104 protein-coding genes and 3 pseudogenes (1 of these 107 running past the window's edge) are annotated in these 115343 nt (G+C 63.0%); 39 read left to right on the top strand and 68 right to left on the bottom strand.

All coding sequences use genetic code 11. From position 1 onward, the window contains the following. Both K323_RS0108145 and K323_RS0108140 read right to left on the bottom strand, forming a co-directional pair. Positions 1-678 carry the 5' portion of an NAD(P)-dependent oxidoreductase gene (locus K323_RS0108145; protein ID WP_022884789.1) on the bottom strand. It extends 96 nt beyond the left edge of the window, so 678 of the gene's 774 nt are visible here — the first part of the coding sequence; the start codon lies at positions 676-678; its stop codon lies beyond the left edge, outside the window. Positions 679-927: 249 nt separating this feature from the next. Then, the gene (locus K323_RS0108140; RefSeq protein WP_022884788.1) at positions 928-1980 is read right to left on the bottom strand and encodes a beta-propeller fold lactonase family protein; all 1053 of its coding nucleotides are present in this window, start codon (positions 1978-1980) and stop codon (positions 928-930) included. Between the two features lie 173 nt (positions 1981-2153). Here K323_RS0108140 and K323_RS0108135 point away from each other — a divergent pair, with 173 nt between their 5' ends. Beyond that, positions 2154-3389, top strand: a complete 1236-nt coding sequence (locus K323_RS0108135; protein ID WP_022884787.1) for a threonine synthase — start codon at positions 2154-2156, stop codon at positions 3387-3389. A 97-nt stretch (positions 3390-3486) separates the two neighbouring features. Here K323_RS0108135 and K323_RS0108130 read toward each other — a convergent pair whose 3' ends face one another. Beyond that, the gene (locus K323_RS0108130; RefSeq protein ID WP_026851406.1) at positions 3487-4359 is read right to left on the bottom strand and encodes a nitroreductase family protein; all 873 of its coding nucleotides are present in this window, start codon (positions 4357-4359) and stop codon (positions 3487-3489) included. A gap of 179 nt (positions 4360-4538) precedes the next feature. On the opposite strand from K323_RS0108130, the gene K323_RS25005 reads away from it, so the two are divergent. Beyond that, on the top strand, positions 4539-5234 hold the full coding sequence (locus K323_RS25005; RefSeq protein WP_022884785.1) for a GntR family transcriptional regulator: 696 nt from the start codon (positions 4539-4541) through the stop codon (positions 5232-5234). A gap of 110 nt (positions 5235-5344) precedes the next feature. On the opposite strand, the gene K323_RS0108120 is transcribed toward K323_RS25005, so the two are convergent. From K323_RS0108120 to K323_RS0108095, 6 genes are all read right to left on the bottom strand, one after another. Next, positions 5345-5938: a nucleotidyltransferase domain-containing protein gene (locus tag K323_RS0108120; protein WP_022884784.1), complete on the bottom strand. Its 594-nt coding sequence runs from the start codon at positions 5936-5938 to the stop codon at positions 5345-5347. A gap of 213 nt (positions 5939-6151) precedes the next feature. Continuing rightward, complete coding sequence (locus K323_RS0108115; RefSeq protein WP_022884783.1) at positions 6152-6664, bottom strand: CarD family transcriptional regulator; 513 nt, start codon at positions 6662-6664, stop codon at positions 6152-6154. Between the two features lie 52 nt (positions 6665-6716). Beyond that, entirely contained in the window at positions 6717-7466 is a 750-nt protein-coding gene (locus K323_RS0108110; protein WP_022884782.1) for a TetR/AcrR family transcriptional regulator, read from the bottom strand. A 97-nt stretch (positions 7467-7563) separates the two neighbouring features. After that, complete coding sequence (locus K323_RS25000) at positions 7564-12666, bottom strand: lamin tail domain-containing protein (protein WP_022884781.1); 5103 nt, start codon at positions 12664-12666, stop codon at positions 7564-7566. 151 nt (positions 12667-12817) lie between these two features. Further along, positions 12818-14014 (bottom strand): Fic family protein, encoded by a 1197-nt coding sequence (locus tag K323_RS0108100; protein ID WP_026851405.1) that lies wholly within the window; start codon positions 14012-14014, stop codon positions 12818-12820. A gap of 163 nt (positions 14015-14177) precedes the next feature. Beyond that, positions 14178-14468: a hypothetical protein gene (locus tag K323_RS0108095; protein WP_245570948.1), complete on the bottom strand. Its 291-nt coding sequence runs from the start codon at positions 14466-14468 to the stop codon at positions 14178-14180. Positions 14469-14609: 141 nt separating this feature from the next. On the opposite strand from K323_RS0108095, the gene K323_RS0108090 reads away from it, so the two are divergent. The 4 genes from K323_RS0108090 (at position 14610) to K323_RS0108075 (ending at position 17921) form a co-directional block, all read left to right on the top strand. Then, the gene (locus tag K323_RS0108090) at positions 14610-15110 is read left to right on the top strand and encodes a hypothetical protein (RefSeq protein ID WP_022884778.1); all 501 of its coding nucleotides are present in this window, start codon (positions 14610-14612) and stop codon (positions 15108-15110) included. Positions 15111-15214: 104 nt separating this feature from the next. After that, a complete protein-coding gene (locus K323_RS0108085; protein ID WP_022884777.1) occupies positions 15215-16060 on the top strand; it encodes a DUF4097 family beta strand repeat-containing protein in 846 nt (281 codons plus the stop codon). A 32-nt stretch (positions 16061-16092) separates the two neighbouring features. Next, positions 16093-17073 (top strand): daunorubicin resistance protein DrrA family ABC transporter ATP-binding protein, encoded by a 981-nt coding sequence (locus tag K323_RS0108080; RefSeq protein WP_022884776.1) that lies wholly within the window; start codon positions 16093-16095, stop codon positions 17071-17073. Next, positions 17070-17921: an ABC transporter permease gene (locus tag K323_RS0108075; RefSeq protein WP_022884775.1), complete on the top strand. Its 852-nt coding sequence runs from the start codon at positions 17070-17072 to the stop codon at positions 17919-17921. Before K323_RS0108080 ends, K323_RS0108075 begins: the two co-directional genes overlap by 4 nt. Before the next feature lie 270 nt (positions 17922-18191). On the opposite strand, the gene K323_RS0108070 is transcribed toward K323_RS0108075, so the two are convergent. Then, positions 18192-19181 (bottom strand): LacI family DNA-binding transcriptional regulator, encoded by a 990-nt coding sequence (locus K323_RS0108070; protein ID WP_169515627.1) that lies wholly within the window; start codon positions 19179-19181, stop codon positions 18192-18194. Between the two features lie 214 nt (positions 19182-19395). Here K323_RS0108070 and K323_RS0108065 point away from each other — a divergent pair, with 214 nt between their 5' ends. The 5 genes from K323_RS0108065 (at position 19396) to K323_RS0108045 (ending at position 29181) form a co-directional block, all read left to right on the top strand. Continuing rightward, positions 19396-22704, top strand: coding sequence for a family 78 glycoside hydrolase catalytic domain (locus tag K323_RS0108065; protein ID WP_022884773.1), 3309 nt, complete (start codon positions 19396-19398; stop codon positions 22702-22704). 174 nt (positions 22705-22878) lie between these two features. After that, complete coding sequence (locus K323_RS0108060) at positions 22879-23847, top strand: carbohydrate ABC transporter permease (RefSeq protein ID WP_022884772.1); 969 nt, start codon at positions 22879-22881, stop codon at positions 23845-23847. 35 nt (positions 23848-23882) lie between these two features. Further along, positions 23883-24731: a carbohydrate ABC transporter permease gene (locus K323_RS0108055; RefSeq protein ID WP_084697126.1), complete on the top strand. Its 849-nt coding sequence runs from the start codon at positions 23883-23885 to the stop codon at positions 24729-24731. Between the two features lie 147 nt (positions 24732-24878). Beyond that, entirely contained in the window at positions 24879-26351 is a 1473-nt protein-coding gene (locus K323_RS0108050; protein ID WP_022884770.1) for an ABC transporter substrate-binding protein, read from the top strand. Positions 26352-26466: 115 nt separating this feature from the next. Then, complete coding sequence (locus K323_RS0108045; protein WP_157509387.1) at positions 26467-29181, top strand: hypothetical protein; 2715 nt, start codon at positions 26467-26469, stop codon at positions 29179-29181. Positions 29182-29315: 134 nt separating this feature from the next. Here the strand turns inward: K323_RS0108045 and K323_RS24995 are convergent, their stop codons facing one another. From K323_RS24995 to K323_RS0108030, 3 genes are read right to left on the bottom strand one after another with little or no spacing between them, the layout of a single operon-like run. Then, positions 29316-30584, bottom strand: a complete 1269-nt coding sequence (locus K323_RS24995) for a cytochrome P450 (RefSeq protein WP_022884768.1) — start codon at positions 30582-30584, stop codon at positions 29316-29318. Further along, the gene (locus K323_RS24990) at positions 30581-31843 is read right to left on the bottom strand and encodes an NAD(P)/FAD-dependent oxidoreductase (protein ID WP_022884767.1); all 1263 of its coding nucleotides are present in this window, start codon (positions 31841-31843) and stop codon (positions 30581-30583) included. The genes K323_RS24995 and K323_RS24990 overlap by 4 nt, the downstream gene beginning before the upstream one ends. Then, the gene (locus tag K323_RS0108030; protein ID WP_022884766.1) at positions 31840-32037 is read right to left on the bottom strand and encodes a ferredoxin; all 198 of its coding nucleotides are present in this window, start codon (positions 32035-32037) and stop codon (positions 31840-31842) included. The genes K323_RS24990 and K323_RS0108030 overlap by 4 nt, the downstream gene beginning before the upstream one ends. A 157-nt stretch (positions 32038-32194) precedes the next feature. On the opposite strand from K323_RS0108030, the gene K323_RS0108025 reads away from it, so the two are divergent. Then, positions 32195-33112, top strand: a complete 918-nt coding sequence (locus K323_RS0108025) for a helix-turn-helix transcriptional regulator (protein WP_022884765.1) — start codon at positions 32195-32197, stop codon at positions 33110-33112. 317 nt (positions 33113-33429) lie between these two features. On the opposite strand, the gene K323_RS28835 is transcribed toward K323_RS0108025, so the two are convergent. The 3 genes from K323_RS28835 to K323_RS0108005 are packed head-to-tail and all read right to left on the bottom strand — an operon-like array spanning position 33430 to position 34560. Beyond that, complete coding sequence (locus tag K323_RS28835; protein WP_022884763.1) at positions 33430-33750, bottom strand: HepT-like ribonuclease domain-containing protein; 321 nt, start codon at positions 33748-33750, stop codon at positions 33430-33432. After that, on the bottom strand, positions 33747-34235 hold the full coding sequence (locus K323_RS0108010; protein ID WP_157509386.1) for a nucleotidyltransferase family protein: 489 nt from the start codon (positions 34233-34235) through the stop codon (positions 33747-33749). Before K323_RS0108010 ends, K323_RS28835 begins: the two co-directional genes overlap by 4 nt. Before the next feature lie 55 nt (positions 34236-34290). After that, positions 34291-34560 carry a helix-turn-helix domain-containing protein gene (locus tag K323_RS0108005; protein WP_022884761.1) on the bottom strand — a complete coding sequence of 90 codons (270 nt, stop codon included), beginning with the start codon at positions 34558-34560 and terminating at the stop codon, positions 34291-34293. A 489-nt stretch (positions 34561-35049) separates the two neighbouring features. Here K323_RS0108005 and K323_RS28830 point away from each other — a divergent pair, with 489 nt between their 5' ends. Further along, entirely contained in the window at positions 35050-37971 is a 2922-nt protein-coding gene (locus tag K323_RS28830; protein WP_022884760.1) for a DUF5722 domain-containing protein, read from the top strand. 233 nt (positions 37972-38204) lie between these two features. Here K323_RS28830 and K323_RS0107995 read toward each other — a convergent pair whose 3' ends face one another. Beyond that, positions 38205-39230 carry an NAD(P)-dependent alcohol dehydrogenase gene (locus K323_RS0107995; RefSeq protein ID WP_022884759.1) on the bottom strand — a complete coding sequence of 342 codons (1026 nt, stop codon included), beginning with the start codon at positions 39228-39230 and terminating at the stop codon, positions 38205-38207. 134 nt (positions 39231-39364) lie between these two features. Between K323_RS0107995 and K323_RS0107990 the strand changes: the two genes are divergently transcribed. The 7 genes from K323_RS0107990 (at position 39365) to K323_RS0107960 (ending at position 47723) form a co-directional block, all read left to right on the top strand. Continuing rightward, positions 39365-40276: a sugar-binding transcriptional regulator gene (locus K323_RS0107990; RefSeq protein WP_169515626.1), complete on the top strand. Its 912-nt coding sequence runs from the start codon at positions 39365-39367 to the stop codon at positions 40274-40276. A gap of 118 nt (positions 40277-40394) precedes the next feature. Further along, positions 40395-41693, top strand: coding sequence for an ABC transporter substrate-binding protein (locus K323_RS0107985; RefSeq protein ID WP_084697102.1), 1299 nt, complete (start codon positions 40395-40397; stop codon positions 41691-41693). Between the two features lie 76 nt (positions 41694-41769). After that, positions 41770-42696 carry a carbohydrate ABC transporter permease gene (locus tag K323_RS0107980; protein ID WP_022884756.1) on the top strand — a complete coding sequence of 309 codons (927 nt, stop codon included), beginning with the start codon at positions 41770-41772 and terminating at the stop codon, positions 42694-42696. Further along, positions 42693-43517 (top strand): carbohydrate ABC transporter permease, encoded by an 825-nt coding sequence (locus K323_RS0107975; RefSeq protein WP_022884755.1) that lies wholly within the window; start codon positions 42693-42695, stop codon positions 43515-43517. Before K323_RS0107980 ends, K323_RS0107975 begins: the two co-directional genes overlap by 4 nt. Positions 43518-43558: 41 nt before the next feature. Next, the gene (locus K323_RS0107970) at positions 43559-44542 is read left to right on the top strand and encodes a LacI family DNA-binding transcriptional regulator (protein WP_026851399.1); all 984 of its coding nucleotides are present in this window, start codon (positions 43559-43561) and stop codon (positions 44540-44542) included. A gap of 40 nt (positions 44543-44582) precedes the next feature. Beyond that, a complete protein-coding gene (locus K323_RS24975; protein ID WP_022884753.1) occupies positions 44583-46679 on the top strand; it encodes a type 1 glutamine amidotransferase family protein in 2097 nt (698 codons plus the stop codon). Positions 46680-46691: 12 nt separating this feature from the next. Continuing rightward, positions 46692-47723, top strand: coding sequence for a hypothetical protein (locus K323_RS0107960; protein WP_022884752.1), 1032 nt, complete (start codon positions 46692-46694; stop codon positions 47721-47723). An 18-nt stretch (positions 47724-47741) separates the two neighbouring features. On the opposite strand, the gene K323_RS0107955 is transcribed toward K323_RS0107960, so the two are convergent. Both K323_RS0107955 and K323_RS28825 read right to left on the bottom strand, forming a co-directional pair. Next, complete coding sequence (locus tag K323_RS0107955; protein WP_022884751.1) at positions 47742-49094, bottom strand: GH1 family beta-glucosidase; 1353 nt, start codon at positions 49092-49094, stop codon at positions 47742-47744. After that, on the bottom strand, positions 49091-51973 hold the full coding sequence (locus K323_RS28825) for a glycosyl hydrolase (RefSeq protein WP_022884750.1): 2883 nt from the start codon (positions 51971-51973) through the stop codon (positions 49091-49093). Before K323_RS28825 ends, K323_RS0107955 begins: the two co-directional genes overlap by 4 nt. A gap of 155 nt (positions 51974-52128) precedes the next feature. Here K323_RS28825 and K323_RS0107945 point away from each other — a divergent pair, with 155 nt between their 5' ends. Further along, complete coding sequence (locus K323_RS0107945; protein ID WP_022884749.1) at positions 52129-53403, top strand: amidohydrolase; 1275 nt, start codon at positions 52129-52131, stop codon at positions 53401-53403. A gap of 13 nt (positions 53404-53416) precedes the next feature. Here K323_RS0107945 and K323_RS0107940 read toward each other — a convergent pair whose 3' ends face one another. The 4 genes from K323_RS0107940 to K323_RS0107925 all read right to left on the bottom strand — a co-directional run bounded on the left by K323_RS0107940 (position 53417) and on the right by K323_RS0107925 (position 55545). After that, complete coding sequence (locus K323_RS0107940; protein WP_022884748.1) at positions 53417-54070, bottom strand: trimeric intracellular cation channel family protein; 654 nt, start codon at positions 54068-54070, stop codon at positions 53417-53419. A gap of 134 nt (positions 54071-54204) precedes the next feature. Beyond that, entirely contained in the window at positions 54205-54504 is a 300-nt protein-coding gene (locus tag K323_RS0107935) for a HigA family addiction module antitoxin (protein WP_022884747.1), read from the bottom strand. An 11-nt stretch (positions 54505-54515) separates the two neighbouring features. Further along, a complete protein-coding gene (locus tag K323_RS0107930; RefSeq protein WP_022884746.1) occupies positions 54516-54797 on the bottom strand; it encodes a type II toxin-antitoxin system RelE/ParE family toxin in 282 nt (93 codons plus the stop codon). Between the two features lie 472 nt (positions 54798-55269). Next, positions 55270-55545, bottom strand: coding sequence for a type II toxin-antitoxin system prevent-host-death family antitoxin (locus K323_RS0107925; RefSeq protein ID WP_022884745.1), 276 nt, complete (start codon positions 55543-55545; stop codon positions 55270-55272). 264 nt (positions 55546-55809) lie between these two features. Between K323_RS0107925 and K323_RS0107920 the strand changes: the two genes are divergently transcribed. The 4 genes from K323_RS0107920 to K323_RS0107905 all read left to right on the top strand — a co-directional run bounded on the left by K323_RS0107920 (position 55810) and on the right by K323_RS0107905 (position 57877). After that, on the top strand, positions 55810-56580 hold the full coding sequence (locus K323_RS0107920) for a DeoR/GlpR family DNA-binding transcription regulator (RefSeq protein ID WP_022884744.1): 771 nt from the start codon (positions 55810-55812) through the stop codon (positions 56578-56580). Between the two features lie 32 nt (positions 56581-56612). After that, positions 56613-56816: an antitoxin MazE family protein gene (locus tag K323_RS0107915; RefSeq protein WP_022884743.1), complete on the top strand. Its 204-nt coding sequence runs from the start codon at positions 56613-56615 to the stop codon at positions 56814-56816. Continuing rightward, complete coding sequence (locus tag K323_RS0107910; protein ID WP_022884742.1) at positions 56813-57139, top strand: type II toxin-antitoxin system PemK/MazF family toxin; 327 nt, start codon at positions 56813-56815, stop codon at positions 57137-57139. The genes K323_RS0107915 and K323_RS0107910 overlap by 4 nt, the downstream gene beginning before the upstream one ends. A gap of 171 nt (positions 57140-57310) precedes the next feature. Then, positions 57311-57877 (top strand): LPXTG cell wall anchor domain-containing protein, encoded by a 567-nt coding sequence (locus tag K323_RS0107905; RefSeq protein ID WP_022884741.1) that lies wholly within the window; start codon positions 57311-57313, stop codon positions 57875-57877. Between the two features lie 75 nt (positions 57878-57952). Here K323_RS0107905 and K323_RS0107900 read toward each other — a convergent pair whose 3' ends face one another. Genes K323_RS0107900 through K323_RS0107865 form a run of 8 tightly spaced genes read right to left on the bottom strand, consistent with a single transcriptional unit; the run spans position 57953 to position 67895 of the window. Then, positions 57953-58807 (bottom strand): MBL fold metallo-hydrolase, encoded by an 855-nt coding sequence (locus K323_RS0107900; RefSeq protein WP_022884740.1) that lies wholly within the window; start codon positions 58805-58807, stop codon positions 57953-57955. A gap of 43 nt (positions 58808-58850) precedes the next feature. Then, positions 58851-60230, bottom strand: coding sequence for an MmgE/PrpD family protein (locus K323_RS28820; RefSeq protein WP_022884739.1), 1380 nt, complete (start codon positions 60228-60230; stop codon positions 58851-58853). 4 nt (positions 60231-60234) lie between these two features. Then, the gene (locus K323_RS24960; protein ID WP_022884738.1) at positions 60235-61635 is read right to left on the bottom strand and encodes an MmgE/PrpD family protein; all 1401 of its coding nucleotides are present in this window, start codon (positions 61633-61635) and stop codon (positions 60235-60237) included. Beyond that, complete coding sequence (locus K323_RS24955; RefSeq protein ID WP_022884737.1) at positions 61628-62950, bottom strand: MFS transporter; 1323 nt, start codon at positions 62948-62950, stop codon at positions 61628-61630. The genes K323_RS24960 and K323_RS24955 overlap by 8 nt, the downstream gene beginning before the upstream one ends. Positions 62951-63007: 57 nt before the next feature. Continuing rightward, entirely contained in the window at positions 63008-64393 is a 1386-nt protein-coding gene (locus K323_RS0107880) for an FAD-dependent oxidoreductase (RefSeq protein WP_022884736.1), read from the bottom strand. Next, positions 64390-65115, bottom strand: coding sequence for an isochorismatase family protein (locus K323_RS0107875; protein ID WP_022884735.1), 726 nt, complete (start codon positions 65113-65115; stop codon positions 64390-64392). Before K323_RS0107875 ends, K323_RS0107880 begins: the two co-directional genes overlap by 4 nt. Positions 65116-65141: 26 nt before the next feature. Continuing rightward, positions 65142-66539: a dihydroorotase gene (locus tag K323_RS24950; protein WP_022884734.1), complete on the bottom strand. Its 1398-nt coding sequence runs from the start codon at positions 66537-66539 to the stop codon at positions 65142-65144. Between the two features lie 51 nt (positions 66540-66590). After that, positions 66591-67895: an MFS transporter gene (locus K323_RS0107865; protein WP_022884733.1), complete on the bottom strand. Its 1305-nt coding sequence runs from the start codon at positions 67893-67895 to the stop codon at positions 66591-66593. A gap of 160 nt (positions 67896-68055) precedes the next feature. Here K323_RS0107865 and K323_RS0107860 point away from each other — a divergent pair, with 160 nt between their 5' ends. The 3 genes from K323_RS0107860 to K323_RS24945 are packed head-to-tail and all read left to right on the top strand — an operon-like array spanning position 68056 to position 70649. After that, complete coding sequence (locus K323_RS0107860) at positions 68056-68754, top strand: GntR family transcriptional regulator (RefSeq protein ID WP_022884732.1); 699 nt, start codon at positions 68056-68058, stop codon at positions 68752-68754. A gap of 45 nt (positions 68755-68799) precedes the next feature. Beyond that, entirely contained in the window at positions 68800-69702 is a 903-nt protein-coding gene (gene prpB, locus K323_RS0107855; RefSeq protein ID WP_022884731.1) for a methylisocitrate lyase, read from the top strand. Next, a complete protein-coding gene (locus K323_RS24945; protein WP_022884730.1) occupies positions 69699-70649 on the top strand; it encodes an ornithine cyclodeaminase family protein in 951 nt (316 codons plus the stop codon). The genes prpB and K323_RS24945 overlap by 4 nt, the downstream gene beginning before the upstream one ends. A 70-nt stretch (positions 70650-70719) precedes the next feature. On the opposite strand, the gene K323_RS24940 is transcribed toward K323_RS24945, so the two are convergent. Next, positions 70720-71634: a LysR family transcriptional regulator gene (locus K323_RS24940; protein WP_022884729.1), complete on the bottom strand. Its 915-nt coding sequence runs from the start codon at positions 71632-71634 to the stop codon at positions 70720-70722. Between the two features lie 72 nt (positions 71635-71706). Here K323_RS24940 and hisD point away from each other — a divergent pair, with 72 nt between their 5' ends. The 4 genes from hisD to K323_RS24935 all read left to right on the top strand — a co-directional run bounded on the left by hisD (position 71707) and on the right by K323_RS24935 (position 75436). Beyond that, on the top strand, positions 71707-73023 hold the full coding sequence (gene hisD / locus K323_RS0107840) for a histidinol dehydrogenase (protein ID WP_022884728.1): 1317 nt from the start codon (positions 71707-71709) through the stop codon (positions 73021-73023). A gap of 32 nt (positions 73024-73055) precedes the next feature. Further along, positions 73056-73862, top strand: coding sequence for a substrate-binding periplasmic protein (locus K323_RS0107835; RefSeq protein WP_022884727.1), 807 nt, complete (start codon positions 73056-73058; stop codon positions 73860-73862). An 88-nt stretch (positions 73863-73950) separates the two neighbouring features. Then, positions 73951-74604 (top strand): amino acid ABC transporter permease, encoded by a 654-nt coding sequence (locus K323_RS0107830; protein WP_022884726.1) that lies wholly within the window; start codon positions 73951-73953, stop codon positions 74602-74604. A 40-nt stretch (positions 74605-74644) separates the two neighbouring features. After that, positions 74645-75436 carry an amino acid ABC transporter ATP-binding protein gene (locus tag K323_RS24935; RefSeq protein ID WP_051147289.1) on the top strand — a complete coding sequence of 264 codons (792 nt, stop codon included), beginning with the start codon at positions 74645-74647 and terminating at the stop codon, positions 75434-75436. Between the two features lie 29 nt (positions 75437-75465). Here the strand turns inward: K323_RS24935 and K323_RS0107820 are convergent, their stop codons facing one another. The 8 genes from K323_RS0107820 to K323_RS0107785 all read right to left on the bottom strand — a co-directional run bounded on the left by K323_RS0107820 (position 75466) and on the right by K323_RS0107785 (position 82304). After that, entirely contained in the window at positions 75466-75741 is a 276-nt protein-coding gene (locus tag K323_RS0107820; protein WP_022884724.1) for a type II toxin-antitoxin system RelE family toxin, read from the bottom strand. Next, complete coding sequence (locus tag K323_RS0107815; protein WP_022884723.1) at positions 75738-76013, bottom strand: type II toxin-antitoxin system prevent-host-death family antitoxin; 276 nt, start codon at positions 76011-76013, stop codon at positions 75738-75740. Before K323_RS0107815 ends, K323_RS0107820 begins: the two co-directional genes overlap by 4 nt. A 165-nt stretch (positions 76014-76178) precedes the next feature. Next, the gene (locus K323_RS0107810) at positions 76179-76979 is read right to left on the bottom strand and encodes a carbohydrate ABC transporter permease (RefSeq protein WP_245570946.1); all 801 of its coding nucleotides are present in this window, start codon (positions 76977-76979) and stop codon (positions 76179-76181) included. Between the two features lie 94 nt (positions 76980-77073). Then, positions 77074-78063 carry a carbohydrate ABC transporter permease gene (locus tag K323_RS24930; RefSeq protein ID WP_022884721.1) on the bottom strand — a complete coding sequence of 330 codons (990 nt, stop codon included), beginning with the start codon at positions 78061-78063 and terminating at the stop codon, positions 77074-77076. A gap of 10 nt (positions 78064-78073) precedes the next feature. Further along, entirely contained in the window at positions 78074-79372 is a 1299-nt protein-coding gene (locus K323_RS24925) for a sugar ABC transporter substrate-binding protein (RefSeq protein ID WP_022884720.1), read from the bottom strand. Positions 79373-79403: 31 nt separating this feature from the next. After that, on the bottom strand, positions 79404-80321 hold the full coding sequence (locus tag K323_RS0107795; RefSeq protein WP_022884719.1) for a DUF6807 family protein: 918 nt from the start codon (positions 80319-80321) through the stop codon (positions 79404-79406). Next, the gene (locus K323_RS0107790; RefSeq protein WP_022884718.1) at positions 80314-81456 is read right to left on the bottom strand and encodes a Gfo/Idh/MocA family protein; all 1143 of its coding nucleotides are present in this window, start codon (positions 81454-81456) and stop codon (positions 80314-80316) included. The genes K323_RS0107795 and K323_RS0107790 overlap by 8 nt, the downstream gene beginning before the upstream one ends. After that, positions 81453-82304, bottom strand: coding sequence for a sugar phosphate isomerase/epimerase family protein (locus tag K323_RS0107785; protein ID WP_022884717.1), 852 nt, complete (start codon positions 82302-82304; stop codon positions 81453-81455). Before K323_RS0107785 ends, K323_RS0107790 begins: the two co-directional genes overlap by 4 nt. A 196-nt stretch (positions 82305-82500) precedes the next feature. On the opposite strand from K323_RS0107785, the gene K323_RS24920 reads away from it, so the two are divergent. Continuing rightward, positions 82501-83580, top strand: a complete 1080-nt coding sequence (locus K323_RS24920; RefSeq protein WP_169515624.1) for a helix-turn-helix transcriptional regulator — start codon at positions 82501-82503, stop codon at positions 83578-83580. A gap of 66 nt (positions 83581-83646) precedes the next feature. Here the strand turns inward: K323_RS24920 and K323_RS0107775 are convergent, their stop codons facing one another. From K323_RS0107775 to K323_RS0107675, 22 genes are all read right to left on the bottom strand, one after another. Further along, positions 83647-84327 carry a 2-oxo acid dehydrogenase subunit E2 gene (locus tag K323_RS0107775; RefSeq protein ID WP_022884715.1) on the bottom strand — a complete coding sequence of 227 codons (681 nt, stop codon included), beginning with the start codon at positions 84325-84327 and terminating at the stop codon, positions 83647-83649. A gap of 1 nt (position 84328) precedes the next feature. Next, positions 84329-84568: a biotin/lipoyl-containing protein gene (locus tag K323_RS0107770; RefSeq protein ID WP_022884714.1), complete on the bottom strand. Its 240-nt coding sequence runs from the start codon at positions 84566-84568 to the stop codon at positions 84329-84331. A gap of 32 nt (positions 84569-84600) precedes the next feature. Then, complete coding sequence (locus tag K323_RS0107765; RefSeq protein ID WP_022884713.1) at positions 84601-85632, bottom strand: alpha-ketoacid dehydrogenase subunit beta; 1032 nt, start codon at positions 85630-85632, stop codon at positions 84601-84603. Then, on the bottom strand, positions 85629-86615 hold the full coding sequence (locus K323_RS0107760) for a thiamine pyrophosphate-dependent dehydrogenase E1 component subunit alpha (protein WP_022884712.1): 987 nt from the start codon (positions 86613-86615) through the stop codon (positions 85629-85631). The genes K323_RS0107765 and K323_RS0107760 overlap by 4 nt, the downstream gene beginning before the upstream one ends. 94 nt (positions 86616-86709) lie before the next feature. Then, the gene (locus tag K323_RS0107755; protein ID WP_022884711.1) at positions 86710-87477 is read right to left on the bottom strand and encodes an SDR family oxidoreductase; all 768 of its coding nucleotides are present in this window, start codon (positions 87475-87477) and stop codon (positions 86710-86712) included. Between the two features lie 11 nt (positions 87478-87488). Continuing rightward, the gene (locus tag K323_RS0107750) at positions 87489-88454 is read right to left on the bottom strand and encodes a sugar-binding transcriptional regulator (RefSeq protein ID WP_026851391.1); all 966 of its coding nucleotides are present in this window, start codon (positions 88452-88454) and stop codon (positions 87489-87491) included. A 105-nt stretch (positions 88455-88559) separates the two neighbouring features. Continuing rightward, entirely contained in the window at positions 88560-90053 is a 1494-nt protein-coding gene (locus K323_RS0107745; RefSeq protein ID WP_026851390.1) for a sugar ABC transporter ATP-binding protein, read from the bottom strand. Positions 90054-90130: 77 nt separating this feature from the next. Then, a complete protein-coding gene (locus tag K323_RS0107740) occupies positions 90131-91114 on the bottom strand; it encodes a substrate-binding domain-containing protein (RefSeq protein WP_022884708.1) in 984 nt (327 codons plus the stop codon). Positions 91115-91190: 76 nt separating this feature from the next. Then, a complete protein-coding gene (locus K323_RS0107735; RefSeq protein WP_084697099.1) occupies positions 91191-92210 on the bottom strand; it encodes an ABC transporter permease in 1020 nt (339 codons plus the stop codon). A 49-nt stretch (positions 92211-92259) separates the two neighbouring features. Then, positions 92260-93072 (bottom strand): SDR family NAD(P)-dependent oxidoreductase, encoded by an 813-nt coding sequence (locus K323_RS0107730; RefSeq protein ID WP_022884706.1) that lies wholly within the window; start codon positions 93070-93072, stop codon positions 92260-92262. Then, entirely contained in the window at positions 93069-94622 is a 1554-nt protein-coding gene (locus K323_RS24915; protein WP_022884705.1) for an FGGY family carbohydrate kinase, read from the bottom strand. The genes K323_RS0107730 and K323_RS24915 overlap by 4 nt, the downstream gene beginning before the upstream one ends. Next, positions 94615-95574 (bottom strand): transketolase family protein, encoded by a 960-nt coding sequence (locus tag K323_RS0107720; RefSeq protein WP_022884704.1) that lies wholly within the window; start codon positions 95572-95574, stop codon positions 94615-94617. The genes K323_RS24915 and K323_RS0107720 overlap by 8 nt, the downstream gene beginning before the upstream one ends. Beyond that, positions 95571-96452 carry a transketolase gene (locus K323_RS0107715; protein ID WP_022884703.1) on the bottom strand — a complete coding sequence of 294 codons (882 nt, stop codon included), beginning with the start codon at positions 96450-96452 and terminating at the stop codon, positions 95571-95573. The genes K323_RS0107720 and K323_RS0107715 overlap by 4 nt, the downstream gene beginning before the upstream one ends. 116 nt (positions 96453-96568) lie before the next feature. After that, positions 96569-98020: an aldehyde dehydrogenase family protein gene (locus K323_RS0107710; RefSeq protein ID WP_022884702.1), complete on the bottom strand. Its 1452-nt coding sequence runs from the start codon at positions 98018-98020 to the stop codon at positions 96569-96571. Next, complete coding sequence (locus K323_RS0107705; RefSeq protein WP_022884701.1) at positions 98013-99695, bottom strand: GMC family oxidoreductase; 1683 nt, start codon at positions 99693-99695, stop codon at positions 98013-98015. Before K323_RS0107705 ends, K323_RS0107710 begins: the two co-directional genes overlap by 8 nt. Beyond that, a complete protein-coding gene (locus K323_RS24910) occupies positions 99685-101523 on the bottom strand; it encodes a four-carbon acid sugar kinase family protein (RefSeq protein WP_022884700.1) in 1839 nt (612 codons plus the stop codon). The genes K323_RS0107705 and K323_RS24910 overlap by 11 nt, the downstream gene beginning before the upstream one ends. A gap of 103 nt (positions 101524-101626) precedes the next feature. Next, on the bottom strand, positions 101627-102397 hold the full coding sequence (locus K323_RS0107695) for a FadR/GntR family transcriptional regulator (RefSeq protein WP_022884699.1): 771 nt from the start codon (positions 102395-102397) through the stop codon (positions 101627-101629). 35 nt (positions 102398-102432) lie between these two features. Then, complete coding sequence (locus tag K323_RS0107690; RefSeq protein WP_022884698.1) at positions 102433-103788, bottom strand: NAD(P)H-dependent oxidoreductase; 1356 nt, start codon at positions 103786-103788, stop codon at positions 102433-102435. Positions 103789-104050: 262 nt separating this feature from the next. Beyond that, positions 104051-104584: a GntR family transcriptional regulator gene (locus K323_RS24905; RefSeq protein ID WP_022884697.1), complete on the bottom strand. Its 534-nt coding sequence runs from the start codon at positions 104582-104584 to the stop codon at positions 104051-104053. A gap of 172 nt (positions 104585-104756) precedes the next feature. Beyond that, positions 104757-104981, bottom strand: coding sequence for a type II toxin-antitoxin system RelE family toxin (locus K323_RS30855; protein ID WP_084697097.1), 225 nt, complete (start codon positions 104979-104981; stop codon positions 104757-104759). Beyond that, entirely contained in the window at positions 104978-105253 is a 276-nt protein-coding gene (locus K323_RS0107680; RefSeq protein WP_022884696.1) for a type II toxin-antitoxin system prevent-host-death family antitoxin, read from the bottom strand. The genes K323_RS30855 and K323_RS0107680 overlap by 4 nt, the downstream gene beginning before the upstream one ends. Before the next feature lie 198 nt (positions 105254-105451). Beyond that, on the bottom strand, positions 105452-105745 hold the full coding sequence (locus K323_RS0107675) for an SDR family NAD(P)-dependent oxidoreductase (RefSeq protein ID WP_026851385.1): 294 nt from the start codon (positions 105743-105745) through the stop codon (positions 105452-105454). A 152-nt stretch (positions 105746-105897) separates the two neighbouring features. On the opposite strand from K323_RS0107675, the pseudogene K323_RS30740 reads away from it, so the two are divergent. The 4 genes and pseudogenes from K323_RS30740 to K323_RS0107655 form a co-directional block, all read left to right on the top strand. Continuing rightward, a pseudogene (locus K323_RS30740) lies at positions 105898-106632 on the top strand (sulfatase-like hydrolase/transferase); the annotation flags it as partial. A 450-nt stretch (positions 106633-107082) separates the two neighbouring features. After that, positions 107083-107473: pseudogene (locus K323_RS30405) on the top strand (phosphorylase family protein); the annotation flags it as partial. A 315-nt stretch (positions 107474-107788) separates the two neighbouring features. Then, a pseudogene (locus K323_RS0107660) lies at positions 107789-107947 on the top strand (hypothetical protein); the annotation flags it as partial. 112 nt (positions 107948-108059) lie between these two features. Further along, positions 108060-108680, top strand: a complete 621-nt coding sequence (locus tag K323_RS0107655) for an IclR family transcriptional regulator (protein ID WP_245570944.1) — start codon at positions 108060-108062, stop codon at positions 108678-108680. Between the two features lie 18 nt (positions 108681-108698). Here the strand turns inward: K323_RS0107655 and K323_RS0107650 are convergent, their stop codons facing one another. Continuing rightward, a complete protein-coding gene (locus K323_RS0107650; protein ID WP_157509384.1) occupies positions 108699-108911 on the bottom strand; it encodes a hypothetical protein in 213 nt (70 codons plus the stop codon). Between the two features lie 219 nt (positions 108912-109130). On the opposite strand from K323_RS0107650, the gene K323_RS30220 reads away from it, so the two are divergent. Then, complete coding sequence (locus tag K323_RS30220; protein WP_022884692.1) at positions 109131-109511, top strand: peptidylprolyl isomerase; 381 nt, start codon at positions 109131-109133, stop codon at positions 109509-109511. A 32-nt stretch (positions 109512-109543) separates the two neighbouring features. Here K323_RS30220 and K323_RS29770 read toward each other — a convergent pair whose 3' ends face one another. From K323_RS29770 to K323_RS0107620, 5 genes are all read right to left on the bottom strand, one after another. After that, positions 109544-110902, bottom strand: a complete 1359-nt coding sequence (locus K323_RS29770; RefSeq protein ID WP_211219833.1) for a lipocalin-like domain-containing protein — start codon at positions 110900-110902, stop codon at positions 109544-109546. Between the two features lie 1247 nt (positions 110903-112149). After that, positions 112150-113013, bottom strand: coding sequence for a hypothetical protein (locus K323_RS30215; RefSeq protein WP_211219832.1), 864 nt, complete (start codon positions 113011-113013; stop codon positions 112150-112152). After that, positions 112938-113699, bottom strand: coding sequence for a hypothetical protein (locus tag K323_RS30210; protein WP_211219831.1), 762 nt, complete (start codon positions 113697-113699; stop codon positions 112938-112940). Before K323_RS30210 ends, K323_RS30215 begins: the two co-directional genes overlap by 76 nt. A gap of 138 nt (positions 113700-113837) precedes the next feature. Next, positions 113838-114284 (bottom strand): hypothetical protein, encoded by a 447-nt coding sequence (locus K323_RS0107625; RefSeq protein WP_157509382.1) that lies wholly within the window; start codon positions 114282-114284, stop codon positions 113838-113840. A 42-nt stretch (positions 114285-114326) separates the two neighbouring features. Further along, positions 114327-114917 carry a hypothetical protein gene (locus tag K323_RS0107620; RefSeq protein WP_022884688.1) on the bottom strand — a complete coding sequence of 197 codons (591 nt, stop codon included), beginning with the start codon at positions 114915-114917 and terminating at the stop codon, positions 114327-114329. A gap of 107 nt (positions 114918-115024) precedes the next feature. Between K323_RS0107620 and K323_RS24880 the strand changes: the two genes are divergently transcribed. Continuing rightward, positions 115025-115343: transposase domain-containing protein (locus K323_RS24880; protein ID WP_245570943.1), on the top strand; the 319-nt coding region annotated here is incomplete at its 3' end.

Here is a 115343-nt window from a genome sequence, read left to right as displayed (position 1 = left end):
CTCGACCTCATGGATGCGGCGTTCAGCATGAGCGTGACTGCCGGTGACGAGCCGCTCGACGAGCGCAGGACCATTCGGCCCGAGCTCATCGGCCATCTGGTTGCGGATCCAGTCTTCGCTGCCCGCTGCCCGTCCGGCGGCGAGCGATTCGAGAACAACCCCTGCGAGCCCTTTCATGAAGAGACTGCGCTGGAGTTTCCGACCGGCGGCGTCACCGGCGATCTCCGAGATGGCTTCGATGGGCACGCCGAGCGGGGTGAGCAGCTGAGATGCCCGGGCGGCCCCGGTACCACTGGCGAGGAGGGGCGTTGCGCTGCCCGCTCGCGGAACCGGTGCGAGAACGGCGATGTCGGCAAAACGGATGCCGACTTCCGCGGCGCGGCCCGCGATGGCGGCCTTGGCCCACGGTGAACCGGTGTTGAAGTCGGCGAACACGGCGTCGTGGTCAAGATGTGTGAGTGCGGCGTCGGCAACTCCGGCCGCGGCGTTCGCTCCGACGAGGCTGATCACGATGTCCGCGGCTGCCACCGCGGTCGACAACTGATCGAATTGGTGGATCCCCTCGTCGTCGAGGGTGACGAAAGGGTCGTAGCCGCTCACGCCGGCACCGGCGTCGTGAAGACCGGTGGCGTACAGTCGCCCGGCTTCTCCAAGCCCCACAACGGTGACAGTCGTCACAGCGCCTCCTCATGAACATCTTTGTTAGTTAGATAGCGTACAAGATTGTTAACAATCTGTAAAGAGGGAGCGTGATCACGCCCCACAGCACACAAACGAGCCGTCGCAAGTGCGGTCAAATCGTCGGTTCGCGGCGCTCACGCCGACGATTTGGGCTCGCGCGTGCGCCGCAGGTGCCGCCTCCCGCGTCGAAGAGGCGGCACATGGGGCGCACTGGTGAGAAACAGAGGCGGCAAGTGCCTCGCGCCCCTACTTACTGATCGTGTCGGTGACCGAGAGCCCTTCGACATCGACCGTCGCGATGGAAAGGTCGCGGTTCAGCACGTACGCCTGCTCTCCCGCGTCGTCGAACACGATTGCCTGGCGAGGTTCGTTGAACTCCGTCAGCGTCTTCACGATCGTGTTGGTGGCGGTGTCGATGACGTCAATCGTGTTGTCTGCCTTGTTGCTCGCGAAGAGCAGCGTGCCATCGGGAGACAGCGAAGCACCGTAGGGTTCGACACCGACGGTGATCTCGCTCGTGATCTGACCCAGTGCAACATCGACGACAGAGATGCCGTTGCGCCCACTGTTCGCCGCATACAGCGTGTTGCCATCGGGCGACACCGAGATTCCCCGGATCTTGTTGAATCCGGTCAACTCGCCCACGATCGCCTTGCTGGCAGTGTCCACGATGATGACCTTGTCGCCCTCGAAGTTGGTCACAAAGAGCTTTGTTCCATCGGGTGACACCGTGGTGCCCTGACGCGGCTGGGCAAACCCGGTGACGACGTCGATCGGCTTTCGCGACTCGAGATCAACGATCGTGACGGAGCTGTGCGCCTCGTTGTTCACGTAGATAGTCGTGCCATCCGGGCTCACCGCGGTGCCGAATGCGCCTGGCCCGACGATGATCTCGTCCTCCAGGGCGAGATCATCCGTGTCGTAGAACCGGAGAGTTCCGAGCGTGCTGTCCGAGACGACGAACTGCGACCCGTCGTCAATGAAGGCGATGTCTCTCGGTGTGCCGAACCCACCGATCTTCTTGCGCAACTCTTTCCCAGCGATGTCATAGACCAGGATGGACTTCTCACGACTGTCCGAGACCACAGCAGTGGCCTCATCTGGACTCACGGCAAGCGAGTTGTTGGTGATATCCGGATCAAACCCGTCACCCTCTGCCGGAGCCGCCGTCGCACTGGCCGATGGGTCACTCGAAGACGACTCGGAACTGCCCGGCGAGCCCGCTGTAGCGCACCCGGTCAGTGCCAGCGCAAACAGCGAAACCGCCGCCGTTGTCGTCATCGTTCGCCTGTGCTTCATGAGCGCTCCTCGCTGAAAGTAGTCTGCATTGTGTGCATGCCTCTCGTTGGATATGTAAACAGATTCGATTTAAAATTTGATCATGCAAAGATGAGTGACGTCTGAGAGCGGGCTCACCGCCGAGTTCGCGCTATGCTTGATTGAATTTGAAATCTAAATGAGAGAAGCGCCTGATGCCAGAGCAGTTCAGCTACCTGACCGAGCTTGAAGAATCCGGTTCGGGAGTTCGTTCGTCGTCCGATGAGGTTCGTAACCTCGGATCGGATGGCACACCCCTTCTGGCGCGTTACGACCTCGATACGGTTCGATCTGCTGTGACGCCGGCCATCATCGCGGAGCGAAAGCCCACGCTTTGGCGCTACCACGAGCTACTGCCTGTTCGAGATCCGGCCTTCATTCGCGGCTTCGGAGAGGGCATGACGCCGCTGGTCGAGTTGCCGCGCCTCGGAGCCTCACTCGGTGTGCCGCGGTTGAAGGTCAAGGATGAATCCGCGCTTCCGACGGGCTCGTTCAAGGCGAGAGGAGCCGCGGTCGGAGTCGCCAGGGCGGCAGAACTCGGCATCACGCGACTGGCGATGCCCACGAATGGAAACGCGGGCGCAGCCTGGGCGGCCTACTGCGCCCAGTACGGCATCGAAGCGACGGTGATCATGCCCGTCGATGCTCCCGCGATCACACGCTCGGAGTGCGTGATGGCCGGTGCCCGCGTGGCGCTCATCGACGGTTTGATCTCGGATGCCGGCCGGGTTGTCGGTGAACTGACGCGCTCGGGGGACATCTTCGATGCATCGACGCTCAAGGAGCCGTACAGAGTCGAAGGCAAGAAGACCATGGGGCTCGAACTCATCGAGCAGCTGGGCTGGAAGGTTCCGGATGTCATCGTCTACCCGACCGGTGGCGGAGTTGGGCTCATCGGAATCTACAAGGCGATCCTGGAGCTGCAGAAACTCGGTTGGATCGGCGCGAAACTTCCCCGCCTCGTGAGCGTTCAAGCTGCGGGATGCGACCCGATCGTGCAGGCGTTCACCAGCGGCGCGAGTGATGTCACTCCCCAGACCGACACCCGCACGGTGGCATTTGGCATCAACGTGCCAAAGCCGCTCGGCGGGCGAGCCGTGTTGGAAGCCGTTCGTGCAACCGAAGGAACCGCCATCGCGGTCTCGGACAGCGACATCCTGAACTTCATCGAGAAGTGCGCGAGCAGCGAGGGGATGATGTTCTGCCCGGAGGGGGCAGCAACCCTCGTCGCCGTGGCTGAACTGCGTGGTTCCGACTGGATCGACGCACAGGACGAGGTCGTTGTGCTCAACACGGGCGCGGGCAACAAGTACCCGGAGGCGGTGGCCGTCGACCTGCCGACGGTCGCTCGCGATGCTGGCACGGACGAGGTGCTGGCAGCCTTCCAGTGAGCGTGACAGACTGCGGCGCCGCAAACATCTCCCATGTGCGGCGCCGCGCGGTATCGAATCGCCACGGTCTCGAATCGGCGCGATGCCGCACACGGCCTCAGTCGAAGGAGAATCCGCGACCTTCGAGGTAGCTTCGCAGCAGCCGTCGCCCGAAATCGGCGGGCTTTCCGAGAACCTCCGGCGAACTGCACCGCAGCGCCGTGTGCTCGGCCCAGCCGTATTCGGCGTCGTCCTGCCCCACCTCGCCCGGAACCTGGATGTGCCGACCGGCATACGTGCGCCGCCGCATCATCGTGTCGTCGTAGTCACTGATGCCCGCCTCGAAAGCGTCTTCACTGTACTTATTGCGGTGAATGGTCACGTTCTCCGGCAACCGCGGCTTCGTTCCGCGCCGCTCCCCCGCCCGCTCGAAGCCCACGCACAGCCCGGCAACGGCATAGACGCCTTCGGGCAATTCGAGCTCTTCTGCAATCAGGTCAGGTCGGTCTCTCACCGAGCCGATCGGCGTCGTCGCCAGGCCGAGCGACTCAGCTGCCACCAGGGTGTTCTGCATCACGAGGGCAGCATCAACGGATGCCAGGAGGAACATCTCGAGCGTGTCGCCTCCGAATTCCCTCCCCTGACGATGCGCGACGTAGCGGAGCCGGTTGACGTCGGCACAGAACACTAGGAGCAACGGCGCCTGGGCGATGCACTCCTGCTCACCGGCGAGGACGGCCAGACGCGACTTCGATGCTTCATCGTCGACCACAATCACGCTGTACGCCTGCAAGTTCGACGAGGTCGGTGCGCTTCTGGCCGCGGTCAGAATGGCTGTCAGCATTTCGTCTGGGATCGCCCGCGATTCGAATGCTCGCACCGACTCGTGGGCCGTGATCACGTGAACGGTGTCGTTCATGTATGCGTCAGACACGGGGATGTCCTCGTGCATAAACCGGTTGCGGTGCGCCACTGAAGTTGTCTCCGTCATGTCGCGATCATACCAGAGCAGTTTAGATTTTGAATCTAAATACGGATGCCTGAGATGTGCGCCAGCAATGCGACAGTATTATTACCAGTGCGCCATTATTACCAGTGCGCCGCAGCCGCCAATGCGCCGCCGCCGCGTATGGTGAGAATTCAATCAGCTGAAATGGGGTCGACCGAGTGATGGAATCCCCGGACGCGTTTCCTCGCTTCAGCCTGACGCAGGAAGCGTACGCGGCCATTCGATCGATGATCATCGCCGGTGACCTCCCGCCCGGGTCACGGGTGACGGTGCGTCCCATCGTTGAGAAGCTGAACCTGTCGGCCACACCGGTCAAAGCCGCACTGATGGCGCTTGAGCGCGAGGGTGTGCTTGAGTCGAAGTTGCATCGCGGATTCTTTGTGCCGGCGCTCAGCACAGCTGATCTGCGGGAGATCTATGAGATGCGTGAGGCGCTCGACTGGCTGGCCGCGCAGCTTGCCGCGTCGGCGGAGAATCACGCCGCAATCGCGACCCAGCTGCGCGCCAAGTGTGAACAGCAGCGCACGTATCTGAAATCCAGCGACGTCGACGCCTACCGGCGCATGGACCTCGAGTTTCACCACGACCTGTGGGCGCTCTGCGGGAACAGTCGGCTCCAGCGCACCGGCGAGCAGCTGATGGACCAGATGCGTCTGGTCAACAGTCTGTCTGCACGCGTTCCCGGGAGGGTAGAGCAGTCACTCACGGAGCACCTCCTCATCGTCGACGCCATTGAGAAGGGCCTCGCCGAACAGGCGGGTGCGGCCGCGACCCAGCACATCAAAAGCGTGCTGGGAACGTTCCTGGAATCCGTGAACGACGAGAACGCTGCCGCGAACGGCACCGAGGCCGTCTGAGCCCGACGCCGCGCTGACGCGCGACGACTTGGTCAGCGCGGGCGGTTCCGCCGTGGAGGTCAGTTGGAGGAGTTGATCTACCTGAGCACGTCCGCGCTCCCAGTGATTGATCATGAGTGCGACTCAAGTAGATCAAGGCGGACGAGTGGACGCTCGGTGAGAGTACGAAGGAACGGATCCGACGCTGCCGCCTCCCACGCATCGACGCTGATAATACGCGGGTTGACTTCACGCCCGAGTGCAGCACCGGCGACGCTCGCCGCTTCGTAGATCTCGCTTCGGGATGGATTGCCGACGATGAGCAGGTCGATGTCCCCCGGGGTGCTGCCAGACTCTCCTTCCCTGCGGGCCGCCCACGACCCGTAGAGGTAGGCTTCACCGATGCCAGCTATGCCAATGAACTCACGAGGAATCACGACCGCGGGACCGTAGGTGAGCCCGAGCAATTCTGCAAGAGGCCGAAACGTCGGCGTATCCCGACGCGATTGGACCTCAACCGCCTGACCGCGCTTTTCGGCGGTGACGAGTCCCATCCCTGCGAGTCGGGAGACCTCGCGGTGCGCACTCGCATACGGTGTTTTCGCCAGGCGCGAGAGTTCTGCGATCGTGAATGACCGCTCCGGATTCAGAAACAGCCGCGCGAGAATCTCTCCCTGCGCGTCTGAGCGGAAAAGCGGCGCGAGTGTTGGCGCCTTAGTGTTCATATACACGATATTACTATCGGTTATATGGATAGGCAAGCAGACGGATCCCTGAGCACGAGTGAACCATCGGCCGCAGCCCAACGGGTGAGCACGGCCAGATCGTCGGTGTAGGCCGCTCGAAACGGCGATTGCACCGCACGCGTGCGCTCTTTGTGTCGCCTCGCAGGTCGGAGAGGCGGCACAAAGAGCGCACGGGTGGCGGCGCAGTGCGGATTAGACCGCCGCGGGCTCCGATGCGACGACGTCGCTCTGCAGAACCTCGATCAGCAGAACGGATGCCTCGTCATCGGTCAGAGCCTGCGCCAGCGCCAGCTCGGAGACGAGGATCTGACGTGCCTTCTCCAGCATCCGCTTCTCGCCGGCGGACACGCCTTTGTCTTGGTCGCGGCGCCACAGGTCGCGCACGACCTCTGCCACCCGGTAGACGCTGCCACTGGCCATCTTCTCCTGGTTGGCCTTGTAGCGGCGTGACCAGTTGCCCGACTCCTCGACGAACTCCTCTGTCAACACCGCGTACACGGCCTTCACACCGTCTGCGTCGATGACGTCGCGCACTCCGACCAGCTCGATATTGTCGACTGGCAACTGGATCATCAGCTCGCTGGTGTGCACGTTGAGCGTCATGAACTTCTTCTTCTCACCCTTGATCGTGCGGGTGGTGAGTTCGGTGATCGTGACGGCACCGTGGTGCGGGTAGACGAGGGTTTCGCCGATTACGAGTTTCATGGATACTGCCTTCTTCTGTTGTGGGGTGGACCGGCCGGGTAGCCGGCGAAAGTCATGGGTGAAGTTCTGTATGGGGTTCTGCGTTGGGATCAGCGAGCCAGTTCGGGAGCAACCGCACCAGTTGGTCAACGACCTCGTCGTCTGTCGCCTCGAACCGGCCGCGCATCCAGGCGCTGATCAGGGTCATGGCGCCACCGGCAATGTAGGTCGTGGCCAGCTCTGCGTTCACACCGGTCGGGACGGCGCCCTTCACCAGCATGGACTCGAGAATCTGGGTGGTGTAGGCGGCGACGATGCGGTCGTAGACGCTGCGGGTCAACGGCAGTTCGAGCACGCTCGAGTAGAGCGGAAAATGCTCGATCATGTGTTCGATCAGCCGCGCATACCCGGATCGCGCCGTGCTGCGGGCACCGTGGTCGCCATGGTGCACGTCGACACCAGCCGACCCCATACCGGCGATCTGATCGATGCTGCTGAACTGATCGCCCAAGAGTTCGGATGCGAGTTCGTCAAGACTCGAGAAATGTGCGTAGAACGAACTGCGGCTGATACCCGCGGCCTGAACGATGTCGCCGACCGAGACGCTTCCCGTTCGTTCGGACATCAGCGTTCGGATTGCCGTGAAGATCGACTGACGCGTGCGTTCCGCCCGCGGATCGTGGCTGGAACCGGCTGCGCGCTGCCTGATCGGGCCGGTGGTCGCAGCCGGTACTGCCGTCGTGGTGGCTGTCGGCGTCGCAGTCGGATTCGAGGTCGAAGCGAAACTCGTGGCTGGCGTTCTGGGTAGTACGTTTGACGCCATCAGACCAGTGTACCACTTCTCGGACAGATGTCCGAGAACGAGGCGGGCTCGGCGCCCGCCCCGTTCGCGAGTGCGGCCAGACACTACTCCACGCGCGCTACTCCAAGCGGGCCGACCGGCGTCGCTGTCGCCGCAGGAGGAGCGTCCCCAGGCCCGCGAGCAGCATGGCAAGCGCAGCGAAGCCGAACACGCCTGCGGCATCCACGGGGGAACCCGTCTTCGCCAGGTTGTCGCCGGCCGGAGCCCCGCCAGACCCGGGCGAGCCGATCGGCGTCGTCCCGCCGTCGGCCGGATCTGAGCCGCCGGGGCCGTCTCCGTCGCCGGATCCGTCTCCGGGGCCGTCGCCGTCGCCGTCGCCGTCGCCGTCACCGTCGCCGGGCACCTCCGGATCGACCGCAGCGGGAACCACCGTGAAGAGGTTCACCGCTGAGTAGTCGACTGCGTCGTACGGGTCAGCGGTCCGCACATACCAGCCGTGCTCGCCGAGCTCCTCGAGCGGCCAGGTCGCGGTCACGACAGACCCGCTCGGCACCTCGGTGAACGCCGCGATCTCGTTCGTCGTCAGAATGTCGGCACTGAACGCATCCGTCGCCAGTGTCTTCGTCGCCGGCGCCAGGCCGAGGTCTGCGTACGGAACCTCGAAGTCCTGGTAGGCGTACGGGTCTTCCACCGGGCCGAGCAGGCTCGCCTCGTCTGAGTTGTACTGGTCGAGCGAGGGCGAATACGTGCGCACGGTCACCTGGCCGGTCACGTTGTCGAAGTGCAGCAGGCGCAGGAAGCCCTGGCCGCCCTCCGGCAGGCCCTGGTAATCGAACAGCATCGAGTGAACGGAGCGGTCCGGTGTTCCATCGCCGTTGTCGTCGAACTGGTCGACGCGCTGGAACGCATCGTGGTAATGGCCGGAGAACACCATCTTCACGCCGGGGTTCGGCGCAACGACCTGGTCCATGATCTGTTGCGGGATCGCGCCGAGACCACCAGTCGTGAGCATGAACTCGTGCAGGTTCAGGATGACGGTGCGCTCCGGATGAGCCGCGAGCACCTCGTTCATCCAGGCGATCTCCTCGTCGGCAGGACCCCAGCCCATGTACAGCATCATGAAGTCGATGCCGCCGGCGGTCAGGAGGTCGTAGTGACCCCTGTTGTCCTTGTAGCTTCCGCCGTACCAGGGATTGTCCGCGTACCTGGCCTCGCCGAAGTACCGGCTGAACTCGGTGTAGTCGTTGTTCTTGTGCCCGACATCGTGATTGCCGGCGAGCACCCCGTACGGCAACGCCGCATCGTCGAACCGCTGGTACTGCGGGTCGGCGTTCTCCCATTGGTATGGCTGGTCGAAGTCGTCGACGATGTCACCGGTGTGGAACACATACTGCAGGTTGAGCTCCTCCCGCCTGTCGAGCAGGTAGTCGTGAATCGCGACCTGGTGCTGGTAGAACTCCTCGTTGTAGTACTGCGTGTCAGACTCCCACGCGAGCGTGAAGTCATATTCCGATCGCGGCATATCCGCCGCATTGTGCGGGGCCACCTCGTCGTCGCGCTCGGTCTGATTCGCTCCCGCAAATCCTTCAGAGTGCTGAACCAGGATGCTGACACGTCCTTCGACCGCGTGGGTTGCGACGTCGACGGTGCCAGTGAGGGTAAACGCCTCGTCGTCGGCCGTCGTGAGATGGCGCGTCACCTCGGTCCAGCTCGAGGCGTCTGCGGCGAGCGCGTAAAGGATGACCTGCGCGTTCGCGTTTGCCGCCCCAGACCAGGTGACCCGCACGAGGGCGTCGACTCCGGCATCTGCCGGCACCGCGACGTCGAACAGCTGGTACGGGAACTCCGAATCTGAACTGATCTCAGTGCTCAGTCCGTCAATTGTCGCCAGGGCCTCGACATCACTCGAGCGAAGCGGCTCAGGCTGCTCGCGATCGGTCGCTGCGGCATCCTGGGTCGTTCCGGACTGCGTCTCGACGTCGCCATCGGCAAGATCGAGGCGGTAGCCCTCACGGAACGAAACGTCGAGGATGTCACCCGTCGGATCGTCGACCTGCGCAGACACGCTCACATCGCCGGCCTCGACCTGGCTGCCCTCTGCCGGGCTGAGCGCCCCTCCGGTCGGCTGCTCGACGAAGGTCGTGAACGTGGCCTCGTAGACGGTGGTGTTGCCGACGACGTCTGCCGACTCGATGCTGAGGGCATGGTCACCGGCGTTGAGGATCAACGACGATGTCGTGTACGGGAGGTCGATCGGCATTCCGTCGAGCGTGGCCGTTGACGAACCGACCCCTGAGCCGGAGTCTGCGATCTCGGCCGCGATGCGGATCTCACCCTGGTACGGCGTGCCGTCGATGATCGACGAGCTCACCTCAGGTGCCGTGTTGTCGACGATGACCGTGCGGGCCAGAGTGGAAATGCCATCCGTGGCAGAGACGACGTGGTCGCCGTCTTCGACCGCGGTGGTGTCCCACACCGTGGAGTTGCCGGTGAAGGCATCCGCCGGCAGTTCGAACCTGGCGTCGTAGAAGTCGAACTTGCCTGCACTGTCGCCCATGTTGAGGGTGGCAGTCGGGTCGTCGTAGCCGATCGGGGTGAGGGTGCGTCCATCGGGCAGGATCAGACGCAGCCCCTTCACCTGGAAATCGTCGTTGTTCTCGCCCAGGTCAATCTCCGGTGCGGCCTTCGAGCCGGCCCAGATGCTCACGACGACCTCGTCGCCTTCCACCACGTAACCCTGCGGCACCGGGGTGACGATCGTTTCGAAGCCGGAGTAGATGCCGTCGTCGAAGATGTGCAGCACGTCATCGCCAATGCGCACGCCGTTCTGGAAGAACGTGTCGACCCCGCCCGCTTCGAAGGCGAACGTCGGCGCGCTCTCGAGGCTCGGCGCCGTGTCGACGGGTGTGCCGTCGATGCTCAGCTCGATCTCGCTCGGGTAGTCGTCAGCTGCCGCGATCACGGTGGACTCGCCGCCCACGTACTGCCCGTCGGTCACGTTGAGCCGGATCGGGTCGAGGTTCGCACCGATCACCGGCACCCGCCTGGTCTCGGTCGTTGCGGCGTTTGAACCATCACGCGCGGTGACCGTGTATTCGTACCACTTCTTACCGATGAGGTCGGCGGCGTTCACGACGTGGCGATAGATTCCGTCATCGCCCTGCACCAGCTTCAGCGAACGGATGTCGCTGTCCACGTTGTTCGACAACGCCAGTTCCAGCGTGCGCACCTGCACGTCGTCGCTCGCTCCCAGTTCGATGGTGAAGTTCACGGCGGGGTCGATGGCGGGCGGGTCGACCGGGTATGCCGTGAGGTCGTCGATCACCGGTGCGACGGTGTCGACGGGGTCGATCATGAGGCCGGCCGGCACCTGGTCTTGCTGAACGGCGCCCGGTGTCGCCGCGGTGACCCCCAGCATCCGTTGTAGCAGCAGGTCTTCGGGTGTCACGGCGTAACGGATGCCCTGGTCGGCGACCGCGTCGTCGGTCGTGCCCATGTTGTAGTAGGCGCGGTTGACGCTGAACCCGGTATTGGTGAGAATCTCGATGCCGCGCGGCGAGCCGTTGGCCATGCCGCCTGCTGGGATCTCCACGAGGTTCGTTCCGAGCTCGAGGTTCGTGCCGAACTGCCCGTTGAAGTCGGCGGCACCGAGAGCGTCGTTCGGACCGTTCTTGACCCAAAGCACCAGGGTCTTTCCCGGCTCGATCACGACGTCGCTCGGCTGGGCCGGCCACAGCACCTCGTTGCTGTTGGTCTGGAAGTCGACCGGGTAGAGGTAGTTGATCGTGTAGTCGCTGAAGTCGACCGGCTCACTCGTCGCGTTGTAGAGCTCGACGAACTCGAAGCCGTCTGATGCACCGACGTTGGTGGAGTCTGGCAGCAGCTCGGTCACCTGCAGGCGCGCGGTGGTGAGCGCGGGGTCAGGCTGGGGGTCCCAGTCTGGTTCGGGTTCGGGCTCTGGGGCGACGAGCGCTTCGGGCCCCACGACACCGGGGGTCGCGGCCGCAGACTCGAGCAGGGTCAGGCCGTTCTCGGCGATGTCGCCGGGGATGCGGAAGTGCGCGGTCGCGGTCGTGGAGACCGAACCGGCCGGATAGTGCGACCAGCTGACCGACTCTGCACCGGCATCCGTCGTCTGCACGACGCGGATGGCGCGGCTGCCGCCGTTGGCCATGCCGCCCTGCCCGGTGATGCGCACGACCGGCGTCTCGGCCGGAGCATTCCACTGCGCACGGAAGTCGTCGACGGTGAAGGCGCTGGAGTCGACGTTGCCGCTGGTGTAGCTGAGCCAGTAGAGCACTGTCTCGCCTGCACCGATCACGAGGTTTTCTTCTGCGGTGAGCGGCACGTCCTTCGTCATGTCGTCTGAGGTGAACGAGCCGTAGGCGAAGCTGTAGCCGTCGGCGGCGACGTCGATGGGGAGGTTCGTGGTGTTGTGCACCTCAAAGAACTCGAAGTTGTCGTAGCCGGCGTGGTCTGGCGCGATCTCGGTGACGATGAGCGGCCAGTTGGCGGCGGGACCAGGCTCTGGAACCGGGTCGGGTTCTGGCGTGGGGCGCACCAGCGCGGCGGGGTCGATGACGCCGGGGCTCAGTGCGGCGTTCGGCGCGAGAACGTCAAGGCCGAGGTCTGCGGTGTCTTCTGGCAGGCGGAAGTGCACGGCCTGGCCCTGCCCCATCGAACCGGTCGGGTAGTGCGACCACGAGAGGATGCCGTCGCCGTCGACGATGCGCACGCCGCGATCGCCGCCGTTGGCCATGCCGTTCTGACCGGTGACGCGAACGACCTGGGTGGCCGCATCCGCGCCGACAGCGGTGCGGAAGCCGTCGACAGTGAACTTGGTGGAGTCGACTTTGCCGGCGGTGTAGCTCAGCCAGAAGACGACGGTCTCCCCTGCGGCGATGCTGACATCGCCCTCAGCGCCGCCATCTGCGGTCAGGGGAACGTCGCGCCCCTGATCGTCAGAGTCCGCGTAGGAGTACGCGAAGGTGATTCCGGCGGCCGCGAGATCGATGGCATCCGCTGTGGTGTTGTGCACCTCGAAGTACTCGAAGTTGTCGTCGCCCGGGTTGTCGGCGACGATCTCCGTGATGACGAGCGGCGGCACGCCGTCGGCGGGAGCGGCGGACGCGGGGCTGGCAGCAAGCAGGCTCAGGCCAAGCGCACCGATGGTGGCTGTGGCAAGAGCTCCGCGAAACCGACGAAAACGTGGCGTGGTCAAGGTGCACCTTTGTTCGAGGAGGACTCGTCGAACGTAGGGTTGGTGCAGTAACAGCAGGTAAACGGATGCTGTCTGCCGAGCGACCGCGCGGTGTCACCACGGCCCCGCGGACCGCGCCGCACTCACGCGAGCGGCCGTAACCGCCGCCGTGCTAGAGGGATCGACGCCCCGCCCGCTCGGCGAACTGGTCGAGGGAGGCAAGCACGTCGTCGGCTCGCCAGACCTGACCGATCTTGTACTCCGCCTTCTGTTTGAGAATGCCAAGGTCGGTGAGCCTATGCAGGTGTGGATAGATGTTCGGTGCCGCGATGCCGAGATTCGCGGCAACGGAAGCCGCCGTGAACACCGGTTGCCGTGCAGCGTATTCGAGCACCTGCGCGAGCTGGGAGCCCTGCCGCGGCATTGCCTTCTCGTTCCACGCGGCGGCTGTATCACGGAGTTTAGCGACGAGTATTTTCGCGTTGCGGATGGCATCGTCGGACGCAATCGCAAGCTGTGTCACGATCGGTTCCAGGTCTCCGGCACGGTACGAAGTGAGCGCATCATGGTAGGCGCTCACGTCCGTCAGGAGTCCCGCGGAAACGGGCACGGTGACAGAACGCGTGATGTCCTTTCCGCGCAGCATCGCCTGCACAAGCGCGCGCCCGGTTCGGCCATTTCCGTCGGTGAACGGATGGATCGTCTCGAACTGTGCGTGCGCGAGGGCAATTTGCGCGAGAACCGGAAGGTCATCTCGTCGCGCAAAGGCCATGACGTCGTCCATGAGCTCTGGCACGCGCTCATGCCTGGGCGCGATGAAGCTCGCACCCACGGGGCTCCTGGCGCTGGTGCCAATCCAGACCGGCTCGGTGCGCCACTGGCCCGGCGTGTGATTCGTGCCGCGCATGAGTTCGCGGTGCATCACTCTGACCGAGTCGGGGCTGAGCTGTCCGGCCAGTTCGAGGGCGGACTGCATCGCACGGGTATTACCGACGATCTCCGTTGCATTCCGCTTACTCGTGTCGCCGATCTCGGCGGTGAGGACGGCCCGCGCGCTGGCCATCAAGTGTTCGATCTGGGAAGACGCTGCCGCCTCAGACCGGAGCAGAAGGGGCGCGAAGCCCGTCATCTCGTCGTTCAGCGACGCATCGAAGCGGATGAGTTCGTTCTCCGCAGCTCGCGCGAGTGCGGCGAGCTGCGGGCTGAGAGGGATTCCGCGCTCAGAGATGAGCGGCGGGACGGCCGCGCGGTAGCTCGTCGGTCGCGGGCTGTAGCGCTCGAGAGCAGACGGAGCAGCGTAGCGACTGGGCCACTCGACGGTCTCGCTGCCGATCGGCGGCCAATCGGCGGAGGGATTCAGGCTGATCATGAGCACCATCCCTGGGGTTCGGATCCGCGTGCTTCATTTTATGATAAATGGCAGTTTCTCATAATGTTAGGCCAAGATCTTATGAGTATCGTCGGTACCCCATAATTCGCTTGAGTGGGTTTATTGCTCAAACCGATGATTTGGCCGCACTCGCGAACCCGCGTCAGTCGTATATTCTGACGAGTTCCCACTCAGCGCGGCCGGTTTTGCGCACGTCGAAGACATGCGTCTCGCCACGCTCACTCGTGCCCTGGAACCGCCAACCGATGATCGGCTCCGGCGCGTGTGTGACACGATCGTCGAGGTAATCGAGCGTGCCACGTAACGGCGTCGGCGTGTCGGTGACAGTGAAACGGATGCCAGCCCAGACCAGGCGCACCGGCACGCTGCGCTCGAACCAGACCGCAACGGTGTCGGTTGCGTGCGTGACCATGATGACTCCTTGCTCTCTCATCGATTCGAATGTTTGTTCGATGATTAACGAGCATAGGCACGTGGCCCGCGAAACGCCAAACGTTCCGTCCGTGCGTTGGCTGCAGGAAGAATGACACCACGGAGGCTTGACATGACACCATCATGGTGTCACCATGGTGCCATGGAACTTGGACAGTACGTCATCGACCTGCAACGCCAGCTAGCGGATGCCGGGGCGTTCGGCGCGGAAGACACTCGCGCCGTCGCCGAGCGACTCGCCGCCGGACTGGATGCAGCAACTCGGCTCGTGCTGCTCGACGCCCTGTCGGCGGCGGCCGGCGAAATCACCCGCGATCTCGCGCCCGGCTCAGTTGACCTACGCCTGCGCGGACGCGAGGTGGAATTCGTGGTGACCCAGTCGAGCACCGAAGTCGACACCGAGACTGACACTGCCGAGCGGCTCGCGGCATCCGTCGACCAAGGCGACGCGAGCACCTCACGCACGACCCTCCGTCTGCCTGACGCCCTCAAGGCTCGGGTGGACGACGCGGCCGCGGCCGACGGACTGTCCGTCAACACCTGGCTGGTGCGTGCGGTTGCGACCGCTCTCCAACCCAAGCAACGACGATCGGCGCAGCGCACGCTGCGCACCGGCGACAACTTCGCAGGGTGGGCGCGCTAGGCGTAGACCCGGGTAGAACGCCCAACCCCACGATCTGAACCAGCCACGCGCACCCGCGTGGTCCGACGACAGCGCCCACACAAGCCCAGAAAGGGAGCGCCAGCATGCCCACTTACAACACCCCCACCCCCATCGACCTCGCCGTCAACCTGCAGGTCGGCGCGCTCGAGGTCTTCGCCAGTGACCGCACCGACACGGTCGTGACCGTGTCGCCCACCAACCCGGCAAAGGCCGTCGACCGCCGAGGCGCGGAGGAGACCAAGGTCGACTTCGACGGCCAGCGGGTGACCATCACGGGCCCGAAGCCCAGGATCAACTTCATCGGCCCGACCGAGTCCGTCGACGTGAAGGTCGAGTTGCCAACGGGATCGCGGCTCACCGCCGAGATCTCGGTCGGCGGCCTGCGCACGGCCGGGCCCCTCGGCGCCACCCGCATCAAATGCTCGATGGGCCCAGTGGATGTCGACCGCGTCGGCGACCTGTGGCTGCGAGCCTCGCACGGCAACGCGACCGTGGGTACCGCAAAGGGTGGGATCGAGATCACGGCCGACCACGGTCAGATCCGGGTCGGAAAGGTCACCGGTGACGCGATCCTCAAGGCTTCGCACGGTTCCATCCTGATCGGGGAAGCAGGCGGCGACCTCGACGCCAAGCTCTCATACGGCGACCTCGAGATCACGAAGTCACTCGCCTCGGTTACAGCGAAGACCGCGTACGGGAGCATCCAGCTGCGAGAGGTCGGGGCCGGTTCCATCCAGGTCGAGAGCGGCTTCGGCCAGGTCACCATCGGCGTCGAGCCCGGCGTCCCCGCCTGGCTCGACCTCTCCTCGAAGTCCGGGCATGTGCGCAATGAGCTCGATGGCGACCGCGCTCCAGAGGAGTCAGAGCACACCGTCGCAGTGCGTGCGCGCACCCAGTACGGCGATATCACCATCCAGCGCGCCCAATGACCCAGGCGCATCGACAGAAAGGAATGAAACGCATGACCACCCCAGCGATCGAAACCCACGGGCTTCGCAAGTCATACGGCGACAAGACGGTGCTCGACGGCATCGATCTCAGCGTGGGCGCGGGCACCGTCACCGCGCTGCTCGGCCCCAACGGCGCAGGCAAGACGACGACCGTGCACATTTTGTCCACTCTCGTGCGGCCAGACGGCGGTACGGCACTGGTGAACGGATGCGACGTCGTTCGCGATCCAGGCGGCGTGCGGGCGGTGATCGGCCTGACCGGTCAGTTCTCGGCTGTCGACGGCCTGCTCACCGGCGAGGAGAACCTCCTGCTGATGGCCCGGCTGCGTCACCTCGGCGCGAAGCGTTCGAAAGCGCGGGTGACCGAGCTGCTCGAGCAGTTCGACCTGGTCGAGGCCGCCCGCAAGCCGCTCGCCACCTACTCCGGTGGGATGCGCCGACGCCTCGACCTTGCGATGACGCTCGTGGCGACACCGAGTGTGATCTTCCTCGACGAACCGACAACGGGCCTCGACCCGCGCAGCCGGCACACCATGTGGGACATTGTGCGCAGTCTGGTCGCTGAGGGCACGACCGTGCTGCTCACCACCCAGCAACTCGAGGAGGCCGACGAGCTCGCTGACCGAATCGCGGTGCTCGACGGCGGCCGCATCGTCGCCGACGGAACACCAGACGAGCTCAAGCGCCTCGTGCCAGGCGGGCACCTCCGGCTGCGGTTCGCCGATGCCGCGACCCTTGACGGCGCCTCCCGACTGCTCGACGAGTCCGCTCGCGACGACGCCGGACTCGCGCTCACCGTGCCGAGCGATGGCGGGGTCGGTACGCTGCGCGCCGTACTGGATCGCCTCGATGCGGCCAAACTCGAGGTCGACGACCTCAGCATCCATACCCCGGATCTCGATGACGTGTTCTTCGCCCTCACCGGTAAGAAAGATCAGAACGGCAAGAAGGATCAGCCCGACCGGGTCGATATGAAGGGAACCGAACCATGACCACCCTGAGCCCCGAGCGCCCAGCCGCCCAGCGCACCCCAGCCCTGGGAGCCAGCCGGCAATCGCACGTCGTCGCCGACTCGATCACAATGCTGAGCCGCAACCTGCTGCACATGGTGCGCTACCCCGGTCTGTCGATGTTCACCATCCTGGGGCCGGTGGTGATCCTGCTGCTGACCGTCTTCGTGTTCGGCGGCACACTCGGCGCCGGCCTCCCCGGCGTCGACCCGGCCGGCGGGCGAGAGGCGTATCTCGCGTACGTCATGCCGGGCATCCTGCTGATCACCATCGCGGGCAGCGCCGGCGGCACAGCGACGACGGTCTCCATGGACATGACGGAGGGGATCACCGCGCGGTTCCGCACGATGGCGATCTCGAGGGCTTCTGTGCTTGCCGGGCACGTGCTCGGCAACACCATCCAGGCGATGATCGCCGTCGCCCTCGTGCTCGGCGTCGGCCTGCTGATCGGCTTCCGCCCGACGGCCACGCCCATCGAGTGGATCGCCGCCGTAGGCATGATCGCACTCATCGCATTCGCGGTCACCTGGATCGCGGTCGGCATGGGAATGCAGTCGAAGTCCGTCGAGACGGCGAGCAACCTGCCGCTCATACTGATGCTTCTGCCGCTCCTCGGCAGCGGCTTCGTGCCGACCGACTCGCTGCCGGCTGGGCTGGCGTGGTTCGCGCAGTACCAGCCGTTCACCCCGTTCATCGAGGCCATCCGCGGGCTGCTGCTCGGCACCCCGCTTGGCTGGAACCCGGTGCTCGCGATCGGATGGGCTGTCGTCATCGCGGTCGCCGGATACTCCTGGTCGATGCTCATCTACGAGCGCAAGTCGGTGCGCTGAGCCCCCTCCACCCAGTCCCAATACCGTTCGACGGAGATTCTCGGGATTCCAGCCGAAAACCGGCCGCTTCGGACCGCTTCGGGCAAAATCTCCGTCGAACGGTATCCGGAAGAAGCGACCCTAGGCAGGGCGACATATCGTCAGCGTAAAGGGAATCCAATCGGATGACGGGAGATGGGTGTGCGGAAGTGGAGATGAGCGCGGCTGGTTGTCGAGCCCATCGACCCCGCGTCGTCGCGACCCCCGCGACCGTCGCGAACCCGCGGCCCGTCAGCGTCGCTTCGAACTCGCACGCACGATGAGCTCCGGCTGGATGACGATGCTGCGCACCGGCAGTGCTTCCTTTGAGTCCGCCTGGTCTCTCACGAGGTCAACGGCGCTCCGGCCGAACACCTCCCGAGGCCTCCGAACCGTCGAGAGCGGCACAGCGGCCGACGAGGCAAAATCGATGTCGTCGTAGCCGACGACGGCGATGTCCTCTGGGATGCGCAGGTCTGAACCGGATGAAATCGCCTGCATGACTCCCATCGCGAGCGAGTCGTTCGCGGCGAAGATGCCGTCTGGCCAATTCTTTCTCGCCCTGCCGAGCAGCTGCTCACCGACGTCGAGGCCGGCGTGCACCGACCGCTCCACGGTGGGGATGACCTCGAGTTGCACTCCCGGGTGCGCGTCGACGGCGGCGCGAGCCCCGCGCAAGCGCTCGGAAATCTGATGAATCTGCACCTCACCGCCGATAAACGCAATCGAGCGACAGCCTTGTTCGATCAGGTGCAGAACGGCCCGCTCAGCACCGAGAAAGTCGTCAACGGATGTCGACGAGAACCTGCTTGACGCCCCATACGCATCCACCAGCACAGTCGGTATTCGTCGTGTGAACAGCAGCTCGAGCTCGCGCTCCCTGGTCATGCCCGACGCAAGGATCACGCCGAAGACCCGTTGCTGCACGAACATCTCGATGTACTGGCCCTCGCGCTCAGGGTCGCCGTTGCTGCTCACGATGAACAGGAAGAGCCCGTTCTGGGCCGCCCGCCGCTCCATCGCATCGGCGACATCGCCGAAGAACGGATTATTCAGCTCGAGGGCCACGAACGCCAGGGTTCTGCTCTCGCCTGCACGGAGTTGTCGCGCGGCCTCGTTGCGCACGTAACCGAGGTCGCGGATCGCCTTGCCGATGCGCTTCTTCGTGTCTGGCGCGACCCGCTGCGGAGTGTTCAGGAACTTGGAGACCGTGCCGATGGACACGTCTGCCCGCTGTGCCACATCTCGAATGCTGACCAAAAGTATCGCTCCCGCGTTTCGCGCGACGCCATCGATCGAGTGGACGTCACTGTCGGGCAATCATATCGATTACTGACCGCTCTGCACTGATACTACGGCAATGTATTCGCTCGAATTCGTGGCAAACCTGTGATACGTTTCACCGCGTGCAGCACCTGCTGACAATGGCGTCGATCTGACGAGGAAACACCAGAACATGATTCGACCGAGCATCACCGATGCAACGGAGCCCAGGCCGCACATCGCACCAGAGCTCGGCGCCCCGAGCAAGCTCAGCGCGCCGACCGAGCTCAGCGCTCCCGTCGGGCTGCAGGCCGACGGCCGCTCCGGCCTGCGGGCGCACGGCGAGAATCTGGTGCCGACAGTGTCGTCGAAGACGCCCGTTCTCACCTGGAAGATCTCTCCCGAAGTCGGACCGCAGGGCACCTTTGGCTTCGAAGTCCAAGTCACCTCGAGCCGACCGGTATGGAGCTCAGGAACTGTCAGCTCACGCGCCACCGAGGTGGTCGTCGGTCGTGAACTCGAGCCGCATTCGGCGTACGACTGGCGCGTGCGCACTGTGACGAGTGACGGACAGTGGTCGCCCTGGGCGCACTCGAGCTTGGAGACCGGCCCGTTCGACTTCTCCGATTGGCAGGCACAGTGGCTGTCGGTTCCTCATCTCTCGCGCGTCGTGACACGCTTCCGGGTCGACGCGCCGGTGAGGCGGGCGCGGCTGTACCTCACCGGCCAGGGAGTCATCCGGGCCTGGGTCAACGGGGCCGTGATCAATCCAGACCGGATGGATCCGACGAGGACGGACTTCGTTCGGGCCCTCTTCCGAAGCTACGACGTCACCGAATCGCTCAATGCGCCGGGCGACGCCACGGGCGAGAACACACTGGCTTTCGTCGCCGGTCTGGGGGAATGGGCGCGCACCGGCGAGCAACCCAGACTGCTCGCTGAGCTACTGATCTGGCACGACGACGGCTCCATCACCAGGGTGAGCCCCAGCGCCGACTCCGAGGTCACCGCGTCGGTCGTCACGGTCGACGAGCCGTTCTATCTCGAACGCCACGACGCAGCCACACCGTCAAGCGCAGCAACACCGTCAAGCGCAAACACCCTGAAGCCCACTCCCCCGCAGCACCCCGTGATCCTCGAACCTGCGGCAGCGCCGACCTCTCCCGCCACCCCGCCGCAGGACGTCACCTCAGACCCGACCCCGCCATTGCGCGCGGTTGACACCTTCACCCCGATCGAGATCGCCCGCACGAGCGGTTCCCGCCTGTTCGACGTCGGAGTGAACATCGCTGGCCGTTCGAAGCTCGTCGTGCACCAGAACGTACCGAAGGGCACGGTCATCCGTGTGCTGCACGGTGAGCACATCGGCGACGACGGTCATATCGACACGACAAATCTCACGATGCCCTACGACAACGGCCGTGATCGGCAGCTGGTCGAATACGTGGCGAGTGGCATGGCGGGCGAGACGCATGAACCGTGGTTCGCCTACCACGGCTTCCGCTACCTTGAGGTTCGCGGACTTCCCGATGACGCGATCGTCACCGTCACCGCGCACTCGATGCACACCGACCTGGCGCCGTCCGGCTCCATTTCTACCGACAGCCCGTCGATCGACCGCCTGCTCGCCGTGGCGAGCCGGACGCTCCTGAACAACGTGCACGGCGTTCCGGAAGACTGCCCGACCCGCGAACAGGCAGCGTGGACGGGAGACACGGCATCCGTTGCCGAATATGAGCTCGCGGCCTTCGACAGCGGGGCGTTCCTCGACAAGTGGATCGCCGATCTCGAGACCAGCCAGCAGCCAGACGGACAGTTGCCTGGGGTCTCCCCCGACCTGCACGCGAGCCGCATGCCGTCAGACCCGGTGTGGGGGTCGGCGCTGCATCGCATACTGCTCGGCCATCTGCTGCACTACGGCGACATTCGGCTGGTTCGGCGGGCGCTTCCGACGTTGCGCAGGTGGGCTGACTTCCAGCTCCGCTGCGCCGACGAAGACGGCATCATCTCCCGCTCCCCCATCAGCTATGGCCACGACTGGCTGGCGCTCGAGCAGACGCCGCCGCCCATTCACCACACCGGTGCCGTGATCGACTGCCTGCTTGCACTGGCTGATCTCGAAGACGCGACAGGTGAAACGGATGCCGCCGCGCACCGCCGCGAGTCGGCCGAGGCGCTCCGCGCATCCGCTCGCCGCATCTTCTTCGACCCGGCGAGCGGCACGTTCGGCAACGGCTCACAGGGGTCGTACGCCGTCGCCATCGAGGCCGGCATCCTGACCGGCGCTGACGCGCAGCGCGCCGGCGATCGGCTCGTTGGACTGGTCAGGGAGCGGGGCAACCGGGTGTCGAGCGGCTTCGCCACGACCCGCAGCGTGGTGCGGGCGCTCACCGCGCGGGGCCAATCGCAGGTGATCTACGACATCCTTGGGCAGCCGGAAGCGCCCGGCGTCGGCGCCATGCTGAACTCCGGTCCAGGCACGTTCTGGGAATGCTGGTGGATTGACCCGACCAACACCGGCACCGGTTCCCTCAACCACGTGGGGCTCGGCGGCCCATTCGCCGCCTGGGCCTGGGAGGGCCTCGCCGGGCTGCGGCCGACGGCACCTGGCTACTCGAAATTTCGACTCGAACCGCAGTTCATCGACGACGTCACCAAGCTCGACCTCCGCACCGAGACCGTGCGCGGGGAGGTGGCGATCAGCTATACCCGCACCGGGTCGGCCACGCGCATCGAGATCACCGTGCCGCCCGGCAGCGAGGGCACACTGGTGATCGCCGGGCGAGCGGATGCCGTCTTGCCGCCAGGCAGACACCTGGTCACCATCGAAACACCGGCCCGGCCGCCTGCCGGGACGCCCGAGATCGGCGCCGGGCTACCCGCGCTCGAGAACACAACGCCACACACAGCGCCAGCCACCCCTCACCATGCCCCGACGGCGGCGGATGTGGTCGGCTCACGCAGCCTTCTCACACAGTCGCGCCTCGCACCGGGCCGGGCCGCCCCGACTATCAAGACACTCGAACGTCTCAGATGCATGCCCGTTCCCCACGAGCAGCCCGACCATCCCGTGCTCAAGATCGTCGCGACGTCCGATGGCCGCGTCGACGGCCACGACCGAGGCCACGACGACCTCGCCCCGACCGTGATTCTCACGCCCCACGCCCCACTCCCGCTTGCCGGCGTCAGCTTCTTCTACGCGCTGGTCGACCAGTGCCTTGCGGCCCCTGAGCGCGTTGCCGCCCCCTTCCTCCTCCTGCACCTGAGCAACGGCGAGACGCGTGGCAACTCCGCAACGCGCTGGCCGGCGGGCTGGAACCGGGTGGCAGTCGACACCGCGGGGCTCGACGAGAACATCGAGGTTGTCGCAATCGAGATCGGTTTGGAGTTCGGCGACGACCCAGAAGGCAATGCCCTGGCCGTCTATCCGAGCGAGAACGGCATCCGCGCTGGATTTCACCTCAGCGACGTCGGTTTCAGCACCGTGGCCCGCACATGGTGAGCACAAATCGAATGAATCGATTTCTTCAAAGAGGGCACTTGACACACCCCATGCATTCGATAGATCATGGTGAAACGTTTTATTCCGTTTCGAACGCGGCTGTTTCAAACGCGGTTGTTCCGAACGCGGCTGTTTCGAACACGTGCGTTTCAAACTCGATGGTGAGGTGCTGACATGGTGGTGACACTCGATGCCCCCTCGCTCATGCCCCCTTCGACTGAACCGCGCACCACAGGGAGCAGGCCGCGCAAGCGCGTCGTCATCCGTTGGTGGATCTATCTCGCACTCCTGCCGCTCGCGGTCTTCATCGGGTATTTCGCGTACTACCCGGCCGTCTCGGCCATCTTCTGGTCGTTCTTCCACTGGCAGCCGGCCGCAGAATCGACCTTCCTCGGCTTCGGCAACTACATCACCATGTTCAGCGATCAGATCTGGTGGTCGTCGTTTAGAAACCTCGGCTTGATCTTCCTGTTCGCCGTTGTCTCGTGGGTGTTCCCACTGCTCGCGGCCGAGCTCCTGATCTCCCTGAGAAGTGCGCGCTGGCAGTTCACCATGCGCACGCTCCTCATCGTTCCCATGGCCTTCCCCGGTGTGGTCACGGCGCTGGTCTGGGGCTTCTTCTACAGCCCGAACGACGGCGTGATCAACCAGACGCTGAAGGCCCTCGGCCTTGAGGCACTCGCGCAGAACTGGACAGGCCAGGAAAGCACAGCACTCCTTTCCCTGCTCTTCGTCGGGTTCCCCTTCATCGCCGGCCTGCCGTTTTTGATCTTCTACTCCAGTCTGCAGAACATTCCGACAGAGGTGCTCGAGGCAGCCCAGCTCGACGGCGTCGGTCGATTCGCGAGGTTCTGGCAGATCGACCTTCCGCTCATGGCCAGCCAGGTGCGCATCCTCCTGTTCCTCGCGGTCGTCGGCACCCTGCAATACGGATTCGTCGCCTACATACTCACGGCCGGCGGCCCAGACAACGCCACGATGGTCCCCATCCTGCGCATGATCAATGTGGCCTTCCAGGGTGGCGACTGGGGCTATTCCGCCGCCCTGTCGACCACGCTCTTCCTTATCACCATCATCATCAGCGCCGTTGTCGTACTGGCGCGCAAACGCGGCTCGTCAACGGCCGACGGGGGTGCAATGTGACCACCATCCAAAGCCGCACGATGAGTGCCGGAGGCATGACCACAGGCACTGCAACTCCACGCAGGTCACGCCTGGAGCGGCAAATCGGCCTGAAGACCGTGCTGATCGCTTTCGCCGCTGTCGCGCTTGCGCCCTACCTGTTCATGGTCGTCACGTCACTGAAGACGAACCAGCAGTTCGCCGACAGCTTCTGGCAAGTCTCGTTCCCACTGCACTTCGAGAACTACGCGGTCGCCTGGGAGCAGATCCAGCCGTACCTCTTCAACACGGCCATCGTCGCGGCGATCTCCATCGCGCTCATCCTGTTGATCGCATCGATCTCGGGCTTTGTGCTTGCGCGGTATCGGTTCGCCGGCCGGGGTTTCATCTACGGCGCCGTGCTCGTGCTCATGATGGTGCCTGGCCTGGCCAACTTGATCCCACTCTTCATCATCATGAAAGACCTGGGGCTGCTCAACACTTACATCGTTCTGGTGATTCCGTACACGGTGGGCGGCAGTGTGCTCGGCACCATCCTGATTCGCAACTTCGTGGAGGGCATTCCGCAGACGCTGTTCGATGCGGCCCGCCTCGATGGGGCCAGCGGAGTGCGAATGTACCGTTCGGTCATGCTTCCGCTCTCGCTGCCGGTGCTCGGAACGATCTCGCTGATCACGGTCAGCGAAGTCTGGAACGACTTCTTCTGGCCGTTGCTGGTGATCTCCGACAACAGCCTGCGCACGGTGTCGGTCGGACTGCAGTTCTTCCAGGGCCAGAATGCGACAGACTACGGCCCGCTGATGGCCGGCTACCTGATTGCCAGCCTGCCGCTGGTTCTCCTCTTCACTTTCCTGTCGAAGTATTTCCTCGCCGGAGTCCAGGGGGGTGTGCCCGGCGCCCACTGAGCCGCGCCTGCCCCCTGGATTTCGGCGGGCGACGATGGAGCGGTCCCTTTCGGATCGCGATTGAAACGATTTACCAGGCACCTGATTCACACATCAGCACTACCGAACCACCAACGAAATCCTGCAACACCCAAGAAATGAGGAAGCATGCTAGAGACAACGAAGACGTTGCGACCGAGGCGAGTCGGCCTGGCCGCAGTCGCGTCTGTGGCCGCACTCGGCACCATGGTCGCGCTGGCCGGATGCACACCGGCGGCGTCGGGCGACTCGGACAAGGTGACCATCACCCTCTCCGGTCCCAACCAGTTCACGAGTGACACCAAGACGTTCGGCCCGGCGTGGGACGACCTGATCGCGGCATTCGAGAAAGACAACCCAGACATCACGGTGAAGACCAACGTGCTGCCACTCAGCTCGTGGTCGCAGACAGCCGCTGCCCAGCTGACGGCCGGCACCGCGCCAGAGCTGATCTTCAACCAGACGCAGCACACGCCAGAGCAGGTCGTCTCGCTCGATGACGCCGTTCAGAAGCCGAACGAGTTCTCCGACACCGGCAAGCCGTGGATCGAGGACTTCAACCCGGAGTACTTCGGCGGTGAGGATCGCCTGGGCGCGAACGTGGCGGGCAATTATGAGTCGATCCCATTCAACCTGGTCTCTGTCGGCATCTACTTCAACGAAGACATCCTCAAGGAGGCCGGGGTCGAGGTGGAAGACCTGAAGACGTTCGACGGGTTCACCCAGGCGTGTGGCGACATCAAGGACGCCGGGTACACCCCACTCGCAACAGACAACGGAAACCTGCCAGTCGGCTGGGCGACGACAGCCTTGTCGTCAATGCTGCTCGTGCCGGAGACCGAAGCGGTGAACCAGTTCGGTGCAGACGGCGAAGCGGGCACCAGTTCTCCGGTGACCATCAAGAGCGTCGCCCATGGCTACCTCACCGACGAGCTCAACATGACGAGCGACCCCGGGTTCGCCGCGACTCTCGAGTTGCTCAAGAAGCTCTACGACGAGTGTGCAACCCCGAACTGGTCTGGCATCAAGTCTGAGGGCGCGTTCACCGGTGGAACAGAGTTTCCCGGAGGCAAGGCGGCCATGGCCTGGGGAACGAACTTCGCAACCAGCCAGCTCGGGGAGGTCGACTTCGACTACGGCACGGTGCCGTTCCCGACAGTCTCCACGAGCGACTCTGACCTGGCGACCGGCGAGCCGGCCCAATTCGGTGTCAGCAACGGTGGCACCGGTTACATGATCCCCGCCTACATCGAGGGCAAGCAGCTCGACGCGGCCCTCACCTTCCTGCAGTACGTCTCCAGCCCCAAGGTTCAGACCTGGCTCGACGAGACCGGCGGCATTCCAGCCGTGACCGCTCTGACGGCACCTCCCGGACTCGAAGCGATGAACGAAGGTGTCTGGGCGACCGTGTCTCTCGGCGGCCAGAACGGTGGCCTGTGGCGCGGACCGAAGGCGGTCTCGGCCGAGAACACGCGCACCGGCTATCTCCTCGGCACGACGTCGCTGGATGAGCAGCTCGTGAAGATGAACGACAACGCCATTGCCTGGTCTAAAGAGCAGGCAGTCGATGGCAAGTGGACGGAGCCGTGGGCGGCGCAGTAAGCCGCACCTAGCACCACCTGCATGTGGGGCGGGCCCCGACGGGGCCCGCCCTTCTGCACGACCGGCGACACCCTGCCCCACACCGACACCGACTTCAACGAAGAAGAGGAATGCCATGAAGCGAAGAATGATTGCGGTTCTGACCGCCACGTCCCTTGCCACGCTCGCCTTGAGCGGGATCAGCCAGCCGGCGTGGGCGGCCGGCGCGACGTATTACGTCAACAATCAGGCCGGCTCGAACTGCAGCGACTCTGGTGCCGCGACGCAGGCGCAACCCTGGTGCACGTTCAATCCGATCAACTCACACGGAGCGTTCGGGCCAGGCGATGCGATCCTCCTTGCGAAGGGGGCCACCTGGAACCAGCAGATGAATCTCACGGGTTCCGGAACCGCGGCGAACGGTATATCCGTCAGCGCATACGGCAGCGGTGCAAATCCGAAGATCATGCGCAACGGGTCGGTAGACGACCGCGTCATCAAGCTCGTCAACGGTGACTACTGGAGCTTCAGCCACCTCGAAGTCTCCAACGCGGCGTCGGGCATCCTCGCCTATTACGACACCCTCGGGCACAACGGGCTGCGCTTCACGGATATCTACGCGCACGACATCAAGGGCCTCATCTTCTTCACCGATGGCGTCGTCGACAAGCCGGTGCCCAGCGCACTGGCCGACAATGTGCGCAACTCGTCTGGCATCCAGATCACCGGCAAATACACCACGTTCTCGTCGACCGACTACTTTCTCAAGGGCGTGCGGATGGACGACATCACCGGCACCCACAATCTCAACACCATCGGTATCGACATGCTCGGGCAGATGCAGCAGGTGGAATCCAACGTCGGCGGAAGCGGCGGCGCTGGCGCCAATATGGTGCAGGATGTCGTCATCAATCACTTGGCCAGCCACGACAACGACTGGGGATGCGACGAAGCGCTCCGTCTCTTCACCGTCAAGCACGCGGTGGTCATGAACTCGTCCCTGAACAACGAGACGCCCTGCCACCATGTCGGCGGCACGACGGCCGTGATCCTCGGCCACCTGGAAGACGTCACGTTCGTCAACTCCATGGTCACCAATGTCACGAGCACCGGTTCGAACGACGAGAACGCGCTCGACTTCGAAATCCTCAACAACAATGTGCGGGCTCGCAACTCTCTGTTCGCGAACACCCCGGGGTCAGCGATGTCGTTCCTGAAGCTCGGTAACCGCCCCGGCGACTACTCGACGAACAACGAGTCGTCGTCCAACCTGATGATCAACAACGGGGTCACGAAGGGTTATGGGCCGATTCTGGTCCTCAATCAGGTGGGCGCCGCGTCGCCGATCACGGGCACGATCAAAGACAACATCAACATCAACTCGAACTTCCTGTTCGACCAGGGCAACGGTTTCACCGGCTTCACGACGACGAACAACCAGACGCTCTCCAACGGATCGGGCAACGCGTATTTCTCCGCGGCCGATTTCAGCGGCATCCAGGGTCTGAACGGCTGGTCGTACCAGTCCTTCGACGGTGCGGCCTATTCTGATCTGGTCTACAACGAGGGGGCAGAGAAATGGACCCCTGCGGGGCAGAACGCGCCTGAGATCACCCGGTTCGACCAGCATCCCGGTTTCACATCGGACGGCTGGGTCGCCAGGGCGTGGACGGCTCCGGTCAGTGGCGCGGTGAGCCTGCGCGGGCGCATCCTCAAGTCTGACAACACCGGGCAGGGCAACGGAATCCTGGCCAGGATCACCATGAACGGCACGCCCATCTGGCCGACCGGCGGCGCCCAGACAGTTGCAGCCGGAGACGAGTACACCGGAGTCGGGTACGTGCTCGACAATGTTGCGGTGAACGCGGGGGACGTGCTTCGTTTCGAGACGAACGAGAACGGAGAGTCGTCGAACGACAAGGCGAGCTGGACTCCGAGCGTCGCGTACACCTCGAATCCTGGTGAGGCATACAACTGGGGTTTCAACAGCGGCCAGGAAGGCCGGTGGAAGGTCTGGGGTGCAACGTCGACGACCGAGGAGGGCGCGGATCTGAGTGCGCTCAACCTCACGTCGACCGGAACCGATCCGCGAATCGAGTCACCTGACCAGCTGCATCTCGATGCAGCGTCTGCGACGACGGTGACCGTCAGGATGAGCAACGCGACCACCAGCGCAACGGGGAGGATCTACTTCACCACTCCGTCGTCGCCTGGGGCAAGCGAAACGAAGTCCGTGGCCTTCGCGGTGGAGCCGAACAGCGGTTACACGACCTACACCGTCGATATGGCATCCAACCCGCTGTGGACCGGCGAGATCAGGTTGTTGCGGATCGACCCGATCGACGCGGTCGGAGGCGCCAACATCGACAGTGTCGTGGTTTCCGGAAGCGGCGCGCTCTACGCGAATCGGCTGCTCAATGGGAGCTTCGAGGACCCGTCGACGACCTTCTACACGTACGAACCCGCTGGGGTGTGGCAATTCGCCGGATCAGCGGGGGTGCAGCGCAACACGAGTCCGTTCAGCGGCACGCAGCGCGCGCCAGATGGCCAGCAGACGGCGTTCATCCAGGGAACGAACTCCGCGTCACAGGCGCTGAATCTTTCTGCAGGATCCCACACGGTGAAATTCTCGCTCGCACAACGCAAGAACAATGGCGGTGCACAGGCACTCGACCTCTACATCGATGGCACCAAGGTCAACACTTCGGCGTTCGTTCCACCGTCGACCGGGGCGTTCCAGACGTTCACCTCGCCCGCCTTCACGACCACGGCTGGCACGCACACCATCCAGTTCAGGGGCGCGAACGCCGGTGACAACACGGCATTCGTCGACCAGGTCACCATTCAGTAGGCCGACGCAGGGTGCGGGGGCGCGTTCGCCGTCGCATCCGTGCGGGCAAATCGTCGGTCTGAGCGCGCGGGCTCATTCGGTCAGACCAACGATTTGGCCGCACGCGCGACGGCTGGCCCCGGTGCCACTGACGATCAGTGCCACCCGACGAAGACCGACCCGGCCTCGTAGGTCGCGACGGGGTTAGCGAACGGCATCGGCTCGTTCTGCTCCGCCCGGGCGAGGTAGAGGCCAGGCAGACCGGCCAACATCTGCGTGATCGCCTGACGGATCTCGAGGCGCGCGAGTTGCTGACCGACGCATCCGTGGATGCCATGCCCGAATCCCAGGTGGCCGTATGCATCCCGCGTGATGTCGAAATCGTCGGGATTCTCGAAACGCCGATCATCGTGGTTCGCCGCCACCGGCGACACCGAGACGGAGTCGCCCTTGTCGATGTGCACGTCGCCGAAGTCAACGTCTTCTGTGGCCGTGCGAGCGAAGAGCGTGATGAACATCGCCCCGTACCGCATGAACTCTTCGATGGCACCGGTGATCAGTGTCGGGTCGTCCCGCAGGGCTACCAGCTGATCGGGATGTGAGAGCAGCGCGACCGTTGTCGTGGCGATCATGTAGGCAACCGAATCGCGGCCAGACGTGAAGAGCACGTGGGTCACACCGGCAACCTCGGCATCGGTCAGGTCGGAACGAATCAGCTCGCTGAGCACGTCGCCGCCGAGGTTCGCACGCTTGATGGCGAGCACCTCACGAACGAACACCATCTTCTGTTGCGTGGTCGCCGTGCCGACGAAGAGCGTCGTGAACTGCTCGGCGTGGCTCGAGGGAATCCCGAGAACACGACAGTGGACCGCCGCCGAAATGGGTACTGCGAAGTGTTCCGTCAGATCGGCAGGCGACCCTTGTGCCTTCAGGTGTTCGAGCTGGGCAGCGATGATGGCTGCGACGTCGGCCTCGTATCCGCGCACCGCGCGCACCGAGAATCGGCCAAGGATTGCTCGTCTGACGCGGGCGTGCTGGGGCGAGTCGAGTGCCAGTAGGTTCGCGACTTCCATCGCCGCGAGCGCCTCGTCGTCGATATCGGGCTCATTGTCGCCGTCCACTCGTAGTTCGCCTGGCATGCGAGATGGACGCTGGCTGAACCGACTGTCTTCGAGCACGAGGCGCGCGAGCTCGTGACGAGTCACGATCCAGCCTTCGTGGCCGTCTGTGTAGTGCAGGGGCGTTGCCGCGGCCTCCTCACGCCACTTGGCGAGAGTGGGCGAGGGAGTAAGTGGAGTGCCGTCCGTCGGAATCGTACGGATGTCGTGGTGCGGGCAGCGGGCCACGGCGGGCGGCGAGGTGGCGGGCGGCGAGGTGGCGGGCATCGATACTGCTGGCGTCGATACGGAGGTCGAATCTGTCATGCGACCATGCCTTCTTTCACGATTTCGCTTCCTTTCACGGCTTCGGTGGCCTCGACTGGTTGTTGGACAACGTGCTGAACAAGTCGTGCACGTTCCTGACGGAATTCGCGGGGCATGTTCCAGCCGACGAGGCCGGTGGGTTGTCCTCGCAGGATGGTCGCGGCCACGAATCGGCGCTCGGCCGGGTCGCCGGCCAACACGGTAAGCGGGAGGTTCGGATCGAGGCGCCCGTGCACCAGGATGCGATTGCCGAAAAGCTCCGACCAGAACAACGGGACGATCGGTGCGGTCCGCTCTCCGGTCACGATCAGCCGCGCGACGGCGTGCGCCTGCTCGATGGCCGTGGCCTGGTGTTCAACGCGACGCGCTTCACCGGTGACCGGGTCGAGCCAGCGAGCGACGTCGCCGACGGCGTAGATGTTCGGCGCCGCGACGCCGTTCGCGTCGCACAGCACACCGTCGGAGATGTCGATGCCGGTGCCGGCAAGCCAGTCAACGGCGGGCGAACAGCCGATGGCAACGACGACAACGTCTGCGGGAACGACCGACCCGTCCGACAGCCGCAGCGCGGACACGGTTTTGTGACCGTCTGCGTCTCGGCTCTCGATCTCGTCGACGTCGACGCCCACACGCATCCGTACGCCGTTCTCACGTAGGAGCTCGGCAATCATGGCCGAGAGATGTCCTCCGGTCTGGCCGAATCGTGCCTTCGCGGATCGCCCGATGAGCGTTACATGGTGTCCGGCGCTGCGAACGGCCGAGGCAATCTCGCAACCGAGCACACCGGCGCCGACGACCGCGACCTGAACGGCAACCTGGCCGGCATCGCCCAGATCCTGCTGCAGCGCCAGTGCATCGTCGGCTGTGCGGAGGGAATGGATGCCCCGCACGCCGTGCGAATTCAGCAGTCGCCGGGCAGTCACACCCGTTGCCGCCACGAGATGTTCGAACGGCTCTGCAACGCCGCCGACGGTGACGGTGCGGGCCGCGACATCGACGGCCGTCGCACGGTGGGCGCGCAGGTGCTGCACGCCGAGGCGTTCCAATTGGTCGGCCTCGCTCATCGTCGTTTGGTCGATGCCCCACGTTCCGGCGAGCACCTGTTTCGACAGCGGCGGTCGGTTATACGGCATCCGGTCTTCTTCGCCGACCAGGGTGAGTGGGCCGGCGTAACCTTCGCTGCGCAGCCCCTCCGCCGTCGTCAGGCCGGCCAGCGACGCACCGACGATGACGACACCTGCGCCCGAAGTCTTGTTCACGCCGACTCGGTGATGGTGATCGCGCGTGCAGGACACAAAGATGCCGCGCGGCGAGCGATCACGTACTGAGACTCGGCAGGCTCGTCGCCCAGGAGTACGACGATACCGTCGTCATCCTGATCGAACAGATCGCCGGCGACGAGAGCACACTGCCCCGCACCGATGCAGGTCGCCGTGTCGGCGCTGATCTTCATCACTGTCCTCCTGTTGCGCTGGCCGCACAATGGCGACCTTCACAGGCTAGGAGCGCCGACCCGATGGCGGCCATGGCTCCAGGTAGCAAAACATGGATATTTCGACCATCAGCGACACCGTATTTAGGCGTAAGAGCGGCCGGGGTACAGTGATCATATGGAGACCGCGAGCGCGGACGGATCGATCCCACTTCTACGTGATGGAGAATACGACGCAGGGGCTCACCACGGCGGACCGGTGGTCGTCGCCGCGAACTGGTATCGATTCCGCTCGGGCCAGCACATCCGTCATTCGCACGTCGAAAGCGTGTCTTTCGTGTGGGTGGTGCAGGGCTCGGGAACGATTGTCAGTGGCGGTGAGAGTTTCGCCCTGACGAGCAATACCATTCTGCGGTTGCCCTGGAAGCACGAGGTCGACTATCGACCCGATCCGCTCTCCCCTTTCCAGGTCGGCACCATTCATCTAATCCCGGAGCATGACGCTTCCGTTCCCGTGGATTTCCGGGTTGGTGTTGGAACTTCCGATCCACTCATCGACGCCGCATGGCGCCGCGGCCCTGCCCAGCCCGGCCCGGCCGTAGCGCTCTCGAGTCGCGCGGTCTCTGGTCGCAACGTGATCACGCTCGCCTCGTACTGCATTGAGCGCTTTCTCGCGGAGCGCGTGAGCGAGCCCGCGATGCGCTCGCTCGCGTCATTGATCTTCGAAGAGAGCGCCGAGTGGGGAGAAGGGGGTGCGACCGCTAAAGCCGTGCCCACGGTTCTCGAACTGATGATCGACCATATCCTCGCCAATCTGGATCGCCACCTGACGGTCGCCGAGGTCGCCAGGGTTGGCCAGTGCAGCTCGACCACCGCGGAGCGGCTCTTTGCCCGCTACACCGGGCTCTCCGTGCTGTCGTGGTCGCGCCGGCGACGGATGCAGGAGGCTGCGCTCCTGCTTCGAACCAGCGGCCTGCGCGTGAACGAAGTCGCGCGCCTGGTCGGTTACGCCGACCCGCTCTACTTCTCGCGGGTATTCACCGCGGTGCACGCCGTGCCGCCCAGCCGGTACGCCAAAGAACAACTCCGCCCGTAGATAATCCCGGCAGCGTGCAGTGCCTGCCCTTTAGATCAAGCCGTGGCGAGCTGCCCAGACGGCGACCTGGATCGGGGCGCGCGCGCCGAATCGATCGCACATGGCTTTCGTGCGACGCCGCACAGTCCTGCTCGAAAGATTGAGTCGCTGCGCGACAACATCGATCTGATGACCGTCAGCGACCATCGTGCTGCGGCAGTCCCCCGATTCGGAAGATGCGGGCGGTGCACAGCGCGTCGCGCTCTTACAGGCGGCGCGTCGCCGAATTCTCCGAATCCGGGGACAGGAACGGATGCGGAGGAGGATGCTGGCAGACTTCACTGGACACTAGCTCGCAGCTCGCTTTCGAATCCCGGCAGGTCCTGCTCGACAGTGTCCCGGATGATCGTCAGATCAATGTAGGCATAGCCATGCGCAATGCGATTGCGAGTAGCCCAAATTACCTTCCACTCGTCACCGAAATGGTTCTGGCGAAAGGACGCACTCGTAGTCGAGATTGCTTCGATCGCGGAAGCGAGCCGCAGGCTGACGGCATCGGCGATGGTTTGATCTGCAAGGTCGCCTCGCTCGAGGTGTCGCCGGAGTACGTCGATATGGTCGAGAGCCTCGCGCACGAGTTCCTCGTCCGATCTGCTCACAGCGGTATCGCTTCGCGCATCACACGGTCCTCCAGATGTGAGCGTAGGCTGCTCGCCGACACAATGTCCACGTCGGCGCCGAGCAGCTCACCGAGCGCGATTTCCAGACGGGCCAAGGCGAACAGGCTGGTCCCCGGTGCGACATCTACGAGCAGATCGATGTCTGATTCGGAGTCGTCAGTCCCGAGAGCAACACTGCCAAATACGCGGAGATTCTTTGCCCCGTGCGCCATCGCCATATCGACAACCGCCTTGCGGTTTCGAGTGAGCTCCCGAGCGAGAGGCGAACTACCGTGAAAACGCAGAAGGCGAGATACCTCAGGTTGACTTCGCCCGATCGCTGCCGCGATCTCTCGTTGCGTCAACCCCGCCAGGGAGCCAGACCTCGCTGCCTCCACCAGTACGCGACGAGAGCGCTCATGCAGTTCATCGGCAGCGCGCCCCTGCGAGCGCAACTGCTCGGCCATCCGCGCGTCTCCGCTCATATAGCAAATACTATCGCATTAGTAGATAATCCGGGCAGCGTGCAGTGCCTGCCCTTTAGATCAAGCCGTGGCGAGCTGCCCAGACGGCGACCTGGATCGGGGCGCGCGCGCCGAATCGATCGCACATGGCTTTCGTGCGACGCCGCACAGTCCTGCTCGAAAGATTGAGTCGCTGCGCGACAACATCGATCTGATGACCGTCAGCGACCATCGTGAGAATGCGCAGGTCGCTGGCATCCAGCGCTGGCCCACTCGACCGCGCTGGCCCACTCGATTGCACGGGCTCAATCAGCTGCGCTGGCCGGCGCGCGGCGGTGACTGTCACTGATGTTCCTCTTCGTCGAGTCGAGCGACCTACTGGCTCATCCCTCGCCGGATGGTCAGTGCCGACGAGTATGTAAAACGTTTCATTAGGATTTCGGAAATACCAGTGATCTGTCAAGTGCACACACCTCGCCAGACGACTGCGCCTGGTGGTCGATTGTCGCCGCGCTGCCCCGGTGTGTCCACTTGCGGCCAGTGTTCACGCGATTCATTGCCCCCGCGAACGGGGGACGACAGGCTGTGTAGACGCGAAATGGGCTCCGCCCTGGCGGGAAGGAAAGTCATGCACACGGGTAGAAAACGATTCAGGGGAATCGCGGCGATTGCCACGACAGCGGCCCTGCTTCTGAGCGGTGTCTCCGCGGGGGCAGCGGCAGCTTCGCCACGACCAGCGGAGCACTCTGTTCTGCAGAGCGAAACCGAGCCGCCTGTAACACAGCCGTCTGAAACAGCACAGCCGTCTGAAACACCACAGCCGACCGAAACACAGGTGCCTGAGTCACCACAGCCGACTGACGTTCCGCAGCCAGCTGCCGAATCAAGCGCTGGCGTCGCATCCGTCGCTGTGGCAGACGAAGTGATCACCGTCGCCGGCTCGGTCGGCGCTGAGCAGGCCGGCACCGACGTTGACGTGTTCGTCTCGAGCGCACACTCAGCCGCGACCACCGAAGACGCGCAGGAGTTCGGCACCACCGTTGCCGGTGCAGACGGCTCATTCTCTGTCGAGGGGCCACGCCTTCAGGCAGACGGAACCGACAGCCTCTACGGGCAGTTCACCGCGGCAGTCGATGGCACTGCGATCGGTGCGCCGCACTTCGCAGACGACCTGCAGTTGACACCGGCAACTACGGCGGACTTTCCTCAGGTGCTGGACAAAAAGGGCCTTCAGGTGCAGATGTCAGACGATGCTGAGAGCCTCGGTGTGCAACACGCAGCGATCAACCTCGACCTGGCCGCCATCATGCTGAACAAGAAGACGAGCGACGACAACATCGCCTTCGCCAGCGGCGGCCAGGAATACTATTTCGACGCCGCCGAAGTCGAAGCGCTCGATACACAGATCAAGGCGGTGTCGGACAACGGCACCCTGGTCAACTTGATCGTGCTCCTTTACGAACACGATGACGAGCCAGACAGCGCTGCAAACATCCTGATTCACCCAGATGCCTCACGCGAGCCCGGCGCCGGACCTGTGTTCGGGTTCAACACCGCCACCGACAAAGGCATGAAGTACACGACAGCTGCGATGGAGTTCATCGCGAGCCGCTGGTCGCGTACCGATGAGGAGTTCGGGCGTGCCGTCGGTTTCATCGTCGGCAACGAGGTCGACGCGCAGTGGATCTGGTCGAACTCGGGCGAGAAGACGATCGACGAGTTCCTGAATGACTATTCGCGTGCGTTGCGCATCATGTCGCTGTCATCGCGCAAGTACTACGACAAAGCGCGCACATACACCTCGTTGACACAGCACTGGACGGTTCCGGCCGGGGGAAATGCGACCCGCTTCTATCCGTCTAGAGACGTGATCGACAAGCTGAACGCGATCTCGAAATCGGGCGGCGACTTCCCGTGGTTCCTCGCGTTCCACCCGTATCCCCAAGACCTGTTCAAGCCCGATGTCTGGAATGACACGAATGCGACAGACAGTGTCGACAGCAAGCTGATCACATTCAAGAACATCCAGGTTCTTCCGGAATACTTGGCATCGAGCGAACTGATGTACGAGGGCGAACCACGCCGGATCATTCTCTCGGAGCAGGGCTGTCACTCACCTGGACCGGGCAGCAATCTCACTCCTGACGCGGAGAAATTGCAGGCAGCATGCTTCGCATACGCCTATTACAAGATTCGATTCCTGCCGTCGATCGACAGTTTCATCCTGCACCGCCACGTCGATCACCAATTGGAGGGCGGATTGAATCTGGGCCTGTGGGCGTCCGACTACACGACGGACAGCCCGAATGCGCCGTTGCGTCAGAAGTACAGCTATGACGTGTTCAAGTACATCGACACGGCACGCTCGCTCGAGGTTACGGAGTTCGCCAAGGAAATCATCGGGATCGATGACTGGGCAGATGTGATCGACGGTTTCGACCCGGCCGTGCTTGACGAGCGGCCGATCACGACCACCGTGGGAACACGCGTCGACGGGCGAGAAAGTGGCTCCGATTCGCTGGGTTCGTTTGACAGCGACGAGAACGGCTGGGAGCCATCAGACAACGTGGCTGAGGCGACCGCAGGCGACGGCGTACTGCACGTCGTCGACGCGCCTGAAAAATTCGCCAAGCAGCGGCGAAGCGTCGCCAAGACGTTCACGGAGGATGACGCGATTGCGGCCAGCGGCTGGCTCAGTGCCTCCGTCAGGATTCCGGCCGATACCGAACTGGGCACAGAAATATTCGCAGGGATCAGGGCAACGACATCCTCCGGCCAGGTGGTCGAGGGTGAGGCCCGGGTTCTGGCCGATGGCGAGTTCCATTCCGTCGCGCTGCAACTGCCGGAGGCGGTTGCAGGTGACAGCCTGGCCAGGCTGAAGGTCATGGTTCGCGGCACCGGGACATCCGAACCGGTGACGTCCTTCGATATCAAGTCAGTCTCGCTGTCGGAGTCGGTCGGCAAGTCCCAGTCTCCGAACGTTGTGGTTGCTGCCGCAACGGACAGTGCAGAACTCGTCGGGTCGAAGCTGACGGTGACTCTCACCAACCTGGACGTGGATACGCTCCGTGGTGCCGTGCGTATCCCGGACGACTGCGGTGATTTCGACGTGCGCGGGAATGCTGCGCATATCCCTCAAACGCCGACAGGAGGCGTTGCCACGGTGGACTTCACCGTCAGTGCAGTTCGCGGTGACGCGAGCACGCTCTGTGTGAGTCTCGGACGTGACACCGTCAAGGCGACGGTGACGATACCTCCACCTGCGCCGAACGGGGCGTACGACTTCGAAGTCGATACGCAGGGCTGGGAGGCCGGAGCAGAAGTCGACTCCATCGCCCGGGTCACGAGTTTTGCCAACGGCCCAGGTACGCCGCACGGCGGCGTCGGAGCGCTCGAAGCAACGAGCTCGCCCACTCCAGCGACGACTCCGCGGGTCATTTCGGCGACACCGGCGAAACCGGTCGATCTGAGCGAGGCGAAGTCGGTGTACGTGTGGGCGGACTCGTACGGCGGTGCTCCGGGTGCCACCGGGTATGTGGCCACGTTCACGTTGACCGCTGCGGACGGCACCACCGTGACGCAGAAGAACACCGAGTTCTCACCGGACAAATGGAATGAACTGTCGATCGATGTGAGCGATTGGGACTCGCGCAGTGCCGTGATCTCGTTCGAGGTCTCGTTCGCCGCGATCGGGACCGACTATCCCAATTGGGTTCCCAAGTTCCAGATCGACGATGTGGGGTACTTCACGAACTAGTCGACACCGGGGCCCGGGGAGGCCAGCGCGTCGCACCCGTGCGGTCACATCGTCGGTCTGAACACTCAGACAGACGATGTGGCCGCACTCGTGCGTACCCCGCACGCTCAAGGTCACCCCATGCCGGGCACGGCAGACTCCTCGCGTGAATCGATTAAGAAAGCATCGCGAATTTCACTGCATGCCCACACGTGCACGCTCACGTGTAGAGCCCCTCGCGCATCACAGGAACTCTACGGAACGACGATCGCTTTCAATGTCGCCGGATCGCCTGCCGCATTGAGCGCAGACTCAACGTCGTCGAGGCCAAATCGTCCAGTGACAAGAGCGTCGAGGTCTACGCGACCAGACGACACCAGTTCGATCGCGAGAGGCCAGGTATTGGCGTAACGAAACACCCCGGTCAGTTCGAGTTCCCGATTCTGGATCCGCGAAACGGGGAGCTCAACGTCGTCTGCACCCATACCGACGAGCACGATCCGGCCAGCCGGCGCAACCGCCATGACTCCGGCTCGCACCGCTGGCGCTGCTCCAGAAGCGTCAATGAAGGCATCCACTTCGAGGCCCGACGTCGCGATATCTTCGACCATTGGATCAATCACTCGGGTTGCACCGAACCGCTTGGCGCTGGCGCGTCGGTCGGCAACCGGGTCACTCACGATAATTTCGCTTGCGCCGAAGGCGGAAGCGACCTGCGTGATGATGATCCCGATGGGTCCGGCTCCCGCGATCAGAATCCGTGAACCGGGCCGTGTGTGCGCCTTCTGATTCGCCCAAATTCCGACAGACAACGGCTCACACAAAGCTGCGGCATCCAAACTCATGGAGGCGGGAATCGGATACGCATAGTCGGCCTGAATTGCCACATATTCCGCGAATGCTCCGTCGATGGGAGGCGTCGCGTAGAACTCCATCGCCGCGCACAAGTTGTAGCGGCCGTTCTTGCATTGCTCGCAGATCCGACAGGCGCGCTGAGGTTCGATCGATACCCTTTCGCCGACACGGGTTTCAGAGATCAGGCTGCCAACGGCGACGATCGTGCCGGATGCCTCGTGGCCGAGGATCAGCGGCTGATCGACAACAAAGTCTCCGATTCTTCCCTCTTGGAAATAGTGCACGTCTGAACCGCAGACGCCGACGGCCGCTACGCGCACCAGAACCTGGTCGCCATCGATCTGCGGTACGTCGATATTCTCGACACCCACCTGACCTGCTCGGCTGAGAATGCTGGCTCGCATTGTCGGATTCTTCGATGACATGTTTGGTTCTCCTGGCGGCATAGCGCGATTCGTAGCGGTGGGCACGGTTACTATAACTTCGACCGTTCACATATTCACAACATGTCCGCTCATCTGAGCGCAAAGGAGTCCCACCCATGGGTCCAGAGGAATCAGTGAAACTCGCATTCGCCGCCAAACGCCATTACATCGACGGCCGCTCACGTGTTGAAATCGCAGCCGAAATGGGCGTGAGCCGATTCAGGGTTGCCCGCATGCTTGACGATGCGCGCGAGGCGGGCATGGTCAACATCACTGTTCGCGCGCCTGGCCCGGTCGATGCCGATCTTTCCAAGCGACTCCAGGACGCTTTCGGACTTCGCCGTGCGCTCGCCGTGGCGACGCCGGTCGAATCACCGGAGCTCGTGCAACAGTACCTCGGTCGAGTTGCCGCTCTGCTCCTGTCGGAGATTGCCGTCGATGGCGACGTGATTGGCTTGACCGCCGGGCGCACAATGAGCGTTATGGCGCGGACGCTTACGAACATCTCCCACTGTGACGTTGTGCAATTGGCAGGCGTCGCCGGCCCTATCCAAAGCACCGCAGTCGACGTCATTCGCCGTGTCAGTCGCGCCGCGGAAGGCAATGCTTTCACGCTGTACGCTCCGCTGGTGGCATCCGACAAAGCCTCCGCGCGTGCCATCCGACGCCAGATCGACGTACAGAATTCGCTGGAGCAGATCAACCGTGTGACGCTCGCAATGGTCGCCATCGGCAGTTGGGCTCCGCCCGACTCTGAGATGTATCACAATGCCGCAATCGGAGGCGAACGGCGTCAACAGCTTCTGGAACGGGGCGTCCAAGCAGAGATCGGCGCGACGCTCATCGACACGCGCGGTCGGGTAGTCGATGACATCGCGGAACTCTGCATCGCTGCCTCAACAGAGCAGTTGCGAGCCATCGGCGAGGTGATCGGTGTGGCGGGCGGCGAGAACAAGACAGAGGCGGTGCGAGTCGCGATCGCATCGGGAGTCATCGACTCACTTGTCACAGATTGCGAGTTGGCACGACGACTGCTCAGCGCGTAAGCCGGGCCGCGCTCATCTGAGCACGGAAGTTTGACGATTGACTTATCAGTGTGTTCTTCTATCGGTTGGAAACGTTCCCGGTCTGCCCAGGCCATCCCGACACGAAGAGGTGAATGCAATGAAAAGGAAGGCTAGGTTCTTACTGATCACGGGTGCAGCGGTGTCTGCTGCTCTGATGCTCAGTGGCTGCGGTCTGGCGAACGGCGGGGGTGGCGGGTCAACAAAACTCGCCGTCTGGCACCAATTGTCCGGTTCCGGTAATGAAGCGATGCAAGCTGTGGTCGACGGATACAACGAGGAACACCCTGACGCCGAGTTCACGAATCGCCAGCTCGCAGACGGCGAAGCCGACACGGTGGTCAGAACCGGCATCTCTGGCAAGAATCCGCCGGCAGTCCTCCAGTTCGAGGGGTTCAAACAGACGGAGGATTATGCCAAGGCCGGTCTCCTGACCGACATCACAGAGTGGTGGGAGAGCAACAAAGACTCATTCTCATACGCGGACAGCCAGTCGGTGAAGAGCCTCTGTTCGTACGAAGGCAAGGTCTACTGCATCCCCCTCGACCTCTACACAAGCAACGTCCTCTACGCGAATCCAGAGATCCTGAAGCAGTACGACATCCAGATGCCGACCAAGGTCAGCGACTTCATTGACATCGCAGCCAAGCTGAAGGGCACGGGTGTCAGTGCCGTGTCCCTCTACAGTGGCGAAGGGTGGCAAGCCGCGCAGTGGTGGTATCTCCTGGCCATCCAGCGCTGCGGCATCGACACCATCAACGCAGCTGCGGCACAAGACGGTGTCACGTGGGATGACCCCTGCTTCCTTCAAGCGGCCGAAGACCTGGCGTCACTCGCGAACGCGGGGGTGTTCCCCGAGGGAGTTGCGGGTTCGGACTACAACTCGATGATGTCGCTGTTCCTTTCTGGGAAGGCGGCCTTCATGCAGACCGGTTCGTGGTTCGAACAGACGATTGCTGAAACGCCACCGCCGTTCGAAGTGCAGGGTGCCGCGTTCCCGCAGATCGATCCGTCCGCTCCATCGGTTGAACAGCTCGGTGGGGTCAACGAGGGCTTTGGTATCCCCTCAGCCGTGGAGGATACCGAAGCCTCATACGCGTTCCTCGACTACCTCGCGCAAAAGTCAACCGGGAAACTGTTCTCCGAGGCTTCTGCGATGAACCTGATTGCGGGGTCAGAAGCTTCTCTGCCCGACGGGCTGAAGCCGGCGTGGGACCAGGCAGCAGCCGCGTTCGAAAGCGGCGGACAAGGCTTCATCACGTACTTCGAGGGCCTTGTTGAACCCGCAGTCGGCGACCAGGCGATGTACAACGGGGCGACTGCCGTCGCCGCGGGCACCATGACGCCGTCGGACTTCGTGACATCGGTGCAGGCCGCAGCTGCCCAGGTAGCCGGATAGCCGCTTGACACATCCTCAAGGCGCGGGTCGCAGTAGCGGCCCGCGCCCCACACCAACAGAAACTCGCGTGGTAAAGATGACAAGCACAACTGTGGTCGCGACGAAGAAGCCAAGGCGGAAGGGCTCGTCAGCGAAAGCGTTCGCCTGGATAATTCCCGGGTATTTCTTCTTCATCGCCTTCCTCCTCATCCCGCTGCTGCTCACGGTGCTGCTGAGCTTTACGGACTGGAACGGTTTCAGCTACGACCAGATCCGCACCAACGGAATCGACAACTACATTCGGCTCGCAAAAGACACTGTCTTCTTGCAGGCTCTCGTGCACAATGTCGCCTTCCTCCTCGGCTCCGTGGTTCTGAAAACCGTGCTCGCCCTCGCGCTCGCGCTGGCGTTCCGACGCGCGTTTCCTCTCAGCAACCTGTTCCAGGGAATCTTCCTGGTGCCGACAACCCTCTCTCTGGTCGTCGTGGGAATCGTGCTCAAGTTCGTGCTCGATCCAAACAACGGACTGATCAACCCTCTCCTGACATCTATCGGACTTGGCTCGTTCGCGGGTTCGTGGCTCGCCGATCCGTCGCGAGCACTTCCGATCCTGATCTTTCTCGATGTCTGGGTGGGATTCGGGCTCTATCTCTTCATCTTTTTGTCGAGCATGTCATCGCTTCCCGGAGATGTCTTCGAAGCAGCAAAGGTTGACGGCGCCGGGAGCTGGAAAGAAACCATCTACGTCACCATCCCTATGCTCGCGGACACCATCAAGCTGGTGGTACTGCTCGCAGCCATCGATAGCTTGAAGGTCTTTGCCACGATCTACGTCAGCACCGGTGGGGGCCCCAACCATGCCACCGAAGTGCTGTCCACGTGGGCGTTCTTCCAAGCGTTCAGCGGAAACCAGGTCGGCTACGGCAGCGCGATCCTCGTCGTGCTGCTCGTGATCACGCTGATACTTGCGTTCTTCTACACCAGACAGAGCCGCGCAGACCGAAAGAGCGGAGACTCAAAATGAGAACGAAAATTCTCCGCCCCGGCATCCGTTATGTCCTGTTGGGCCTGCTCGCGCTCACCATCGTCTATCCGCTCTTCTGGATGGGGACGATTTCGTTCCGCGACAACAGTTCGGCACTCTCAGACCCGTTCGGCCTCGGCGGTCGCTGGAGCTTCGACAACTACGTATTCCTGATCCAGGATGGTCGACTACTGGATTGGATCACCAACAGCGCGATTGTCAATGTGTTGAGTGTTGTGCTCATCGCCGCACTCGCGGCCGTCGCCGCGTATGGCTTCTCCACCTTCGAGTTCCGCGGAAAGCAATTCTGGTTCGGCCTCCTCATCGTCGGCCTGATGGTTCCGCCCCAGGCCCTTGTCATCGCGGGCTACCGCTGGGTCGAGGTGCTCGATATCCAGGATTCACTGCTCGCGCTCGTCGTGACCTACTGCGGGTGGACGCCGTTTGGAATTCTGGTTCTGCGTAACTTCTTCGATTCGGTTCCGAAAGAACTCCGTGAAGCAGCCACCATGGACGGGGCGTCGCACCCTCGGATCTTCTGGCAGGTACTGCTGCCGCTGGCACGCCCGTCACTGGCTACGGTGGTGATCTTCAACGTCATCTGGGTGTGGAACGACTTCATCTATCCGCTCGTCTACATTCAAAGCCCCGACCTTTACACCGTGCCCGTCGGCGTGCTGCAATTCGCAGGCCGGTCAACGTCGCAAATTGCCGTGCAGATGGCTGTGCTCGCCGTGGCGACCGCTCTTCCGCTTCTTGTCTACCTGCTCTTCCGAAAGCAGTTCGTTCGCGGTGTGCTCGAGGGCGCGGTCAAGGGATGACGGCCGATGGAGCTCCTGGACGGCCCAACCGGCCGCCGACCATGAAGGAAATCGCTGTCGCTGCGGGAGTGGGACTCGGAACGGTGTCCCGTGCGCTGTCCGATGGCCACCATGTGTCAGCAGCGACACGTGCCCGCGTTCAGGATGCCGCCCGCGAACTTCGCTACCGGTCGAGCGCGCTTGGCCGCGGGCTCAAGCGGCAGCAAACCGACACCATCGGGCTCATCGTGGCCGACCTCTCCAATCCGTTCTACGGAGAGTTCGCGCAGGGCGTTCTCACGGGAGCGCAAGCTCGCAACCGCCATGTGATCGTTGGATCAAGCGGTGAGGACCCCGCGTCCGAACTCGACTACATCGACTTGCTGCTGGAGCAGCGGGTGGGCGGCATCATCGCTTTTCCCACCGGGCAGAACATCGAATCGTGGGAGGCCGCTCGCGCGCTCGGCGTGCGTATCGTGTTCGCAGACCGCACGATCGACGGGTTTGATGCTCCCTCCGTCGTCGTTGACAACGCCGGAGGAGCCAGGGAACTGACGCAGCACCTTATCGACCTGGGCCACCAAAGGATCGGTTACCTCGGCGGACCACTGGACGTCTCGAGCGGACGGCTGCGCGAGGAAGGCTACCGGGCAGCTTTGGCCGGCGCCGGTATCCCTGCCGTGGAGCTGCTGATAGTGCGACAAGGCTTCATTCGGGAGACCGCGCACGCCCACGCGCTCCGTCTACTCGACGAACGCCCGAGCGCCATCGTCGCCTCGAACAACGTGCTCGGCGAGGCAGTGCTCGCGGCGCTGCGAGACCGCGGCCTTCGTTATCCCGCCGACGTGTCTATCGCGATCTTCGACGATGTTCCGTGGTCACGACTGACTCAACCGGCTATGACTGTGCAGGCTCAGCCCTCGGCGGAACTGAGTCGAACGGCGGTCGAGCTGTTGCTCTCCAACGAAGCCGCGGATGCCGAAATCATGTTGCCGACGCAATTGATCGTTCGTGAGAGCACGCGCACGTTTACTTCTCGCCTTTAGCTGAACAACCTCACCACTAACGTATTGGAGAACACCCACTATGGAACGCAGCGTCTACTTCGACGGATGGTCACCACAGACCTATTGCCAGCACCCCAGCATGCCGCCGCGGCGATTGAGCATGATCGATGATCTCGATGAAATGGGCGCAACCATGCTCGTCTGGGCAGGTCTCGGCGGGGGCTCGATCAGTCTTCCCTACCTCGAAGAAGAGGCGTACGGCGCGATTCCGGCACGCTTTCGCCACTATGGCTACGTCAACGATTCAGAATTCATCTCCCATTCGCGCGCCCGGTCGATCGATCTCTTCGCGATCGTTTTCGAGTCCCAGGCGTGGGAGTTCCCGGCCGAGATCGTCGGCGGCGAGGTCGTGGCCCAGAACGAACTGCGGGGAGTGGCGCCGAAGAGTACCGTCGGGCTCCGAGAGTTCAGCTCTGACACTGGGCCGGCCTCGTGGAAAAGTTTCCGGTCGTACTTTCCTGATGGGCTGACCAACAGTGATGGTGACGATGTCGTTGACCTCTGGGAAGAGGTAGCGTGTCGCGACCTCGAAGGTGCCCCGATCCATGCGCATTGGGTCGAGGTGGCAGTGCGTGATCAGGATTGCTACTACGCCGACCGAAACAACCCTGTGTGGCGCGAGTACCTCAAGGCTGTGATCCGCACCCAAATCGATGCAGGTGCCCGCGGCATACAGCTGGACGAGACTGACACTCCGATGAGTGCGCTCCGATACGGAGGCTGTTTCTGTAAAGACTGTGTTCTCGAGTTCCGCTCGTATCTTCTGGCGCTGGCACCGAACGATCTCCCCGAGGAACTCGCAGGCGTCGACCTCACCACGTTCGATTACCGTGCCTGGCTGCTGGAGCGCGGGCACAAAGCACGCGAGAACCCCCGTGCGCTCCCCCTCTATAAGCACTTCAGCCGCAGCCTTCAGATCGCAATTGCCCGCACGTTCGAAGAGCTGGCACGATTCGCGAAGGATTATGCAGCCTCCCGCGGCGTTCAGATCCGTGTGGGCGGGAACTTCTACGACCTCGCTCCCTACTGGGACCCCATGGTCAGCCACGTGGACGTGCTCGTGACCGAAATGCGTGAGACTCGTTTCCAGCAGCCCTGGTACTTTCGGCACGGTGTCGGACTCTCTCGCGGGAAGCCACTTGTGGCGGTGGAGAATCCATATGGGGGTGTGACCCCGCTTCTTCTCGCCAAGTTGCAGGAGGGTCGTGCGCGCGATCTCTTTCGTCTGACCATCTTCGAAGCGAGTGCGATGGGGGCGAACATGTCTCTCCCGTACGGTTCGTGGCTCGGCACTGAGATCAAGGACTCCTATTGGGTTCCGCGAGATCTCGTGGTGGAAACCGGGCAGTTCCTGAAGCAGATCGATCCTCTGATCTCGAACGTCTCACCTCACCTCACCGCGGTGATCTTCTCCGTGCATAGCCTGATCGACAACGCAATCGATTCAGACCAATTCGCCGATGGCGATCGCTGGTTTCCGATCGTTACTCAGCCGGACGCCCGCCCTGCGTCATATTGGGAGAGCATCGAATCGCTCAGCCGTAGTACCCGTACTTTCGATGTTGTCGTCTTCCCCGACGAGATCTTGCGGGAAAATGACTCCGTCGCCCAGTCACTCGATCGATACGACACCGTCGTCCTTCCAGACGTCTGGGGCGTGAGTAGCAGTCAGCACGCCCAGCTTCTCGAGTATCTCGACCGGGGTGGGCGAATCGTGGTGCACGGCCATTACGGCACGGAGCTCGCTAACGGGGAAGCTGAGCGCCTACTCACTCACGAGGGTACGACCGTGATTAGGTCCGTCGACGAACTGCCTGCAGAAGTCCCCGTCGATGTGATCGCCGATCTGGGCGAACTCGCCGCTGTGAGCTTGCACGAGATTGAAGACGGCGTCGCCCTCCACATCGTCAACTATGACTACGACGAGGCCCAGGATCGAGTGCGGGTGCGCAACAACGTCAATCTTGGCGTCAGTTCACAGAAGCGGGTGACACGAGCGACCGTGCATGCGCCTGGGCGCGCCACCGTCGAGTTGCCCGTGACCGAAATATCCGAAGGACGATGGCACGTGATCGTTCCCGAAATTGCAAGCTACGCAGTTGTGCACCTGCACTGAGCGGCTACCATCGTGACTTTCGCACTGGCACCGGTTGCCCTGAGTTCTAATCAACCCGAGCGTACCTATCGTGGTGGAGAAGGCATCTCGCGTCTCCGTCGGGAAACACAACGCGGAGAATTCCACCCTGAGGACTTCGTCGCTTCGACGACCGAGGTTTTCAGTGGGGGCGGGGTCGGCCTCTCATCACTGCCGGATGGTCGGTTGTTGAGAGATGCCGTCACGGCTGACCCGATCGGGTATCTCGGGCGAGAGCATGTTGCGCGTTTCGGCGCCAGCACCGAGATCCTCGTGAAGATTCTTGACACTGCCGAGCGATTGTTCGTGCACTTTCATCCGGCTGCAGGGTTCGCCGCACAACACCTGTCGCTCGGGCATGGAAAGACCGAAGCGTGGATCGTCGTCGCAGTGCGCGAGATTGATGATGATTCACCTCACGCACATCTCGGTTTCACTCGCGACGTCAGCGAAGGGGAGATTGAGCAATGGGTGGGTGATCAAGGTGTCACAGGGATGCTTGGTGCCATGCACCGCGTCGAATTGCGGCAGGGAAGTACGCTCTTTGTACCGGCCGGCGTGCCGCATTCGATCGGCCCCGGCATCACGCTGGTGGAGTTGCAGGAGCCCACCGACCTGTCGGTCCTGCTCGAAGCGACACAGAACGGACAGCAGGAAGATGCGTTTCTCGGGCTCGATCGCGCGGTTGCGTTATCGGCCTTGGACCGGCATGGCTGGACCAAGGCCGACCTGAGCACGCTGACTGCGACGCGTCAGCGCGCTGATCGCATCGACACGGTGACGCAGCTATTTCCTGCACTGGCTGATCCCTTCTTTAGGGCCGAATGGATCCGCGCAGACGGGTCGGTCCTACTCGATACCGGATATTCGGTGCTCATTGTTCTCGACGGCGCCGGCGAACTCACGTGGGACGGCGGCATTCAACGTGTTCGAGGAGGCGAATCACTGCTGTTACCGCACAGCGTTGGTGACGTTACGTTAAGTGGGAAGCTCAGCGCCATCCGCGCGCGACCGCCAGCGGTCTGAGCGGGTCGCGTATGTCCGTTACAGCTGGGCCGCGCGGTGCGAAGCGATCACGTCTCGGTACCAGTGAGCAGAATCCTTCGGCGTGCGCTCCTGCGTTTCGGGGTCGACCCGCACGATGCCGTACTTCTTGCTGAAGCCTGTACCCCACTCGTAATTGTCCATCAGACTCCACAGGTAATAGCCGCGCACATCAGAACCCTCCGCGACGGCGCGATCGATCCACTCCAGGAAGCCATTGACATAACGGATGCGTTCCTGGTCACGAAGCGGGTCGTCGCCGGGCGCGGCGGGCGCGTCTGGAAGTCCGTTCTCCGTGATGTAGATCGGTCCGCTCCAGCCATAGTCATCGCGCACCATCTGCAGCGCCTCGTAGACGGCGCGCGGGTAGAACTCCGAACCGTCATCGAGAAAGTTGCCGCCGGCGGGCGGATCGCTCTCTGCCCATCCGGTTCCGTCATGCGTCTTCGAATTCACGACTACACGGGAGTAGACGTTCAAACCGAGGTAATCGACGGGCGCCTCGATGATCTCCTGGTCGGTGTCGTGGATCTCCGGAAGCGTTCCCTCCGCCTCCAGACGCGCCTGAATGCGCTCACTGTAGCCACCGCCTCGAAGCGTGTCGAGGAAGAACCGGAAGCCATCGTCTTCGCCCTCGGCCGCCAGTGCGAGGTCTTCAGCAGAATCGGTGGCCGGCTGGCGCTTCCAGATGTCGAGCACAACGCCGATCTCGCCAGGTGACCCCGCCGCGCGGAACGCCTGCACGGCTTTGCCGTGGGCGAGCATCTGGTTGTGCATCGCCGCCCGGCCGGCGCGCTCGTCGTGCAAGCCGGGCGCGAACGCTCCGAGTGCATACCCCACCCACACAGAAATGGGCTCGTTGACCGTCGCCCAACGACCGATGCGATCGCCGAGCGCGTCATAAGCGACCGACGCGTACTCAGCGAACCAATCGGCGACATCGCGATTGGGCCACCCACCGCGGTCTTCAAGCGCCTGCGGCAGATCCCAGTGATACAGCGTGGCGTTCGGGGTGATGCCGGCGGCCAGCAATTCGTCGGTGAGCCTGCGGTAGAAGTCCAGGCCCTTCTGATTGATTCGGCCGACCCCGTCTGGCATGATCCTCGACCAGCTCAGCGAAAATCGGTAGCTGTCGAGCCCGAGCCACTTCATGAGTTCGATGTCTTCTGAGTACCGGTGGTAATGGTCGCAGGCCACATCGCCCGGAATGTCGTTGTAGACCTTCCCCGGGGTGTGCCCGAACGTGTCCCAGATCGACGGACCCTTGCCGTCTTCGTTCCACGCCCCTTCGATCTGGAAGGCGCTGGTGGCGACCCCGAACTCAAACGACGGGGGGAGGTTCAGGAGGCTCATGTGGACTGCCTTTCGTGAGATATCAGAGACGGATGACGGTGGGAATTACGTTCGACCAGGATTCGCACGGGGCCGATCAGCCCGTGCGGCCGCGACGGAACTTCATCGAAGACATCGATCCCGCTCTCGATCACCGCGTTACGTAGCGAGGTTCGAACCTCGATCTCGATTTCCGCTTCATTCACAGCAGAAGTGCCGAGGTCGATGACCGTGTTGCTGACGTACGCCGTGCCGAAGACCCGTCCGCCCACCCGAACGACCGCAGAACCCGCCAGACCGCCGAGGTCGATCTTCGCCGCCCGCCCAGCGAGCCGCTCATCAGGCAGCACAACCCGCGCGCTGTAGCGCCCCACGCCCGAAACTCCCCTGAGCGCCGCGATTCCCCGCCAGTCGCCGGGGCCGACGCCGTCCAGCTCAATCTCGCGCGGGCCACCCGGCTCCTCGCTGACCACGTGCAGGCGCCAGCCCTCGAGCTCCACCGCGGCATCCGCCACCGTCGGCGCGTCGACAACGCGCGCGTCGGCGACGGTCTCGGGCTCCACTCCTACATCGAGCTCGAACACCCGCACCCCGAGCGCGGGAACGAGCGCCTCCACAGTGGTGCGTTCGCCCTCCGCCGCATGCGGCACAGAATCGATGCGCCCGCTCCACAGGTCGAGCTCCCGCACCCGCCCGGCCCCCTCGAGCGACAGTCGCGCCGACACCGGCTGCGACAGCGTGTTGTACACCAGCAGGTAGCGGCACGACCCCGCTTCACGCCACTGGGTGAGCAGCGACTGGCCGTCAACGGTCACCCTCGGCACGAGACCAAGTCGGGTGAAGGCGACGGATGCCTCGGCCAGCGTCTCGACACGCGTCACCGACGGCAGCGCCAGGGCACGGGCCATCGCGGCACACACGCGCTCGTCGCCGGCCCGCCCGTGCGCAAACCCGGAGTCGGCCGATGGCGGCTCGCCGACCACAACGAGGCGCACGCCGCGCTCCGCGGCCGAGGCGAGCGCCTCTGCCGTCTCGGGCGGCAGCATCCGTTCGTCAATGACCAGGCCGCGGTAAGCGGGCCCGTCGGCAAACACGGAAGAACCGGCCGCACCCCCCTCAACAACCCCCTCAACGACCCCGCCCGGATCGATGAACTGCACGCTGAACCCCGCCAGCTCGAGCGCCTCGGTGTCGGCCAGCCGAGCGGGAGCGGTGGCGTCTGCCGTCGCGTCTCGCACTCCGCGCGCGGCCGATGTCAGAAAGCCGTCGCGGTAGACGGCGATGTCCGTGCGCGGCACTCCTGTTTCGAGTACGACGGTGCCTCGCGCCCAGTAGTCGGTGAGGGGTCGCCAGTTCGCCCACTCTGGAAAGTGGGTGTCGTTCCAGCTGTCAGACACGATCTGCTGGAATCGGGTCTGCGTCGGCCAGTCCGCTTCAGGTGATTGTGATGCCACCCCGTGCACGAACGGCTTGGTGATGCCGGCAGCCCATTCCTTTGCGAGCATCTGCTGCAGATCGCCGAGGGTGACCGCGTAGGCCGCCCGAAACTGCGCGCCCAGCTCGGTGCTGATGCGCACGGCGCCTCCCTGGTGGGCTCCGCCCACGACGGAGCGTTGCCAGTCGAGCGCGAAACGCCAGGTGGCATCTGTTCGCGTGAGGGGAACCCGGTCCCCCGAATTCAGCGATTCGCCCTCTGCGCGGCCGCCGGCCCGCACGAAGGCGCGATTGCTCCGCACCGCCTCGAGGTTCTGCCCATACGCCGCTTGTGATTTGTGCCGCAGCCCGTGGCTCGCCGCCCAATCCTGCAGCACCAGCAGGTGATCCGAGATGTAGAGGTCGGTCAGCAGCCGGTAGTAGTCGCGGCGCACCCGCGCGCCAACGCCGGCGTCGAACACGTCACCGGTGTCGAGTTCGAAGTCGGGCACGGGCTCCTCGTTCGGCACCCAATAGCGGCACATGCCGTGCGCGAACAGCAGCGGAAGGTACGGCGTCGGATCGTAGCCGTGGCGCTCAATGAAGCGTTCAAGCAGGTCGGATGTCCAGTACAGCGAGTCGGCGTTCAGCTCCAGCGAGTCCTCGAAAAGCTCCGTGCCGGCTGCGCGCAACAGCTCCAGGTTGTCGGCGCCGATCTGGTGTTCGTCGAGGTACGCGGTGGCGGCGAGCGCGGCGTCACGGTCGAGAAAGTTCGTGACACCCTGTTCGCAGTCACGCATCCAGAACGCGAAGAGCACCCAGTCTCCCTCCCGTGGCTCCCAACGGATAGCAGATCCGACGACCTGCGACGTCAGGTCGATCAGCGAGGCCCCGTTGAGCACGGTCGAAGCCGCGGGCGGCTCGATAACGCGACGACGGGGGGACGCCGGGTCCGCGATCGTGACGACGGATGCCGGTGCGTTGCGTTCCACAACTCGGGCCGCGGTGACGCGCACGAGCGTGGAGAGGCGATCGGCGGCGTCGTTGACGGGCGCGGGGTCGTCGAACTGTGCGGGGTCGTCGAACGCGGCCGGCAAATGCACCGATTCGGTGCGATCGGCGGGGAGTCGCACTGACCCATACTGCAGCTCGCGGGTGGAGAAGGGTGTGCCCGCCGTGGTGTTCGGGGTGCTGAGTGGCCAGGACGCTCCGAGAGTCATCGCCACACCAACACCGAGCCGTTCCGCTTCGAGCAGCACGGCGGTGAGCGCGGTGCGTTGCGCCTCGTCGCCCCAGAACCCCCGGCTGAACGCGATCTCCACCTCCCGAAAGCCGGCGTCGGCGATGGCGTTTAACTGGCGAACGAGTTCTTCGGTCGCAACCGGGCTCTGCCACCACCAGCGTATGCCGGGGCGATCATCGGCCTCTGGCTCGGCGAAACGCCCAGGGTCGAGTGGTTCGAGTCGCACACGAGGGCGATCGAGCACGGTGAGCTCCTTTGCTGAATCGTTTCAGACGGCCTGGATCAGACTACGCCATAACCGCATCCCTTCTGCCGGGGCGACGTCAGACGTACGCTGGCGGAAGACCTCGCGGACGCAGACCGTAAGCAGGCGCGTCGCCACAAGGAGAGCGGGAACCGATGAACGACGCCGACACCGATGCGACTACCGTGCTCGCGGGCCAAGCCGGGATACGAGACTGGCAGGAGAACGTCTACAAGACTCTCCACCAGCATCCGGAACTCGGTCATCAGGAGGTCAAGACGGCCGCCACAGTCGCCGATGCCCTGCGCGATTTCGACTACGACGTGCACGAGAAGATCGGCACCACCGGCGTGGTCGGCATCCTCAGGAACGGCGACGGGCCCGTCGTGCTCATGCGCGCCGACATGGACGCCCTGGCCATCAAGGAGACGACCGGCCTCCCGTACGCGAGCACCGACCACACGACCGACGCGGCTGGTAACCAGATTCCGGTCATGCACGCGTGCGGACACGACGTGCACGTCGCCTGCCTGCTCGGCGCGGGGCGGCTGCTTTCAGAGAGAACGGATGCCTGGCACGGCACCTATATCGCGCTCTTCCAGCCTGCGGAAGAAGTCGCCGACGGAGCCGAGGCCATGCTCACGGCCGGCCTGGCCGACCTGATCCCCCGGCCCGATGTCGCGCTCGCCCAGCACGTGCTGCCGTTTTCGGCCGGCCGGGTAGGCACGAGGCCGGGCGCGTTCCTCTCCAGCGGCGACAGCATGCGCGTGACCGTGTGGGGTCGCGGCAGCCACGGGTCGATGCCGCACCTCGCCGTTGATCCGGTCGTGCTCGCGTCGATGATCGTTGTGCGGCTGCAGGCGATCGTCGCCCGCGAGGTCACGCCAGGCGAGTTCGCGGTGCTGACGGTCGGTCGCATCCAGGGCGGGTCGAAGAGCAACATCATCTCCGACCATGCGGTGCTGGAGCTGAACATCCGCACCTTCAACGACGTCACGCGCACCATGATCGTGGAGGCGATTCATCGCATTGTGGAGGGCGAATGCGCAGCGTCCGGTTCCCCGAAGCCGCCCACCTTCGAGCTCTACGACCACTACCCGGTGACCGACAACGATCCGGATGCGACGAAGACAGTCACCGACGCGTTCCGACGCCATTTCGGCGACCGGGCGTTCACCATCGATCGCCAGTCGGCCAGCGAGGACTTCAGCGAGATTCCGGATGCCCTGAAGGTGCCGTACACCTATTGGGGAGTGGGCGGCATCGACCCGGCCGAGCTCGCGAAAGCGGAGACGGCTGGAACTGTTTCTTCCGACATTCCGGCGAATCACTCCTCGAACTTCGCGCCCCTGATCGGGCCGACGATCGAGACGGGAACGGCGGCGGCGGTTGTGGCTGCGCTGGCCTGGCTCGGCGCCGACCAAACCTGAACTACCAGTTGCCTCACTGGCGACCCGGGGCATCCGTTGCACCTTGTGTTCCAGGTGGCCTGGGCGCGTTGAGGTTGAACCGAACGCCGATCAGCCGGATGAGGAAGCAAATCGCGGCCGCGATGAGCGCGGCGGGCAGACCGTAGAGACCGATCGCGATGGCCGTGACCGTGAGCGCCGCAGCGACGAGCGCCGGGATGGCGTAGAGCCCTTCGCGCATGACGGACGGAACCCGCCCGACCAAAACATCTCGAATGGTTCCGCCGCCGACCGCGGTGATGACGCCGAGAATTACGGACTGCACGGGGCCGAGACCGAATTCCATGGCCTTGCTGGCGCCGGTGACGGCGAACACGCTGAGCCCCACGGCGTCGAGCACCTCGATGGGAACGGCGAGCCGATGGAGGCGCACAGAAAAAGCGAACGCGATCAACGCGCCGGCCGCGGCGACAGCCAGATAGTGCCAGTCGAGAAAGGTGGCCGGCGGCAGGTCGTCAAGCAGAATGTCACGGATGATGCCGCCGCCGAGCGCGGTGATCATGCCGAGTGTGATGACGCCGACGATGTCCAGTCTGGCCACACGCACAGCCGTCAAGGCTCCGTTGAGTCCGAACGCGAACGCGCCGATCAGGTCGAGCACCAGCAGGAGCGGTGACTCGTCGCTCATCGGCGTCCGATCTGGGTGCGGCGCTGCGGCGGCTGGCTCATCTGGCCATTCTTGCCGTGTCGCGCGGCCGAGGCAATATGAGGCAGACGGCTCGGGACCCCAGGGCTGGACCGCCCGCCGCTGACGATCTGGGGCTACGATGCCCTCGGGAGCGGCCGGATCCCGTCAAGCTCTGCTTCGTGAGCAGCGGTTTCGACGTCAAGGTCATGTCGCACCTGAAGGTTCATCCAGAATCGATCCGACGTGCCGAACGCTCTCGCCAACCGCAGTGCGGTATTCGGGCTGATGCCCCTTTTCCCGTGCACGATCTCGTTGATACGCCGAGGAGGAACGGCGATTGCATGAGCAAGCCGATACTGGCTGATGCCCAGCGGCTTCAGAAACTCCTCAAGAAGGATCTCTCCAGGATGGATGGGTTCGTGCGCTGCAGTCATGATGTCTCCCTTCAGTGGTAGTCGACTATTTCGACGGCAGTTGGACCTGCGTCTGTCCAGGTGAAACAGATGCGCCATTGGTTGTTAATACGGATGCTGTGCTGACCGTTGCGATCGCCCTGGAGCTGCTCAAGACGATTTCCCGGCGGTACACGCAAGTCGTTGATGGCCTCCGCCGCGTCAAGCAAAAGTAGCTTTCGATTCGCGGCCCGTTGCAAATCTGCCCCAAACTTTCGCACATGCTCTCTTTGCCACACGCGCTCGGTGTCTTTGCCCGCGAATGACTGGATCACATCGAAAGCATAACGCGGCGCGTTACTACAGTCAATCGTGCAGCACGCTGGTGCGTCCAAGAGAGTCCTGCACCCGGGTGACGGCGACCAGGGTGCGTCAGTGCGCTTCGCCAGTTCCTCGAGAGCAGTCGCATCAACGCGTCCATCACAGTCGCGTCCTCCCGATCACGATCCGATGGTCGGGCATGTTCCATGACACGGCGGCCTCGCCCGGCGCACGTGTGCGGTCAAATCGTCGGTTTGGCGCGCGTGGGCTCATTCGGCCGCACGCGTGGCCAAAGACCGCAGCATATACGAGCGTAATTCAAGTAGATCACGTTCTACTTGAATGGAACGGCAACCCGTTCAAGTTTGATTGAACGACGCTCGCATCGGAAACGCGATGCGCATGTGGAGTGGCGGGCAGACGCTCGAGACCGGAACGCCCGCCCCTGACGAAGTCTGGCGCTACGACCAAACGGGCCAGCCGCGTTCAAAGCCCGAGCTTCCGGGCCGCCTCATCTGCGGATACGGCCGCGGTGCGTCCGGAGTCGAGATCGGCCAGTCGCTCCAACGCGAGGCGCGCATCCTCGCTGTCAATCATCGCCTCGTAGCGGTCAACGAGTTCAGCTGGCACGATAGCCGCGGCCCGCTTCTGACCCCGCCCACGCGTCACGTACGTGATCTCGCCACCGTAAGCAGCTCGGTTCACGGCATCGGAAAAGTGATCTCGCGCTTGGCTGACAGAAAGCTCGATGTTAATGCTCATCCCCTGAGACTACGCCAAGAACGCCAACTTCGCCATCTCCACCCAAGCCGCAATAGTCACGCCCGTTCGAATCCCATCCGCGAGCCGAGTCGGATGAGTCCGAACGGCGCCGCCAGTCTCGTCGCCGGTAGGCTGGCGAAACCACGGCGACCTGTTCACCCCCGAATAGGTCGCGCTCGCACCAGGTCACACTGACCGTCCGTCTCCGAGCGCAAGCGCCAGATCTATGGACATCAACTGAAGTGCAGATGACAGGTGGCGAGCATGTACACGGATGAGCGGCGACGGATCATCCTCGCGACGGTGGCAGTGAACGGTTCAGTCTCGGTGACCGACCTCGCCCGCATCACTCACTGCTCTGAGATAACGATTCGTCGCGATCTCCGGGTGCTCGTTGACCTGAATCTGGTGAGAAGGCAACGTGGCGGCGCGTCCGCACTCAGAGGTGCGATGGACGAGCCGACCTACCTCGACAAGTCGCGCGTCTCGCACAGCGAGAAGGCCCAGATCGCCCGGGAAGCGGCAACTCTGGTCAAAGACGGCGATGCAATCATGATGTGCGCCGGAACCACCACCGAGCAACTCGCCGTACACCTGGTGCGCCGACGCCTGGTTGTGGTGACCAACTCGACGCTGGTTGCAGAGGCCCTGGCCAACGCCCGAGATGTCGAAGTCTTCATGCTCGGCGGGCTCCTCCGCGGCAGCATTCACGCAGTCGTCGGCGGCGAAGCGGAGCGAGCACTGGCCTCACTGCGCTTCGAGACAGTCTTCATGTCTGGCAACGGACTCACCGCAGAACACGGCCTCTCTACCCCGAACTTGCATGTCGCGAGCATCGATCGGGCAGCCGTGCGCGTGGCTAATCGGGTGGTCGTGCTCGCCGACCGCACCAAGATCGGCCAGAGTTCCCTGGTGCAGACCGTGCCGACCGACCGTATCGATTTGCTGGTGACGGATGCTGGGGCGCCAGTCGATCAGGTCGAGTCACTGCGAGGAGCGGGCGTCGAGGTGCGCCTCGCAGCACAGAGATCGTAGACAGTCGAAAGCGTTACATGTAACATTGGCGTATGGCTGTACGGGATCGTGTGAGTGCACACCGGGAGCGAATGCGCGAGCAGGGTTTTCGACTTGTTCAAGTGTGGGTGCCAGACGTTCGATCCGAGAAGTTCTCCGCTGAGGCGCACCGACAGTCGACCGCCGTCGGTGCGGCCGATCGACTTTCTGACGACCAGGAATTCATCGAGCCTCTGTCAGTGAGTTGGGACGAGTGAACCGGGGCGAGATTTGGTTGCTTGCCGGAGGCGCCTACGCATCCAAGCCACGACCCGCCGTTCTGATTCAAGATGATCGATTTGACGGCACCGATTCGATTACGGTCTGCCCATTCACGTCGACAGAAGTCCCGGCCCCGCTCTTGCGCGTTCGAACCTCGCCGGATGAAATGAACGGGCTCGATTCAGTGAGTTGGATCATGGTCGACAAACTCACCACGGTGCGTCGCGCACATGTGACCCAGCGGATAGGACGCCTCTCTTCGACCCAGGTTGTCGACGTGGAGCGCCTACTCATGGTCTTCCTCGGCCTGGCCGATTGATGCACAGACGGGCCGACCGTGCCCGGAACGGGGCCGGTCGTCCTGGCCGGGGCCACACTGATCTCTTCCCACCCCAAGCGATCAGTTCCGATCACTTGATTGTTCCCGGTGAAGCCCTTTCCTAGGCTGTGACACGGCGCGTCGACGCGCCCACGTCGAAGGAGACATTTCTTGCGTTCCCACCATCATCGCCGAACACTCGCGGCCGTCATCGTCACCGCATTGGCCGCTTCTGCAACACTCGTCTGGGCATCGTCAGCAATCGCTGCTGAAGAAGACGAATGGCAGACCACCGCCCCCGCCGGAGAAATCAGTGCGACCCTGACGGCTGACGCTGCAGGCACGTTGTCGCTCGCGGTCAGCAACTCCGACGCGGTCGCAGTGTCGGCCGATTCACTCGGCATCACGACCGAGGCTGCTGCCTTCACCACCGGTCTCTCGGTGACCGGTCATACAGTGGCGACGGTGGATGGCGAGTCGCTCGATGTCGGGGCGTTGTCCGCCGGTGATTACACGGTGTCGGTGTCGGTGACGGATGCCGCGGGCCGGGACAGCGCTGTATCACTGGCGTTCACCGTGGTCGGTGCAAACGCACCCGGAACCCCGGGTGATGGTGACAGCGGGGGCGACCTGGCTGTGACCGGTGTATCAACAGGGTGGAGCATGGTCATCGCCCTGCTCGCACTGGCTGCCGGTGCAGTGCTCGTGCTCATGCGGCGCCGGGCACACACCCGGTAATCGCTGCAACACATCGCGGCGAGCGAGGGAACGGGCGTGCCGCCCGTTCCCTCGCTCGCGTTACATTTGCTCCGGCTACGCCAGAGTCCCCGCTTCGATCTGGTCGTAAATCTGACAGATTGAGCGCACCTGCAGCATCTCCAGAATGTCGTCTGGGTAACCGACCGACCAGTCCGGTGTCGCCCCGTGAATATTGTCTTCGTATCGAATATTCTCAGCCGCTTCTTCACGCGAGGAGCCAGCCGACCGAGCCGCGGCGACCTGCCCGACCACTTCCTGCATTTGCGCCTTGAACGTCGCCACAAACGCCTTGTTGGTGAGGTCACCGTGCCCTGGGACGAGCACGTCGAAATCCAACTCGCTGATCCGGTCGAGAGTCCTCAGCCACTCATCGACATACGCTTCCTGAAACGACGGCAGACTTGCAGCGCAAACATTGTCGCCGCTGAAGAAGATGCCTTCATCTGGAAGAAGGACACCAATCGTGTTCGGCGTGTGCCCGCTGAGCGAGATGAGACGCAATCGGGTGGTGCCGACATAGAGGTCCATTTCGTCGGTGAAAGTGATGTCCGGCAGTCGCGGTTTGTGGCCCGCCATCAGCGGCACGCCTTCCGGATCGATGATCCGAATCAGATCGTCGATGTATCCCGGTTCTGGAAAGTGATTGACGAGCCCATCGCGAGTGCGATCCTGGCCTACGACGAGACCGGGGAGATAGTAATTGCCCATGGTGTGATCGATGTGATGATCGGTATGAATGAGGTACCTGATCTCACCGAACTTCTCTGCCGTGGCTCGCCATGCCACTGCATCCGTCGGCCTGTGCGGCGCGTCCACCAGGACCACGCCGTCGGTCGTTGACACGATCGCGTTATTCGAACCCAGGTGAGCGGTTTCTACGAAAACTCCTGGAGCAACACTTTGAATCATCAGCCATCCTCGAATCAGTCGTGTGGGTATCAGCGGTGCAGCGTCAGTGGTGGAGTGCTGCCAATGGTGGAGCGAGATCAGAGAGTACGTCGATATCCAGGTCCCCAGTTCCCGTGAAAGCCTGGAGGATCCTGTCGCGCTTCTCCTCCGTCAGCAGGGCCAGTGCGGCATTCTTCGTGAACTTGCCCACCACCTGTTCCGTGCTCCAGGGACGAGTCCGATTCCCGTTCACATCTGCCACGGTCACGATCTCGCGTGAACCGTCGCGCAGGATCAGCTCAATCTCCGCGGGGAACGTGTTCGGGTAACCCGAATCAGACCACGGCTCCCAGGTGATCCGTTTCGCCAGCTCGACGACGCCCGGGTCGGGCGTGCCCTCGAAATCCTCGATGGAGACGTCACCGGTGACCAGCTGGAGGGCGATGGCGTACGGCAGACTCCACCGGCCCTCGTTTGCCCCGGTCGGCGACTGTTTACGCTCCCAGGGAATTGCGATGATCGATTCCTGTCCCACCGGCACCCGACACCTGATCTCGGCGATGTTCTCGGGTGACGAAATGTCAAAGGTGCTGCGTGTGACAGCCTCGATAAACGGATGGACGAAGTGGCAGCAGGGAAACTCCTTGAATGCGGCATCGCTGATCAACCACTCCGAACCCAGCGAGGTCAGGCTTGCCGAGAAGCGTCCATTCGCCGTTTCGTCCCTGGCATAGATGCCGAAGAATCCGTCTGAACCCTCGAACACTCGGGTGGCCCCGGTCACACCTCCTCGCGCCAAGCGGGTGGACGAGATCGCTCCCTGGGCAGCGATGCCCGGTTGGGCCGCTTTAACCGAGGCGCCCTCCGAAAGGAAAGTGAAATTGCCCGAAGAGAAACTCGCCGCGATGCCCACCGAGTTCAACAGCTGCTCATACTCGAAGCGCTGGGTCAGCCCAACCGCAACCGCACCCGCGATGGTTCCGGCGACCGACGTGCCTTGAAAGCCGTTCTTCTGGAAAGCGCTTGGCGCCGCAAGGCCGATTCGAATGATGGTCTCCCACCCCGCGACGAAAGCGTTGAGCATCGTTCTTCCGTCTGCGCCGCACTCTTGGGCGGTCGCCAGAACCGCCGGTGCGAGGACACTGCTCCCGTGCATCACCGAACCAGTGTGCGTGTCATCGAATTCAATGGAATGGATGAGAGTTCCGTTGATCAGTGCCGCGTCGGAGGCGGAGTATCTCTCGGTCGACCCAAGTACGGTGCACGGCCCCGATCCGGGGATACCGAGTGCCGCCAGATGCCGCACCGGTCCCACCCGGGCAGCGGCGAGACCCACCCCAAGGGCATCCAGAAAATGGAGCCGGGCATTGGCCTCCACATCTGACGGGAGCTGGTCGGGAAGTTTCAGCACCCGGCCGGTGAGAAGTTCAGCGCTTGTGGTCATTTCGTCATCCTTTCGAGAGAAGCGCGGACAGAAAAGCAGACAAGGGCATGTCCAGATCCGCTCTCTCGCCCTTCATGAATCTTTGGGCCACGGATGCGAAGTGTGGATGGCGAGACGCCGTCACCGTTTCAAACTTCGAGATCAGTTGTTCTTGGGTAAGCGCGCGATCAGGGCCACCGATGGCGCTGAGAACCGTCTGTTCTCGAGTACTTCCATCACGCAGTGTCACGCTGATCTTCGCTGGACGGTCCTCCGGGGGCTCCGGGAGCGAAGCCCACTCGCTGATTCGCACGCGGGCCCGAAGTGCGCGAACGGCAGGATCGTGCAGGAGTTCTCCGGAGAACACGGCCGGGGCAATCGACCCTGTGGCGAGCACCACCGAGACAGCGTGGGGCAGCGAAAACTTGCCGCCGAGCACGGTGGATGGGTCGACGGTTCCCAGCGCACGAGCGAGCGGATGCGTCTCAACATGGATCTCGACGATGTCATCGCGGTTCACGTTCGCGAGTTCCGACCGAGTCAGCAGATAGGCCGCCTCCACACTGGAATGCAGGTATTGGCAACAGGCGTACAGCTTGTGGTAGGCATCTTCAATCGCATAGCGATCGCCGAGTCCGCCGGTCAGAGCGGAAGTGACTTCGGGGTAACCGTAAGACGTACTGAACACATCGTGCAGCGCAGTCGTGCTGCCGGAGAGGCCGGCCTCTACCAGATCGGCCGCGAGGAAACCCAGCCGCGCTCCTGCTCCTGCCCACCCATTGCGAATGGTGGCGCCCTGTTGCGCATGCGAGAACGGGCCGTTCAGAGAGAACGTTGCGGCGCTGAGAACGGTGTCAGCGAACGCGACGTCATCGAGCTTGCGAGCGGCGGCGAGCGCTGCAGCGGAGCCCAGTGGTGAGAGCGTTGCATGCGGATGCGCGGCAAGTGGCAGAGGAGGCCGGTACGCACGTGCAACCCGGGTGACGACCTCATACGAAGAGACCAACGCCGTGATCACGTCGCCAACGGTGCCCCCGCTGACTTCCAGCTCGGCCAGGGCGGACGGCAGGGTGTACAGCGATCCGTGGCAGGTCGCCAGCCGGTACCCTCCGTCCAATTCCAGCCAGTTCGCCGCGATGGCATTCGCGGCCGCGGCCCATTCCCGTCCAACGTGCTCCATCGGTGCGCCGAGGAGTGTGGAGCCGCCACCCGGTGCCCGGGATACTGCGAGAGCATTGACCTTCCGAACTTCAGGCTCTCCACTGGCCGCAATCGCGGCCGCGATGTCATCGCAGATGACGGCCAGCGCCTTCGCGATGACCCGGGGAGGGAGGTCGTGCACACCTGCCCGTGCGGAGGCACTCGCCCACCCGAGGAGGTGCCCGACCGCCGCGGTCTCCTCCGCCCGGGTGTCATCCTCATACATCGGCGGTGACCAGTGCCGGTGCGGCGGTGGCCGCCTTCCGGTGCTGCCGGTGTGCGACCTCCGCGCAGAAGGCCGCAACCAGGGAAAGCACGATGATGTAGCCGGCCATCGCAAGATTGCTCTGGGTGACGGAGAAGAGCCAGGTCGCGATGAACGGAGTGGTACCGCCGACCAGGGTCGTCGGGAGCGCGTAGCTCAACGATGCTCCGGTGTAGCGAATTCTTGCCGGGAAGAGCTCACTGTAGATAGCGGGCTGCGGGGCGTATGCGGCCGATTGAATCACCGCGAGACCGATGATCATTGCCAGGAGGATAACGAGGGCGTTGCCGGAGTCAATCATCATGAAGTAGGGGATCACGAAGACCGCACTCAGAAGGGCGGCGTACACCACCTGTCGACGCAGTCCAATGCGATCTGAGAGCCAGCCGAAGAACGGGATCGAGACCAGGTAGAACACGGAGACGATCGTGAGGTGGTTCAGGATGTCCGTCTTCGGGAGACCCAGGGTTCCGGTCGCGTACGCCAGCGTATACACCGCGACCATGTAGTAGATGGCGTTGTTCGCCGCGCCGAGCCCGGCTCCCACCAGGACATTTCTCCAGTTGTGCTTGAGTACCTCGCCGATGGGAAGTTTCACCAGCCCGTCGGCCTTCTTCACAATTTCGAAGTCGTGGGATTCCGTAATGCCGGCACGAATATACAAGCCGATCAGAACGATCACAGCGCTCGCCCAGAAGGGAATACGCCACCCCCATTCGTTGAACGCGTCGCCACTCAGATTGGCCACGACTGCGATGACGACGACGGCCAGCAGGGAACCAGCCGGCGATCCCATCTGAGTTGCCGATCCGAAGATGCCCTTCTTGCGTTCCGGTGCATGCTCGACGGACATCAATGCGGCACCGCCCCATTCGCCGCCGAGGGCGACTCCCTGCATGACACGGAAAATGACCAGGAGAGCGGGTGCCCAGACTCCGATCTCCGCATAGGAAGGGATGCAGCCGATCAACACGGTGCTGATGCCCATGATCATTAGCGTCAAAACGAGCATGTTCTTTCGCCCGATTCGGTCGCCGAAATGACCGAAGAGGATGCTCCCGAGCGGTCGGGCCGCGAATCCGACCGCGAAGGTGGCGAACGCTGCCAGGGTCCCGACCACACCGTCTTGCTCCGGGAAGAACACCGGACCGAAAACGAGAGCAGCCAAGGTGCCGTAGATGAAGAAGTCATACCACTCGAGGGTGGTTCCCACGAAGCTGCCGATCGCAGCCCGGCGGGACTGATCCGGCATTTTCCCAACGTCAGTTGCAGACATACGAAACTCCTTTGTTCGGTTGCTGTGCACAAGGCCGTGCGGCCTTAGGTCAATCTGTTATAGCGAGCCCACGTGACGACCGGCGAGGTACCCGAGGCCCGCTGCGGTGCTCAGCCCATTGCCGGAGGCGTAACCGTCGGCGCCGGTTTGCCCGGAGATCCCAGCTGCGACACCACCGCCCGCATAGAGCCCGCTGATGGGTTCGCCATTTGAACGGATGACGCGGGCATGGTGGTCCACCTTCACTCCGCCCTGCGTGTGGAACATTCCCGGTCGGCTGCGGCACACGAAATAGGGTGCTTCAAGCGGCCCCTGGCCGAAATCAGTGCGACCGAACTCGTCCGCCGCGCTGCCTGACGCCGAATCGGTGCTGGTCTCCAGCGTGCGCGCCAGATCCTTTTCGGTACAGCCGATGCGCGCGGCGAGTTCGTGCACACCGTTCGCCTGCGGCACGCAGCCCAAATCGATGATCTTCACGAACCTCGGCTCATTGCGGGCGACGTAATCGTAGATTCGTTTGTCCATGATCGTGAAGCTTTCCGACGCCTGGCTTGCGACCGTTTCGGCGAATGCCGAGTAGCCAACCGACTCATCGCCGAGTCGCTTTCCATCCGGCCCCACGATGATGGCGCCGAGTTCAACGGTGGTCCACGAAAGAATGTCGCCAGCGTCGGTGGCGACGACCGCATAGCCCTGGTAGGCGCCGACGTTGGCGAGGTCCGCGCCCTGCTGCTCTGCCCAGCTGATTCCTTCGCCGGTTGAGCCGGCCGCCCCGAAGTACGGGGTGTCGACCATTTCGGGGATCCAGCGCGCGAGGAGCTCTTTGTTGTTGCCGAAACCGTTCGACGCGAGCAGCACGGCACCCGCATGTATCTGGCGCGACTGTCCGCTCTGCAGTTCGACTGTGACACCCCGCACGGCGTCGTCCTCTTCGATCAGACCGACCGCGGGAGTACGAGTGAGAATCTCGACGCCGTTGGCCTCGCAGGCCCGAAGCAGGTCGGCGGTGAGATTCGCACCGTTCCTGTCGGCCGGCGCGTGCAGACGGGGTACGGAGTGGCCGACATGCTTGTAGTCGGTGATCAGTAGCAGCCCGACCTGGTGCTTGTCGACCAGCCACTCGATCATTTCTGCCGACGACTCAGCCATCCAGGTCACCAGGTCTTCCACCTCGTGGGGGCCGCTGGTGCGGAGAAGGTCACGCACCATTGTTGCCGGAGAGTCCTCGATGCCGGCCTCCCTCTGAAAACGAGTGCCGGCTCCCGGGAGGGAACCGGTGCTCAACGTGCTGTTTCCTCCTGCGGTGTCGAGCTTTTCGAGGAGAAGGACCGACTTGCCCGCGTCGGTTGCCGCGAGGGCGGCCACCATGCCGCACGCCCCTGCTCCGACAATCACCAAGTCGTAGCGTTCCGCTCTCGGCTCCGTGCCGTGTGTGTTGTTCAATTGTTGCCCTTCCGTCTGGCGAGCTCATCGAGCTGTGCTTCCACCTGGTCGGCAGATGCGATGTCGGCGTATTTCTGCGCCATGTCGAACAGGTTCACCTTGTGCACGGTCTCGGTGCGGTCGTACACCGCGTCATGTGGAACGACGACATGGAAGTTGTACGAGAATGCATCGACGACCGTTCCCCGAACACATCCACTGGTCGTGCAACCCGCAACCACGAGTGTGTCGACCTGGCGTTCGATCAGGTAGCTGAGAAGAGCGGTGCCGAAGAAGGCGCTGGGGTGCCGTTTTGGAAGGAGGATATCTCCCGCTGCGGGAGCGATGATATCGACGAACTTGTACCCTTCCTCCGGGATCGTCATGATGCCAGGGACCTTGGCGCCGAGACGACCCTGGTCGAAGGATTCCTTGGGGGCGACGTAGGGATAGATGACCGGCCAGTCGTTTCGTCGAAAGACCGGGAGGAGGCTCTCCTGCACTCTGCGAAGGGCATTCCAACCCGTCTCGCCGCAGCTCGTTGAAAATTCTTCCGCAACAGACTGGAAGAACGGCTTGGGCTCCATACCGACGGTGCGGTACTGCGCGTCGATGATGAGCAGGGCCGGCCGCTTCCCGATACCCGCTGGTTGTCCGAACCCAGCCGCCTCATAGCGCCGCTCGTCGTCATCGGTGATGACGCCTGCCCAGGGTCGTGGGGAAACTGTTTCTGCGTGTGTCATGGATGTTCCTTTCCTGCGGATACCGGTTATCGTCCTGCTAGTTCGGTGAGCGCTCTGCGCCCGCTGAATCGACGCGGGATGTACTCCCCCGTCGTGTCAGTGAGCTCTCCGTTTCGGAGGGCGAACCGACCCTTCACGATGGTGTGCTCGATACTCACGTCTGAGGACCATCCCTCCCACACGCTGTATTCGGCTCCGGAGTGCTGGGTGGCGGCGGTGATTTCGAACGGCGTCGTTGGATCGACGATCGTCAGGTCAGCGTCGAAACCGAGTTCGATCCTTCCCTTGCGGGCACCCATGCCGAAGATCTGAGCCGGCCGGGTGGATGTCATGTTCACCACCGTCTCGAGCGAAATACCGCGACGAATCGCCTCTGAGAGGAACAGTGGGAAGAGGGTTCCGGTGCCGGGGAATCCCGCGGACGCACTCCAGATGTCCTTGTCCTTCGCGCTGAAATGGCGCGGGACATGGTCGGAGCCCAACACGTCTATCTGATTCTCACGAATCGCTTCCCAGAGCGCCTCGTTGTCGCTCGAGGTCCGCAACGGCGGATTGACCTTCCCCCGGGAACCGATTGGGGATTCGGCGTTCAGCGTCAGGTAGTGAGGACAGGTCTCAATGAAGAGATTCCCGTATGCGGCCTGCTGACGTTGTATCGCGGCAAGGGATTCTGCGCTGGTGACGTGAACGGCGTATGCCGACGCACCCGTCACGCTGGCCAGGTACCCCACTCGGCCCTCGGCCTCCGCTTCGACGTAGGTCGGACGAATGTCGTTCCAGGCGGGTAGTCCGGCATCCGGACTCTGAGTGGTCTTCTGGCGGAGCCGCCAGACCAGCTCGATGTTCTCGGCGTGCTGGGCGATCATGGTGCCGGAGTCGGCCGCAGCCTGCAGCGCGTCGAACAGGAAAGCGTCATCGTTCCCCGGCAATCCCAGGTAGGCGCCTTCGTCGCCCCGGAAGTTCGTGAATACCTTGAAGCTTGAGACTCCAAGATCCTCTGCGTAGCTGCTGATCGCTTCGACCTGCTCTGGCGTGACGACGCAGAAATGAAATCCGAAGTTCGTATGGGAGTGCGCGAGCATTGTCTCCTTCGCGTCAGGGAAGACATCGCCATACGGCTTCGGGCTCATCAGGTAGGCCAGCATGGTGGTCACGCCACCCGCGGCAGCCGAGGCAGATTCTTTTTCGGCGTCGGCTGCATTCTTCGGGGCAGAAATGTCCTGACCGAGGTGCACATGGGCATCGATGACTCCCGGCAGAATCCAACGACCGGTCACATCGACGGACTCAATAGCTTCCATGCGGGAATCGGCCGTCGCGATCGCGGCGATTGCGCCGTCGGTGACATAGATATCCGCTCGGGTGAGACCAACGCCGGGCAGCATTGTCCTTCCGCCGCGCAGGGCAAGATCAAATTGGGTCATGGTGTCACTCCTCGTGATGATGCGCTCAATGGTGTGCTGGTCGTCACGGAACTATGCGACCGTGCTCAGTTCGATTCCACGGGTTTCTCGCATAGTCACCGCGGCGATGAGCGTAATGATTCCGGTACCGATCACGAAGAACGCCGGTGCGACCGGATTGCCGGTAGCGGCGACGAGCCACGTGGAGATATATGGGGCGGTGCCTCCTGCAAGTGCCGCGCCGACGCTGAACCCGAACGCGATGCCGGTATAGCGGATGCGAGTGGGAAACATCTCTGCGAACGATGACAGGGCGACGCCCATGAGTGCCGAATCGGTCAAGCCGAGGATGATGTGGGCGCCGACCGCTACCGCGCCGCCTTGCTCGAACAGGAGGAATGCCGGAACAGCCAGGACGATCGCGGCAACCGTGGCACCGATGAAGACCGGCTTGCGTCCCACTCGATCGGAGAGCGCACCGAACAGCGGCATCGCGATGACGGAGACGAGAAGGGTCAGGGTTGTTGACATATAGGCGAAGTCCGAACTCAGCCCGACGACCTTCTGCATGTGGATGTTCACGTAGACGTAGGCGACGTAGTACGCCGAGAACAACAGGATCGACAGTCCGACCACACGCAACAGTGCGCGCGGGTGGCTCTTCAGGAGCTCGAGGAACGGGGCCTTCTTGGCCTGTGACTTCGCGATCGCTTTGAAGTCCTTGGTCTCTTCTAGACCATTGCGAATCCAAAGCCCGATCAGTCCAATGGGGATGGCGATCAAGAAGGGTATGCGCCAGCCCCACTCGATCATTTCATCGCTCCCCAGCGTCAGGTTAAGGATCGCAACGGTGACGGATGCCAGGAGCGACCCTGCGAGGGCTCCCATCTGGGTGGTCGCGCAGAGCAGGCCACGCTTCGCGGACGGCGAGCGCTCAGCGACGAATGAGGCGGCGCCGCCCAGTTCGCCACCCGCGGCAAGTCCCTGAACGCACCGTGCCAAAACCAGAAGAAGCGTGGCTCCAAGGCCGATGGCCGCGTAGGTGGGCAGGATGCCGATCAGTCCGCTGGCAATGGCCATCAGCAGCACGGTCCACGCCAGGGCGTTCTTCCGCCCGTAGCGGTCGCCGAAGTGGCCGAAGAGCAACGCCCCGACTGGCCGGAGGACGAATGCGACCGCAAATGTCGCCAGAGTGGCAAGCAGCGCCGATGCCGGATCGCCACTGGCGAAGAAGTGCACGGAGAGAATTGTTGCTACGTAACCGTAGACACCGAAGTCGAAGTATTCGACGATCGAGCCAACGGCCCCGGCCACGACGACGCGACTCGAGATCTTCTGCTCGTCCGACGGAATGGAAACCTCTGGAATAGCGCTCACTTGTATCCTCCTTGATCCTGCGAGATAGTTAACAGGGTTTAGTGTCAACTGTCAACAGTTGCCAGTTGCGGCTCTGGCCGAAAGTCTGGACAGTAAACTCAACCTGCATGTCGCCTGAGTCGGCGACGGTGGGATCCGACAAGAAACTGGAGGTACTTCCGTGGTCGACGTGAATGTCGGCGGCAGGGCGCCACTCAAGCTCAACGTGACGTATTCGCGACAAACCGAGGCCGTGCTTCGCGAGATGGTGCTCGACGGAACGCTGACGCCGGGGGAACGGCTGAACGAGGTCGCGTTGTCGGCCGCGTTGGGGATCAGCCGAGGGCCGCTGCGTGAAGCTATCCAGAAACTTGTCGGTGAAGGTCTCCTCCGCGTGCAGAGTCACCGCGGTGCCTACGTTCGCGAATATGAGCCACGCGAAATAATCGAGCTGTATGAGATGCGCGCCGCCCTCGAGCTCTACGCTGTGCGGTTGGCCGTCGAACGGGCGAGTGATACCGATCTCGAACGGGTGCACAACATACTTCTCCAGAGTTCGGACTCACCCGGTCACCAGCCTCAGCCTGGCCCGTATGTGGCCGAGCTGGATTTTCACCAGCAGCTTGTCGAGCTTGCCGGGAACTCCATCATCAGCGCGAACTGCCTGGAGATGAACAGGCGACTCTACCCGCCGCTGTCGCGCACGCCTCGCGACCCGCAGAGAGTGCAGAACGCGGTGGCCGAACACCAGCGCGTCATGACGGCTTTGCGCTCTCGCAGCCGCGCCGGCGCATCCGCTGCGATGGAGCAGCACCTGGCTAACTCCATGCGCAACTCGCTCGTGGTGCTGGGTCTCGAGACCGTCACGCTCGAGTCATAGTCTCGTCCAACGCTTCATCCGTCTCCCTTCGAGAGGTCTACATTCGTGCTGTATGCAACCACACCCGCCCCCGAGAAGCGCAGCCTACTGCGCGAAAGGCTGTCCAGTGGAAAACTGCTGAGGCTACCCGGAGCGTTCAACCCACTGTCCGCCAAGCTCATCCAGGCCAAGGGCTTTGACGGCGTGTATATCTCCGGCGCCGTAGTTGCGGCCGATCTTGGCCTGCCTGATATCGGACTGACGACGCTGACCGAGGTGGCCGGGCGGGCAAAACAGATTGCGCGGATGACAGACCTGCCCGCGATCGTCGACGCCGACACAGGCTTCGGCGAACCGATGAACGTCGCGCGAACCGTGCAGGAACTCGAAGATGCCGGCCTGACGGGCATGCACATCGAGGATCAGGTCAATCCGAAGCGCTGCGGCCACCTGGACGGCAAGCAGGTCGTCGACGAAGACACCGCGCTGAAGCGCATCCGTGCTGCTGTCGACGCACGCAGGGACCCGAACTTCCTGATCATGGCGCGCACCGACATCCGTGCCGTTGATGGCCTTGATGCGGCAATCGACCGGGCGAAGAAGCTCGTTGACGCGGGCGCTGAAGCGATCTTCCCAGAGGCGATGTCATCGTTGGCCGAGTTCGAAGCCGTACGCCGAGCTGTCGACGTACCCCTGCTTGCGAATATGACGGAATTTGGAAAGAGCGAGCTGTTCACCAGCGAACAGCTGGGAGACATCGGCATCAATATCGTCATCTGGCCGGTCTCTTTGCTGCGCATGGCGATGGGGGCAGCTGGCCGGGCACTCGACACTCTCAACGACGAGGGGTCGCTGACATCGAAGCTCGGCGAGATGCAGCACCGTGCCGACCTGTACGAGCTCATGGCTTACGAGTCGTACAACCACTTCGACGCGTCGGTTTTCAACTTCCGCGTGGCACGGCAATGACCCGGTACCTTGACGACGACATTGTTGCATCCGAACTGAGTGCGCAGGATGCGTTCGCCTGCGTCGAGCGGGCGTTTCGACTGTTGGCCGACGGGTCAGCCACAAACGCAGTGCGCCAAAGATCGCAGATGGGCACTGCTGTGATTAACGTCATGTGGGCGCTGGCGCCGACAGAGGGCGTCATGGGAGTCAAGGCGTATCCGGTGGTGCGAACAGATGTCAGCCAGGGCAGCGTTCTGACCTTTTTGCTGTATGCCATCGACACAGGAGAACTGCTCGCGGTGATGAAGGCCGACCGACTCTCACAGATCAGAACGGGCGCAGCCACTGCAGTTGCCACTCGAGCGATGGCCCGGCCCGATGCGGAGGTGCTATCTGTTTACGGCGCTGGCCTGCAAGCGGAGACGCAGATCAGGGCGCTTGTCAGTGCTCTGCCGAACCTGCGCTCCGTGCGCGTTGTGGGGCGAAGCGTCGAGCGCCGCGATGCGTTCATCACGCGCATGCGGAGAGAATTGGGCGTCGATGTGCGGGCGGATGAACCGGAATCTGCGGCGAGGGCAGCCGATGTCATCGTCACTGTGACCGGCTCTGCCGCTCCGGTGATTCGTGGCTCCTGGCTCAAGGCGGGAACGCATGTAAACGCTGTGGGTTCGAACATGGCGACCAAGCGCGAGGTGGACCGCGAGGTGCTTGAAAGGGCTGCATTGATCGTGGTCGACGATCGCGAGGTCGCGCAAGTCGAGTGCGGTGACTTGATAGCAAACGGCTGGGATCCCTCATCGGTCGGAACCATCGGCGAGCTGCTGTCTAATCGCATACCTGGCCGAATGAGCCCAGAGGACATCACCGTTTTTGAGTCGCAAGGGCTCGCTCTTCAAGATGTGGTGTGCGGTGCACTTGTCGTGAAGAGGGCGACCGAGAAGGGCTTCGGATTGCGCATCAGTTGATTTGACGCCTGCCGAACAGGTGACGTTCTGAATCAGCCGCCGGTCAACCGCTGCACCAGAGGATCGTCGACTAGATCTTCTGCGCTCCGACTTTCGCGAGCAGTGTGCGCTCGGCGAGGCGCGCTATCTCTCTCGTTGCCGGCGAGAGGAACGTGCCCTCCCTCTGCACAAGGGCGATGGTGTCGTACAGCGGTTCGGAGAACGGAAAGGTGCGGATGTTGCCTGGGAAGCCTGAACTCTCCGAAATCGTTCTGCACACCATCGTCTCGCCGGCCCCGGAGGCCACCATTCGGATGGCTGTTTCGACGTGCTCCACCTCGATCACGGGATCGATCTTCACTCCGGCCAACTGAGACCGTTCGAGAATCTGACGCCGAGTCGGATCCTTCCACCCTGAGTGCGCGTCGTACAGGATGAGGTTTCGTGCGGCGGCCATCTCCTCGATCGTCACCGCACCAGCGTCGAGTCTGCGAGTTGTGGACGCGAACAGCACTTCATCCTTGAAAAGCGGCTTCACGACAAGCCCCTCCTCGTTGAACGGGAGTACGACGAGACCGGCTTCGATCTCTCCCGCGGCGATCGATTCCGCAACCAACCCGGAATTCAGGCCGACCATCCGCACGCGCACTTTCGGATAGCGGGTGTGAAACCGCTGCACCAGGTCACCCAGGTCGTAATAGCCGGCGTTACGCAACACACCGAACTGCGTCACACCACTCTCCAGAGAGGAGATCGATCGCAGCGCTTCCACGCCCGCGTCAAGAGATGCGAGAGCCTGCTGGGCGAAACCTCGGAACTCTATCGCGGCAGCCGTGGGAATCAGCTTCCGCGAGCCACGCGTGAAAAGGCTCAGTCCGAGCTCATCTTCGAGACGACTGATCAGCTCCGAAATCGACGCCTGGCTGGTGGACAACGTCACGGCGGCGGCGGTGAACGAACCGTGCTCAAACGCGTTAAGAAATGCTCTTACCTGAGCGAGTGTCATAGGGTTATCCTATCCTTTCCATCGCAATATATAGGGTTGTCCTATGGACCGCTCTCGGGTTAACGTCAGGTCATGCAGATCAACAAGGCCGACGAGGCATACATCAGTGGAAGCTACACCGTGCTCAAGAGCCCCGAAATCGGTGGCGTCCCCGCACAGCGGTTACCGGCAGTGGTTGAAACGGTGTCAGCGATGCTTGCTGACATCGAAAAGAACGGCATGGATGCTGTTCTGAAATATTCGCGGGATCTCGACGGCTGGGAAGGCGACGACGTCGAGATGAGCGCAGACCAGTTGGCCAAGACCGGCGACGAGCTCTCTCCGGAACTGCGTGAAGCACTTGCGGCCGGCGCCGAACGGACACGACTGTTTGCAGTCGAACAACGCGAACGCCTGACCGACTTCGAAATTGAGCTCATTCCCGGTGTGACTGCGGGACACAAGTATGTGCCGGTATCCCGAGTTGGGGCATATCTACCAGCCGGGCGCTTCCCCATTCTCGCCAGCGCGTTCATGACCGTCGGCGTCGCCAAAGCTGCGGGCGTGCCCAACGTCATGGCGTGCTCACCGCCAGCCAGTGCCACGAGTGGACACCCCGCAGTGTTGTACTCGGCTTATCTGTCGGGCGTCGACCGTGCCTTCACAATCGGAGGGGTACAGGCGTTGGCGGCAATGGCCTTCGGACTCCTCGGTGATCAGCCCGTCGACATTCTCGTTGGGGCAGGAAACGCGTATGTCACCGAGGCGAAGCGTCAGCTCTTCGGCCGGGTGGGAATCGATCTTCTCGCTGGGCCGTCAGAAGTCGCCGTCATCGCCGACGAAACAGCTGACCCTGAGATCGTCGCTGCAGACCTGCTCGGCCAGGCAGAGCACGGACCTCAGTCGCCCTCATCGTTGGTAACGACGTCGCGAGAGTTCGGCGAGGCAGTGATCGGCCACATCGACAGTCAGCTCCGCACCTTGGAAACACGCGATATCGCCGGACCCGCATGGCGCGACTACGGAACCGTGTACCTGGCCGACAACCGGCAGACCGCAGCCGAGATCATGGACCTTCTCGCTCCTGAACACCTCGAAATCCAGACGGCTGACGACACCTTCTACCACCAGACTCTCAAGAACTACGGTTCGCTCTTCCTGGGGCCCTGGTCGACGGTCGCCTATTCAGATAAGGGCATATCGGGAACCAACCATGTACTGCCGACGGGCGGCGGCGCGAAGTCGTCGGCAGGGCTCTCCGTGGCTCGCTTCCTCAAGCCGCTCACGTTTCAGCGAGTCACCGAAGAGGCAACACCCCGCCTCGCCAACTATGTGTCCACCATCGCAGAATTCGAAGGGATGAAGGCTCACCAGGCCACCGCAACTTTGCGACTCCGTTCGGCCAAGTAATTCCCTCTGTTCCCCCTCAGGAAGGCAAGTCAATGAAGATTCAGCAACGAGGCATCCGTCGCCTCAGTTTCGCCATACCGATGGCCGTGGCCCTCACTCTGGTCGCCACCGCATGCGCGGGCACCGAAGGCGGCAGTCAAAGCGGAGAAGAGCAGAAGACGATCACCGTCATCACGTCGAACGATGCTCCATTCTCGATGGACGACGGCGATGGTGGCCTCACCGGCATCGACGGCGACATGATCACTGCGATCGCTGAAACCAACGGATGGAAGATCAAGGTCTTTGTCACCGACTTCAACACCATGATTCCAGCGCTGCAGTCCAACAAGGGCGACGTCATCGTCGATGCGATGTACATCACCGATGAGCGCGCCAAAGAAATCAACTTCACTGACACCTGGTACATCCAGGGCGAAGGGATGCTGGTGCCCGGCGATTCCGACCTCAAGTCGCGTGACGACGTGAAGGGTAAGGTTCTCGGGGCGCAAACGGGAACCGTGTTCGCTGAGTTCATCGAATCACTCGGCGGCAGCGATACGAAGTTCTTCGACTCCCAGGCTGCGATCATCCAGGCAGTGGAGAACGGCCAGGTCGATGCCGCGTTCACGGACAGCGCCGTCGTCGCATACAGCCTCGTGCAGAATCCGAACGACAAGGTCAAGCTCGTCACACCATACGAGCCGCACTTCCCCGGCAAGATCGGCGCCGGAATCAAGAAGGACAATCCCGAGCTCCTTGAGGACATCAACACGGGGCTTGCTGAACTCAAGGAGTCGCCTGACTACCTCGAAATACTCAAGAAGTACGGCCTCGGCGAGGACAACGTAGCCGAGTAGATACCTCGCAAGTCGGCGCCCTTCTTCGATTCATCGACACGACGAAGCGGAACGGGCGCCGACTTCGGTATCTCAGGAACTTTCAATTATGGACTTCATAGAACGCACTCTCGCAGTGTTCCCTGCCCTTTTGGGGGCAACCCCAGTCGTACTGCAACTCGCGCTCGGCGCCATGGCGCTGGCGCTCTCACTTGGGCTCTTGATCGCCCTTGCCCGAATCTCCTCCTTCCGTGTGCTTCGCGGAATCGCGGTCGTCTACCTCGAAGTCATGCGAGGCACACCACTACTCGTGCAACTCGTGTACATCTTCTTCGTGCTGCCAAGCATCGGCATCAACATCGAACCGGTGCTCGCAGGAATCCTCGGCCTCGGTTTGAACTATGCGGCTTACTTGTCTGAAGTCTTCCGGTCGGCCATCCTCTCGGTTGAAAGCGGTCAAGGCGAGGCTGCCCTCTCTCTCGGATACACCCCCACCAAGGCACTCTGGAGGATCGTGCTTCCACAGTCATTCGTGGTTGCGTTGGGGCCGATCGGCAACTACTTCATTGCCGTCGTCAAGGACACTGCGCTGACATCCGTCATTGCGGTGACGGAAATTCTGAAGACGGCCAACATCCTCAACAGCCAGACGTTCCAAACCACAGAGATCTACACGGCGGCCGCGTTGCTCTACCTGATCATCAGCCTTCCGCTCTCGCGGATCGTCGTACTGCTTGAAAGGAAGGCGCGAACACGTGGTTGACAACATCGTCATCGAAGTCAAGGACCTCCACAAAACGTTTGTGTCGGAGGTCAAACCGTCGTGGTGGGGTCGACTCCGAGGCCACAAGAAGGAGATCACTCGCGTCGAAGTGCTGAAAGGGGTCAACCTCACGGTGGCCCGCGGAGCGACGGTGGCCATCATCGGCTCGAGTGGGTCGGGGAAAAGCACGCTCCTCCGGTGTATGAACAAGCTCGAGACTCTCGACGGGGGCAGGATCTTCGTCAACGGCCATCTCATCGGGTACGAAGAGCGAGACGGCGAACTGGTCGCAGAGAAAGCATCCATCACAGCGAAAAAGCGTACCGATCTCGGGATGGTCTTTCAGCACTTCAATCTCTTCGCCAACAAGACGGCCCTGGGTAATGTCATGGCGCCGCTTCGGGATGTGAAGAAACTGTCAACGCAGGCTGCGCAAGATATTGCGATTCCGAATCTGGAAAAAGTCGGCCTCGGCGATAAACTGCACAACTATCCGAGCAAACTTTCCGGTGGGCAGAAGCAGCGAGTAGCCATCGCGCGGGCGCTGGCGATGTCTCCGAGCGTCATGCTGTTCGACGAACCCACCTCTGCGTTGGATCCGGAGCTCGTTGGCGAGGTGCTTGCGGTGATCCAACAGATCGCGCTGGCAGGAACAACCATGGTGATTGTGACGCACGAGATGCAGTTTGCGAGGGACATCGCAGATGAAATCGTGGTGATGGACCAGGGGAAGATCGTCGAACAGGGACCGCCGGACGTCATCTTTTTGAACCCGCAGCATGCGAAGACCAAAGCTCTGCTGAGCCGCTCGGGGATGAACCCGCCGGCATAGCAAACCACCCGACACGAGGCAGCAACACCCTAGAGGCTGCGATAGACGCTGCTCCGGTGCGCTACCCGCAAAGCTAGAACCACGAGTTCGGCGTCTTTGATCGTGTAAATGACCCGGTACTCGCCTACGCGAATACGCCACAGGTTTGGGTAGCCGACGAGTGGGCGGGTGCCACTCGGTCGCGGGTCGTCGCTCAGAGCACTAATGGCTTTTACAATGCGGCGAGCAACTGGCTTGTCGAGCTTGGCCAACTCTTTGAGCGCCTTTGGATCATATTCGACAGCAAACGGGCCAGCCGCACTCACAGTCCGAGCTTCCGGGCCACCTCATCTGCGGAGACTGCCGTGGTGCGTCCGGCGTCGAGATCGGCCAGTCGCTCCAACGCGACGCGACCATCCTCGCTGTCAATCATCGCCTCGTAGCGGTCAACGAGTTCAGCTGGCACGATCGCCGCGGCCCGCTTCTGACCCCGCCCACGAGTCACGTACGTGATCTCGCCACCGTACGCAGCTCGATTCACGGCATCGGAAAAGTGATCTCGCGCCTGGCTGACAGAAAGCTCGTTGTTGGTGCTCATGCACCCAAATCTACGCCAAGAACGCCAACATCGCCACCACGCGGGGGCCCGATTCAGCGAGTTGGAACCCGTGCGGGCAAATCGTCGGTTTGACGTCGCGCAAACCGACGATTCGGCCGCACGCGTGACGACCGACGGCGCGCGACGGCGCGCTGAGCCGCGCCGCTACTTCACGGCGCCACCGGTCACGCCGGCCGCGATGTAGCGCTGCGCCACCACCAGCAGGAACGCCGCCGGGATGCTAGCCAGCGCCGCCGTCGCCATCAGCGCCGCCCAGCTCTGGGTGTGCGCCCCAATGAACTGGTACATGCTCAGCGTGATCGGCACCACGCTCGAGTCCGTCGTCAGCGTGAGCGCGAACAAGAAATCACTCCACGCGAACAGGAACGCGAACACCGCCGCCGTGACGAGCGCATTCCGGCTGATCGGCAGCACGATCGACACGAAGATGCGCAACTCCCCCGCCCCGTCAATGCGCGCGGCCTCGATCAGCGACGACGGAATGTTCATCATGAACGCCCTGATCAGCAGAATGCAGAACGGAATGCCATGCGACGCATTCGCGAGAATCAGCCCCGGATACGAATTCACCAGCCCCAGGTCGTTGTACAGCGGAAACAGCCCGTTCGCAATCACAATGCCCGGCACCATCTGCGTGATCAGCAACAGCACCAGAAAAGTGTTCGAACCCGGTAAACGGATGTTGGTGCGCGAGAGCCCGTAAGCTGCCGGCGCCGCAATAGCCAGGCACACGATCACCGCACCGACCGCGATCACCAGGCTGGTGATCAGGTTGCCGAGCTGGCTCTCGATCGCCTGCTGGTACCCCTCGAGGCTCAGCTCGAACGGAAACCACTGCGTCTCCAACAGATTCTCGTTGCCCTGCAGCGACGAGTTGATCATCCAGTACACCGGAAACAGGAACACCGCAATCATCACGACACCGAAGACGGTGCGCAGGTTCATCCGAACGTTCGATTTCCTGCGCGGCGATTTCAACGGCGCCGATCTGAGAGGCGCCGATGACAGAGGGGCGGAGGTCAGAGAAGTCGATGTCATGTCAGCCTGCCAAGTCGTTCGAGCGGCGGCTCGTGCGCAGTTGCAGGGCTGCAACCAGCAGGGAGACCACGATGAGAATATTGCTGAGAGCGGCGCCGACTCCGAACTTGAAGTCGACGAACGACAGCTGGTACGCCTGCGTCGCATACGTCTGCGTGGAGTTTGCCGGCCCGCCGCCGGTCAGCGCCAGAATGATGTCGAGCACCCGGATCGTATAAACGAAACCGAGTATCAACACCACGGCGACCACCGGTCGAAGCAGCGGCCAGGTGATGTACCGAAAACTGTTCCACCCGGTCGCGCCGTCGAGCGACGCCGCCTCGTAGTACTCCGTCGGAATCTCCTGCAGCCCACCGTAGAGAATCACCATCGTGAACGGGATACCAATCCACACATTCACGATGATGATCGAGAACAGGGCCACGTCGGGGTTCGTCAGCCAGGGCACAGAGCCGATCCCGACACTACTCAGAATCTGATTCAGGATGCCGCTTCCCTCGTCCATCATTCGCCGCCAGACGGCCGCAGAGATGATCAGTGGCAGCAGCCAGGGCAGCAGGATGAGCGAGCGCAGCAGCCCGCTCAACTTGAAATGCGCGTTGAAGAAGAGCGCCAGAAGCATGCCGATCACGAACGTCACGGCCAGCGAGAGAATCGTGAAGACGGCAGTATTGACCGACAATCGGGCGAACAGCGCCGACGACACCACTGACACGTAGTTGTCGAAGCCGACCCACGGGGCCTCGCCCGTGTAGAAGGTCGTCGTCGTGAAGTCCTGGAAGCTCATCGTCAGGTTGTTGACGATCGGGTATCCGAAGAAAATGGCCACGTAGACGATCGCCGGCGCGATAAAGAGCCAGGCAAACAGCTGGCGACGACGGATGACCCGGTGCGAGTTGGTGTCGCGCGGGCGGTTAACGCGGGCCGCGCCGCCCGCCGCAGGAGCGCGGCGGACGGTGGCGGTCTTATCAGACATCAGCAGGGTGGTCATAGTTGGTCACTTACTCGCCGACAGTCGACTGCGCGGTCTTCAGCGCTTCCTCCGGAGTCTGCTGACCGGTGACCGCAGCCTGGATCGCGGCAGACAACGCGGCGTTCACGTCGTTCCACTTGAGGCCGGAGTCGCTGGTGAGCGAGTTCGCCGTCGAAACCGTCTCGACGATCGACTCCATCAGCGGTGCCTGGGCGATGAGTTCCTGGGCGACCGACTCGTTGCTCGGCACCGTGTTGTTGGTGAGCGCGGTCTCGAGTTGGTTCTCCGGGCCGTTCAGGCACTCAATGACCGAGGCGGCGCGGGCTTCACGGTCTGGCGTGGTGACCGGCACGGTCCACAGCTCGCCGCCGAGTGGAGCGATCGGGGTGTCACCGGCTGCCGGAACCGGGATGGTTGTGCTGCCCCACTCCAGCCCCTCGGTCTCCTCCAGGCTCGGAATCTGCCACGGTCCGTTGATCATCATCGCGGCCAAGCCCGAGGTGAACTGGTCTTTGGCATCGGCCTGCGACCAGTTCACGACCGACTTGGAGACGTAGCCGTCACGGGCGAGCCCGGTGTAGAAGTCCAGAGCTTCAATGGCCTCTGGCGCGTCGAGCTCCAGCTGCGAACCGCCGTTCGACCATAGGAACGGGATGAAGGTCCAGGTGCCCTCAGTGCCGCTCGCGGCTGAGTAGGCGAAACCGTACCGGTCGCCCTGGGTCAGTGTTGCTGCGGCGGCGCCGAGTTCGTCCCACGTGGTGGGCACGGCGACGCCGGCCTCGTCGAGCATCGTCTTGTTGTAGAAGAGAGCCAGGCTGTTGACGTTCGGCGCGAGACCGTAGAGCTCGTCTTTGTACTTGCCCACCTCGAGCACCGACGGGTAGAAGGCGCTGGTGTCCACATCCAGTTCGGTGAGCGGTCGAAGGGCGCCGGTCTCCGCGAACTGGGGCAGGTCTGGGTTGTTGACCATGAGGATGTCTGGCAGCGTCTTCGTCGAGATCTGCTGCAGAATCTTCGCGTTCAGCTGCGGCGACGGCACGCTCTGGTGGTCGATGGTGGCGTCGACGTCGGCGGCGCACGCGGTGAGCCGCTTCTCCATGTTGCTGTGGCTCGGCTCGTCTGTGTAGTAGTCGAGCACGCTGAGCTCGATGGTCTTGCCTTCGGTCGATTCCTCGGCCGCAGAGCTGCATCCGGCGAGCAGAATCATCGGCAGGGCGGCGGCGAGGGCGAGAACGGCTGTGCGTCTCGGGGCTGTGCGCCTCGGGGCCGTGCGTGTCGGGGCTGTGCGCCTCGGGGCCGTGCGTGTCGGTGCGGTGTGTGTCGTCATTGACGTGCCTTTCATAAGGGTGGTGCGCGGGTCAGGCGTTGTACTGCTGGTGAAGGGAATCGAAGTCGTTCGTCGTCAGCTGCTCGCCGAAGACCACGGTGCGAAAGCGCATGTCGAGGCTCTGGCCGGCATCGAGCGCCAGGTCGTCGTGCATCAGTGGCGCTGCGGCGATGAAACCAAACTCGTCGGCCGCGGAGAAGGTGTAAGCGGGCGGCTGTGGGTTGCGGTTGGCGTCGTGCGAGAGGATCACGAGCCCGCCGAACGCCGGGTGGTCAGGGTCGTCGGTTCCGGAGCCGTCGACATTGCCCGAGTAGGCGAGCCACGATGCTGGTTCTGCGTGCACGGCGTCCTTGCCGGTTCGACCACCGGATGCCTCGATCCTCTCGCCCGCAGCAAGCGAGCGCGCGGCTCGAAAGTTGAGGCCGCCGTATCCGCCCCACCAGTTCTCTGGGTATGGCGTCGTGGTGAATCGGCTCGGCTGGGTGGCCGTCCAGGAGAAGTGCCAGTCGATCGCCCAAGCCGACGCCGGCGCGACATCCGTGTGAATGCGCATCGTTCGTTCTTCGGTGAGCACCGATGCGGTCTCGGAGTCTGGTCGCCACTCCAGCGTCTCGCTGATGAGCACGCCGACGCCAGCGCCGACAACATCAGTGGCATGCGACGTCACGTGCGAGCGGCCGAGCCCGATGCGGTTGCCGCCGTATCCTTCGTGGTCTTCCCAATAGAGCACGTCGTTGATGAATTTCCACGACCACCAGAGGCCATGGTGCCACCGGTGGTCCCACGGGGCCGTGTTGCTGATGACTCCGGCGTGGTTCAGCGGCCGGATCGCCGCAAAATGCGGATGATTCTTCGCCTCGCCATAGCGGTACTCGGCGAGCGCCTCTCCGTTGGCGCCCACGATCTGTGCGGCGGAATCGCCGGTCTCCCGCAGCGTGAGATCAGCCACGGCCGACTCCTGACAGTGTTGCCGAGACCCAGTCTGAGTAGCCGTGCGACCAGCCGGTGCCGTAGTCGGGGTCGTAGCGCTCCCCCATGATCTCGGCGAGCGGCACCACTCGGTTGTTCTCACTCGACTGGTATGCCGCCTCGATGACGGCCATCACGTAGAGGTTGTCAGATACCGAGCAGAGCGGCGGAGCACCGTCGGCGAGCGCCGCCCGAAAGTGCGCCATGGTGAGGCCGAAGGCGTGCGGAAACCATTTCTCCTTGGGGTTCCAGGTGATGCGTTCGCGCGAGAACTCGCCGGCCTCGCCGCGGTGGGAGAGGTCGAGCCCGCCCTCTGGGCGCCAGTCGGCGATGCCGTCTGCGCCCTGGATCCAGATCTTCTCGTTGCCGTGGGGCACCGGGTCGGTTCCGTAATAGGTGCCAGTCGACGTGACGGCCACGGTCATCCCAGACGGGTAGCGCATGAGCAGGTGTCCGAATCCGTCTGACGTGACGCCGGGCTGGCCCGGGTCGTGTCCGGTGACGGCGTACACCGTCTCCGGCGGTCCGAACAGCAACTGCAAGAGTCCGAAGTGGTGCACGGTGAGCGCGCCGGTCCACCAGCGGTCGTCTTTGCCGAACCACGGGTGGTAGTCGGTGTCGAACACGTACTGCACGGTCACCTGCGCGAAGGCGGGTTCGCCGATCGCACGGTCGGTCATGATGGCGTCGAGCAGGCGAAGCGAACCGGGGGTGAAGGCCATGTTCTGGTTGACCATGCCGACGGTGCCGTACTTCTCGAACACCTCCACGATCTCCACCGCCTCCGCGTAGGAGTACGCGAGGGGCTTCTGCACCAGAATGGGCTTGCCTGCCGCGGCGATCTGCTCGATCAGCGGCAGCCGGGTGCTGCGGTGGTGCGGCGTTGCGAGGTCGATCACACCAACCAGCGGGTCGACGATAAGGTCGTCGAGAGATTCGTAAAAGGATGCCCCGGGCGTGTCCGCGAGAAATCGGTCACGGGCTTCGGCGCTCGGGTCGAACCCGGCCACCACCGGTTGGTCGTAGATGCGGTACCCGTCGCGGTGCACAACGGTGATGCCGCCGAGGCCGACCTGGCCGATGGCGAGTTCTGTAGAACCGGAAGGCTGGGTCACCGCACGGCTCCGAGGCTCTCGAGGTAGGTGGCGGAGCCGAGCACGGCGTCATCTCCGCCGACTTCGAGTGTGGAGTACCCGTCGAACCCGGCCGCTTCGAGCGCCCGGAATGCCCCTTCAATGTCGATGACACCGGTGCCGACGGCGATCGGTGACATCCCGCATCCGTAAATTGTGCCTCGTTTTTCTTCCCACTCTGCGCCGAGGTCTTTCCAGTGCACGTGCTGAATCTTCTCGCCGAAGGTTTTCACATATTCGACCGGGTCCATGCCGGCCAGCCAGCTGTTCCCTGAATCGAAGTTGAGGCCGAGCGCCGGCGAATCGAGACGCTCGAGCAGGGCGCTGGTGCCGTCGATGGAGCCGGTGATCGGTCCGTGCGGTTCCAGGAGGATGGTGACGCCGTGGTCTTCGGCGACCTTCAGGGGTTCGTGAAGCTTCTCGGCGATCAGGAACACCGCGTCGTTCAGGCTCAGCTGCTGGCCGAACGGGGTGGTCGGTTCGCCTTCGGTGGTCACGACGTGCTTGACGCCGATCGCGCCGGCCGCCCGAACGGCTTTGATGATCTGCGATGTGCCGTAGCGCCATGGCGCTGACGGGTCGAGCAGGTCGGCGTGCGCGCAGTAGGAGGTGATGGTGAGGCCGCGCTCGGCAAACATCCGTTGCAGGTCGAAGGGGTTGGCGTCGAGGCTGGCCACCGCGCTGAACCCGAAGTGGTTGCCGAGCACCGCGCCGTCGCCGGTATCGGTCACGTCGGCGTACTTGAAGCCCCAGTCCCGAACGCGGTCGAGTTGGTGCTCGAGTGTGGAGAATGGGTCAACCAGGGCGAAGCACCCGATTTTGATAGCCAATGCAGGCTCCTCTTCTTTGAGTCGTGGACCGATGTTCCGGCGTTGTGAGTACAGTCACGATAAGCAGAACCGACGCCCGTTGTCGTTCACAATCGGCCAATAGCGTTTTTTGAACAACATATTCGTTGCCCCCGGTGCTCCGGTCGCCCTAGGGTGGTGGCACAAGACCATTGCAGGTGGAGGCACATCAATGCTGATGAACGACAGAGACGTTGACCAACACGAACGGATGCCTCCGCTCGCGCATTTGACGGCGCCGCCGACGTTCATCGGCAACGGTGAGACCTTTGTGGCCGACACCTGTGCGCCGCTGCGAGCGGCCGGCGACAACGGTGATGTCGGGCTGTGGGCGTATGGCAGGGGAACGTATCCCGGGCAACCGATGGACCCGGCTGTGCTCCCCCAGCTGCGGAGCGTTGGCATGTGGGAGGCCACGAGTGACCAGGGGTGGGGGCTCGACTGGCATCGCAATGAGGGCATTGAGATCACGTGCGTGACGGCGGGGAGTGTGCCGTTCTCGTGTGAGGCAGAGGACTTCGATCTGAGTGCCGGCTACCTGAGCATCACGCGGCCGTGGCAGCTTCATCGGGTGGGGCGGCCAGAGGTGACGTCGTCGACGTTGACCTGGTTCATTCTCGATGTGGGTGTGCGCCGGCCGAACCAGGAGTGGGAGTGGCCGTCGTGGTTGCCGATTCCGGCGTCGGACCTCGCTCGGTTGACCGAGCTGCTGAGTCACAATGAGCGGCCGGTGTGGCGGGCGAGCAAGCCGTTGCTGACGGCGATGGGTGAGATGCAGCGCACGCTGCGCACCGATGTGAGCCAGCCGATGGCGCGGGTGGCGACGAGTGTGGCGCAGGTGTTCATTGAGCTGGGCGATCTGCTGGAGCAGCAGCATCCGGTGTTGGATCCGTATCTGTCGTCGACGGAGCGAACGGTGAAGTTGTTCTTGAAGCGGTTGCCAGAGCGAGTGCAGGAGCAGTGGGCGATTGACGATATGGCGCGGGAGTGCGGTCTCGGGAGAACGCGCTTTGTGTATTACTGCCGGCAGATGTTGAATGTGTCTCCGCTGGAGTACCTCATGACGTTGCGCATTGAGAAGGGCAAGCAGTTGCTGATGGAGACGGACCTGCGAGTGTCGGATATCGCGCAGCTGTGCGGATTTCAGTCGAGCCAGTACTTCTCCACCATCTTCCGCCGGCAGACCGGCATCCAGCCGGTGCGGATGCGTCAGCTGAACCCCGCGCGCGTGCACGCGCAGCACCCGCTCTCTGCTTGACGGACACACACCGATGTCAACATGAGAGATTCCAGCTCGCTCACGCGAGGGGCCATACGCCGCAGGTCAGTCGGCGAGCGGCGCCTGCTCGACGAGGTTCTTGATCTCACCCAAGAATCGCGCGCCGGTGGCTCCGTCCACGGCGCGGTGGTCGCAGGTCAATGTGAACTCTGCCGTCTCGCGCCACATCGCTTCGCCATCCGCCAAAACGTAACGCGGTCGTGTCGATCCGACTGCAAGAATCGCGACCTGCGGAACATTGAGTATCGCGTTGAAGCGATCGATACCGAGCATCCCCAGATTGGAGATGGTGAAGGTTCCGCCAGTGACATCCGGCATCCCCAGCTTCCCGAGACGAGCGCGCTCGACGACATCTCTTCTCTTGTCCGCGATGACGGACAGTCCGGCAGCTGCGAGATCATGGATTACAGGAACCATCAGACCCGCTTCTGTGGCAACGGCGATACCGATGTTGACGCGCTCGAACGTTGTGGTCGACATGTCCCCGTACCAGGCATTGACCGACGGATGCCGCCCAAGCGCGAGAGCGCATGACCGGATGATGTGGTCGGTCACCGTCGCCCCGCTAAGAACCTGCTTGACGCCCAGCGCGGCCGTCATGTCGACTTCCACCGCAAGCTGGAAGCTCGGCGCCTCCCACGCCGCGATCATTTGACGGGCTGCTGTTCGCCTGATTCCCTTCAGGGGTACGGTCGTTCCGCCAGCCGCGACATCAAGATCTGACACGTCAGTCCTCTTCGATGATTGCGATCACCGTGCGCACGTCGGCCGTATCGCCCTCTTTGAGGAGGATCTCGACAAGTGTGCCGCTTGCGGGTGATTCGAGGGTCTCTTCGACCTTCGCCGCTTCGATTTCCGCCAACGGCTCATCTTCATCAACGTGGTCGCCGATCGCTTTGAGCCATTCCACAACGGTGCCTTCGCTCATTCCCATTCCCCACTGGGGCAGCAGTACGTCTACGCGCATGGTTCTTTGTTCCTTTTCGTCTGAGGTGTTTTTCAGCGGGAGATTTCCGCTGCGAGCCGTTGCGGAGCACTGTCCAGCACACGCCGGACTGCATCGCCGATAGTTGCCCGTGTTGGATACATCTGCTTCTCCAGTGACGGGCTGAAAGGAATCTGCATGTCGGGCGCCGTGACACGAACGATGGGTGCCCGCAGCGCGTCAAAGATCTCTTCAGCGACAAGTGCCGAGATCTCGGCAGCTGCGCCGCAGGTACGGTGCGCCGGCTCTGCGATCACGAGGCGCCCGGTCTTCGCGGTGGACTCGAGGATCGCCCTGGTGTCGAGTGGCACGAGGGTACGAGGGTCGATGATCTCGACGGATACGCCTTCGTCTTCGAGGTCCTGCGCTGCCAGGATCGCCTCCGGCACTGAACCGGAGATTGCAACGATCGTCACGTCAGTGCCCTCGCGCACGGTACGCGCCTTGCCAAGCGGGATGCGGTATTCGTTGTCGTCCACTTCCTCTTTCAGACCCCAGAGGAGAACAGCTTCAAAGGTCAGCACCGGGTCATCGGAATCGATGGCAGCGCGCAGCAGTCCCTTCGCATCGGACGGAGACGCCGGTGCGATGATCTTCAGCCCGGGCACGTTCATAAACATCGGGTATGGACGGTCAGAGTGGTGCGCACCGGTATTCAGGCCATAGAACATCGCCGAACGGAACACCACGGGCATCGAGGCCTGGCCACCGAACATGTAGCGGTTCTTCGCGACCTGGTTCACGAACTGGTCCATGGCCATGTACAGGAAGCTGGAATAAGAAAGGTCGACAATCGGTCGCAGGCCGGTCATCGCCGCGCCTGCGGCGGCACCGACTATGCCCTCCTCCGAGATCGGAGTGTTCCTGATGCGCTTCTTGCCGAACATCTGCAGAAAGTCACCTTCGCTGCTGCGGGACTTTCCCCCGCCCGTTGTGCCATAAACATTGGCCTCAACGTCTTCGCCCATGATGATGACGCGCTCATCGGCTTCCATAGCCTCACGCTGAGCAGCGCCGATGGCTCCGAGATAAGTCATGACGCTCATGCCGCCACCTCCACGTCGGTGTACAGATCCTCGAACGCTGCCGACGGCTCCGGGTACGGACTGTCGTTGGTGAAGGCCACTGCGAGATCGACTTCGGCGAGCACTTCGGCTTCGAGGGCATCGAGCGTGTCAGCAGAGACCCCGCGCGAAACGAGGTGGTCACGGAAGAGCACAATCGGGTCGCGGTCCAGCCACGTGGATCTCTCCGCAGCGTCGCGGTAGTCGGTTCCCAGACGCAGTCCCTCTGAGTGCTCGTTGTAGCGGTAGGTGATGACTTCGACCAGCGTTGGCCCCCCACCCTCTCGAGCACGACTGACCGCGGTCGAGACCGCGTCGTACACAGCGAGAACACTCTGGCCGTCTTCGACCCGCACCCCCTCCATGCCGAAGCCGGCGGCTCGCTCGGCGATCACACCCGAGGTGACGGTGTGCGCCGGTGTGCTCAAGGCATACTGGTTGTTCTCACACAGGAAGATGACCGGGAGCTTCCAGACGCCTGCCATGTTCATCGACTCGTAGAGAGAACCCTGGTTTGCAGCGCCGTCCCCGAAGAACGCCAGGGATACCCGGCCATTGCCCAAGACTTCGGCCGAGAGGGCAGCGCCGGTCGCGATCGGAATGGACGAGCCGACGATGCCGGACTCGCCGAGACTGCCAACGGCGAAGTCGGCGAGGTGGAGCGAACCGCCCTTTCCTTTGCACACTCCGGTGGCCTTTCCGACCAGCTCGGCCATGAGCGGGCCGAGTGGGGCGCCCTTTCCGATCGGATGCCCGTGGCTCCGGTGGTTGCCGGACATGTAGTCCTGTTCACCCAGGGCCATGCACGAACCCACGACCTGAGCCTCTTGCCCGATGCTGGTGTGGACGGTGCCTGGAATTTGGCCTCGTTTGACCATCTTTGAAGCTCGTTCGTCGAACCGACGGATTCGCAGCATGCGCCGCTGCATTTCCAGGAGCGTCTCGATTGGCAGAGTCGCGTTCACGACATGGTCCTCTCTCCCCGACTACAACGTCGAGGCGGTAATGCATACTTATTCATTCCTGATTCATTATTCTACACAGCAAAAGGCCTGCCCGCTACCAGGATGTATAGCCCCCATCTATCAGGAGATCAGTCCCCGTGCAGTAACTGGCTGCACTCGAGAGCAGGAACACAGCCGGCCCCGCCATCTCCGCAGGCTCAGCCAAACGATTCATCGGAGTCTCCGCGGCGAATGCGCTCACCTGCGTAGCGACCTCCGGCCGACGGTTCATGGCCGTCAGCGTGTATCCGGGACTCAACGAGTTCACCCGAATATTGTGCGGTGCCCATTCGACGGCGAGCGACGTCGACAGATGCTTCACCGCCGACTTCGCGCTGTTGTAATGCACCTGCTGCAATCCGCGGTGAGCCATGGTCCCCGACATCGAGGCAATGTTCACGATGGCCCCGCCACCACCTCGAATCATGGCTCGACCTTCGGCCTGGCAACTCAGGAACACTCCAGTGACGTCGATGTCGTAGATGCGCTGCCACTGTTCCTGCGACATGTCCTCTGCAGGAGCGGCATCCGCCACACCGGCCGAGTTAACCGCATGCGTCAGCGGCCCGAACATCGACTCGATCCGGTCTACGGCATCCGTCAGCTCGGCCGCCTGGGTGACATCACCGCTCACGATCATTCCCGTTGAGCCGGCAGCTTCGACCATTCGCAGTGTGCCCTCGAGGTCCGACGAAGGAAGGTCGAACAATCCGACCTTTCCCCCTGACTCCGCGATCCCGACGGCGATTGCCTGGCCGATGCCTGATCCGGCGCCGGTGATGATGGCCACTCCACCATCCATTCGAAAGTTGAAAGATGTCATGTGCTTCCCTGCTATTTGTGAGGCGGCCCGCCGTCGACGAGGCCGTTGGCTGTGCGTACATCGGTGATGAGAACGTCGATCCATCCGCCGCGGACAGCACCGCGGATGGCTTCCAGCTTTCGAGCGCCCCCGGCGATGCCGACTCGGCGAGGAATCGCCCTGAGCTCTTCGACCCCGATCCCGACTACCCGAGAGTTCAGTTCGGACTGCACGAGTTGGCCGTCGGCATCGAAGAATCTCATGGCCACATCCCCTACTGCACCAAGCTCGCGGAGGCTCGCCATCTCCTCTTCTGAGATGGAGTTACCGGAGACCCTGAGCAGGGGCGACGGCGTCACGCTCCCGATCCCGAACAATGCGACGGTGAGTCGCCTCCACTCCGATGCGGTGTCGGCAACGATTGGATCGTCGAAAAGCGCATCTCGGGCAGACACAGTGGACACCAGGCCCGGTGTCGGAAGAAACATGGGTTCCGCACCCGTCATCCTGGCGAGTCGATCGGTGAGTTGTGTGGCTTTGATCTGCACTTCAGGGCGGCCGATTCCGCCCATCACCTGCACGATGTGTTCTGCTCGTTTGCGCGGGGACGGAAGCATGGCATTGACTGTCGAGAGCAGCGTCTCAGACCAGGACGAGATCCCCACCCGAGCGTCTCCGGTGAGCGTCGTTTCCAAGTAGCCGGCGGCCACCCCGCCCAGGGCGGACATTATTGATTGCTCATCGTCTTCGGCGTCGACGACGATGACGTGCCGAAGCCCGTACTTCTCGCGCACGGCGTCTTCCAGCTCCGGATACACACCCTCGGGCGCCAGCACGATGGTCCTGATGATCCCCGCCTCACTGGCCTCTTTCAGCCAGCGCGATACGCGGGACTGCGACACGTGCATCCGCGCAGCGATCGCCGGCTGGCGCAGATTCTGCTCGTGATACAAGCGGGCTGCTTGCACGATCAGCGAGAGTGAATCGCGGCCGGGCATGGCTTGTCCACCAGAGATCATTATTGGGACCCTTCGATTTCGGGGCGAGGGCGTGGGCCATCGCCGGCTCGCGCTGAGCCTGCCTCTATGATTGCCCAGTCACACTCAGTGAGCGGCCAATTGCATCACCCGGTCTGGTGTTGCTTCTTCCTGCGAGAGGATGCCCCTATTCTGGCCCTGGGCCAGAACCATCACCCGGTGGGAGAGGCCCAGGACCTCTTCGAGATCCGAGCTCACCAGGATGATGGCGTTTCCCTTCGCCGCAAGTTCGGCGATGATCTCGTAGATCGAAGCCCTCGCGCCAACATCGATTCCCCGTGTCGGTTCGTCCAGAATGATCACTCTGGGGTCAAGGGCCAGCCACTTGCCGAGAACGACCTTCTGCTGGTTTCCTCCGGAGAGTGATGAAACCGCGTTGGCGACATTGCCTTTGATGGAGAATCGCTCGGAAACACCCTTGGCGAACTTGCGGACATCCTTGGAGCCGACCCATCCACCTCGTCCCAGCAGCGGCAGGTTCGGTAGAGCGAGGTTGTTCTCTATGGTCTCTTCGACGATGAGGCCCTGCTGCTTGCGGTCCTCTGGAATGAGTACGATTCCCGCGCGCATCGCATCACGAGGACGATTGGCCTTGACCGGGGATCCGGCGACGACGACCTCTCCGGACTTTCGTGGTTCAAGTGCCGCGATGGAGCGGACCAGTTCCGTGCGCCCGGCCCCTACGATTCCAGCGATGCCGAAGATCTCTCCCGCCCGGACCGTGAACGAGATGTCGGCAAACCGGCCGTCCTTGTCAGACAGATTCTCGACCGCGATTACCTCGTCGCCCATGGACTCTGGAATATCAGGAAACAGCCGATCGACGCTCCGGCCGACCATTTCCCGCACAAGCTGAGCGGGCGGAACGTCCCCGGAGCGGTGCTCCGCGATTTTCTCACCATCGCGCAGAACCACGATGCGATCGGCGACCCTGCCAATCTCGGACAGCCGGTGGCTGACGTAGATGAAGCTGACGCCGTCCGCCTTGAGCTCAGCGACGCGTTCGAAGAGTGCGTCGGTCTCGGCCGCACCAAGTGCAGCAGTGGGTTCGTCAAGGATGAGTAGTGAAGCGTTCAATGTGAGCGCCTTGGCTATCTCCACCTGCTGCTGGCCCGCGACACTAAGCGCTCGGACTGGTTGGTCCATACGCCCGGTGAAACCAAGGCGACGAAGGTGGCCCTCTGCCTGTTTACGCATCTGTCGAGCGTCAACGAATCCGGCACGCCGGGGCCAGCGACCGATCAGGACGTTCTCTGCCACGCTGAGATCCGGCAGCAGCCGCATCTCCTGGTGGATCAATCCGATACCGGACTCGATAGCTTCGCGAGGATTGGACGGAGCGTACGGTTCGCCTCGCCAGTACATGCTGCCTTCAGACGGCTGCGTCACTCCGGCAATGATGCTCGACAAGGTCGACTTACCAGCGCCGTTCTCACCAAGGAGCGCAACCACCTCCCCTGGACGCAGTGCGAGGTCGACGTTGTTCAGGGCTATCGTTCCCGGGTACGTCTTGGACATTCCCTTGAGAACGAGATGAGGGGCAGGTGCGTCAACAACCATGGTCGGCTCCGATTTGTAGAACATCCGAGGTGGGGGTCCCGGGACGAGCGCGCGCACCCGCCCCGGGACGTGAATTGTTACGGGTGTACTTCGAGGAACTCTGCGGCATTTTCCTTGGTCGCAAGGATTCCTTCCTGCAACTGCTCTGCCGGCAGTTCTTCGCCTTCGATCAGCTTCAACGCTGACTCGACGGCGAGCTTGCCCATCAGGGTCGTCTGCTGCACGATCGTTGCGCCAAGCTGACCGTCGACCACTGCCTGAATTCCGGAAGGGTCACCGTCGAATCCGACCACCAGAATGTCGTCCAGGCCGGCGTTGCGAGCCGCTTGCGCGGCACCGAGGGCGAGACCGTCCGCCCGTCCGAAGATCACGTTGATCTCCGGGTGCGCCTGCAGCATGTCGGTTGCGATGTCGTAACCTTCGTCCTGAAGCCATGCCTCGGATGCCTGACGAGCGACCTCAACGATGTTCGAGCCCTCTAGTGCCTTGGTGAATCCCTCGTCGCGCGCTTCCTCCGGGGTCGTACCGATCTGACCCTGGATGATCCCGAGGTTTCCCTCACCGCCGGTCTGCTCGACGACCCATTCGCCGAGCGCCTCTGCTCCGCCGACACTGTCGCTCGCAATGAAGGTTGCTCCTGGTGCGCCGTCGGGGTTGCGGTCCACTGTGACCACAGGTATGCCTGCCTCACCGGCAGCACGCACCGGCACTGTTGCGGCGGTGGCACCGGCAGGAATGTAGATGATTGCGTCCACACCCTGCGTGATGAAGTCCTGGACCTGATTGACCTGTGCGTCGGAATCGCCCTTAGCGTCAGCGAAAACCATCTTGACGCCTTGCGCTTTAGCCTCTGCCTCCGCCGACTGCCGGATGGCGACAAAGAATGGCGACTGCTGGTTCGGCACCGCGAGACCGATCGTGATCTCGCCATCGTCTGCACCGCCGCCACCGCCGCCATCACCGCCGGCCTGCGCGCTACACGCCCCAAGGGTCGTTACCAGGGCAGCTGCTGCACCGAATGCAACGATGCGCCCGATGCCTCTACCGTATTTACGAAACATGATTGTTCCTTTCTTCGTGGGTGTTCATTTCTTGGTGTTGAGAGAACCGGGCCGGTGGGCCCGTGGTTCGTCCGCGTCAGGACTGGCGACGGCGGAGAACGTCCATGGAGACCGCAACGGCGATCACAACGCCGATGGTGATCTGCTGGAGGAACGGCGAGACTCCGAGCAGGTTGAGACCGTTGTTCAGAACGCCGATGATCAGGACTCCGACGATCGTCCCGGTTACTCGACCGACACCGCCCACGAGTGACGCGCCCCCGATGACGACCGCAGCGATCACGTTGAGTTCGATTCCGGTGCCGGCACTCGGCTGCGACGAATCGAGTCGACTGGCCATGACAATGGCGGCGAGGCCCGCGACGGCGCCGGCGAAGACGTAGACCCACATGGTCACCGACTTCACGCGAATGCCGGCGAGTCTGGCGACCTCCGGGCTCCCGCCGACCGCATACACGGCACGGCCGCCAGCCCGGTATTTGAGTACCGCCCAACCGATGACGTAGAGCAAGACAAGCCCTATGGTCGTGATCGAAAGGAATCCGAGATACCTCTCCGACGACAGCAGGTAGAACCACTCGGGATACCCGGTGATCTGCTGACCGTCCGTGATGAGGTTGGCCAGTCCGCGGGCGATCGACATCATTGCCAGCGTCGCAATGAACGGTGGCAGCTTGGCGAGAGTCACTCCCAGCCCGTTCACGGCACCCGCCAGCCCGCCCACAGCGACGCAGGCGATCATAGCGACCCAGAGCGGCATTCCTCCTTGATGGGACAGCCATCCGAGCACCATGGTGGAGAGGGCAAGAATGGCCCCGACCGACAGGTCGATACCACCGGTAATGATGACGGCGGTTGCCCCTAGTGCCAGGATGCCCAGCACCGTCACCTGGTCGACGACGTTGATGAGGTTGCGGGCGGTGAGGAAGTTCGGTGCCAGAATCGAGAGCACGACGAACAGCACGACCAGCCCAATGAAGGGTCCGCCTGCTCCCGAAAGTAGACGCGAGGCAACCGCTCGGACGGTGGAACCGTTCGTTGCTCGCTCCGGCGACGACACCGGGCTGGGAGCAGAATGGGTTTGAACACTCGTCATGATTCTTCCCTGTTCTGTGAGTTTGTTGGCCTGAGGACGCTTGTCATCGTCAGTTCATCTCCATTCCGCCGTCGATGTTGATCGCCTGCCCCGTGATGTACGACGCGGCATCGGAGGCGAGGAAGAGCACCAGGTTCGCGACATCCGTTTCGGTTGCCGGCCTCTTCAACGGAATGTTGTCGATCCACTCCTGGATCAGTTCGCCGGGCGCATATCCGCCGAAGCGTTCCGCCCACGCACCGTCGAGGTATCCCCACATGTCCGTCTTGACGATCCCCGGGCAGTATGCGTTCACGCGAACGTTGTCCGGCGCGAATTCCTTGGCCAGGGACTGGGTGAGCCCCATAACTCCGAACTTGCTTGCGGCGTAGTGCGGTGTGTAGATGAAACCGTGCCTCGCCTGGGCACTGGCTGCGTTCAGGATTACGCCGCTTGCGCTCTTGCGCAACCAGGGAGCCGCCTCCCTCGCGATCACGAACGGGGCGACGGTGTTGACGTCGAGGATCCGTTTGAACTCAGCAGTGGAGAGCTTGTCGAGATACTCGACGCTGATGACGCCGGCATTGTTCACGACGATGTCGATTCGCCCCCACTCCTCGCCCGCGTCGGCGATCGCATTCGCGACCTGGCCCTCGTCCGTCACGTCGGCGATCGCGCTTCGAACGTTCATCCCGGCAGCGGCAAGTTCGGCCGTGGTTTCCTCAACCGTGCTGTCCCGGTCGACGAGCAATACGGCCGCACCAGCGTCGGCGAAGGCTGCGGCGATGCTGCGTCCCATCCCCCTGGATGCGCCGGTGACGATTGCCGTCTTGCCGGCGAAATGTCCGGTGAAGATCGGGGAGTAGGCGCCAGGCTGCGTCATAATTGCTCCTTTGACTGTGGTTCGGTTTGCGCCGGCCCGGGTTCGGATGGCGCGTGGAATCGGGAGCGTGCTACGGCGGCTCGCCACCTGGCACATCGTGCCTCGGCGAGACTTTCATCGACCGATGGGGAGAACGGAGAGCGATCGCGAGGAAGTCGCCCGCACTGCTCCACCGTCCACAGCCCGCTGGAAATACCGGCGAGATGCGCGGCGCCGGTTGCAGACAGTTCGGCGACATTGCTTCGCACCACCTCACGCCGGCTGAGGTCGGCCTGCAGCTGCATCAGCCAGTCGTTCTGGCTTGGGCCACCGTCGGTCAACACTGTTTCAATGCGAGTACCGAGGCGTGCCTCTGCGGCACGGAAAAGATCTTCGGTCTGGAGGGCCACGGATTCGAAGGCCGCGTGTGCCAATTGTGCCGGCCCGGTACCGAGCCCGAACCCGCTGATGACGGCCACTGCCGTCTCATCCCACCAGGGGGCGCCGAGACCGGCGAAGGCCGGAACAAGGTCAACGCCTTGAGAGTTTTCGACAGACTCTGCGAGTGCGCTGAGTTGTGCCGGTTCCATGCCGAGTACCTGGGCGAGCCAGAGCAGGGTGGCACCTGTCGAGAGGATCGTCCCTTCAAAGGCATAGACGGGTTCGGGTTCCGCCCAGGCAATGGTCCGGACGAGCCCGCCTGCTTCCACCGTCCCCGGGGAAGCGGCAATGTCGGGATCAATCAGCCCCATGACGGAGCTGCCGCTCCCGTAAGTGGCTTTGACCTGGCCGGGGCTGCGCACACCATGTGCGTAGAGGGCCGCGTGGGAGTCCCCGAGTACCCCGTAGAACCGCGATCCGTCTGGCAGCGAGCTGACACCAGCGATTGCGCTCGTCGGCTCATTCGACGCAGCGAGCCGGGGCATGCACTCACGCGGAATCTGGAACAGGTCCAGAAGCTCCTGGTCCCAGTCGATCGTTTCGAGGTTGAGAAGCTGGGTGCGGCTGGCGTTGCCGACCTCGATTCGATGCTCGCCGGTGAGAGTGTAGATCACCCATGCATCGACGGTACCGATGGCGATCCTGCCAGCTCGGGAAAGACTGCGGTCTGCATCGACCTGGTCGAGCAGCCATTGGAACTTGAGGGCGGAGAACATCGGATCGAGCGGAAGACCGGTCTTGGCACGAATTCTTGCCGCCCACCCGGATTCTTCCAGCGGCGCGACTTTGGCCGCCGTCCGACGATCCTGCCAGCCGAGAAGCGGACCGAGTGGCTGCCCCGTTTCGCGATCCCAGATCACAGCAGACTCGCGCTGGTTGCTGAGGCCAAGCCCGACCACGGTGACGGCGAGCCCTTCCAGTGCCGTGTTGACCGCACTGATCACACTGTCGCGGATCTCCAGGGCGTCCTGCTGCACCCAGCCGGGTGCCGGATCCGCCCGGGAGACGCGAACGGATGCCCGGCTGAGGATCGCGCCGTCAGAATCGACCACAATCACCTTGGTCGCGCTCGTTCCCTGGTCGACGGCGACGATGACCGGTTTCCCGGTCGACGCAGTGGTTTCAGTCACCGTTCAGCACCTCCTCGACGGCACGAACCAGTCCCGCCGCGTTCAGGCCGAAATGGTCGAGAAGGAAGTCCGTGCTCCCCGTCGGAGCAAAGTCGCGAAGGCCGAGAATGCGCATCGGAACCCGCTGGGACTTCGGGAGTTCCGCGACGACCGCTGCTACAGCAGCGCCGAGTCCCCCGGCGACGTTGGCCTCCTCCGCGGTGACGATGGCGCGGGTGTCCCGGGCGGCAGCAGCGATGGCCTGCTGGTCGAGCGGCGCGATGTAGACGGCATTCAGCACGCGCACGCTGACGCCGCGACCGGCGAGGATTTCGGCAGCTTCCAACGCCTTCGAGACTTCCGTTCCGGCGGCGATGATCGTCGCATCCGAGCCCTCTCGCGCAAGGGCGAACCTGCCCCTCTCGAGTACATTGGTCTCCGGTGACACCGGCGGCACCTTGTGGCGTCCGATTCGGATGTAGGTCGGGCGTGGTTCGGCCACGGCCTGGCGAAGGGCGATGCGTGTTTGAGCCGCATCGGCCGGCACCACGATGTCAAGCCCGGGCAGCGCACGCAGCCAGCTGAAGTCCTCAACAGAGTGGTGCGTCGGTCCGAGTTCGCCGTAGGCCATACCCGGGCTCATTCCACAGAGGATGACATTCTGTTGGCTGTAGGCGACGTCGGCCTTGATCTGTTCAAGTGCACGTCCGGTGAGGAACGGTCCCGCCGCGCAGACGAAGGGAATGAGTCCGACAGCCGCCAGTCCTGCTCCGACACCGACCATGTTCTGTTCCGCGATGCCGACATTGACCAGCCGGTCCGGGAAACGCTCCCGGAATGCAACCAGATTGCTCGATCCGACTGAGTCGTTGCACACGGCGACGATTCGATCGTCGTGGCTGGCAAGCTCGATGAGCTCTTCAGCGAAGGCGACCCGGTTGTCTACTGGTGCGGTGTCGAGAAGAGTGCTCATTGTGCCAGTTCCTCCAGGGCCATTTCGACCTGTTCGGTGCTCGGTACTTTGTGGTGCCATTCGACGCGGTCTTCGATGAACGAGACGCCCTTGCCCTTGATCGTGTTGGCGACGATCGCAACGGGCTTGCCAGTGGTGGACGGCCCGAACGCAGCTTCCAGCTGACGGAAGTCGTGCCCGTCGATCACGCGGACCTCAAGACCGAACGCTGCGAGCTTCTCGTCGAGCGGGTCGAGCGCATTCGTCTCCTCGGTCCGCGCACCCTGCTGAAGTCGATTCCGATCGATGAATAGGGTGAGATTGTCCAGCCCGAGGTGGGAAGCGGACATCAGGGCTTCCCAGTTGCTTCCCTCCTGCATCTCGCCGTCTCCCGTGACAACCACGACGCGAGCAGGCGCGCCCTTGATCCGTGAGCCGAGCGCGGCGCCGACGGCGACCGGCAGGCCGTGTCCGAGGGGACCGGTACTGGTCTCCACCCCGGGCACCTTGGTGTTTGCCGGGTGACCGTTCAGGTCGGAGAGAGGTTTCATGAACGTCGCGAGCTCGTTTGGCGAGAAGAACCCGGCACTTGCCAGCGTGGCGTACAGCGCGGCCGCGCAGTGGCCCTTGCTCAGGATGAAGATGTCGCGCCCGTCACGGCGTGGCTCGTGCGGGTCGACGTCGAGCACAACATTGAAGAGAACTGTGAGCACATCCGTCACGGAGAAATCTCCACCGATGTGGCCCTGCCCCGCAGCGGAGATCATCCGCACGATGTCGCGGCGGATCGAGTTCGCCTGCCGTTGCAGCGCCTCCGCACGCATGGACGGATCGAGTTCGGCAAATGCCGCTCGACGCTCATGCCAGCGCGAAACCTGTTCGGTGCTCTCAAGCAACATTCTGCATACCTATTCATCCTTGAATCGAGTTACATAATGATCACACGCGTCGTTGATCGTGTCAAACGAAACGCGGGAATCCGGTCGGTTTCCGGCCATTACGACCTGGCGGCAACTCACTGCCATTCGACGTAGACGGTCTTCTTTCGCTGGTACAGCTCGAGGCCGTGGCTTCCGTCGTCCCCGCCCAGCCCGCTGAGGCCCCAGCCGCCGTGGAACCCGTTCACCTCTTCCGGGCCGGCCCGATTGACGAAGACCTCACCGGATTCCAGGGCTGCACTCATCCGCATGACTCGAGAGAAGTTCTGCGTATAGAGGTAGGAACTCAGGCCGAATTCGGTGTCATTCGCCCACCCGACAACCTGCTCCTCCGAGGAGAACGCCGTCACGGAGAGTACCGGTCCGAAGATCTCCTCCTTCAGCGCCGGTGACGACGCCGGAGCGTCGACGAGCACCGTCGGCTCGAACCAGTGCCCCTCGGAGAAGGAATCACTGGTCAACCGGCGCCCTCCAATTGTGGCGCGCGCTCCGACGGCAAGTGAGTCCCCGACGATGCGTTCGACGTTGGCGAGCTCGCCCGCGGATGCCTTCGGTCCGATCTCCGTCAGGTCGTCTAGCGGGTCCCCGACTCGAAGGCTGGACACCCGCTCAGTCGCCAGGGCGACGAACTCCTCGAAGACGGATTCCTCGACGTAGGTGCGCTCGTTGCATACGCACGCCTGCCCGTTGTTCATCATTCGCATTCCGACAGCGGCTTCGACAGCTTGTTCGACGTTCGAATCGGCAAACACGATGAATGGGGCGTTGCCACCGAGTTCGAGCGACACCGGAAGCACTCGGTCGGCTGCGTTGGAGAGGATGGATCGCCCCGCACGCACGCTACCGGTCATCGTGATGAGTGACACCCCAGGTGAGGCAACGAGCGCCGGCCCGAGGATCGATCCTGAGCCAGGAAGCACCGACAAGAGCCCCTCGTCCACCCCCGCTTCGAGCACCAACTCGGCAAACGCCAGCGCCGAGAGCGGAGTCAGTTCGCTGGGCTTCAGGATGATGGCGTTTCCGGCGGCCAGCGCAGGGGCGACCTTGCGTGCGGCCAGCGCGAGCGGGTAGTTCCACGGGATGATCCCGGCGACCACACCAACGGGTTCTCGTCGTATCCAGAGCTCGCGGTTCGGCCCCGTGGAGGGGAGGAGCTCGCCAGAAGACGTCACAATTGCGGCGGCGAAGTACCGGCAGAAGCCGATCGCTCCTCCCACTTCTCCCCTGGCCTCTGTGATCGGCTTGCCGAGCTCAGAGGTGATGATCCGGGCGAGCCGCTCGCGGTCCCGCTCCAGGAGTTCGGCAAGTCGCGTCAACACCGCTGCTCGTTCGCCCACGGTACTCCTGGCCCATCGCGGCTGCGCTACGAGCGCGGCGTTGACCGCTCTGTCGACATCGGCCGGGCTGGCAACCGATACCCGGCCGGCCGATCGGCCGGTGGCCGGATTCTCGACCTCGAGGACACTATCGGAGCTGCCGTCCCCCCACACGCCGCCGACCAGGAGGGGAGAAACTGTGGTTTCAGACATGGGTTATGACCTTTCGATGATCGAGTTCTGGCGCATCCGCGTTTGCCGGAGTCACCGTCTGCGCGGTGATCGCTCCCCCGTTTTGGGCGATGTACTCGGCCGCCCGCACGGCCAGGGCTCCGATTGTCGGCGTCGGATTGACCGCCGCCCCTGTCGTGAGCGAAGAACCGTCAACAACAAAGAGGTTCGGCACCTCCCAGGTCTGGTTCCATTTGTTGGTGGTGGAGTCCTCCGGGGTGTTGCCCATTCTCGCTGTGCCCATGAGATGCCAGCCCGGCTGCAGGTCCTGTGCCCCGGTGGAGCGCACCCGGGACGCACCGGCCGCCGCAGCGACTTCTTCAAGACGACTCACGCCGTAGTTCGTCAGGTCGATATCGTTTCGGTGCGCCTGGAACTCCACTCGCACGCCGGGCAATCCTGATGAATCGGTGATGCTGTCATCCAGCAAGACGCGGTTTGACGCCACGGGAAGGTCTTCAGCCAGCACATAGACCAGAAGCTGGTTCCCGAAGTCTTCGTCAAAACGACGACGATGGCCAGGACCCCATGCGATGGGCTCCCTGGTGTGCGAACCCGTCGCCGTGAATGCGGCGCCGTACGACCGTCCAACCTGCATCGTGAACCCGTTGACGAACGGGTTCGCCGGGTCGGTGTCGTAGAACTCCTGGGAGTAGAACGGAGCACCGAATGATCCTTTGTAACCTTCGATCGGCTCGTCGAACCATACATCGCAGTTCGCATAACTGTGGTGCATGAGGTGGCGGCCGACCAGACCGTTTCCGTTGGCAAGCCCATCCGGGAATCCGCGCTGGCTCGACATCAGGAGCAGGCGAGGGGTGCCGATTCCGCTGGCCGCCACGACCACCATTCTGGCTTTCACCCGGTGCCGCTGTCCGGTCGCGATGTCGATATAGACAGCACCCGTTGCGCGACCCTTTTCGACGTCAATCTTCTCGACCCGTGCTCCGGTGCGAAGGTCAACCCCGTTACGGAGTGCCCTGGGCCAATAGGCAACATGGACACCGCCGAGGGAACCGCGAGGACACCCCGAGAGGCAGGCACCACATTCGTTGCACGGGAGCCTGCCCTCACGCCCCGTGGTGATGATGGCGTTGTCTGACGGCCACCAGTGCCAGCCGAGGGCATCGAACCCCCGCGACAGTTTCAGGCCGAGCTTCCCCGGCCGCGTCGTCGGATCGCGAGGTGCGCCGGGTCGCGGCGGATATGCGGGGTCGCCCGGCACACCGGAGACTCCCATTTCCGCATCGTTGATGTCGTAGAACGGCGCCAGGTCTTCATAGCTGATCGGCCAATCGATCGTCCCTTCGAGTCCATGCTCGGTGCCCTTGCGGAAGTCGACCGGCTTGTAGCGCGGCCAGTGGCCGCCGTAGGCGTTCGTACTGCCTCCGACGGCGTTGTAGAGGTGGGGTTTGATGCGACCACCGATCGGATAGTCCTCGGGAAGCTGCCGATCGTTCGGGTTGTACGACCATCCGCGTAGCTTTTCGAGCTCCCAGGTGTTGAGCCCGTGCGCGTAGTCCTTCCCTGAGTCGAACCAGTAGCCCTGTTCCAGACAGACGACACGGAGCCCGTGATCCGAGAGCCGAGCCGCCATTGCTCCGCCGCCCATCCCGGATCCGATCACCAGAACGTCATACTCTTCCTCAGCGGACATCGTGTGTTTCCTTTCTGGTGCTGCGGATCCTGACGACGTCGTCGGTCCGGAAGAACGCGCCTGTACGAGTGAGCGGTTTGTCGCCCCACGTCTCCAGCGCGCTGTCGTAGCCGAGCGGTTGCGGGGCGCCGTGGAAGTCGGCGCCGTGTCTCGACCGTGAAGAGATCAGTGATACGACGGACTCGTGGCCGTAGTAGACGTAATAGACAAAGTCACGCAGAAGGCAGAAGAGCGAGGGATCGCGCTGTTCCAGCGACGCGAGGAAGTCGGTACGTTTCTCCGCGGAGTCGCCAAGGAGCGGAGCGAGAGTCGTATCGAGGATCTCGCGGAGCTCTGCCGCGCGAAGATGTGGGTACAAGCTCAACTCTTCTTCATCTGGCACGATATACCGCATCGCGAGGTCGCAGATGCCGAGGGCGGTCGACGCCGGCCAGCCGTCCTCCGGGGGGATCAACGTGTCGACGAGCGCATCGAACGTGCGCCGTTCGCTTTCGGTCAGGGCCGCTTGGTTCCGCCATCCTCCGTGCATCATTCTGCTGTTCGACAGCGCACGGGTGTCACGTGAAGACATTGGATTGCCTTTCTGTTCCAGTCCCGTCGCCTGAAGCACGAGCGAGAGAGTCTCGGGTCCGCCGACGTTGCCCGGGACGATGATGAAGAGGATCTCCCGACCATCGGCCGCGTTGAGACGCCACACGGACACGCCGGGCAGTATCTGCCCGAGTACCCTCCCTGACCGCGCACCGAGGCTCTGCCTGGCCACCTCGGCCGACGTGATCCCGCCCTTGGCGATCACCACGCCGACTTGTGACCGAACACTCTCCACGACAGCGATCAGGGACTTCATCACCAATTCGCCATGCCGCAGTGTGTTGTCGGATTGGCGGCGATTTCTCTCAGTCGCCAGGATCGCCAGTCCGTATTCGGTGATGTCGCTCGTCACGAGTGTGGTGGTCGTATCGGCGGCGGCCTCCGTCGCGAGCAGCGCTTCGGCCGTGTCGATTACGTTGATCCGGCCCCAACCGGGGACGAGCTGGGCGAGCTGCGCCGTTGCACCGGTGGTGTGTGACCCGCAGACCAGCACTGTGGGCAGCGGTGTCGGCACGAGCGGAGTGCCGAGCAAAGCCCTGCTCTCGACCCCAGCCAACATCGCCGCGAGGGGTGCCGCAGAACGAACCACGATGCGAGCACCCCGCGCCCGCGCCCGGTCTGTTGCCTGGGCGATCTCCCGAATGTCCTCATTGGAGTGCGCATCGGGGAGTACGACGGAACCGGCATGGGCCTCGAGGAGAACGTTTTCGAGACCGCCGGAGCGCACGACGTCAATTCCTACTTCGACCGGTCGGTAGCTGCTCGTTTCTTTTACGAACTCGGACAACCGGGAGTTCGTGAATGGGAACACTGGATCTGACGCGTATTCCGTCTGGCCTGCGGGCACCTCGACGCCGGCCACCGTGACCAGGTGGATGCCGTTACGCGTTACTCGCCCGCCATCGGGAAAAGCCGGCACAAACAGGACGACGGACTCGTCGTCCATGAAGACCGCTGTCTCGGTGAAGACGTGGCCCCGGAGGGTTGAATCGCCCCGCAGCACAAAACGAATGTCTTCGCCCAGGCGGTCCCCGGCCTCGAGCGCGTCCGACCGAATGCGCGCGGCAAGCTGAACGGCACTCGCCGTGTCCAGCGACCTGCTGTTCGTTTGGATATAGACGCTGTTCTCGGTGCGCAGGACATCTGTGATCATGTCGGCGTCGCTGGCGAGCAGGACCGTCACATCAGAGGCGGACTGGGTGCCTGTCGGATCATCGTCGAGTACGACCGTTTTCACTGATCTACCTTTCAAGGTCGGTCGGTGGCGATCGTCGGGCATCGCCGAACGACCGCTTCACCGGGGATGGTGTGCGTTTTTGTAGAAGAGTTGCCGAGGGCCACTAAACGGGCTGGACGAGTCCTCCCACGTTGCCGAGCTGATAGAAGCTGTGGATGTGTGACGTCACCAGTCGCACCGCCTCCGCGGAGTCTCGGTTCGAGATCGCATCGAGAATCGCTCGATGCTCCTGTCGAACCTCACGCGCCGTGGCCCGCCAATCGGACAGACGTGCATATGCCTCGATCATTTGCCGGTTGATGGCGATACGGAGCGACTGCATGAGATGAGACGTGAGCATATTTTCCGTCGACTCCGCGATGCGCACATGGAACGCAGTATCGAGCCGATTGAATTCGTATGTCTCGATCTGTGGATCGTCCATTTGATCAAGGATGCTCGCGAGGTCTTTGATGTCCACCTCGGTTGAGCGAGAAGCCGCCTCTGAACAGGACCAGGACTCGAGCGCGATGCGCGTTTCGAGCAGGTCAGTCTGACTGAAGTGACCGAGCGCGATTTGTAGTTTGAGCAGGTTGACGAAGCCGGGACCGGCCTTCGCCAGCAGTACTGCGCCCCCATCTGCGCCACCCCCTCGCCGGATGTCGACGACGCCAAGGGCCTCAAGAACGCGGAGCGATTCACGCAACGACGGACGCGAAACCCCGAGCAGGACCGCGAGATCCCGTTCGCTCGGCAAATGATCGCCTGCCTTGAGACGGCCGTCGAGGATCCGTTCTTCGATCTGCGCCATGACTTGCTCGTAAGTGCGCAGCCGCTGGACGGGTTGCCATTCCTCAGGTGACGGCATGTCGTTGTGTCCCTTCAGTTGCGTCATAGGTGGGTCGAATCAGGATACGAGTGGTCACTGTGTCACGCGCCGACAACGTCGGCGGCAAATGCGATTTCCATCTCCCGGCGAAGCTGGACGGCAAGTTCGTTTTCGTCGATTACCACATCGGCCCACGACACAGTGTGATCCTTCGCAACGTCCCTGGTGAGCTTCGCACCATGAGCAAGTCCGAGGGGAAGCGCGTTTCTCTCCAGGGAGATGTGAGCTGGAGCGAGCTTCCCGAAGACGGTGTAGCCGCCCTCGCCGTCGAGCGTGTCGCCTGCTCGGAGATCCTTTTTCGCCGTTGTCACGACATCCCCGCGGAAACCTGTCGGAGAGCCCGTCGGCTCACCCCTCAGCACCGCGGAGGCGATGCTGATTCCCAGCTCGAGTCCGATCATGTGGTACGGGCGATACAGTGATCCGTAGCGACCGGTCTCGTCGGTGAGTACTCCATATTCGGCGAAACACTGGCGCGCGTATTCCGTTCGTGCCTCGAACGTGACGAAGACCCCCCAGCGAAGGTCACGGCTGACCTGTGAGCCGTCACGATGCAGGCTTGAGGCGATCTCGACCGTGCCCCGCCGGGTCAGGGAACCTCCGAGTGCGGACTCTCGGTAGACCTGCGGCAGATCGTCGACTCCTGCAGGGGGAAACAGAAGACCTTCATCCTGTGGGATGAGGCCCGTTCCATTCGCCACCGCAGCCATCTCGATGGCTGACTTTGTGCCGTCGAGGAAGGAGTTGAACATCTTGGGGTTGAAGTCGCCGGTCTCAAGCTGTTCGCTGGTAAAACCGTAATAGTCCCACACGGTATCCGGGGTCGAGTAGTTGTACTCGGGGAGATACTTCGTGCCTTTGCCTGCGGACACCACATCGAATCCGACGACACGGCACCAGTCGACAAGTTCCGAGATCAGAGCGGGTTGGTCTCCGTAGGCCATGGAATAGACCAGGCCGGCAGCCTGCGCGCGCTTGGCAAGCACAGGCCCAACCATGCAATCTGCTTCGACGTTGACCATGACGACGTGCTTACCGTGATCGATGGCATTGTGGGCATGGTAGGCACCGATGAGAGGATTACCGGTCACTTCGAGGATCACCTCGATCTGAGGTACGCCGATCAGATCGTCTGCGCTCGCCGTTACGAATGTGGAACCAGTACTCAGCGCCTCATCGAAGGACGAAGCGCTGTAACGCTCCACCGGCCATCCCGTTCGCTGGAGGGCGTTCCGAGCCTTGGGCACGTCGATGTCGGCAACGCCCACAACGTGAATGTACTCGCTGCTCACTGCCTGGGTGAGGAACATCGACGCAAACTTTCCCGCGCCGATAACGCCCACACGGATCGGGCCGGACGCTTCCGCCCGCTTCTTCATTAGTGAGTAGAGATTCATGGAACGGAGTCACTCCTTCGTGAGGTGTTACAGCCAGATGGTCTGACCATCTGAACTTAGTCTCTGGGAAGAGGCTGCGGAATGTCAAGTCCGCGCTATGAGTCGTCGGTGTCGAGCACGTCGAGACACCGCGGCATTGGCCGGTCGAGCCGGGGGGCGCGAAGGGTCATCGGTCAAGCCTGCGCCGTCCCGAGCCAGTCGAAGGCTCAAGGTCCCGTATTGGATTCGACAGGTTCAAGCAGCGGAGATGATGCCGAGCGCGTCAGCGCCGCGCCAGCATCGACGTCACGCGCAGCATCTTGCTGTTGATCCAGACGTCGGAGTACTCGATCGGACGACCATCGTCGAGATACGTCACCTGCTCCAGGTACTGCACCGGCGACCCCACCGCCACACCAAGCTCGGCCGCGACCTCAGAAGACGCCTCCTCAGCGGTGAACGTACGCCGCCCTGAAGCGATCTTCAACTGGTACCGATCCTCCAGCGTGCCGAACAGGCTGTTGAGCCCGAAATCGATCTTCTCAATCCCCGGCGTCAGATCAGTACGCACATAGTTGAACAGCGGCGCCTCAATCAGCTCCGCCGACAGCACCCGCGTCTCAACCGCCACCCCCTGGCTCGCGAAATCCTCAGACAACGTGCTCAGCTTTTGCGCGATCGCCGGCTCAATCAGCGTCGACGTCACAAACGTGCCCCGCCCCTGCACCTGCTTCAGCAGGCCTTCCCGAATAAGCGTCGTCAACGCCCGGCGCAACGTGCCGCGGCTCACGCCCCACGAGTTGACGCCGCCCTCCACTTCGCAGTGCCACCGGTCACACTGTTGTGACGCCGGGCACACACCCGATAATCGCCGCAACACATCGCCGTAGCGAGGGGGAGGGCAGGCTGCCCATTTCAGCCACGCATGACTTCTGAATGTAGAGTCACCAATCTTTCTAGAGGCTGCTCCGGTGCGCTACCCGTAAAAGTCAGGACCACGAGTTCGGCGTCTTTGAAATGACCCGGTACTCACCTACGCGAATACGCCACAGGTTTGGGTAGCCGACGAGTGGGCGGGTGCCACTCGGTCGCGGGTCGTCGCTCAGAGCACTAACGACTTTTACAATGCGGCGAGCAACTGGCTTGTCGAGCTCGGCCAACTCCTTGAGCGCCCTTGGATCATATTCGACAGCAAACGGGCCAGCCGCACTCACAGCCCGAGCTTCCGGGCCACCTCATCTGCGGAGACTGCCGTGGTGCGTCCGGCGTCGAGATCGGCCAGTCGCTCCAACGCGACGCGACCATCCTCGCTGTCAATCATCGCCTCGTAGCGGTCAACGAGTTCAGCTGGCACGATCGCCGCGGCCCGCTTCTGACCCCGCCCACGAGTCACGTACGTGATCTCGCCACCGTACGCAGCTCGATTCACGGCATCGGAAAAGTGATCGCGCGCTTGGCTAACAGAAAGCTCGATGTTGGTGCTCATGCACCTAATCTACGCCAAGGACGCCAACCTCGCCATCGCGAGGAAACCATGCGGCGTCGGGCGCGCACCCGGTAATCGCCGCACCCCATCACGGCAGCGAGGGAACGGAAATACCGCTCATTCCCTCGCCCGCTTCAAGAATGCGGGGCTGCGCCGAAACGTCAACCAGACGTCCGGTCTCAACCGCGGGCACCGACGTCACCACGGAACAACGGTGCCATCCCACGAAATGAACGAGCCGGTCGACCCGTCGTCCGGCAGCGTTGCCAGCCGCACGGCCTCGACCGCAGCCTCCGCCGGGTCGCCGGCGTTCATCGCCGCGAGCTGCTCCGGTATCGTTGCTCGCACGGCCGGGGTGAGATTGGTGGCCCGGCGCCCTGGAGCCAGGGCATTCACTTTGATGAGGTCGGCAGCGAGCGTCTGCGAGTACAGAACGGTGAGCGCGTTGACCGCTGCCTTCGACGAGCGGTAGCAGCTCGCGTTCGGGGCCACTCACGCACCGTTCCAAGCACCTGCCGAGTGGATCGAACGATATCGAGGTCGTTACGATGCCGGCTGGGACCAACTACGCGAGGAGCGCCTCGTCCGTCAGCTCGAACCTGGCGTGATGCCCGAAGGGACCGAGCTCACCGAGCGCGACGAGAATGTGCCGCAGTGGGAGGAACTATCCGAGGTCGAACGAACGAAGCATTGCCGCTGGTGGCCAGGAAGCCTTCGTCGGCTTCTTGGAGCACACCGACGCGCAGCTTGGGCGGCTGGTCTCCTGGCTTGAGCAGACCGGGCAACTCGACAACACAATGATCGTCGTGTTGTCCGACAACGGAGCGGCAGGCGACGGCCGCGATTTCGGTACCACGAACGTGCTCGGCCCGTACAACAACCTCGCTCTCGACGCCGATTCCGAGACAGCCGGTCTCCCCTTTATCGGCGATCACACGCACCCGACGCACTATGCGACCGGCTGGGCGATGGCTGGCAACACTCCATTCCGGCGCTACAAGCAATACGTCGACCTCGGCGGGACGCGATCTCCCCTCATCGTGCACTGGCCGGGAGTCGCGCCGGCCGGTGAGGTGCGCTCCCAGTTCGCACACGTCATCGATCTCGCTGCCACCTTCGTGGACACGGCCCTCGACCGGGAAGACGACGATCGCTTCGACATCATCGCCGCGCTGGATGGCGCATCGATGCACACCATGATCGCCGACGACGCCGCGCCGCCGGCACGACAGACCCAGTACTTCGAGATGCTCGGGCATCGAGGAATCTGGCACAACGGGTGGCGCGCCGTCACGCAACACCAAAAGGGCACCCCCTATGACCAGGACCAGTGGCGCCTCTACGACCTCGAGCGGGACTTTGCCGAAACCACCGACATCGCGGATGAGCAGCCTGACAAGCTCAAAGCGTTGACAGAACTCTGGTGGGACGAGGCGGCGAAGAACAGTGTGCTCCCTCTTGACGATCGATCCTTGAAGGAGCTGCTCGAAGCACGCGGCGGAAGTGCGCGAGCCCTGATGCGGAAGATCGTGCTTCGCCCCGGCCAAAGCCACCTCAGCTTCACAACCCGGCTCACCGGAACCAACCGGACGATGCGCGTGAGCGCGCGACTGACTCGCACCGGCACCGAGAACGGAGTCCTGCTCGCATCCCGTGCCGGATACGGCGGCTATGTGCTGTTCGTCAGGGATAATTTCCTCCACTTCGAGCACCACATGCTAAGCGAGCGTGTCGCGGTCGCCTCCAGCACCCCCGTGCCCGCCGGAAAAAGCACCGTGGGCTTCTTCTCCCAACGCGGGCCGGGCCGCGTCGCCGACGTGAGGCTGTTCGGCCAGTCACCTATCATTGGTCCAACCTTTGTCGACTTGACTGACCTCTACAGCGCGCTTTTGCGAGCTCGCGCGAGAGGTGGACGCAACGCTCGATGACGGAGTTTATGCCCAGCTGGCCGGCCCTCATTACGAGACGCCGGCCGAGGTTCGAATGGTGCGCGCGCTGGGCGGTGACATCGTCGGAATGTCCACGGCCCTTGAAGCGATTGCGGCACGTCAGGCGGGGCTTGAGGTGTTCGGCATCTCGCTGATCACAAACCTAGCTGCGGGAATTCAGGAATCGCCACTCAACCACGAGGAACTCATCGACGCGGGCAAAACCGCTGAGGCTCGGCTGGGGCCGCTGCTGGCCCAGATCGTGACTCGCATTTCGGACGCGGACTCGTGACAATCCCGCACGACCGGGAACAATTGCTCCAATCGGCGAGGAGCTGGTTCGATCCGGATCCCAACCTCGAAACCAGGATAGAGCTCGCCGAAATGATTGTTCGCGTCGAGCACAACACCGACCCGCGCGCACTCGGCAACCTCGCTGAGCGTTTCAACGGGCGACTCGAATTCGGCACCGCACGCCTCCGGGGAGCGCTCGGAGCCGGGCCCACCCGCATGAACCGAGTCGTCGTAGGCCAGACGGCCGCTGGACTCGCCGCATACTTGGGCTGGATTGTGGCTGGATTGTGGCTGGCGGTAACCACGACCATATGTGGAGACCTTGACTGGATTCAAATGGATCTCACGCGTTCCCAACCTGCTGTTCGGATACGAAGAGGCGCTTGGCTACCTTGTTGATCCGGCGAATGTGCACGACAAGGATGAAATCTCCGCAGCCATCGATTTCCTCTCGCTCATGAGCGACCTTAAAGACCACGATCCTGGGATTGTTCTCTGATGAGCACCTCAGGGTGTCCGCGACGGAGGTTGCCTCCACACTGGGCGTCGCCAGATCTACGGCGTATCGCTACCTACAGTCGCTGGTGACCAGTGCCTTCCTTGAGGAGGCGCCCGGCGGAGGATTTCGACTCGGCTTACAAGTCCTTGCCCTCGCCCGGCTTACCCGAAAAGGATATGGGTTCTCCGGCGCGATCCTCCCGCTGATGAAAAAGCTCACGCAACGATTCCACCAAACCGTGTTGTTGACCCGTCGCGTCGGAGACATCATCGTTTGCGTTGAGCGTGAGGAGTCGACGGGGCAATATATTCGACTGTCTTATGAGCGCGGCACGACGCTAGACATCAACGCGGGAGCGTCTGCCCTGGTCTTGCTCGCGTGGCTTCCAGAAGACGAAGCGCGCTCACTGCTGACCAGCCGCGAACTTCGCAAATTCAGCCCCAACACGCTGACCGACGTCGATCTACTCATCGAGCGGCTCGCTCAAATACGGACCCAGGGCTATGCCATTTCATACGGCGAAGTGGATGCTGACGCTCTCGGTATCGCGGCACCCATCTTCGACGAGTCCGGGACGGTCGTCGCTGCACTGAGCATTGTCGCCATCGAGCGACGTTTGCCCGAGAGCGCCCGGCCAGAGCTCATCGAGGCGCTCGAGTCAGCGGCCACCGAGGCGAGCCGCACTCTCGCAGTCATCATGAGCTGAACTTTCTCGCCGTATCGGTCAATCAGCGTGATCGCCGTAGAGCCAGTCGATGTAGCGAAAGTCGTCCGGGTCGCGGCGAGCCAGGAGCTCGTCACGAAACACCCGCTCGAGTCCATCGGCATGCGTGATGTTGCCCCAGGTTCGTGCGGTGCGCTGAACGCGGCCCGCTTGTGGCGCCCGCTTTCGAGTGAACGACTCGAGCGCTTCGTCCCAGCCATCGTGATTCGTCACTCCGTCATCGGTGAACACGTGTAAGCCAGCTGCGGATGCGGCACCCGCGCATTCTCAATTCCCTGTGGGTGTTGCTGCTTGTCGCAGACGTACAGCCGTTTGGATATCCGTAGATTACTGGGTCTCTCAACTCATTCGTGGCACCCTGACGAGCGGTCCGACGGATTCGTGATCCCGGGTCGGACGTTCAACAGCGGCGCCGACCGGTATTGTGCCCGTATGACGACTATCGAGGTAATCGCGCCGAGCAGCGAGCGGCGCAACCGCGCCGCGGTCACTGCGTTCGTATTCGGGCTGCTGGCAATCGCGGGCGGCGCAACCTTTCTGCTGGGAAAGGCGCTTCCGGACGCGATGGTGTTCGCGGTGATCCAGGGCATCCTCATCGCCGCGCCCGCGCTCTGGTTGGTCGTCGTGGTGCTCGCGATCGTGCTCGGGCACATCGGGTTCGCCAGGGCCCGTCGGCTCAGCGGCTCGGGGCGCGGTCTCTCGATCACCGCGTTCGTCCTCGGCTACCTCGCGCTCGTGCCGATGGCCACCATGGTGTGGCTCACGGTGTCCGGCCTGGCGCTGTGGGGACCCTGGTTCGGCATGCTCCGCTAGCAGCCTCGCTCAACAGGGCGCGCCTGTTCGATTCAGTGCGCCTGTTCGATCCAGCCGTCGCCTGTGACGGGCTCGCCCTGGAACGTGCCGTCCACCGAGCCGATGCCCTCGTACACGGGAGCGCCCTGCGTCGGGAACTCCTGATCACCGATCGGCGCCGTCACGGTGAAGTCCACGTCGAAGAGCGGGATCTGCACCCGGACGCTCGTGTAATAGGTCTCCCCAGTGACCGGGCTCTTCCACGTCGGCGCGAGCGGCGTCATCGTGCTCGCGACGTAATACATCTGCCCGTCTGGGCTCTGCAACGTCGAGTACGACGGAACCGCGACATCCGTGGGCGGATCCTCGCCAGCCTTCGAGAGGAAGTAGTTCGACAGCGTCCAGCCGTTGTCGAGCTGCTGGTCGGTGAGGTTCCACTTGACCGGGTTCGCCGAGTCGCCGAACGCACCGTACTCATGGTCCATCCACGTCTCGCCGGTGACGGGGATCTTCTCTCCGTCGAGCGTGATCGTGCCCGTCGTCTGCAGGTGGGTGAGCGAGTAGTAGTAGTTCTTGTGTTGCAGATCGAGCGCATGATCCGTCGAGTTCACGCCGCTGCCCCACACGACGAACGGGCTGCCCTGCTGCGACTCCGTCAGGTCGAACTGCACCGGCGTCAACGTGGCCTCATCCGCCATGAGCGCCTCGATGTGCAGCCCCTGCGTCGGGTCGTCCCCCTGCGCCGACATCGAGACGTACGAGGGATAGGCAACGGCCTTCGCGCCGGTCCCGTCGCCGCTGATCGTGATCTCGGGCACCGAGGTATAGCCCGTGCCTGGATCACTCACCAGGACGACACCCACCCCGCCGTCCGTGCCCAGGGTCGCGATCGCGGAGGCGCCGGTCCCGCCATCGCCGATCGTCACCGTCGGCGCGCTCGTGTACCCGCTCCCGGGGTCGGTGACGACGATGCCGCCGAGCTGGCTCGCCGGGTCACCGAGGCGGGCGAACCAGTCCTTCGTCGGGTCCGACTCGGCCCAATGTTGCGGGTCCCAGGACTTCGGGGGGAGGTAAACGGTGGTCGACTGGTAGTGCTTGCCGTTCTGCACATCGGTGAGCATGACCTGCGTGAAGGCCCAGCCATTGACCGGGAACCCGGCCGCGTTGATCTCGAAGCCGAACACCCGGTCTCCCGACCGGAGCGTTCCGATGTTCCACCACCACTCGGTCGGAGCGCCGAGGTGGAGGTACATGTCCTCCGGCAGGCTGACCGCAGCGCTATCCGCGGCCACCGGAATTGGTGTACCGCTCGACTGGGGCGCCCCCTGCGGGGCCGGTGAGGCGCACGCGCTCATGGCGACGATCGCTGTCGCCGCGATCACCGTGCCGATCATTCGTCGTACTTGACCCACTGTTCGCACGCTCACGCTCCCCGTCGAAGTTCGTGTTGACCGTACCATGTGAGATGGCGGCCGAGGTCGCAGTTGGGCCAGCGGAGATGCGACAGTTCCTGTCGGCGGTCGGCACATCGCCATTCGCGTGCCGCCGCGCGAACGCAGGCGACGAACGCCTTGCCGGCGATCGGCGCGTCCGCCGTAATCAGACTTCGATGGCGGCAAATTGCGGCGGGCTACGGTTGGCGCATATGAGCGCCCCGCCCGCCATTAGTTAGGGCACGGCGTGCGGGGCGTTTCAACGCGAGCACAAGGGGGTGCGCACGCGTCGCCCAATTATCGTTGACCGTTCACTTTCGAGTCGACCCCCCATTGTGTGGGACGGCCCGCTCGCGCGCACAGCGCAGTTCAGCCGGATTTGGTTGTGCCGCGCACATTCCGACAAAGTAGAGCGCCTGAGAGAACGTCACAGTAGACGACTTATGAGAGCCTTGGCCACGGCAGCAACGGCAGCAACGGCAGCCGTGATACTCGGGATGTCCCTTCCGGCGCACGCCGAGGAACCCGACGACGACGGTGCGACCGGGTCGATATTCGACCTGCTGCCTGCGGCCGGTGCCGAAGTGCAACCGGTCGACAGTACCGGGAGACTTACGGTCGAGGTCTACGTTGAACCCGGAACACCGCTCGGCGAGGTGCAGACACTCGTTGCCCCGTACCTCGATGTGACCACGACGGCGCCTGAGTTCGGTGTGATAACCGGGTCCACTCTCCCCGACCAGGTTGAGCTTCTTCGGGCGGTTCCCGGCGTGCGCTTCGTCGTTGCGTCGACTCCACCAGCCGTGGGCAAAGTCGAATCCCTGACGCCGCCCGCTCCCGCGTCGGGTGTGGTGGCCGGCGGCACCGTAGTTTCACCGCCAGCGTGCCGAGCCGTACCGGTCGAAGCGGACGCCCCGCTGAGCGCAGCCGTGCACGAGAGGAATTCGGGGTTGATGGCTCGGGTATCACCGTGGGCATCATCTCGGATTCCTTCGATGCCTCGACGGAATCGGCCACAACGCCGTAGGACGATGTCGCCCTGGGTAGTCTCCCCGGCGCGGCGAACCCTTGCGGGTACCGGACGGAGGTCAGCGTCGTCCGCGACGCCGAACCCGGTTCGGACTGGGTCGGCGACGAGGGCCGCGCTATGGCACAGCTCGTGCACGGCATCGCTCCCGGCGCTAGCGATCCTTGGGGGTCAGAATTCCGACGTTTGTCTTGAGTTTTCAAGGGGCCTTTCCGAGGCGTGCGCGGTCGATGTAGTTCTCGACGTGAGTGTCGATGGTGCGAAGAGCATCGCGTAGTTCGACGGGGGCGGGCGGTTGATCGGCTGTGCAGAGCGGGATGAGGAGCCGGTCATGGACCTTCGTGTAGAACAGCGCGATTCGGAGTCCGTCGCTGGTCAGGGCGTATGTGTTCGTTCTCGGGATGCGCTGGATGAGACCTTTGCGGGCGAGGCGCGACAGGTCGTAGCTGATCTGATTCATTCGATAGGGGACGCCCGGCAGCATGCTCACCTGGGCGCGGAGGCTCTTGTTGGTGAAGCCGAGAACATTCCTGAACATGCAGAGAGCGCCGAGCAGGGCCATCACCCGAGGATCGCCGAACCTGAGGGCCGGGGCCCTCCTGCCATCCTCGGTGAGGGTGGACTGCGTGGCCCGCTCAAAGGCTGGGCTCGCGAGGATCAGGCCCTGCCCGACACGTTCAGTATCGAGCAGACGGGTGTTGATGTCACGTGATTTGTGTTGCAGTTCGTCCAAATGTTCCAGACGCCGTGCGACGCCCAGATCAGTGGGTGAGTTGATCACGGTCTCGATCCGTAAGGCGCGACCGTCTTTGAGATATTGCTTGATCCGGGAGTGCTTGTAGAACGTGTTCAACGTGACGCCGGTATCAGCGGTGACGACTTTCGTGTTGAAAACCTCCTGAGTGCGACGTTTCTTGCCATGGATGATCCTCCTTCCGAAGATGACCTCGAGCGTGTCCGGCCGGCCCACGTTCAGATTGTCCGTGATCAGCGCGTCGACGAACCCGCGGGCATGACGCGGGGCATCGAACACGATCGTGCGAGACGTTTCGATCTGACGCATCGACAGCTCCCACCAGTAGCCGAACGTGCGGTCATACTCATCCAACGGACAGGCAGCTGGTTCATCCACCGGTCGAAGAACGCCTCGATCTGTGTCGGGCCGAGCCGGTCACAGATCTCTTGCAACGCTCCCGGGTCCTCGCAGGATTGGAACCCGTTGGACAACGCGGTGAACACGACTCCGGCCTTCGCGGCTTGACGTTTAGCCCATTCATGCCCGTTGATCCAAACCTTAATCGGGTAGGGGAAGTATGAACAGATCTTGATGAACCCCGGCCCGAAGTCCTCGTCCCAGAGATAGAAGTAGAAGCAGGTGACCCGCCGGTCGGCTTTCGTGAACGAGTAGAACGGAACACCGCCCGCGTTGCCTTCGCGCCGGTTCGCGGCGAACACGTTCTGGAACTCCTGCGCGACACCGACCGCAGCGACCCCGGAACGCCCGGTCTTCTCCTGCCGGGCCAGATGCTTGCGCATCACGTCGAGCTTCCGGTCGCCCCTCGCAAACCGGACCAGCGGGATCCCGCCCTGCTCCGTAAACGCCGTCACGTTCGCGCGGAACCGGGAACCGATCTTCTCCAGAATCGCCGGCGAGGGGATGTTCTTCCCCAGATGCTTCTTCATGAAGTTCACCACCTGACCGCCGACCTGCAACACAGGGACGTACCCGTTCAGATAGATCCGATCCAAACACTCAATATCCAACTGCGTGTGACCTTCAAGAAGGTTGTTCACGTTCGCTGTCGCTGTTGACGCATCCATGACAACAGGAATACCGCAGTCAACAGCCGTGAACCAGCCCCACGACTCGGCGGTCAGAGGCTCGCCTCATTGGAAGGGTGCGTCTTGAACATCGAATAGTGGGTCCATCCGAACGGATTGCTTATGCTTCTCGCCGCTTTCGTCATACCATTCGATGGTCAGAGGCGTGCCATGCTCGGGCGCACTACCGCTGACCGACACGTTGAAGCTTCCAGAGTTTTGTCCGGATAAATCCTCCCAATATCCGCTGCTTGTGATGCGCCCATCAGTGTTGGCCGGCTCGATGCGGACACCTCTTGCGACGCTGTCTGGCATTCTGTTATGCAGCGCTGCCTGCGCGGCTACGCTGTCCCGGGTTGCAGACCACGCGGCAGCTGTGACATCCCAGCGCGGCTTGGGTGGTGGTAGCCGGACCGCGGTCTCTTCAGCGGCCATGGACCTGCCCGCTTCGATGCCGTTCAAGTGAGCTTCGTCTAGCGCCTTGTCGCGGGCCGCGCGCACGTCTTCAGGCAAGAGGAGCACGTCCTTCTCATGGGAGTCGCCATTCCTGTCGATTCACGTCACGCCGAAGGTCACTCCTTCAGTGCGACCGCGCTCAGTGGTAACACCCTTGAACCAGCTACCGATGCTACCGCCGGAGCTGTCGGAGCCGAACGTGCCTTTCCAGAAGACGTCACCATCGAGAGCGAAGAACTCTGGATTGCACGACAACGCCACGTCCGTCACGGCATACCCCTGGTTGTTCAGCCAGTGGACGTTGCGCTCACCGAACGCGTCGCGTGCGTCTATGCGCCAGCTCGGCTGAGGAACGCTGGTGCGCTCCGCAGCAACTTCACCGCTGCGGCGATCATATCCAGCCTGCTCCAGCAATTCCTTCTTGCGTCGAGTTATAGGGCGGATCGCAAAGAACCACTTGACGTCCTTAGCGACGTTGTTCCAGATCAATCGTCGCCAAGGCGGAACGACCAGCGACGCCACGATCAGCGCCACCCCAGCGACTACGAGGTACGCCCAAGCTGGTGCCTTAGCCTTTGTTGCCTCGGAGATTGCCCAAGGCACGAACCAGGTCACAGCGAAAACAACGACGCCGCCCACAACGGTTGCGTTCAACGTGCGGTCGTACCACGCGAGCCTGGAATCGTTCACATCAGAACACTACCGAACAGTCGTGACATAGCACTGTGGGGAGCATAGGCAAGACACCTTTAGGTCCAATACCGTTCAATTAGGGGTTTTTGGTGTAGTTTGCGGGTATGCCTCGTACTGGTTGGAGAAAGCCCGAGTCGGATCGTCGGTTGTCGGATCTGGTGTCCGTTGGTGTGTTGACGAAGGTGTTCCCTCCGGATGTTGTCGATGCGGTGATCGCGGAGTGCGGCCGGACTGAGCAGCGGCGTCGTTCGTTGCCGGCGAGGTCGGTGGCGTATTTTGCGATGGGGATGGCGCTGCACTCGGATGGGTCTTATGAGGACGTGTTGGCGCTGATCTCGGATGGGTTGGCGTGGGCGGAGCGGTCCGAGGAGTCACCGAAGTTGGCGAACAAGGCCGCGATCTCCCATGCCCGTGACCGGCTTG

It is taken from the genome of Glaciibacter superstes DSM 21135, from assembly GCF_000421145.1.
Taxonomy (GTDB): Bacteria; Actinomycetota; Actinomycetes; order Actinomycetales; family Microbacteriaceae; genus Cryobacterium; species Cryobacterium superstes.
This window is presented reverse-complemented; position numbering and strand designations above follow the sequence as displayed.

Coding starts and splice junctions, on each gene's coding strand:
- K323_RS30215 (WP_211219832.1), bottom strand. CDS start 113,013: ATGCGTCAGATCGAAACGTCTCGCACGATCGTGTTCGATGCCCCGCGT.
- K323_RS0107770 (WP_022884714.1), bottom strand. CDS start 84,568: ATGCGCGTAGACGTACTGCTGCCCCAGTGGGGAATGGGAATGAGCGAA.
- hisD (WP_022884728.1), top strand. CDS start 71,707: ATGCAGATCAACAAGGCCGACGAGGCATACATCAGTGGAAGCTACACC.
- K323_RS24945 (WP_022884730.1), top strand. CDS start 69,699: ATGACCCGGTACCTTGACGACGACATTGTTGCATCCGAACTGAGTGCG.
- K323_RS0107815 (WP_022884723.1), bottom strand. CDS start 76,013: ATGAGCACCAACAACGAGCTTTCTGTCAGCCAGGCGCGAGATCACTTT.
- K323_RS0107915 (WP_022884743.1), top strand. CDS start 56,613: ATGGCTGTACGGGATCGTGTGAGTGCACACCGGGAGCGAATGCGCGAG.
- K323_RS0108050 (WP_022884770.1), top strand. CDS start 24,879: ATGCTAGAGACAACGAAGACGTTGCGACCGAGGCGAGTCGGCCTGGCC.
- K323_RS24955 (WP_022884737.1), bottom strand. CDS start 62,950: ATGTCTGCAACTGACGTTGGGAAAATGCCGGATCAGTCCCGCCGGGCT.
- K323_RS0108060 (WP_022884772.1), top strand. CDS start 22,879: ATGGTGGTGACACTCGATGCCCCCTCGCTCATGCCCCCTTCGACTGAA.
- K323_RS0107755 (WP_022884711.1), bottom strand. CDS start 87,477: ATGACATCTTTCAACTTTCGAATGGATGGTGGAGTGGCCATCATCACC.
- K323_RS0108130 (WP_026851406.1), bottom strand. CDS start 4,359: ATGACGGAGACAACTTCAGTGGCGCACCGCAACCGGTTTATGCACGAG.
- K323_RS0107720 (WP_022884704.1), bottom strand. CDS start 95,574: ATGAGCACTCTTCTCGACACCGCACCAGTAGACAACCGGGTCGCCTTC.
- K323_RS0107830 (WP_022884726.1), top strand. CDS start 73,951: ATGGACTTCATAGAACGCACTCTCGCAGTGTTCCCTGCCCTTTTGGGG.
- K323_RS24930 (WP_022884721.1), bottom strand. CDS start 78,063: ATGACCACCCTGCTGATGTCTGATAAGACCGCCACCGTCCGCCGCGCT.
- K323_RS0107750 (WP_026851391.1), bottom strand. CDS start 88,454: ATGCCCGGCCGCGATTCACTCTCGCTGATCGTGCAAGCAGCCCGCTTG.
- K323_RS24995 (WP_022884768.1), bottom strand. CDS start 30,584: ATGACAGATTCGACCTCCGTATCGACGCCAGCAGTATCGATGCCCGCC.
- K323_RS0107695 (WP_022884699.1), bottom strand. CDS start 102,397: ATGACGCAACTGAAGGGACACAACGACATGCCGTCACCTGAGGAATGG.
- K323_RS0108045 (WP_157509387.1), top strand. CDS start 26,467: ATGAAGCGAAGAATGATTGCGGTTCTGACCGCCACGTCCCTTGCCACG.
- K323_RS0107730 (WP_022884706.1), bottom strand. CDS start 93,072: ATGACGCAGCCTGGCGCCTACTCCCCGATCTTCACCGGACATTTCGCC.
- K323_RS0107735 (WP_084697099.1), bottom strand. CDS start 92,210: ATGACGAGTGTTCAAACCCATTCTGCTCCCAGCCCGGTGTCGTCGCCG.
- K323_RS24940 (WP_022884729.1), bottom strand. CDS start 71,634: ATGACACTCGCTCAGGTAAGAGCATTTCTTAACGCGTTTGAGCACGGT.
- K323_RS0108080 (WP_022884776.1), top strand. CDS start 16,093: ATGACCACCCCAGCGATCGAAACCCACGGGCTTCGCAAGTCATACGGC.
- K323_RS0107945 (WP_022884749.1), top strand. CDS start 52,129: ATGAACGACGCCGACACCGATGCGACTACCGTGCTCGCGGGCCAAGCC.
- K323_RS24960 (WP_022884738.1), bottom strand. CDS start 61,635: ATGTATGAGGATGACACCCGGGCGGAGGAGACCGCGGCGGTCGGGCAC.
- K323_RS0108030 (WP_022884766.1), bottom strand. CDS start 32,037: ATGAAGATCAGCGCCGACACGGCGACCTGCATCGGTGCGGGGCAGTGT.
- K323_RS0108095 (WP_245570948.1), bottom strand. CDS start 14,468: ATGAGAGAGCAAGGAGTCATCATGGTCACGCACGCAACCGACACCGTT.
- K323_RS0107875 (WP_022884735.1), bottom strand. CDS start 65,115: ATGACACACGCAGAAACAGTTTCCCCACGACCCTGGGCAGGCGTCATC.
- K323_RS0107940 (WP_022884748.1), bottom strand. CDS start 54,070: ATGAGCGACGAGTCACCGCTCCTGCTGGTGCTCGACCTGATCGGCGCG.
- K323_RS24975 (WP_022884753.1), top strand. CDS start 44,583: ATGGAACGCAGCGTCTACTTCGACGGATGGTCACCACAGACCTATTGC.
- K323_RS24920 (WP_169515624.1), top strand. CDS start 82,501: ATGAACGACAGAGACGTTGACCAACACGAACGGATGCCTCCGCTCGCG.
- K323_RS0108140 (WP_022884788.1), bottom strand. CDS start 1,980: ATGAAGCACAGGCGAACGATGACGACAACGGCGGCGGTTTCGCTGTTT.
- K323_RS24925 (WP_022884720.1), bottom strand. CDS start 79,372: ATGACGACACACACCGCACCGACACGCACGGCCCCGAGGCGCACAGCC.
- K323_RS0107810 (WP_245570946.1), bottom strand. CDS start 76,979: ATGAACCTGCGCACCGTCTTCGGTGTCGTGATGATTGCGGTGTTCCTG.
- K323_RS0107690 (WP_022884698.1), bottom strand. CDS start 103,788: ATGAATCTCTACTCACTAATGAAGAAGCGGGCGGAAGCGTCCGGCCCG.
- K323_RS0107920 (WP_022884744.1), top strand. CDS start 55,810: ATGTACACGGATGAGCGGCGACGGATCATCCTCGCGACGGTGGCAGTG.
- K323_RS0107995 (WP_022884759.1), bottom strand. CDS start 39,230: ATGTCATCGAAGAATCCGACAATGCGAGCCAGCATTCTCAGCCGAGCA.
- K323_RS0107985 (WP_084697102.1), top strand. CDS start 40,395: ATGAAAAGGAAGGCTAGGTTCTTACTGATCACGGGTGCAGCGGTGTCT.
- K323_RS0108085 (WP_022884777.1), top strand. CDS start 15,215: ATGCCCACTTACAACACCCCCACCCCCATCGACCTCGCCGTCAACCTG.
- K323_RS0107900 (WP_022884740.1), bottom strand. CDS start 58,807: ATGATTCAAAGTGTTGCTCCAGGAGTTTTCGTAGAAACCGCTCACCTG.
- K323_RS0107715 (WP_022884703.1), bottom strand. CDS start 96,452: ATGTTGCTTGAGAGCACCGAACAGGTTTCGCGCTGGCATGAGCGTCGA.
- K323_RS0108055 (WP_084697126.1), top strand. CDS start 23,883: ATGACCACAGGCACTGCAACTCCACGCAGGTCACGCCTGGAGCGGCAA.
- K323_RS30220 (WP_022884692.1), top strand. CDS start 109,131: ATGACGACTATCGAGGTAATCGCGCCGAGCAGCGAGCGGCGCAACCGC.
- K323_RS24950 (WP_022884734.1), bottom strand. CDS start 66,539: ATGACCCAATTTGATCTTGCCCTGCGCGGCGGAAGGACAATGCTGCCC.
- K323_RS0107705 (WP_022884701.1), bottom strand. CDS start 99,695: ATGTCCGCTGAGGAAGAGTATGACGTTCTGGTGATCGGATCCGGGATG.
- K323_RS0107680 (WP_022884696.1), bottom strand. CDS start 105,253: ATGAGCACCAACATCGAGCTTTCTGTTAGCCAAGCGCGCGATCACTTT.
- K323_RS0107745 (WP_026851390.1), bottom strand. CDS start 90,053: ATGGTTGTTGACGCACCTGCCCCTCATCTCGTTCTCAAGGGAATGTCC.
- K323_RS0107925 (WP_022884745.1), bottom strand. CDS start 55,545: ATGAGCATTAACATCGAGCTTTCTGTCAGCCAAGCGCGAGATCACTTT.
- K323_RS0108025 (WP_022884765.1), top strand. CDS start 32,195: ATGGAGACCGCGAGCGCGGACGGATCGATCCCACTTCTACGTGATGGA.
- K323_RS0108010 (WP_157509386.1), bottom strand. CDS start 34,235: ATGAGCGGAGACGCGCGGATGGCCGAGCAGTTGCGCTCGCAGGGGCGC.
- K323_RS0108100 (WP_026851405.1), bottom strand. CDS start 14,014: ATGATCAGCCTGAATCCCTCCGCCGATTGGCCGCCGATCGGCAGCGAG.
- K323_RS0107970 (WP_026851399.1), top strand. CDS start 43,559: ATGAAGGAAATCGCTGTCGCTGCGGGAGTGGGACTCGGAACGGTGTCC.
- K323_RS0107710 (WP_022884702.1), bottom strand. CDS start 98,020: ATGTCTGAAACCACAGTTTCTCCCCTCCTGGTCGGCGGCGTGTGGGGG.
- K323_RS0107765 (WP_022884713.1), bottom strand. CDS start 85,632: ATGAGCGTCATGACTTATCTCGGAGCCATCGGCGCTGCTCAGCGTGAG.
- K323_RS0107980 (WP_022884756.1), top strand. CDS start 41,770: ATGACAAGCACAACTGTGGTCGCGACGAAGAAGCCAAGGCGGAAGGGC.
- K323_RS0108115 (WP_022884783.1), bottom strand. CDS start 6,664: ATGAAACTCGTAATCGGCGAAACCCTCGTCTACCCGCACCACGGTGCC.
- K323_RS0107740 (WP_022884708.1), bottom strand. CDS start 91,114: ATGTTTCGTAAATACGGTAGAGGCATCGGGCGCATCGTTGCATTCGGT.
- K323_RS28820 (WP_022884739.1), bottom strand. CDS start 60,230: ATGACCACAAGCGCTGAACTTCTCACCGGCCGGGTGCTGAAACTTCCC.
- K323_RS0107935 (WP_022884747.1), bottom strand. CDS start 54,504: ATGACTGCAGCGCACGAACCCATCCATCCTGGAGAGATCCTTCTTGAG.
- K323_RS0108075 (WP_022884775.1), top strand. CDS start 17,070: ATGACCACCCTGAGCCCCGAGCGCCCAGCCGCCCAGCGCACCCCAGCC.
- K323_RS0107835 (WP_022884727.1), top strand. CDS start 73,056: ATGAAGATTCAGCAACGAGGCATCCGTCGCCTCAGTTTCGCCATACCG.
- K323_RS0108090 (WP_022884778.1), top strand. CDS start 14,610: ATGGAACTTGGACAGTACGTCATCGACCTGCAACGCCAGCTAGCGGAT.
- K323_RS0108135 (WP_022884787.1), top strand. CDS start 2,154: ATGCCAGAGCAGTTCAGCTACCTGACCGAGCTTGAAGAATCCGGTTCG.
- K323_RS0108065 (WP_022884773.1), top strand. CDS start 19,396: ATGATTCGACCGAGCATCACCGATGCAACGGAGCCCAGGCCGCACATC.
- K323_RS25005 (WP_022884785.1), top strand. CDS start 4,539: ATGGAATCCCCGGACGCGTTTCCTCGCTTCAGCCTGACGCAGGAAGCG.
- K323_RS0108120 (WP_022884784.1), bottom strand. CDS start 5,938: ATGAACACTAAGGCGCCAACACTCGCGCCGCTTTTCCGCTCAGACGCG.
- K323_RS0107975 (WP_022884755.1), top strand. CDS start 42,693: ATGAGAACGAAAATTCTCCGCCCCGGCATCCGTTATGTCCTGTTGGGC.
- K323_RS0107955 (WP_022884751.1), bottom strand. CDS start 49,094: ATGAGCCTCCTGAACCTCCCCCCGTCGTTTGAGTTCGGGGTCGCCACC.
- K323_RS0108110 (WP_022884782.1), bottom strand. CDS start 7,466: ATGGCGTCAAACGTACTACCCAGAACGCCAGCCACGAGTTTCGCTTCG.